The organism is Marinactinospora rubrisoli, assembly GCF_042664915.1.
GTDB classification, from domain to species: domain Bacteria; phylum Actinomycetota; class Actinomycetes; order Streptosporangiales; family Streptosporangiaceae; genus Marinitenerispora; species Marinitenerispora rubrisoli.
Genome location: NZ_JBHTBH010000008.1, coordinates 229105 through 342075, shown reverse-complemented (window position 1 = coordinate 342075; position 112971 = coordinate 229105). Strand labels below are relative to the sequence as shown.

At 73.5% G+C, this 112971-nt stretch carries 100 protein-coding genes and 1 pseudogene (1 of these 101 only partly in view); 55 read left to right on the top strand and 46 right to left on the bottom strand.

The features are described 5' to 3' along the window. The first annotated feature begins 156 nt into the window (after positions 1-156). Together ACFQRF_RS18530 and ACFQRF_RS18525 are read left to right on the top strand one after the other, a co-directional pair. The gene (locus ACFQRF_RS18530) at positions 157-381 is read left to right on the top strand and encodes a hypothetical protein (RefSeq protein ID WP_379872374.1); all 225 of its coding nucleotides are present in this window, start codon (positions 157-159) and stop codon (positions 379-381) included. Between the two features lie 422 nt (positions 382-803). Beyond that, positions 804-1022: a hypothetical protein gene (locus tag ACFQRF_RS18525; RefSeq protein WP_379872373.1), complete on the top strand. Its 219-nt coding sequence runs from the start codon at positions 804-806 to the stop codon at positions 1020-1022. Between the two features lie 866 nt (positions 1023-1888). Here ACFQRF_RS18525 and ACFQRF_RS18520 read toward each other — a convergent pair. Then, the gene (locus ACFQRF_RS18520) at positions 1889-2464 is read right to left on the bottom strand and encodes a hypothetical protein (RefSeq protein ID WP_379872372.1); all 576 of its coding nucleotides are present in this window, start codon (positions 2462-2464) and stop codon (positions 1889-1891) included. A gap of 175 nt (positions 2465-2639) precedes the next feature. On the opposite strand from ACFQRF_RS18520, the gene ACFQRF_RS18515 reads away from it, so the two are divergent. Then, positions 2640-2915, top strand: a complete 276-nt coding sequence (locus ACFQRF_RS18515; RefSeq protein WP_379872371.1) for a hypothetical protein — start codon at positions 2640-2642, stop codon at positions 2913-2915. Between the two features lie 87 nt (positions 2916-3002). Here the strand turns inward: ACFQRF_RS18515 and ACFQRF_RS18510 are convergent, their stop codons facing one another. Both ACFQRF_RS18510 and ACFQRF_RS18505 read right to left on the bottom strand, forming a co-directional pair. Then, entirely contained in the window at positions 3003-4343 is a 1341-nt protein-coding gene (locus tag ACFQRF_RS18510; protein WP_379872370.1) for an NtaA/DmoA family FMN-dependent monooxygenase, read from the bottom strand. Positions 4344-5003: 660 nt separating this feature from the next. After that, a complete protein-coding gene (locus ACFQRF_RS18505; RefSeq protein WP_379872369.1) occupies positions 5004-6143 on the bottom strand; it encodes an LLM class flavin-dependent oxidoreductase in 1140 nt (379 codons plus the stop codon). 350 nt (positions 6144-6493) lie between these two features. Here ACFQRF_RS18505 and ACFQRF_RS18500 point away from each other — a divergent pair, with 350 nt between their 5' ends. The 5 genes from ACFQRF_RS18500 to ACFQRF_RS18480 all read left to right on the top strand — a co-directional run bounded on the left by ACFQRF_RS18500 (position 6494) and on the right by ACFQRF_RS18480 (position 10454). After that, positions 6494-6778, top strand: a complete 285-nt coding sequence (locus tag ACFQRF_RS18500) for a hypothetical protein (protein WP_379872368.1) — start codon at positions 6494-6496, stop codon at positions 6776-6778. Positions 6779-7162: 384 nt separating this feature from the next. Continuing rightward, a complete protein-coding gene (locus tag ACFQRF_RS18495; RefSeq protein ID WP_379872367.1) occupies positions 7163-8014 on the top strand; it encodes a winged helix-turn-helix domain-containing protein in 852 nt (283 codons plus the stop codon). Positions 8015-8100: 86 nt separating this feature from the next. Then, complete coding sequence (locus tag ACFQRF_RS18490) at positions 8101-9243, top strand: LLM class flavin-dependent oxidoreductase (protein ID WP_379872366.1); 1143 nt, start codon at positions 8101-8103, stop codon at positions 9241-9243. A 44-nt stretch (positions 9244-9287) separates the two neighbouring features. After that, positions 9288-9800 carry an NADPH-dependent FMN reductase gene (locus ACFQRF_RS18485; RefSeq protein WP_379872365.1) on the top strand — a complete coding sequence of 171 codons (513 nt, stop codon included), beginning with the start codon at positions 9288-9290 and terminating at the stop codon, positions 9798-9800. 57 nt (positions 9801-9857) lie between these two features. Continuing rightward, positions 9858-10454 carry a flavin reductase family protein gene (locus ACFQRF_RS18480; protein ID WP_379872364.1) on the top strand — a complete coding sequence of 199 codons (597 nt, stop codon included), beginning with the start codon at positions 9858-9860 and terminating at the stop codon, positions 10452-10454. Here ACFQRF_RS18480 and ACFQRF_RS18475 read toward each other — a convergent pair. The 4 genes from ACFQRF_RS18475 to ACFQRF_RS18460 all read right to left on the bottom strand — a co-directional run bounded on the left by ACFQRF_RS18475 (position 10367) and on the right by ACFQRF_RS18460 (position 13644). Then, positions 10367-10888: a hypothetical protein gene (locus ACFQRF_RS18475; RefSeq protein ID WP_379872394.1), complete on the bottom strand. Its 522-nt coding sequence runs from the start codon at positions 10886-10888 to the stop codon at positions 10367-10369. The genes ACFQRF_RS18480 and ACFQRF_RS18475 overlap by 88 nt on opposite strands. 134 nt (positions 10889-11022) lie before the next feature. After that, positions 11023-12012 carry a C40 family peptidase gene (locus tag ACFQRF_RS18470; RefSeq protein WP_379872363.1) on the bottom strand — a complete coding sequence of 330 codons (990 nt, stop codon included), beginning with the start codon at positions 12010-12012 and terminating at the stop codon, positions 11023-11025. 183 nt (positions 12013-12195) lie between these two features. Further along, the gene (locus tag ACFQRF_RS18465) at positions 12196-12624 is read right to left on the bottom strand and encodes a hypothetical protein (protein ID WP_379872362.1); all 429 of its coding nucleotides are present in this window, start codon (positions 12622-12624) and stop codon (positions 12196-12198) included. 78 nt (positions 12625-12702) lie between these two features. Beyond that, positions 12703-13644 (bottom strand): carbohydrate kinase family protein, encoded by a 942-nt coding sequence (locus tag ACFQRF_RS18460; RefSeq protein ID WP_379872361.1) that lies wholly within the window; start codon positions 13642-13644, stop codon positions 12703-12705. 299 nt (positions 13645-13943) lie between these two features. On the opposite strand from ACFQRF_RS18460, the gene ACFQRF_RS18455 reads away from it, so the two are divergent. From ACFQRF_RS18455 to ACFQRF_RS18435, 5 genes are all read left to right on the top strand, one after another. Beyond that, positions 13944-14660 carry a FadR/GntR family transcriptional regulator gene (locus ACFQRF_RS18455; RefSeq protein ID WP_379872360.1) on the top strand — a complete coding sequence of 239 codons (717 nt, stop codon included), beginning with the start codon at positions 13944-13946 and terminating at the stop codon, positions 14658-14660. Between the two features lie 21 nt (positions 14661-14681). Continuing rightward, a complete protein-coding gene (locus ACFQRF_RS18450) occupies positions 14682-16163 on the top strand; it encodes an amino acid permease (protein WP_379872359.1) in 1482 nt (493 codons plus the stop codon). Positions 16164-16218: 55 nt separating this feature from the next. Beyond that, positions 16219-17235, top strand: coding sequence for an asparaginase (locus tag ACFQRF_RS18445; RefSeq protein WP_379872358.1), 1017 nt, complete (start codon positions 16219-16221; stop codon positions 17233-17235). A 164-nt stretch (positions 17236-17399) separates the two neighbouring features. Then, on the top strand, positions 17400-18206 hold the full coding sequence (locus ACFQRF_RS18440; RefSeq protein WP_379872357.1) for a universal stress protein: 807 nt from the start codon (positions 17400-17402) through the stop codon (positions 18204-18206). A gap of 294 nt (positions 18207-18500) precedes the next feature. Beyond that, entirely contained in the window at positions 18501-19355 is an 855-nt protein-coding gene (locus ACFQRF_RS18435) for a DUF1963 domain-containing protein (protein ID WP_379872356.1), read from the top strand. Positions 19356-19371: 16 nt separating this feature from the next. Here the strand turns inward: ACFQRF_RS18435 and ACFQRF_RS18430 are convergent, their stop codons facing one another. After that, the gene (locus tag ACFQRF_RS18430; protein WP_379872355.1) at positions 19372-20049 is read right to left on the bottom strand and encodes an HAD family hydrolase; all 678 of its coding nucleotides are present in this window, start codon (positions 20047-20049) and stop codon (positions 19372-19374) included. Between the two features lie 397 nt (positions 20050-20446). Between ACFQRF_RS18430 and ACFQRF_RS18425 the strand changes: the two genes are divergently transcribed. Then, entirely contained in the window at positions 20447-20950 is a 504-nt protein-coding gene (locus tag ACFQRF_RS18425) for a DUF7144 family membrane protein (RefSeq protein ID WP_379872354.1), read from the top strand. Positions 20951-21037: 87 nt separating this feature from the next. Here ACFQRF_RS18425 and ACFQRF_RS18420 read toward each other — a convergent pair whose 3' ends face one another. The 4 genes from ACFQRF_RS18420 to ACFQRF_RS18405 all read right to left on the bottom strand — a co-directional run bounded on the left by ACFQRF_RS18420 (position 21038) and on the right by ACFQRF_RS18405 (position 26687). Further along, positions 21038-23515, bottom strand: a complete 2478-nt coding sequence (locus ACFQRF_RS18420) for a beta-xylosidase/alpha-l-arabinosidase (protein WP_379872353.1) — start codon at positions 23513-23515, stop codon at positions 21038-21040. Positions 23516-23593: 78 nt separating this feature from the next. Further along, positions 23594-24472 (bottom strand): carbohydrate ABC transporter permease, encoded by an 879-nt coding sequence (locus ACFQRF_RS18415; RefSeq protein ID WP_379872352.1) that lies wholly within the window; start codon positions 24470-24472, stop codon positions 23594-23596. Beyond that, positions 24469-25380 (bottom strand): carbohydrate ABC transporter permease, encoded by a 912-nt coding sequence (locus ACFQRF_RS18410; RefSeq protein WP_379872351.1) that lies wholly within the window; start codon positions 25378-25380, stop codon positions 24469-24471. Before ACFQRF_RS18410 ends, ACFQRF_RS18415 begins: the two co-directional genes overlap by 4 nt. Continuing rightward, positions 25377-26687, bottom strand: a complete 1311-nt coding sequence (locus ACFQRF_RS18405) for an extracellular solute-binding protein (RefSeq protein WP_379872350.1) — start codon at positions 26685-26687, stop codon at positions 25377-25379. The genes ACFQRF_RS18410 and ACFQRF_RS18405 overlap by 4 nt, the downstream gene beginning before the upstream one ends. A 221-nt stretch (positions 26688-26908) precedes the next feature. Here ACFQRF_RS18405 and ACFQRF_RS18400 point away from each other — a divergent pair, with 221 nt between their 5' ends. Together ACFQRF_RS18400 and ACFQRF_RS18395 are read left to right on the top strand one after the other, a co-directional pair. Continuing rightward, positions 26909-27898 carry a LacI family DNA-binding transcriptional regulator gene (locus ACFQRF_RS18400; RefSeq protein WP_379872349.1) on the top strand — a complete coding sequence of 330 codons (990 nt, stop codon included), beginning with the start codon at positions 26909-26911 and terminating at the stop codon, positions 27896-27898. Positions 27899-27987: 89 nt separating this feature from the next. Then, positions 27988-29385, top strand: a complete 1398-nt coding sequence (locus ACFQRF_RS18395; RefSeq protein ID WP_379872348.1) for a phosphotransferase — start codon at positions 27988-27990, stop codon at positions 29383-29385. Between the two features lie 26 nt (positions 29386-29411). Here the strand turns inward: ACFQRF_RS18395 and ACFQRF_RS18390 are convergent, their stop codons facing one another. Next, on the bottom strand, positions 29412-31598 hold the full coding sequence (locus tag ACFQRF_RS18390) for an alpha-galactosidase (protein ID WP_379872347.1): 2187 nt from the start codon (positions 31596-31598) through the stop codon (positions 29412-29414). A gap of 391 nt (positions 31599-31989) precedes the next feature. Here ACFQRF_RS18390 and ACFQRF_RS18385 point away from each other — a divergent pair, with 391 nt between their 5' ends. Further along, positions 31990-32214, top strand: a complete 225-nt coding sequence (locus tag ACFQRF_RS18385) for a DUF6343 family protein (protein ID WP_379872346.1) — start codon at positions 31990-31992, stop codon at positions 32212-32214. 60 nt (positions 32215-32274) lie between these two features. Further along, positions 32275-33192: a Rieske (2Fe-2S) protein gene (locus tag ACFQRF_RS18380; protein ID WP_379872345.1), complete on the top strand. Its 918-nt coding sequence runs from the start codon at positions 32275-32277 to the stop codon at positions 33190-33192. A 115-nt stretch (positions 33193-33307) separates the two neighbouring features. Here ACFQRF_RS18380 and ACFQRF_RS18375 read toward each other — a convergent pair whose 3' ends face one another. Both ACFQRF_RS18375 and ACFQRF_RS18370 read right to left on the bottom strand, forming a co-directional pair. Then, entirely contained in the window at positions 33308-33709 is a 402-nt protein-coding gene (locus tag ACFQRF_RS18375; RefSeq protein WP_379872344.1) for a hypothetical protein, read from the bottom strand. A gap of 109 nt (positions 33710-33818) precedes the next feature. Then, on the bottom strand, positions 33819-33956 hold the full coding sequence (locus ACFQRF_RS18370) for a hypothetical protein (RefSeq protein WP_379872343.1): 138 nt from the start codon (positions 33954-33956) through the stop codon (positions 33819-33821). Between ACFQRF_RS18370 and ACFQRF_RS18365 the strand changes: the two genes are divergently transcribed. Continuing rightward, positions 33955-34782 (top strand): oxygenase MpaB family protein, encoded by an 828-nt coding sequence (locus ACFQRF_RS18365; RefSeq protein ID WP_379872342.1) that lies wholly within the window; start codon positions 33955-33957, stop codon positions 34780-34782. The two genes, ACFQRF_RS18370 and ACFQRF_RS18365, sit on opposite strands and share 2 nt — an antisense overlap. A gap of 45 nt (positions 34783-34827) precedes the next feature. Here the strand turns inward: ACFQRF_RS18365 and ACFQRF_RS18360 are convergent, their stop codons facing one another. The 8 genes from ACFQRF_RS18360 to ACFQRF_RS18325 form a co-directional block, all read right to left on the bottom strand. Further along, the gene (locus tag ACFQRF_RS18360; protein WP_379872341.1) at positions 34828-36357 is read right to left on the bottom strand and encodes an amidase; all 1530 of its coding nucleotides are present in this window, start codon (positions 36355-36357) and stop codon (positions 34828-34830) included. Between the two features lie 244 nt (positions 36358-36601). After that, positions 36602-38059 carry a substrate-binding protein gene (locus tag ACFQRF_RS18355; RefSeq protein ID WP_379872340.1) on the bottom strand — a complete coding sequence of 486 codons (1458 nt, stop codon included), beginning with the start codon at positions 38057-38059 and terminating at the stop codon, positions 36602-36604. Positions 38060-38207: 148 nt separating this feature from the next. Continuing rightward, positions 38208-38579, bottom strand: a complete 372-nt coding sequence (locus tag ACFQRF_RS18350; RefSeq protein WP_379872339.1) for a winged helix-turn-helix domain-containing protein — start codon at positions 38577-38579, stop codon at positions 38208-38210. Between the two features lie 174 nt (positions 38580-38753). Then, positions 38754-39734: an L-histidine N(alpha)-methyltransferase gene (egtD, locus tag ACFQRF_RS18345; RefSeq protein WP_379872393.1), complete on the bottom strand. Its 981-nt coding sequence runs from the start codon at positions 39732-39734 to the stop codon at positions 38754-38756. Positions 39735-39854: 120 nt separating this feature from the next. Continuing rightward, positions 39855-40646: a class II glutamine amidotransferase gene (locus ACFQRF_RS18340; RefSeq protein ID WP_379872338.1), complete on the bottom strand. Its 792-nt coding sequence runs from the start codon at positions 40644-40646 to the stop codon at positions 39855-39857. After that, positions 40646-41977: an ergothioneine biosynthesis protein EgtB gene (gene egtB, locus ACFQRF_RS18335; protein ID WP_379872337.1), complete on the bottom strand. Its 1332-nt coding sequence runs from the start codon at positions 41975-41977 to the stop codon at positions 40646-40648. The genes ACFQRF_RS18340 and egtB overlap by 1 nt, the downstream gene beginning before the upstream one ends. Further along, a complete protein-coding gene (gene egtA / locus ACFQRF_RS18330) occupies positions 41974-43191 on the bottom strand; it encodes an ergothioneine biosynthesis glutamate--cysteine ligase EgtA (RefSeq protein ID WP_379872336.1) in 1218 nt (405 codons plus the stop codon). The genes egtB and egtA overlap by 4 nt, the downstream gene beginning before the upstream one ends. 142 nt (positions 43192-43333) lie before the next feature. Continuing rightward, entirely contained in the window at positions 43334-43864 is a 531-nt protein-coding gene (locus tag ACFQRF_RS18325) for a hypothetical protein (RefSeq protein WP_379872335.1), read from the bottom strand. A gap of 226 nt (positions 43865-44090) precedes the next feature. Between ACFQRF_RS18325 and ACFQRF_RS18320 the strand changes: the two genes are divergently transcribed. Next, the gene (locus ACFQRF_RS18320; RefSeq protein WP_379872334.1) at positions 44091-46058 is read left to right on the top strand and encodes an acyl-CoA dehydrogenase family protein; all 1968 of its coding nucleotides are present in this window, start codon (positions 44091-44093) and stop codon (positions 46056-46058) included. Between the two features lie 155 nt (positions 46059-46213). Next, positions 46214-46396, top strand: coding sequence for a hypothetical protein (locus tag ACFQRF_RS18315; RefSeq protein WP_379872333.1), 183 nt, complete (start codon positions 46214-46216; stop codon positions 46394-46396). Positions 46397-46442: 46 nt separating this feature from the next. Here the strand turns inward: ACFQRF_RS18315 and ACFQRF_RS18310 are convergent, their stop codons facing one another. The 7 genes from ACFQRF_RS18310 to ACFQRF_RS18280 all read right to left on the bottom strand — a co-directional run bounded on the left by ACFQRF_RS18310 (position 46443) and on the right by ACFQRF_RS18280 (position 59334). Beyond that, positions 46443-47549: an acetate/propionate family kinase gene (locus ACFQRF_RS18310; protein ID WP_379872332.1), complete on the bottom strand. Its 1107-nt coding sequence runs from the start codon at positions 47547-47549 to the stop codon at positions 46443-46445. Between the two features lie 34 nt (positions 47550-47583). Continuing rightward, a complete protein-coding gene (locus ACFQRF_RS18305; protein WP_379872331.1) occupies positions 47584-49968 on the bottom strand; it encodes a phosphoketolase family protein in 2385 nt (794 codons plus the stop codon). An 83-nt stretch (positions 49969-50051) separates the two neighbouring features. Continuing rightward, complete coding sequence (locus ACFQRF_RS18300; RefSeq protein WP_379872330.1) at positions 50052-51563, bottom strand: xylulokinase; 1512 nt, start codon at positions 51561-51563, stop codon at positions 50052-50054. Between the two features lie 1490 nt (positions 51564-53053). Then, positions 53054-55981, bottom strand: a complete 2928-nt coding sequence (locus ACFQRF_RS18295) for a type I polyketide synthase (protein WP_379872329.1) — start codon at positions 55979-55981, stop codon at positions 53054-53056. Continuing rightward, positions 55978-56676: a class I SAM-dependent methyltransferase gene (locus tag ACFQRF_RS18290; protein WP_379872328.1), complete on the bottom strand. Its 699-nt coding sequence runs from the start codon at positions 56674-56676 to the stop codon at positions 55978-55980. The genes ACFQRF_RS18295 and ACFQRF_RS18290 overlap by 4 nt, the downstream gene beginning before the upstream one ends. A gap of 524 nt (positions 56677-57200) precedes the next feature. After that, positions 57201-58496: a styrene monooxygenase/indole monooxygenase family protein gene (locus tag ACFQRF_RS18285; RefSeq protein ID WP_379872327.1), complete on the bottom strand. Its 1296-nt coding sequence runs from the start codon at positions 58494-58496 to the stop codon at positions 57201-57203. 352 nt (positions 58497-58848) lie between these two features. Further along, complete coding sequence (locus ACFQRF_RS18280) at positions 58849-59334, bottom strand: Lrp/AsnC family transcriptional regulator (RefSeq protein ID WP_379872326.1); 486 nt, start codon at positions 59332-59334, stop codon at positions 58849-58851. Between the two features lie 211 nt (positions 59335-59545). Between ACFQRF_RS18280 and ACFQRF_RS18275 the strand changes: the two genes are divergently transcribed. The 15 genes from ACFQRF_RS18275 to ACFQRF_RS18205 all read left to right on the top strand — a co-directional run bounded on the left by ACFQRF_RS18275 (position 59546) and on the right by ACFQRF_RS18205 (position 74625). Continuing rightward, positions 59546-59902 (top strand): hypothetical protein, encoded by a 357-nt coding sequence (locus ACFQRF_RS18275; RefSeq protein ID WP_379872325.1) that lies wholly within the window; start codon positions 59546-59548, stop codon positions 59900-59902. Positions 59903-60311: 409 nt separating this feature from the next. After that, the gene (locus ACFQRF_RS18270) at positions 60312-61364 is read left to right on the top strand and encodes a thiamine pyrophosphate-dependent dehydrogenase E1 component subunit alpha (protein WP_379872324.1); all 1053 of its coding nucleotides are present in this window, start codon (positions 60312-60314) and stop codon (positions 61362-61364) included. Between the two features lie 83 nt (positions 61365-61447). After that, positions 61448-62407 (top strand): alpha-ketoacid dehydrogenase subunit beta, encoded by a 960-nt coding sequence (locus tag ACFQRF_RS18265; protein WP_379872392.1) that lies wholly within the window; start codon positions 61448-61450, stop codon positions 62405-62407. 7 nt (positions 62408-62414) lie between these two features. Further along, entirely contained in the window at positions 62415-62756 is a 342-nt protein-coding gene (locus ACFQRF_RS18260; RefSeq protein ID WP_379872323.1) for a biotin/lipoyl-containing protein, read from the top strand. 90 nt (positions 62757-62846) lie between these two features. After that, positions 62847-63671: an alpha/beta fold hydrolase gene (locus ACFQRF_RS18255; protein ID WP_379872322.1), complete on the top strand. Its 825-nt coding sequence runs from the start codon at positions 62847-62849 to the stop codon at positions 63669-63671. 273 nt (positions 63672-63944) lie between these two features. Then, on the top strand, positions 63945-65009 hold the full coding sequence (locus ACFQRF_RS18250) for a BMP family lipoprotein (RefSeq protein ID WP_379872321.1): 1065 nt from the start codon (positions 63945-63947) through the stop codon (positions 65007-65009). A gap of 229 nt (positions 65010-65238) precedes the next feature. Further along, on the top strand, positions 65239-66828 hold the full coding sequence (locus ACFQRF_RS18245) for an ABC transporter ATP-binding protein (protein WP_379872320.1): 1590 nt from the start codon (positions 65239-65241) through the stop codon (positions 66826-66828). Continuing rightward, the gene (locus ACFQRF_RS18240) at positions 66825-68267 is read left to right on the top strand and encodes an ABC transporter permease (RefSeq protein ID WP_417498560.1); all 1443 of its coding nucleotides are present in this window, start codon (positions 66825-66827) and stop codon (positions 68265-68267) included. Before ACFQRF_RS18245 ends, ACFQRF_RS18240 begins: the two co-directional genes overlap by 4 nt. Then, positions 68264-69538, top strand: a complete 1275-nt coding sequence (locus ACFQRF_RS18235; protein WP_379872318.1) for an ABC transporter permease — start codon at positions 68264-68266, stop codon at positions 69536-69538. Before ACFQRF_RS18240 ends, ACFQRF_RS18235 begins: the two co-directional genes overlap by 4 nt. Then, positions 69535-69936, top strand: a complete 402-nt coding sequence (locus tag ACFQRF_RS18230; protein ID WP_379872317.1) for a cytidine deaminase — start codon at positions 69535-69537, stop codon at positions 69934-69936. The genes ACFQRF_RS18235 and ACFQRF_RS18230 overlap by 4 nt, the downstream gene beginning before the upstream one ends. Before the next feature lie 75 nt (positions 69937-70011). Further along, on the top strand, positions 70012-71283 hold the full coding sequence (locus ACFQRF_RS18225; protein ID WP_379872316.1) for a thymidine phosphorylase: 1272 nt from the start codon (positions 70012-70014) through the stop codon (positions 71281-71283). Between the two features lie 92 nt (positions 71284-71375). Further along, positions 71376-71795, top strand: a complete 420-nt coding sequence (locus ACFQRF_RS18220) for a hypothetical protein (RefSeq protein WP_379872315.1) — start codon at positions 71376-71378, stop codon at positions 71793-71795. After that, positions 71777-72211, top strand: coding sequence for a type II toxin-antitoxin system VapC family toxin (locus ACFQRF_RS18215; RefSeq protein ID WP_379872314.1), 435 nt, complete (start codon positions 71777-71779; stop codon positions 72209-72211). Before ACFQRF_RS18220 ends, ACFQRF_RS18215 begins: the two co-directional genes overlap by 19 nt. 76 nt (positions 72212-72287) lie before the next feature. After that, positions 72288-72836: a hypothetical protein gene (locus ACFQRF_RS18210; protein ID WP_379872313.1), complete on the top strand. Its 549-nt coding sequence runs from the start codon at positions 72288-72290 to the stop codon at positions 72834-72836. A 133-nt stretch (positions 72837-72969) separates the two neighbouring features. Next, the gene (locus tag ACFQRF_RS18205) at positions 72970-74625 is read left to right on the top strand and encodes a phospho-sugar mutase (protein WP_379872312.1); all 1656 of its coding nucleotides are present in this window, start codon (positions 72970-72972) and stop codon (positions 74623-74625) included. Positions 74626-74646: 21 nt separating this feature from the next. Here the strand turns inward: ACFQRF_RS18205 and ACFQRF_RS18200 are convergent, their stop codons facing one another. The 6 genes from ACFQRF_RS18200 to ACFQRF_RS18175 all read right to left on the bottom strand — a co-directional run bounded on the left by ACFQRF_RS18200 (position 74647) and on the right by ACFQRF_RS18175 (position 80673). Further along, on the bottom strand, positions 74647-74844 hold the full coding sequence (locus tag ACFQRF_RS18200) for a hypothetical protein (RefSeq protein ID WP_379872311.1): 198 nt from the start codon (positions 74842-74844) through the stop codon (positions 74647-74649). 276 nt (positions 74845-75120) lie between these two features. Further along, a complete protein-coding gene (locus ACFQRF_RS18195; RefSeq protein WP_379872310.1) occupies positions 75121-75912 on the bottom strand; it encodes a DUF1963 domain-containing protein in 792 nt (263 codons plus the stop codon). A gap of 76 nt (positions 75913-75988) precedes the next feature. Beyond that, positions 75989-76786, bottom strand: coding sequence for a purine-nucleoside phosphorylase (locus ACFQRF_RS18190; RefSeq protein ID WP_379872309.1), 798 nt, complete (start codon positions 76784-76786; stop codon positions 75989-75991). A 181-nt stretch (positions 76787-76967) separates the two neighbouring features. Further along, positions 76968-79193, bottom strand: coding sequence for a xanthine dehydrogenase family protein molybdopterin-binding subunit (locus ACFQRF_RS18185; RefSeq protein ID WP_379872308.1), 2226 nt, complete (start codon positions 79191-79193; stop codon positions 76968-76970). Beyond that, positions 79190-80188 (bottom strand): FAD binding domain-containing protein, encoded by a 999-nt coding sequence (locus tag ACFQRF_RS18180; RefSeq protein WP_379872307.1) that lies wholly within the window; start codon positions 80186-80188, stop codon positions 79190-79192. Before ACFQRF_RS18180 ends, ACFQRF_RS18185 begins: the two co-directional genes overlap by 4 nt. Then, positions 80185-80673 carry a 2Fe-2S iron-sulfur cluster-binding protein gene (locus ACFQRF_RS18175; RefSeq protein ID WP_379872306.1) on the bottom strand — a complete coding sequence of 163 codons (489 nt, stop codon included), beginning with the start codon at positions 80671-80673 and terminating at the stop codon, positions 80185-80187. Before ACFQRF_RS18175 ends, ACFQRF_RS18180 begins: the two co-directional genes overlap by 4 nt. A 103-nt stretch (positions 80674-80776) precedes the next feature. On the opposite strand from ACFQRF_RS18175, the gene ACFQRF_RS18170 reads away from it, so the two are divergent. Further along, positions 80777-81424, top strand: a complete 648-nt coding sequence (locus ACFQRF_RS18170) for a TetR family transcriptional regulator (protein ID WP_379872305.1) — start codon at positions 80777-80779, stop codon at positions 81422-81424. A gap of 189 nt (positions 81425-81613) precedes the next feature. Here the strand turns inward: ACFQRF_RS18170 and ACFQRF_RS18165 are convergent, their stop codons facing one another. Further along, positions 81614-82162: a GNAT family N-acetyltransferase gene (locus tag ACFQRF_RS18165; protein WP_379872304.1), complete on the bottom strand. Its 549-nt coding sequence runs from the start codon at positions 82160-82162 to the stop codon at positions 81614-81616. Positions 82163-82416: 254 nt separating this feature from the next. On the opposite strand from ACFQRF_RS18165, the gene ACFQRF_RS18160 reads away from it, so the two are divergent. The 9 genes from ACFQRF_RS18160 to ACFQRF_RS18120 all read left to right on the top strand — a co-directional run bounded on the left by ACFQRF_RS18160 (position 82417) and on the right by ACFQRF_RS18120 (position 94676). Further along, positions 82417-83100, top strand: coding sequence for a hypothetical protein (locus ACFQRF_RS18160; RefSeq protein WP_379872303.1), 684 nt, complete (start codon positions 82417-82419; stop codon positions 83098-83100). 592 nt (positions 83101-83692) lie between these two features. Beyond that, positions 83693-85216, top strand: a complete 1524-nt coding sequence (locus ACFQRF_RS18155) for a sugar ABC transporter ATP-binding protein (protein ID WP_379872302.1) — start codon at positions 83693-83695, stop codon at positions 85214-85216. A gap of 271 nt (positions 85217-85487) precedes the next feature. Further along, entirely contained in the window at positions 85488-86678 is a 1191-nt protein-coding gene (locus tag ACFQRF_RS18150) for an ABC transporter permease (RefSeq protein WP_379872301.1), read from the top strand. Positions 86679-86732: 54 nt separating this feature from the next. Beyond that, complete coding sequence (locus ACFQRF_RS18145) at positions 86733-87776, top strand: ABC transporter permease (RefSeq protein ID WP_379872300.1); 1044 nt, start codon at positions 86733-86735, stop codon at positions 87774-87776. A 50-nt stretch (positions 87777-87826) separates the two neighbouring features. Beyond that, the gene (gene rhaS / locus ACFQRF_RS18140; RefSeq protein ID WP_379872299.1) at positions 87827-88894 is read left to right on the top strand and encodes a rhamnose ABC transporter substrate-binding protein; all 1068 of its coding nucleotides are present in this window, start codon (positions 87827-87829) and stop codon (positions 88892-88894) included. Between the two features lie 154 nt (positions 88895-89048). After that, on the top strand, positions 89049-89366 hold the full coding sequence (locus ACFQRF_RS18135; RefSeq protein ID WP_379872298.1) for an L-rhamnose mutarotase: 318 nt from the start codon (positions 89049-89051) through the stop codon (positions 89364-89366). 202 nt (positions 89367-89568) lie between these two features. Then, positions 89569-90735 (top strand): L-rhamnose isomerase, encoded by a 1167-nt coding sequence (gene rhaI, locus ACFQRF_RS18130; protein WP_379872297.1) that lies wholly within the window; start codon positions 89569-89571, stop codon positions 90733-90735. Between the two features lie 69 nt (positions 90736-90804). Next, the gene (locus ACFQRF_RS18125) at positions 90805-92859 is read left to right on the top strand and encodes a bifunctional aldolase/short-chain dehydrogenase (protein WP_379872296.1); all 2055 of its coding nucleotides are present in this window, start codon (positions 90805-90807) and stop codon (positions 92857-92859) included. 353 nt (positions 92860-93212) lie between these two features. Next, a complete protein-coding gene (locus ACFQRF_RS18120; RefSeq protein ID WP_379872295.1) occupies positions 93213-94676 on the top strand; it encodes a rhamnulokinase in 1464 nt (487 codons plus the stop codon). Positions 94677-95066: 390 nt separating this feature from the next. Here ACFQRF_RS18120 and ACFQRF_RS18115 read toward each other — a convergent pair whose 3' ends face one another. After that, the gene (locus tag ACFQRF_RS18115; RefSeq protein ID WP_379872294.1) at positions 95067-95747 is read right to left on the bottom strand and encodes a TetR/AcrR family transcriptional regulator; all 681 of its coding nucleotides are present in this window, start codon (positions 95745-95747) and stop codon (positions 95067-95069) included. Between the two features lie 152 nt (positions 95748-95899). Here ACFQRF_RS18115 and ACFQRF_RS18110 point away from each other — a divergent pair, with 152 nt between their 5' ends. Both ACFQRF_RS18110 and ACFQRF_RS18105 read left to right on the top strand, forming a co-directional pair. After that, entirely contained in the window at positions 95900-97471 is a 1572-nt protein-coding gene (locus ACFQRF_RS18110) for an MFS transporter (RefSeq protein WP_379872293.1), read from the top strand. A 228-nt stretch (positions 97472-97699) separates the two neighbouring features. After that, complete coding sequence (locus tag ACFQRF_RS18105; protein ID WP_379872292.1) at positions 97700-99817, top strand: catalase; 2118 nt, start codon at positions 97700-97702, stop codon at positions 99815-99817. 90 nt (positions 99818-99907) lie between these two features. Here the strand turns inward: ACFQRF_RS18105 and ACFQRF_RS18100 are convergent, their stop codons facing one another. Beyond that, a complete protein-coding gene (locus ACFQRF_RS18100) occupies positions 99908-101434 on the bottom strand; it encodes a PTS ascorbate transporter subunit IIC (RefSeq protein WP_379872291.1) in 1527 nt (508 codons plus the stop codon). Between the two features lie 212 nt (positions 101435-101646). Between ACFQRF_RS18100 and ACFQRF_RS18095 the strand changes: the two genes are divergently transcribed. Both ACFQRF_RS18095 and ACFQRF_RS18090 read left to right on the top strand, forming a co-directional pair. Next, a complete protein-coding gene (locus ACFQRF_RS18095) occupies positions 101647-101901 on the top strand; it encodes a hypothetical protein (protein WP_379872290.1) in 255 nt (84 codons plus the stop codon). A 1043-nt stretch (positions 101902-102944) separates the two neighbouring features. Next, on the top strand, positions 102945-104177 hold the full coding sequence (locus ACFQRF_RS18090; RefSeq protein WP_379872289.1) for an MFS transporter: 1233 nt from the start codon (positions 102945-102947) through the stop codon (positions 104175-104177). 56 nt (positions 104178-104233) lie between these two features. On the opposite strand, the gene ACFQRF_RS18085 is transcribed toward ACFQRF_RS18090, so the two are convergent. Both ACFQRF_RS18085 and ACFQRF_RS18080 read right to left on the bottom strand, forming a co-directional pair. Beyond that, positions 104234-104509 (bottom strand): PTS sugar transporter subunit IIB, encoded by a 276-nt coding sequence (locus ACFQRF_RS18085; RefSeq protein WP_379872288.1) that lies wholly within the window; start codon positions 104507-104509, stop codon positions 104234-104236. Continuing rightward, positions 104506-104976, bottom strand: a complete 471-nt coding sequence (locus ACFQRF_RS18080) for a PTS sugar transporter subunit IIA (RefSeq protein ID WP_379872287.1) — start codon at positions 104974-104976, stop codon at positions 104506-104508. Before ACFQRF_RS18080 ends, ACFQRF_RS18085 begins: the two co-directional genes overlap by 4 nt. 230 nt (positions 104977-105206) lie before the next feature. Between ACFQRF_RS18080 and ACFQRF_RS18075 the strand changes: the two genes are divergently transcribed. Beyond that, positions 105207-105899: an HAD family hydrolase gene (locus ACFQRF_RS18075; protein ID WP_379872286.1), complete on the top strand. Its 693-nt coding sequence runs from the start codon at positions 105207-105209 to the stop codon at positions 105897-105899. Between the two features lie 147 nt (positions 105900-106046). On the opposite strand, the gene ACFQRF_RS18070 is transcribed toward ACFQRF_RS18075, so the two are convergent. Continuing rightward, positions 106047-106304, bottom strand: coding sequence for a hypothetical protein (locus tag ACFQRF_RS18070; RefSeq protein ID WP_379872285.1), 258 nt, complete (start codon positions 106302-106304; stop codon positions 106047-106049). A 135-nt stretch (positions 106305-106439) separates the two neighbouring features. Here ACFQRF_RS18070 and ACFQRF_RS18065 point away from each other — a divergent pair, with 135 nt between their 5' ends. Further along, positions 106440-106694 (top strand): Clp protease/crotonase-like domain-containing protein, encoded by a 255-nt coding sequence (locus ACFQRF_RS18065; RefSeq protein ID WP_379872284.1) that lies wholly within the window; start codon positions 106440-106442, stop codon positions 106692-106694. Then, positions 106688-106966: a hypothetical protein gene (locus ACFQRF_RS18060; protein WP_379872283.1), complete on the top strand. Its 279-nt coding sequence runs from the start codon at positions 106688-106690 to the stop codon at positions 106964-106966. Before ACFQRF_RS18065 ends, ACFQRF_RS18060 begins: the two co-directional genes overlap by 7 nt. Positions 106967-106987: 21 nt before the next feature. Here the strand turns inward: ACFQRF_RS18060 and ACFQRF_RS18055 are convergent, their stop codons facing one another. Further along, complete coding sequence (locus ACFQRF_RS18055; RefSeq protein WP_379872282.1) at positions 106988-107497, bottom strand: DoxX family protein; 510 nt, start codon at positions 107495-107497, stop codon at positions 106988-106990. Between the two features lie 118 nt (positions 107498-107615). Here ACFQRF_RS18055 and ACFQRF_RS18050 point away from each other — a divergent pair, with 118 nt between their 5' ends. Continuing rightward, positions 107616-108266 (top strand): TetR/AcrR family transcriptional regulator, encoded by a 651-nt coding sequence (locus ACFQRF_RS18050; RefSeq protein ID WP_379872281.1) that lies wholly within the window; start codon positions 107616-107618, stop codon positions 108264-108266. Between the two features lie 7 nt (positions 108267-108273). On the opposite strand, the gene ACFQRF_RS18045 is transcribed toward ACFQRF_RS18050, so the two are convergent. Then, positions 108274-109533, bottom strand: coding sequence for a heparan-alpha-glucosaminide N-acetyltransferase domain-containing protein (locus ACFQRF_RS18045; RefSeq protein WP_379872280.1), 1260 nt, complete (start codon positions 109531-109533; stop codon positions 108274-108276). A 473-nt stretch (positions 109534-110006) separates the two neighbouring features. On the opposite strand from ACFQRF_RS18045, the pseudogene ACFQRF_RS27740 reads away from it, so the two are divergent. Continuing rightward, positions 110007-110838: pseudogene (locus ACFQRF_RS27740) on the top strand (IS982 family transposase); the annotation flags it as partial. An 81-nt stretch (positions 110839-110919) separates the two neighbouring features. On the opposite strand, the gene ACFQRF_RS18040 reads toward ACFQRF_RS27740, so the two are convergent. Both ACFQRF_RS18040 and ACFQRF_RS18035 read right to left on the bottom strand, forming a co-directional pair. Further along, entirely contained in the window at positions 110920-112164 is a 1245-nt protein-coding gene (locus tag ACFQRF_RS18040) for a hypothetical protein (RefSeq protein ID WP_379872279.1), read from the bottom strand. A gap of 43 nt (positions 112165-112207) precedes the next feature. After that, positions 112208-112971, bottom strand: partial view of an acetoacetate--CoA ligase gene (locus ACFQRF_RS18035; RefSeq protein WP_379872278.1) — the final stretch only. 1225 nt of this gene lie beyond the right edge of the window; the window shows 764 of its 1989 coding nt (coding positions 1226-1989); its start codon lies beyond the right edge, outside the window; it ends in the stop codon at positions 112208-112210.

Here is a 112971-nt window from a genome sequence, read left to right as displayed (position 1 = left end):
GTCGAACTGTTTGATTTTGATATGGGCATCGCAAGCATGGGAGACGTGACTCCGGGTCGCACCGTGGTCGATATAAAGGGCCGACCACGGCCGGCCGTGTAACGGAGACCGGCCTGGCAGATCGCCAGACCAGCTTTCCAGGAGGAAACGATTCCTATGAAGACCATCCTGCGCCGAATCACGCTCGCCGGCATCGTCGCACCCGCGATCGTCCTCGGCACGCCCGCACTGGCCGGCGCGCAAACGATCTTCCCCGGGGACTTCTTCTTCCCGCGCATCAACGTCGTCCCGGAGAGCAGCTTCGAGCAGCAGTCGACGGCGGCGGGACCGGGCGGGGCCAGCACCTTCGGGACGCAGAGCCACGCGCGAGGCGGAATCTGACCTCTGACGGCGGTCACTGAACGGATATGTTCGGCACCGCCAGGACGGCACGATCGGCCGACGACCGCACCGGCACCGCCGAACGCGGAGATGTCAGAGGAAATCAGGGGCCACCGATCACCGTCCATATCGGCACCGTCACCATCACCGGTGGCGGTGCCGACCGATTCCGGCGACCTCAGGGAGAAATCCGGCTCTCAGGAGGAAGCGCTGACGTCTTTGGTGGATATTAGAGATCGAGATCTTTTCTTTGTATCCCCCAGAGAGCCGTCCTGTTTGTTTTTGAAACAGGCGCCGCAAGCATGGGAGGCGTGACTCCAGGACGCGCCGCGATCAGCGAAAGGGACTGATCTCGGCCGGCCGTGAAATGGAGACCGGCCTGGCAAATCGTCAGGCCAGCTTCCCAGGAGGAAACGATTCCTATGAAGACCATCCTGCGTCGAATCACGCTCGCCGGCATCGTCGCACCCGCGATCATTCTCGGCACGCCCGCGCTGGCGAACGCCCAGGTGATCTTCCCAGGGGACTTCTTCTTCCCGCGCTTCAACGTCCCGAGCAGCGCCTTCGAACAGCAGAGCACCTTCGCCGGGCCGTTCGGAGCCGGGACGACCGGGACGAGGAGCCACGCCCGGGGCTTCTGACTCCTGGCCACGGCGTGCTGAACGAACGGGTTCGGCACGAGCACGGCGAAACGATCGGACGGTCGCCCACCCCGCGACGCGCCGGGACGACGGAGGCCGCCGACCCCGTTTCCGTGTCGGCACCGTCACCGCTACCGGTGGCGGTGCCGTCCACCGTCACCGGCCGGTGGTCGCCCCGCCGGCCGCACGGCAGCAGCCTGACCTGGCCGTCGCCAGGTCCACCTTTCTGGAGGACGAGATTCCCATGAAGACCATCCTGCGCCGGTTCATGCTCACCGGCCTCCTCGCACCCGCTCTCGCCGTCGGAACACCAGCGCTCGCGGCGCATGCCCAGGAATGTGTCTGCCCCGGAGGCGGCGGAGGCGGAGCCGCCGGCGGCGCCCAGGCGGCCGGCGGGGCCGCCGGTGGCGGCGCTGCCGGTGGCGCGGGTGGCGGAGCCGTCGGCCGTGCCGGTGGCGCGGCGGTCGGTGGTGGCGGCCACTTGGGAGCTCGGCACCGCGTGCACCACCGCCACGATCACTTCCACCACCACCGGTTCTTCGGTCCGCGCAGCAGCTTCGAACGGCAGGGCACCTTCGCGGGGCCGTTCGGGGCCGGAACGACCGGGACGCGAAGCTCGGCGCGTGGCTGAGCCCACCGGGGCGCAGGTACCTCGCGGCGGTGGGGACTGCCGGCGCTTCATTCGCTGGCGGTCATGACGTCGGCGCCCACCTGACGGGGTGGTGGCGCCGACCGCCGCCCGTCCCGGAAACCTGGGCAGGGATTGACGGTGCGGGCGCATCCTTGAGGTCCCGCATGCGGTCGTCCTGTTTGGTCTTGGCGTGGCCGCCGCAAGCATGGGAGGCGTGACTCCACGGCCGGTGCCGTCAGGGAAATGCCCGGGGCCGGCGGATCACGGAATGGAAATGGCTCGGCAGATCGCCGGGCCGGCTTTCCCAGAGGAGACGATTCGTATGAAGACCATCATGCGCCGGATCGCCATCGCGGGCCTCGTCGCGCCGGCTCTCGCCATAGGCGCGCCCGCCATGGCCAACGCCCAGGATTGGGACGGTGGCTTCGGGGACGAGTTCGGCGGGTTCGGCGATGAATTCGGTGGATTCGGAGACGAGTTCGGCGGGTTCGGCGACGAGTTCGGTGGATTCGGAGACGAGTTCGGTGGATTCGGCGATGAATTCGGTGGATTCGGAGACGAGTTCGGTGGATTCGGCGACGAAGGGTTCTTCTGATTCCGACTCAGTCGTCGGCCCGGCCGACCGGCACGCCCGGCGCACCGCCGGGCGGCGTCCGGCGGCCGGGCCCGGCCGCCGCCTACGGACACCGACGCAGGGGGCGCGGACCCCTACCGGAACGCCGAGGCGGCACCGTCGCGCACTCCTCGCCTTCCGCCGACCATTGCACGCCGCGACCGGAACTTCCGCCCTCCAGAAATCCGTGTCGAACATGAATCACCTTCGTTGCCTTCCATGCCGCCGTCCTGTTCGCACCGAGGAAGGGCGTCGAGCATGGCAGAGACGCCTCCAGATCGTGCCGCCACCGTCGCGGTTTTGCGGGCGGCGCGGCCCTGAAATGGCCGTGGTCCGGTAGATCGCCGGGTCATCTTTCCGGAAGGGAGATCCCATGAAATTCGACGTGCGCCGACTCGTACTCGCGGCCGTCCTCGCGCCCGCCCTCGTGGTCGGAGGGGCGTCCATGGCCGGAGCGCAGGAGGGGGACGACGACTACGACTTCACAGAAGAGGAGCCCTCCACCGAGGAAGGTTTCGGCGCGTATCCGGGTGGCGGCGGGTTCGGCGAGTACCCGGGCGGGGGCGGATTCGGCAACTACCCCGGTGGCGGCGGATTCGGCAACTACCCCGGCGGCGGCGGATTCGGCAACTACCCAGGTGGCGGCTGACGACGGTCGGCAGGCGCACGCCGCGGCGGCACCGTCACCCGATCCGGTGGCGGTGCCGACCGCTGTCCGGGAGGCGCCGGGCCGCCGCTACGAGACCCCTTCCGCGGCGGCCCGCCCCGGAACGGGGGGCAGTCCCAGGTTCTCGCGCAGGGTTGCCCCGGCGTACTCCGCGCGGAGCGCGCCGCGCTCCTGGAGCAGCGGCACCACCTTGTCCACGAACTCGTCGAGGCCGCCGGGCGTGAGGTGCGGAACGAGGATGAAACCGTCGCACGCCCCGGCGCTCACGTGCTCCTGGAGCGCGTCCGCCACCTGGCCGGGTGTGCCGACGAACGTCTGCCGGGCGGTCACCTCGACGATGAGATCGCGGATGCTGAGCTTGCCCGCCTCGGCGATCTCGCGCCAGCGCCGGGCCACCGCCAGCGGGTCCCGGGTGTGCCGCACCCGGCCCCGGGTGATGGCCGTATTGCCGGGATCCGGGTCGACGTCGGGGAGCGGGCCGTCAGGGTCGTAGCCGGACAGGTCGCGGCCCCAGACCTGTTCCAGGAAGCTGATCGCCCCCGGCCCGCTGACCTGCTGGTAGCGAATTCGGGTCGCACGTTCGGCGGCCTCCTCCGCCGTGTCGCCGAGGACGAAGGTCACCCCGGGCATGATGAGGAGTTCTTCGGGGGTGCGCCCGTGCCGGGTCAACCGCGCCTTGACGTCCGAGTAGAACGCCTGCGCCTCCGCCAGAGCGCCGTGCCGGGAGAAGACGATGTCGGCGGCCGCCGCGGCGAACTCCCGTCCCTGCTCGGAGTCCCCGGCCTGGATCACCACGGGGTGCCCCTGCGGTGAGCGGGGCACGGAGAACTCGCCCTCGATGTCGAAGAAGCGGTCGTGGTGCCGGAACGCGCCGACCCCGCCGTCCGGGTCGGCGGCGCTGTCGAACGGGCTGTCCCACAGCTCGCGGGCGGTGCGGACGAAGGCGGCGGCGCGCTCGTAGCGATCGGCGTGGTCGAGGTAGCCACCGCGCCGGAAGTTCTCCCCGGTGAAGGCGTCGGAGGACGTCACGACGTTCCACGCGGCCCGCCCGGCGCTGAGGTGGTCGAGGGAGGCGAGCTGCCGGGCGAGTTCGTAGGGTTCGTTGAAGGTCGCGCTGAGCGTGCCGGCCAGCCCGAGGTGGGTGGTGACGGCGGCGAGCGCGGCGAGGACGGTGAGGGTGTCGGGGCGGCCGACGACGTCGAGGTCGAAGATCTTGCCCTGGTGCTCCCGCAGCCGGAGCCCTTCGGCCAGGAAGAAGAAGTCGAACCGGCCACGCTCCGCGGTCTCGGCGAGGTGCCGGAACGAGGCGAAGTCGATCTGGCTGCCGGCGGCCGGGTCGCTCCACACCGTTGTGCTGTTGACTCCCGGGAAGTGGGCGGCGAGCCGGATCTGTCGAGGTGGGGTGCTCATCAGAGGGCCGTCCTTCGTGCAGCGTTTCGCGGTCGGGTCGTGGTCTCTGGGTCCCGGCCGGTGCACGGCCGTGCGGGCGGGCTCGCCGACGGCCCCGGCGGATGCGGCCGGGTCGGCCGGACCGACGCCGTCCGCGCGGCTCCGGGGACCGGGGTCGGCGGGTCCCGGCGGACGATCTCGGCACCGTGCCTCCCAAGGGCGGGGAAGCCGTCTGCGGCCGGACGTGGCCGCCGGGACACTCATCGGTACTTCTTCGTGGCCGCGTCCCAGGGCGGGAGCGGACTCCCGGGAAGTGCCGGTACGCCGTGCGGTCGTTCGCGGCCGGCCGCGTGCGGCCCGACGGCCAGCACCCGCGCGGGACTCACCGGCCGGGACGGTCACGGTGATGGGGGCGCGAGTGGCCCGTCGGCGACCGGGCGGCGGCCGAGCCCTGGTCGGCCGCCGAGCCCGCCCCGGATCCTTCCTCGGGTGCCGCGCTCGCTTCCGGCGGGCAGACCGGGCTCACGCCGAGCGCGGTGCCGAGTTCGCCCAGGTGGTACGCGTGTTCGGTGCGGCGGCCGGGGACGCCGCCGGGCTCCGGGCCGTGCGTGGACGGGGGCGCCTCCGGCCGCTCCTGGCGGCGTGCCGGTGCGCGGCCGACCGTGCCGGGGCGCGACCACATCACGCGCTCGCGTACCGGTTGGCGGGTCGCGGGAGCCCGAAGTGGCCGCGCAGCGTGTCGGCGGTGTACTCCGGCCGGAACAGTCCCTGGTCGCGCAACCGGGGCACCACCTCGTCGACGAACGCGGTGAGGTCGGTCGGCAGCACCGCGGGGCGGATGAGGAAACCGTCGGCGGCGTCGGCGGCGGCCCATCGCGCGATCCGGTCGGCGAGGTCGGCCGGCGTCCCCACGAAGTCCAGCCGTGGCGCCGCGGGACCGGCCAGTTCGTCCAGCCGGGTCCGGCGCTCGCGGGCGGTCGGCGGATCGGCGGCCAGCAGGACGGTCGTGTCGGCCAGCACGGCGACCTCGTCGGGGGCGCGTCCGGCCGCCGCCACCGCGGTACGGACCTCGGCGCGGCCGGATCGGGCGTCGGCGAGCCCGGCGGCGGCGATGACGATCACGTCGGCGTGGCGGGCGGCCGCCCGCAGCGCCGGCGCGGAGTCGGCGCGCGCCACCACGAGCGGGTGCCCTTGCGGTGGGCGCGGGGTGATCGAGGGCCCCTTGACCGTCCAGCCGGGGCCGGTGAAGTCGACGTAGTGCAGTTTCTCGCGGTCGATGAACCGGCCGGACGCGGTGTCGCGGATCTCGGCGTCGTCCTCCCAGCTGTCCCACAGCCGGGCGACTACGTCGGCGACCGCGGCGGCCTCGGCCCACAGCTCCTCTGGGGCGGCGAGACCGCGGCGCCCGATGTGCCGCGCCTCGGCGGCGGTGCCGGAGACCGCGAATCGCCATCCGGCCCGCCCGGCGCTCACGTAGTCGAGCGTCGCGACGGCCTTGGAGACGTGGAACGGCTCGGTGTGCGTGGTCGTGACGGTCGGCACCAGCCCGATCCCGCTGGTGAGGGGCGCGACGCGGGCGAGCGTGAGCACCGCGTCGAGGCGGGCGCGCGGCGAGCCCGCCGAGCCGGTCGCGGGGGCGAGCGCGTCGTCCAGCGTCACGAAGTCCAGTCGGCCGCGCTCGGCCTCCAGCGCCAGGCGCACGTAGTGGTCGGCCGTGCAGAGCCGGCGAGTGGAGGTCCCGGCGGCCCGCCACGCGGCGGGGTGCGCGCCCGCCCCGTCGATGGCCGCCGCCAGGTGGAGGGCCCGTGGGGATCCGGTCACCGTGTGCTCCCGTCGATCGACCGCCGTGCGGCGAATGGTGGTGCGGGCGTCCCCGCTGGAAATCCGGGCGCGACGCGACGCGACTCTTAACCTACTAAATCGATCTGGAAATAGTAAATGGTCGCTGCGCGTCCGGCCTCGCCCTGTCCCTCCGACGGCACCACCGGACCCACGAACGATCGTCTTTTATTCACCCTGTGCCGAAGAAGTAGCTGAATTTTGGACGATCAGCGAGACGATGGAGGTGTCTCCCGGGCCGCGCCGACGACGCCGTACAGCGGCGCGACCCACGTACGAGGGGCGGGTCGGCAACGACCCCGCCCGGTCTTCCCGGGAGAGGAAAGATCCAGATGAGAACCACCCTGCGCCGGATCGCGGTCGCCGGCGTCCTCGCCCCGGTTCTGGCCCTGGGTGCGCCCGGCGCGGCCATGGCGGCCGGTGCCGCTCCGGCGTTGGCACCGTCGGCCACCCCGGTCGCGGCGGTCCAGATGATCCACGGCATGGACCACGGTGGCTTCCACGGTGGCTTCCACCACAGGTTCCACCATGGGTTCCACCACCACCACGGCTTCGGCCACCACTGCGGGTGGTGGGCCTGGCACCACGGGTTCTGCCGCACCTGGGGCGGCTGGTAAGGCCACACCGGTCACCGTGACCGGCATTTGGCGTCACCCATCGTGAGGTGCGAGGGGACCCGGTCGTGCGCGACGGCGGTCACGCCGCACGCGGCGCCCGGTGACCTACTCGCACCCTGACGTCCGCCAGCGTTTCGGACCGCCGCGCCGAAACGTTGCCGGCACCGCCGCCGCCGGCCTCCCGCCGGCGGCGGCACCCATGTTCGCGCCGAACGGGAAACCGTAACCTGCTTCCGGCGTCGCCCACGTGGTGGACGTCGCACGTTTTCCCTACCAAGCAAGTAGATTTAATCGAGTGAAGCGGCCACCATGGAACCGACACCCCGAAACCCACCCCCACCCGCCGCTCCACCCGACCGCCCACCGACATCACGGAGTCCAGTGGTGACGCACACCCAGGCAGCCCACGGCCACCCGCCGAGCGGCGGGGCCGCACCCACCACAAGCCGACTCGCGGCGTCCCCGCTCGCCCTGGAGCACGACGAATCCACCCGCCTACTGGGGGTGCTGCCGCTGGCCGAGCGGGGCAAGGTCATGGTCATCGTCGGCCACATCCGGGACGCTTCCGGCGCCATGACGGAACCGTGCGCCGCCGACGGCTCGGACGCCCTCGTCATCGACCGCGCCACCCGACGGGTCTTGGCGGACCGGACGCCGGTGCGGCTGAGCTACCAGGAGTTCGAACTCCTCGCCCACCTGGCCTCCTCCCCCGGCCGGGTGTTCTCCCGGTCCGAACTGCTCGACCGCGTGTGGCGCTCCGACACGCACGCCGGAACGCGGACGGTCGACGTGCACATCCATCGGCTTCGCCGCAAACTCGGGGAACTGGGCCACCGGCTCGCCACGGTTCGGCGAGTCGGCTACGCCTACCAACCGGAGCGGCGAGCCGTCGAGCGCCCGGAGCCGTCGACGCCGATCGCCGCAGGCCGATCCGTGTCGGCGGCGAAGGGAAGCGAGACGGCGAGCGCGACCAGAAACACCCAACGGCCAGCCGCCGAACGCCCGCAGCCGCCGGCGCCGATCGCCGCAGGCCGATCCGTGTCGGCGGCGAAGGGAAGCGAGACGGCGAGCCCGACCAGAAACACCCAACGGCCAGCCGCCGAACGCCCGCAGCCGCCGACACCGATCCCCACAGCCCACCCCGCGCCAACGGGGCAGGAAAGCGAAACTGCGGACCCGACCCGAAGCACTCGGCGGGACGTGGCACCCCGCCGATATTGCCCACCTTTCAGGTAGATAAATTAGAGTTGTCGGAGCGGCGTCCGGCGCCGTCCAGCATCCGTCTCGCACGCCCGCACCGCCGATTCCGGGAGGTACGCCGCATGACGCTCACGTTCCACTGGTTCCTGCCCACCCAGGGCGACGGCCGCGGCATCGTCAGCGGCGGGCACGGCGTCGACATCGACTCCGCCACCCGCAGTCGGCCGGCCGACGTCGGCTACCTCGGCCAGATCGTCCGGGCCGCCGAGCCGTTGGGATTCGAGGGGGCGCTGACCCCCACAGGTGCGTGGTGCGAGGACGCCTGGCTGACCACCGCGATGCTGTCCGCCGTCAGCGAGCGCTTGAAGTTCCTGGTCGCGTTCCGGCCCGGCCTGCTCTCCCCCACGCTCGCCGCGCAGATGTCGGCCACCTTCCAGCGGCTGAGCGGCGGCCGGCTCATGCTCAACGTGGTGACCGGCGGGGAGTCCCACGAGCAGCGCACCCATGGCGACTTTCTCGGCAAGGACGCCCGTTACGCCCGCACCGGGGAGTTCCTGGAGATCGTCCGCCGGTTGTTCCGCGGCGAGACCGTCGATTTCGCGGGCGAGCATCTGCGGGTCGAGGACGCCCGCCTGCACCGTCTCCCCGTGCCCACTCCCCCGGTGTACTTCGGCGGCTCCTCCCCCGCCGCGCTGGAGGTCGCCGCCCGCCACGTCGACACCTACCTCACCTGGGGTGAACCGCCGACGGCGGTGGCCGAGAAGATCGGCCGGGTGCGCGCACTCGCCGTGACGCACGGCCGCGAACTCGCCTTCGGCGTGCGGCTGCACGTCATCTCCCGGGACACCGCCGAGGAGGCGTGGGCCGAGACCGAGCGGCTCCTGGCGGGCATGGCGCCGGAGACCATCGCCAACGTCCAGGCCGGCCTGGCGCGCAGCGAGTCCGAAGGCCAGCGCCGGATGCTCGACCTGCACGGCGGGCGCACCGACCGGCTGGAGATCCACCCCAACCTGTGGGCCGGTATCGGCCTGGTCCGCGGGGGCGCCGGCACGGCGCTGGTCGGCAGCCACCGCGAGGTCGCCGACCTGATCGAGGAGTACCACCGCGCCGGCGTCACCGAGTTCGTGCTGTCCGGCTACCCGCACCTGGAGGAGGCGTACTGGTTCGGCGAAGGGGTGTTGCCGGTGCTGCGCGAGCGCGGCCTGTGGCGGCACCCGGCCGAACCGGCCTCCGCCCCCGATTCCCTGGTGCCGTCCGCCGGCTGACGGCGCACCCGCCAGGACCCGTCCCCGGAAAGAGACGCCCACCCATGAGCATCACCGTTCTCGTCGGAAACCCGCGCTCCGGGTCCCGTACCTCCAGCACCGCCGTCGCGGCGGCCCGGGCGGTCGCGGCCGCCGCCGGGCGCCCCGGCGAGCCCGAGGTCGTCGAATTGGCCGATCTCGCCCCCGTTCTGCTCGACCCGCGGCGTCCGGCGCCGGTCACCGAGGCCGTCGACCGGGTGCTCGCCTCCGACGTCCTGCTCGTCGCGAGCCCCACGTACAAGGCGACCTACAGCGGGTTGCTCAAGGTCTTCCTCGACCAGATCGCCACCGGCGCGCTCGCCGGCCGGACGGCGATCCCGCTGCTGCTCGTGGGCTCGCCCGCGCACACGCTCGCCGTCGAGGTGCACCTGCGCCCGTTGCTGGTCGAACTCGGCGCCACGGTACCGACCCCCGGGCTCGCCGTCGTCGAGTCCGATCTGCCGCGGCTGCCGGAGCTGCTGCCCCCGTGGGCGGAGCGGGTGGCGCGGCAGCTCGCCCCGCCCGCCACCGGCGGCTGACGCCCGGGCGAGGACGCCCCCGCCTGGCAGCGGGACCGCCGGAAGGACAGGAGGATCATGGACTGCACGAACGCGACGGTCGGCGGCCCGGTGGGATCCCCGGCCACGGCGGGCCCGGCGCCGGATCCACCGGACGCCGATGGGGCGGCCGTGGCCCCGGTGGCCGGAGACGGTGTGCCCGCCGACCTGTTCCGCCGGGCGCTGGGCCGGCACCCGGCGGGGGTCGTCGTCATCACGGCGGAACTCTCCGGTGAACCGGTCGGTATCACGGCGACCTCGTTCACCAGCATCAGCCTGTCCCCGCCACTCGTCGGGTTCTGCATCGCGCGGACCTCATCGACCTGGCCCAGGCTGCGGGCCGCCGGTGACTTCGCCGTGAACCTGCTCGCCGAGGACCAGCACGACGTGGCCACCCGCTTCGCGGCCAGGGGGGTCGACCGCTTCGCCGCCCCCACCGCCTGGCGCCGGGGGCCGGGCGCCGTCCCGCTCCTGGACGGAGCGGCGGCCCATCTGCTGTGCGAACGCCACGACCTGCGGCTACTCGGCGACCATTGGCTGGTGGTCGGTCACGTGACGCGGACCTGCCTGCCCGCCGAACGTCCGCCGCTGCTGTACCACCGGCGGACGTTCGGAGGGTTCCGGCCCCGCGAATGACGCGGGCCGTCGGAGATCGGGACGCGCCCGGGGGCCACCGCATCGGGCCACGGAGTTCGGCGTACCTCGTTCCCGCGGTGCGGAGCGCCTCCAGAATCCGGGTGAGGGCGGCCACGGTGCCGGGGAGCTTCGGGGTCGTCGGTTCCGGCCAGATAGCGCGCCGCCTCGTTCATCGCCCCTGATAGCAGATGAGTCAACGGCCGAACGGGCCGGCGCGCGATGGCACCCGCGTCCATCAGGATGATCGGGCCCTCGGCCAGATGGCGGGCGGAGGCGGCCTCGGCCATGGCCCGCCACTCGTTCCAGCCCAGGACGGCCGGGCCGGCCACGAGCACGATGCGTTTCACGTCGGATGGGTGCCGGCCGCGAGGAAGGCCCGGCGACCCGTGGTGAAGCTCTTCCAAGGATCGTCGTGCGCGTCGGCGGCACTTCATCGTGGCCGATCCCACTGGGGTTCTCATCGAGGTGATCACGGAGGTACCGCCGGCCGACGGCTACGCGGCCAACGAGGTCACGCGTTGACGGCGGTCCGCCGGTGCGGGGCGCGGGAGCGCCCCGCACCGGGCGGTCACGGCCGGATGGCCCCTTGGAACTGCTGGTCCCAGTACCCCGACAGGGACACCACTTCGATGGTCCGGCCGCTGCTCGGCGCGTGCACCATCTGGCCGTTGCCGGCGTAGATGCCGTTGTGGCCGATGTCGGGGAAGAAGAACAGGATGTCACCGGGCTGGAGTTCACTCCAGGAGACCTTGTTCGGCAGCTCGTACTGGGCGTAGGTGGTGCGCGGCAGGCTGACGCCGGCGGCTCCCCACGCGGCCTGGGTCAGGCCGGAGCAGTCGTAGCCGCTCGGGCCGGTGCCGCCCCAGACGTAGGGCTTGCCGACCTGGGCGAACGCGAAGTCCAGTGCGGTGCGGGCGCTGCCCGAGGCCGACCCCGTGTAGGAGGCGCCGCCGGAGTCCCCGCCGCCGGTCACCGGGTTCGTCTCGAAGCCGGCGAGCAGTTCCTCCTGCTCGGCGAGGGACTCCTCGACCTCGTCCTGCTTGTCCTTCAGCTCGTCGCGGCGCTCCTCGGCCTCGTCGCGGGCCTGCTCGGCCTCCTCCTTGAGCTGGAGCAGGCGCTCCGAGGCGTTGGTGAACTCCTCCAGCTCCGCCCGCTGCCGCTCCGACAGGTAGGAGATGTCGGCCGACTGGTCGAGCAGGGCGCTCGGGTCGTCCACGGAGAGCACCGTGGTGGTGGCGCTGGGGTCGTTGGACCGGTAGGCCGCGCTGGCGAAGCCGGCGACCCGCTCGCGCAGTTCCTCGTAGCGCTCGTCCTCGTCGCCGATCGACTCTTCCAGCGACTCGATGCGCCGCTCAGCGGCCTCCAGGTCCTCCTTCGCCTGGTTGTAGTCCTGGACGAGCGTGCTGGACTCCTCGGTCAGCTCCTCGATCCGCTGCTCGACCTCCTCCTGGGTGGGCTCGGCGTGTGCCGTGCCGCTGGGCAGCACGACGCCGCCGGCGAGGACGCCCATGCCGGCGGCGATGGCGCCGGCTCTGCGAGGAATGCGGTTTCTGCTCATGGTCGCTCACGACTCCTGTTGGAGGGGTAGGGGGAAGATCAGGGGTTGGGCCGCCGTTCGGGCGGCGGGCCGGGCGGCGCGCACCGGGCGGCCGGTGAAGGGCGGGTGAGGTCCGGCGGCGTCCGCCGGGACGCGCGGGCGAGCGGGACACGCGCGGGTTCGGCGGGACCACCGGGCACGCCTCTAGACGCGCTGGACGCAGATCGTGCGCAGCAGCCGGACGCCGCTCGGGCCGGCGGCGCGGTACGGCGCGGACTCGGGAGGCGGCGCGCCGGGCGGCGCCGTCCACTGGACGGCCGCCAGGGCCGCGCCGATCAGGAGGAACAGCAGCAGCTTGCCCGCCGCGGCGCGCGTGTCGGCACTCGCCGCCTCGACGGTGTCGCAGGGGTGGGCCTCGCCTGCGCCGTTGCCGTGCCCGGACTCCGGGACGCACATGGCGCCGTCCGTCAGGGGGCCGGCGACCGCCGCCGTGTCGGGTGCGGCGGCGCCGTGGTGGGCGCCTGCCGCCTGGGCGTGGCACAACTGGCACAGGAAATGCACCGCGAGCAGCGCGATCAGCACCGCGGCCCTGGCCCAGGGCCGCCGCAGGATCGCCGCCGTCGCTCGGAACACGAGGGGAAGACTACACAGACCGCCCCAAGAGCGACACTTGCCCTGAACGTCTCCCAGGTCACCCGCGTCCCGGCCGGCTCAGGCGGCGTCCGGTTCCGCCAGTTCGGGGAGCTCCGCGCGCGTGGGCGGGTCGGCACCGGGGCGGGAGACCGCTATGGCGGCGGCGCGGCCGGCGTGCGCGAGCAGCCGTTCGAGCCGCCTCTCGGGGAGGGACGCCAGCCGGGCGCGCCGGTCCGCGCCGAGCAGTCCGAGCGTCCACAGGCCGTCCACCAGCGCGGACATGAAGGCGTCGCCGGCGCCGACGGTGTCCGCCACCGTGGCGGGCAGCGCGGGCAGCGCGATCTTCGCGGCACGGCCGAACGCGACGGCACCGTGCTCCCCTCGGGTCAGCACCACCAGGGAGGGACCGGCGTCCAGCCACGCGCGGGCCGCCGCCGCGGGGTCGGTGTCCGGCTCCAGCCAGGCGAGGTCCTCCTCGCTCACCTTGACCACGTCACTGGCGGCGACCCGCTCGCCGACCCGGCGGCGCACGTCGTCGCGGGCGCCCATCACGGTGGGCCGGACGTTGGGGTCGTAGGTGACGGTGGCCTGCGCGGCGGCACGGCGCATGAGGTCGAGGACCTGCTCGCCGCCGGGCCGGTACACCGCGGCGATGGAGCCGGTGTGCAGCACCCGCACGTCCGGCGGTACCTCAACGGCGGGCAGCCGCCAGTCGAGCGTGAACTCGTAGGTCGCCGAGCCGTGCTCGTCCAGTGTGGCCTCGGCCCGCGGGGTGGGGAACCGGTCCGCCACCTCGCCAGGGAGGATGACGCCGGACGCGCTCAGGTGCCGGTGCAGGATTTCGCCGTCGGTGTCCCCGCCCCACCGGGTGAGCAGGCGGGTGGGGCGGCCGAGCCGGGCCAGGCCGAGGGCGGCGTTCGCCCCGCTGCCGCCGGGATGCCGGCGGGTCGGGGCGCCGGGGCGCCGTACGACGTCGATCAGCGCCTCGCCGACGACGAGCGCGCTGGCGGCGGCGCTCACCGCGCGCCTCCGCGCGCCGGGCGTCGCGTCCCGGCCGCGGGGTGCGGCGGTGTTTCCGGGTCGGCCGACGGCGTCGACGTCGGCCGCTGCGCACTGCTCTGCACCGCACCGCCTCCGGGGTCCTGGGTCCAATGCCGCAGGGACGCTATCGCCGGGGTTCACCGGCCGTCAACACTCCGGCCGGACGGCGATCACCGTGCGCCGCCGGGGGCGGCCCGGGTCCCGGATCGGGGCCGGCGCCCGCAAAGCTTCACCATGGTGTCTTGACACTCCAGACATGTCCGACTCACGATGCAGGCATGGACCTGTCAGACAGCCGGACTGCCGGACCACCCGGCCGGATCAGCGCCATGGAGGCGGTGCTGAGCGACCTGCGCGGCGCCATCGAGCGTGGCGAGTACCCCGTCGGCGCCAAGCTCCCCTCCGAAGCGGCCCTCACCCGGCAGTACGGGGTGAGCCGGTCGGTCGTCCGTGAGGCCCTGCGCGCCGCCCAGGCACTGGGACTCACCGTGTCGCGGGCCGGCAAGGGCAGCTACGTCGCCTCCGACCGCCCCGTCGACAACCCCCGGTTCGGCTCCTACTCCGCCCGAGATCTCGTGGAGGTGCGCCGGCACGTCGAGATCCCGGTCGCCGGCTACGCCGCCCTCCGGCGCAGCCAGGACGATCTCGACGTGCTCGCCCAGCTCATCGAGCGGATGGAGGCGGAGACCGACGACACCGCGTGGGTCGCGCTGGACACCCTCTTCCACATCACCATCGCCGAGGCGTCCGGGAACCCGGTGTTCCGCAAGGTCATCGAGGAGATCCGCGACGCGCTGTCCCGGCAGTCGATCTTCCTCAACCGCCTCGCCCACCGCCGCGAGCGGTCCGACCAGGAGCACCGCGCCATCCTGCGCGCCGTCGCCGACGGCTCCCGGGAGGCCGCCATCGAGGCGATGTCCGTGCACCTCCAACGGGTCGAATCGACCCTCACCACCATCGTGCGCCCCGGCCGTGCCGACCCGCGCCGCGAGTAGCAGCGAGTAGGAGGAGGCAACGTGAGCGAGGAGACCTTGAGTCCCGACCAGCGGCGCCCCGACCGGGGGCACGTCGACGCGGGCGACGCCGGGTACCGCAAGGCGCTGAAGGCGCGCCACATCAACATGATCGCGATCGGCGGGGCCATCGGCACCGGGCTGTTCCTCGGCGCGGGCGGCCGGCTGGTGCAGGCCGGCCCCTCGCTCGCGATCGTGTACGCGGTGTGCGGACTGTTCGCCTTCTTCGTCGTGCGCGCGCTGGGCGAACTCGTCCTGTACCGCCCCTCCTCGGGCGCGTTCGTCTCCTACGCCCGGGAGTTCATGGGCGAGAAGGGCGCCTACGTCGCCGGCTGGATGTACTTCCTCAATTGGGCCACCACCGGCGTCGCCGACATCACCGCGATCGCGCTGTACACGCACTACTGGAGCCCGTTCACCGACATCCCGCAGTGGGTGCTGGCGCTCGTGGCACTGGCCGTCGTGCTGGCGGTGAACCTCATCTCGGTGCGGATCTTCGGCGAGCTGGAGTTCTGGTTCGCCATCTTCAAGGTCGGCGCGCTGGTGACGTTCATGGTCATCGGCGTGGTGCTGCTGGTGTCGCGCACCGAGGTCGCCGGGCACATCACCGGCCCGGAGCTGATCCTGGCGAACGGCGGGCTGTTCCCCAACGGGCTGCTTCCCGCGGTCGTCATCGTGCAGGGGATCGTGTTCGCCTACGCGTCGGTGGAACTGGTCGGCGTGACGGCCGGGGAGACCGCGGAGCCCGCCAAGATCATGCCGCGCGCGATCAACTCGATCATGTGGCGGATCGGGGTGTTCTACGTCGGGTCGGTGCTGCTGCTGTCGATGCTGCTCCCGTGGAGCGCCTACTCGGCGTCGGAGAGCCCGTTCGTCACCGTGCTGTCCAACATCGGGGTGCCGGCCGCCGGCAGCGTCATGAACCTGGTCGTCCTGACCGCCGCGATGTCCAGCCTCAACTCCGGCCTGTACTCCACCGGGCGCATCATGCGCTCCATGGCGATGTCGGGCTCCGCCCCGCGCTTCACCGGGGCGATGAGCCGCAGCCAGGTGCCCTATGGGGGCATCATTCTGACGGCCGGCATGTGCGTGCTCGGCGTCGGGCTGAACTACGTGGTGCCGCACCGCGCCTTCGAGATCGTGCTGAACTTCGCGGCGATCGCCATCCTCTGCACCTGGGGGATGATCGTCCTCTGCCACCTGCTCTTCTGGCGGCGGGCCCGGACCGGTGCGCTGAATCGGCCCGCCTACCGGCTGCCGGGCTCGCCGTGGACCCAGCTCGCCACGCTCGCCTTCCTGCTCACCGTCGCCGTCCTCATGTGGTTCGACACGGAGGCGGGCCGGATCACCCTCATGTCGCTGCCCCTCATCGCCGCCGCCCTGTGGGGCGGCTGGTTCATCGTGCGCGGCCGGGTTCGCGAAGTGAGCGAGCGCCGCGTGGCCGAGGCCGGCGGGCACGACGCGGGGCCGCCGGCCGCACCGTGACCCGAACCGCCTGGCACCGCCCATCCCAGTCCCCATCCCACCGTGAACGGAGATCATGAACACCGCACCCGTCGTCCGCGAGCCGTCGCACGTCCCCGTCGCCCACCTCGTGCGGGCCGGCCTCATCGAGGGGGTGCACCACGGCTCCGTCGTCGTGCTGGACTCCGACGGGGCCGTCCGGTTCACCGCCGGTGACGCCGGCACGCCGTGCTACCCGCGTTCGGCGCTGAAGCCGGTGCAGGCGGTCGGGATGCTGCGGGCCGGGCTGGAGCTGGACGAGGACCTGCTGGCGCTCGCCGCGGCCAGCCACTCGGGAGAGGACCGGCACATCGACGGCGTGCGGCGGATCCTGGACGCCGGAGGGCTGACCCCCGCCGACCTGCGCAACGTTCCCGACCTGCCGTACGGCGCGGCCGTACAAGCCGCCTGGCTGGCGCGCGGCCGCACCGCCGACCGGCTGGCACAGAACTGCTCCGGCAAGCACGCCGCGATGCTGCTGACCGCCCGGCGGCGCGGCTGGTCCACCGACGACTACACCGACCCTCGGCATCCGCTGCAGCGGGAGCTCGCCGCGACGGTGGCCGACCTGGCGGGCGAGCCCGTCTCCCGGGTGACCGTCGACGGTTGCGGGGCGCCGTTGTTCGCCGTCTCGCTGCTCGGCCTCACCCGCGCGGCGGCCAGGATCGCCGCCGCCCCCGAGCACACCCCCGAGGGCAGGGTGGCGCGGGCGATCCGCCGGCACCCGGAGATGGTCGCCGGGGAGAACCGGGACGTCACCCACCTGATGCAAGCCGTCCCCGGCCTGATCGCCAAGGACGGCTTCGAGGGGGTGCAGGTGGCCGCGCTGCCGGACGGCCGGGCCGTGGGCGTCAAGATCGCCGACGGCGGCGACCGGGCCCGCATGCCGGTGACGGCCGCGGCCCTGGCGCTGTGCGGGGTCGACCCGGCGGCACTGGCGTCCCTGGCCGACGCGCCCGTGCTGGGCGGCGGCACCGTGGTGGGCGGACTCCGCGTCACGGGGGCGCTCGCCCGCGCGGTGGCCGGGAACGGTGCGGCCACCGCCCGGCCGTAACGGCCGGCCGCCCGCGCCCGTAACCCGGCGCCCCCTTCCTGGCACCGGCCGCCATGTGCGATTGTGCCGTGGGCGCCACCGGCCCGGGACCCGGCCGTGGGACGGAATCCCGACCTCCGGCGACGCCCGCGACGCGCACGGACACGAACAGAGAAGGGGACCGGATGTTACCGGTGATGGTCGGCATCGACGGATCGGAGTCCAGCCTGGTGGCGGTCGGCTGGGCGGCGCACGAGGCCCGGCGGCGCGGCGTCCCTCTGCGGATCGTCGCCGTGGGCCCGGACGGCATCACCAACCCGACCGGCAGGCAGCTGTCCCGCCATGACTACCTGGTCCGCCGTCAGCTGGAGGACCAACTGGAGTCGGCCCGCGCGCACGCGGGTGAGCAGGCGCCCGGCGTGGACGCACAGGTGGAGGTGCGCGAGGGAGCACCGGCGGCCGTGCTCACCGCGGAATCGGCCCGCCACCTGGTCGTCGTCGGCGCGCGAGGGCTGGGCGGGCTGTCCGGCCTGGTCGCCGGTTCGGTGAGCCGGCAGGTCGCCACCCAGGCGGACGGTCCCGTGGTCGTGGTCCGCCAGGCGCCCCTCGAACCCCTCGGCCGGATCGTGGTGGGGGTCGATGACGCGGAGCACTCGGTGGCCGCGCTGGAGTTCGGCTACCTGGAGGCCGACCTGCAGGGCGCCGAACTGCTCGTGGTGCACGCGGGAGCGGCGATCAGCAGCCTGCCGGAGTCGCTGTCCGCACGGATCGAGGCGGCCGGAGCCGCGCACCCCGGGGTCCGGGTGCGCACCACCGTCACCGGCGAGGACGTCCGGCCGGCGCTCGCCGAGGCGTCCCGCGACGCCGACCTCACCGTCATCGGCTCCCGCGGCCACAACCGGCTGAGCGGCCTGCTGGTCGGCTCCGTCGGCCAGGGCCTGCTCAGCCTGGCGCACGGCCCGGTGGCGATCGCCCGCGACCCCAGAGGCTGACGAGCGGCGAGCCGCCGAGCGCCCGAAGCCGCCGACGCCCCCCTGGCGAAGCCCCCTCACGTCGGCGGCGTAGAGAAGCGAGGCGGCAAGCGCGACCAGAAACACCGAGCGGCGAGCCGCCGAGCTTCCGGAGCCGCCGACGCCGACCGCCAAAGGCCCCCCGCGTCAGCGGCGAAGGAAAGCGAGGCGGCAAGCGCAACCAGAAACACCCAACGGCGAGCCGCCGGCTGCGCCCGGCGGCTCGCCGCGCGCGGCCGGCCGAACCGTCACCGGCGTGTGATGGGATGCGCTGCCATGCACCACCAGGATTCGGCCGCCGGGATCCGGCGGACGTGCGTCGATGTTTTCGGAGAGCGGCTGGGACCGCAGATCGCCGCACTCGCCCGGCCCGGTTTCCCCCTCATCCCGGCTCGGGACGACCGGCCACCGGTCGGTCGCTGCCGTCTGGGCGGCCCGGCGCTGCTGGAGCCCGGCACACCGTGGCCCGACCACAAGGGCGTCCCGCTCAACCTGCTCGCGGTACTCGACACCGACGCGCTCGCCCCATGGCTCGCCCACGAGGACCTGCCGGTCCGGCCGGGGTTGCTCAACTTCTTCCACCAGTACGAGGCCGACGGCGCCCTGGGGTACAGCATCGCCCGCGGGGCCGGCCGGGTGATACCGGCCGACCCCCACCTCGCCGCACCGGTACCGGCACCCGAGGAGGTGACCGCCTTCGCCGCGGTAGCGCTGCACGCCCGGCCCGCCATCACGCTGCCGCAGATGCTCGGTCACACCTGTGACCCGGTGCTGGCGGACCTCGACTTCGGTGATCTCACCGGCGCCGGGCCGGAGTGGAAGGGCGACCCGGCCGATCACGTCGCGCGCATCCTGGGCCCTGTCTACGGCCTCCTGGACGGTGCCGGGGCCCCGTACGTGGACGACCGCCCCCACCTGTGCCTGGACCAGGCGTTCGGCTGGATGCCTTTCCTCAACCCTCGCTGGCTGCACACCCACAGCGGAAAAGGCCACCGGCACCTGCTCACGCTGTCCAGCAACGAGACGTGGCAGTGGGCCCACGGCGACGGGCACCTGCACTTCATGATCCCGGAGGAAGCCCTGCGCGCCGGTGACTTCTCCCAGGTGCTGGTCGACGTGGACGCCGGCTGAGCCCGGCCCGGCGCCGTCAGGTGAGCGGGCCGGCCGCGACCGCCCACTCCGCGATCTGGGTGAGGGAGGCGAGGGCCGTCGCGCCCGGGGCCGCGCCGTCGGCGGTGGCGCCCGGGACGAGGAACACCCGGCACCCGGCGGCCGCCGCGGCGGCGGCGCCGGAGACGGAGTCCTCGACCGCCCACGCCTCGGCCGCGGCGACCCCGAGCAGCCGGGCGGCGCGCCGGTACGGTTCGGGCGCCGGCTTGCGCGCGGTGACGTCCTCGGCGGTGACCACCACGTCGAACAGGCCGGGGCCGAGCCGGGCCAGCGCGGGCTCGGCGGTACGCCGGGGCGAGGAGGTGACCAGGGCCATGGGCACTCCGGCGGCGCGCACCCGGTGCAGGGTCTCGACGGCGCCCGGCAGCACGTCGAGTTCGTCGTGGAGCAGCCCTTCGACGCGGCGCAGCACCTTCTCGTGGATCGCGTCGAGTTCGGCCCGCGTCACCGCGGCCTCGGTATGCCGGGCCAGGATGGCCATCGTGGCCTCGGCGTCGGTGCCGACCATCTCCAGCCGCACCTCGTCGGTGAGCGGCCGGCCCATCGCGTTCGCGACCTCGTCCAGGGCGACGCCCCAGAGGGGTTCGGAGTCGACCAGCGTCCCGTCCAGATCCCACAGCACCGCCGCCGGCCGTCTCGGCTCCCGCAGCCCCATCCGGTCCCGCCCTTTCTCGCGTCGTGCACCCGTGGCCGCCCGGCGGCGCACGGCCGCCGGGCCCTCCCAGGATGGCGGGCGGCCGGACCCCGCCTCAACCGGGGGGCCGTCGTCCGATCCGCACCCACCGGGCCGTTCGCGGGGCCGCGCGGACAGGCCGGTTACCGAATCATGCACCGTTGTTTGCCCGCCGGATGCGGGTCCCCGGCTTACCGTCAGATTGGGACGTTCATTGCGCGGCCGTGCGGAGCCGCCCGAACAGGGGCACGCAGCCGCGTAGCGAAGAAGCGGATCGGCGGCGGGGATCGCTCCCCGGACCGGTTCGTCAACAGCAGAATGACCGGTGCCCGGACCGCCGGGCCGACAGCTTGCACCAACGTTTCTGGGAGGTCGCAAGATGAACGTGTCCCGCTTCAGCGGAGGGGGCGTTTTCGCCCTCACCATGCTGCTCGTCGTCGGTGTCTTCAACATCATCCAGGGTCTGGCGGCGCTCGTCACGCCGCACCACTTCATGGTGCTCGGGACCGACATGTTCCTATGGGGCTTCGGAGCGTGGGGCACTCTCATGATCATCATGGGCGTGCTGCTGGTGCTGGCCGGGCTGGCACTGTACAGCGGGCAGGCGTGGGCGCGCACCGCCGGCGTTGTGCTCGCCGGCATCAACATCATCGCGCAGCTGTGCTTCATGTTCGCGTTCCCGCTCTGGTCGGTCGCCGCCATCGCGCTGAACGTCCTGGCCATCGCCGGATGCACAGGCGGCTGGGCCTGGGGGACCGACGCCGCCTACCGCACCGGCCGCGCCGACGCGGCACGCGTCGCGCCGCCGCGCCGGGGCGTCGAGGAGCCGGCGGCCCGCCCGGAGACGCGGACCGAGCCGCGGCCGGAGCACCGCCAGCCGTAGCGATTCCCTACCTGCGGAACGGGCTGGGGACCGGCGTTCCCCGGCCCGCTCGTCATGTCTTGGGGCTTTTCCGCGTCCGGGCCCCGCTCAGCCGACCGTCGCGGTGCTGGTGAGCCGGCGCGTGTGGTCGACGACGCGGGTCTCTCCGGTCAGCCGGATCCGCACCGTGTGGCGGACGTCGCCGCTGGAGGCCGCCAGCGCGAGCCGCAGCTCGCCGGGCTCAACGATGCGCCGGCCGTCCGGGCCGGTGTAGGCGGCGAGGTCGGCGGGGACGTCGAACTCCACCCGGCGGGTCTGCCCAGCGGGGACGGCCACCCGCGCATAGCCGACCAGCCGGCGCACGGGCCGGGTCACCCGTGCCACCGGGTCGCTCAGGTACAGCTGGACCACCTCGGTCCCGTCGCGACCGCCCGTGTTGCGGACCGCGCAGCCGACGCGGACCGCGCCGTCGGTGCCCACCCGGACGGTGCCTTCCACCGGCGGGGGCGCGTCGGCGACCCGCGGCTCCTCCCAGACGAACTCCGTGTAGCCGAGACCGTGCCCGAAGGGGTGGAGCGGGGTCGGGTCGACCGAGCTCTCCTGCCCGAGGTGGCCCAGCCGCGGGGCCAGGTAGCCGGCCGGCTGGCCGCCCGGCCGGCGGGGCAGGCTCAAGGGCAGCCGACCGGACGGATTGACCCGTCCGGAGAGCACCCCCGCGACCGCGGGCCCGCCCTCCTCGCCGGGGAAGAATGCCTGCACCTGGGCGGCGAGCCGGCCGGCGAAGTCGCCGAGGGCGTACGGCCGGCCGGTGAGCAGCACGAGGACGACCGGCGTCCCCGAGTCGAGCAGCGCGTCGAGCAGGCGCTCCTGGACACCGGGCAACCGCAGTTCCGGGACGTCGCAGCCTTCTCCCGAGGTGCCGCCGCCGAACAGGCCGGCGCGATCTCCCAGCACGGCGACGCACACGTCGGCGGCGCGGGCGGCGTCGACCGCGGCATCGATCCCGGACGTGTCGGGGTCGTCGACGGCGCATCCGGCCTGGTAGTGGATCCGGGCGGCGGGCAGTTCCGCGCGCAGGCTCGCCAGCAGGGTCGGCACCCGCACGCCGAGCGGCACGTTCGGGTGGCGCACGCCCACGTGGCTGGGAAAGGAGTAGCAGCCGAGCATCGCCAGCGGATCGTCGGCCCGCGGCCCGACCACCGCGAGGCGGGCGCCGGGGCGCAGCGGCAGCAGCCCGGCGTCGTTGGCGAGCAGGACGACCGACTCCTCGGCGAGCCGCCGGGCGATGCGGCGCTGCTCCGGCGGGTCGAGGTCGACCCCGCCGGTTCCCGCCCCGGAACCGGTCTCGCCCTCGGACGGTGCGGTGGCGGGCGGGTCCGGTGACCACCCCTCGTCCAGCAGGCCGAGTTCGCACTTCTGGGTGAGCACCCGCCGGGCGGCGCGGTCCACGAGCTCCTCGGGTACGGCGCCGGCCCGGACCGCCGCGACCAGCGGCGGGCCGTAGCAGTGCGTGGCGGGCAGTTCCACGTCCACGCCCGCGGCCAGCGCGAGCGCCGCGCTCTCCGCCGGGCCCCCGGCGACCCCGTGCAGGGTGTGCAGGAACGAGACGCCGAAGTAGTCGGCGACCACCGTGCCGGTGAACCCCCAGCGGTCGCGTAGCAGCGCGGTGAGCAGTCCGGGGTCGGCGGCGGCGGGCAGCCCGTCGTTCTCGGTGTAGGCGTGCATCACCGACCGGGCGCCGCCGTCGCGCACCGCCATCTCGAACGGCGGCAGCAGCACGTCGGCGAGTTCGCGCGGGCCGACCGACACCGGGGCGAGGTTGCGGGCGCCGCGCGAGGCGGAGTACCCGACGAAGTGCTTGAGGGTCGCGGCGACCCCGGCGGACTGCAATCCGCGCACGTAGGCGGTGCCGACGGTGGCCACCAGATAGGGGTCCTCGCCGATGGTCTCCTCGGTGCGGCCCCATCGCGGATCGCGGGTGACGTCGAGCACGGGCGCGAGTCCCTGGTGCACGCCCACCGCGCGCATGCTCGCCCCGATGGCGGCGGCCATCTCCTCGACGAGTTCGGGGTCGAAGGCCGCACCCCAGGCCAGCGGGGTGGGGTAGACGGTCGCGGTCCACGCGGTGAACCCGGACAGGCACTCCTCGTGTGCCAGGGCGGGGATGCCGAACCGGTTGGCGGCCATGACGCGCCGCTGGTGCTCGGCGAGCCGGCGCATGCCCTCGGCGGGGTCGACCGGCGCGGTGCCGAACGGCCGGGTGAACTGCCCGAGCCCGGACCGTACCGCGGTCTCCCACCCATCCGACCGGCCGGCCAGTTCGTCCTGGTGCGGGGCGACGTTGGCGGTTCGCCCGGCGCCGGGGGGCTCGCCCGTCCCGGCGGGCGCCGCCCCGGTGGCCGGGTCGCCGTCGGCGGAACCGCCGTCGGTGAAACCACCGTCGCCGCCGATCCAGACCGCGCCCAGTTGCGCGACCTTCTCCTCCAGGGTCATCGCGGCGAGCAGCGCCGCGACCCGTTCGGCGACGGGCGCCGCCGGGTCCCGCCAGTCGGCGGCCTGCTGCTCATGGTCGGTGGGAAGCGTCATGCGGTGCCCTCCTCGGGGTGCTGCCGGGTGGTCGGGTCTCCGGGGCGGGGCGGCGCCGCGGCGGGGCGCGGGCCCGCGTCATCGCCCGCCTACCCCCATCAGGCCGCGCACCAGGGAGCGGCGGGCCAGCAGGTAGCAGAGGAGGATCGGCACGGCGGACAGCGCCACGGCGGCGAGCAGCCCCGGGATGTCCACCCGGTACTGGCCCTGGAACTCGAACAGGCCGAGGGTGATGACCCGCTGGTCGGGGGACTGGGTGAGGACGAGGGGGAACAGGAAGCCGTTCCACGCCTGTAGCGCGGCGTACATGGCCACAGTGCCGATCCCGGCGCGGGAGAGCGGCACCACCAGTCGCAGGAAGGTGCGGACGTCGCCGGCGCCGTCCAGCGCCATCGCCTCGTACAGGTCCTCGGAGATGTCGCGCATGGCGCCGGCGAGGATGAGCACGCAGACGGGCATCGCGAACGCGGCCGTGGGCAGGATGATCGCGATCAGCGAGTCGTAGAGCCCCAGCTCCACGATGATGAGGTACACGGGGACCACCACGGCCTGCGCGGGGATCGCCAGGCCGAGCAGGAAGAGCCGGAACACCCCGTCGCTCCACCGGCTGCGGGCCCGCACCACGGCGTAGCCGACCGGGACCGCCAGGCCGACCACGAGCGCCACCACCGCCACCGTCACCACCGCGGTGTTCGCCACGAAGGTGAGGAAGCCGTTGCGGACCGCCTCGGCGTAGTTGTCGAGGGTGGGGTCAGACGGCGGGGTAAGGGGGCCGTCGCGCAGGTAGCCGTCGCTGGGGCGGACCGTGGCGACCAGCAGGACGTACACGGGCAGTGCCACCACGGCCAGCCACGCCAGGGCGCCGGCGCCGGCGAGCAGGTTGGCCCGGCGCAGGGCGCGCGCCGGCCGCCGGGCCGTCCGACCGCGGCCGGTGCGGGACACGGGCGCGGGGTTCACATGCCCTCCCGGGTGCTGCGCATGGCGGCGAATCCGGTGAACCGGACCAGCAGCAGGGACACCGCCGTGGCGGCGACGACCAGGGTGGCCGCGATCGCGCTGGCGTACCCCATCTCGTAGCCGACGAAGCCGACGCGGTACATCAGGTACGGCACGATCGAGGTGTCGGTGCCGGGGCCGCCCTGGGTGAGGATGAGGACGGTGTCGAAGTAGGTGAGGGCGCCGACGATCATCAGCACCGAGGATGTCGTGACGGTGTGCCGCAACTGCGGCAGTGTCACGTGCCAGAACCGCCGGAGCCGGCCGGCGCCGTCCATCTCGGCCGCGCCGTACAGCACCGCGGGGATCTGGCGGGCGCCGCCCTGGTAGATGAGGGTGTGCAGCGGGATGAACTGCCAGGCGCTGACGAACACCACGGCCAGGAACGCCCCGCCGGAGCTGCCGAGGACGTCGATGCCGGAGAGGCCGAGCCACGGCGCCAGCCGCGCGAGCGGGCCGAAGTTGGGGTCGAGCAGCGCCTTCCACACGATCGCGATGGCGGCCGAGGAGAGCAGCAGCGGGGTGAAGAAGATCGCGGAGAGCACGGCGCGGTTGCGCTGCGGTCCGGCCGCCCACACCCCGAGCAGCAGGCTGATCGGGGTCTGCACCAGCCAGGTGGCGGCGGTGAGCGCGACGCTGAGCAGCACCGCCTGGCGCATCACGGGGTCGCCGGCCAGCCGGGTCCAGTTCTCGGCCCCGACGAAGCGCGGGGTGCCCAGTCCCTCCCACGAGGTCAGGGAGAGGTAACCGACCAGCAGCAGCGGGACCACGGCGAAGAGCAGGAAGAACAGCACCCCGGGAAGCGCCCAGCCGACCCCGGGGCGGGCCGGCCCGCCCCGAAGCGGCCGGCGGCGGGCGCCCGCGCTCACCGCAGCGCCGCCATGGCGTCGACGAACTGTTGCGGGGTGCTCTGCCCGTTGAAGAGCTTCTGGATCTCGGTGTGCATCGGCGCGGCGACCGAGGGCGGCAGCGCCTGGTCCCAGGAGAGGGTGAAGCTCGGGGCCCGCTGGACGAGGTCGTACTGGAACTCGGCGTACTCGGGGTCGGGGGCCTCCGCGAAGAGGTCGGCGGCGTCGGCGGTCGTGGGCACCTCGCCGTTGGCGACCATGTCGGCGACGTACTCGTCGCCGGTGGTGACCCGGAGGAACTCCAGGGCCTGGTCGACGTGGGGGCTGTCGGCGGTCACCGAGAAGAAATTGGTGGGGTTGCCGACGAGGTTCGCGGGGTCGCCCGTGCCGTCGGGCACGGTCGGGAAGGCGACGTAGCCGAGGTCGTCCTCGGCGAACGCGGGGGCGTCGGCGAGCTGGGTGGAGTACTCCCACGCGCCCATGAGGTGCATGGCGGCCCGGCCCTCGGCGAGCAGGGCGGAGGCGGCGCCCTCGGTGTAGCTGACCGAGCCGAAGCTGTCGCCGAAGGCGCCCCGGTCGACGAGGTCGCGCACGCTCTCGGCGGCGCGCAGCACGGCGGGGTCGCGCCACCCCTCGTGATCGCCGGACTGGATGCGCGCGAAGACCTCGGGGCCGCCGTACCGGTCCACCAGGTATTGCAGCCACATCTGTTCGGTCCACGGGGTCGCGCCGGCGAGCGCGAACGGGATGACGCCCTCCTCGCGGAACCGGTCGACCAGGTCGAGGAGGTCGTCCCAGGTCTCGGGAGGTTCCGCGCCGATCCGGTCGAACACCTCGCGGTTGTAGAAGAGCAGCACCGGCTGGGTGCCGCGCAGCGGGATGCCGTACTGGACGCCATCGATCCGCCCGGCCTCCAGGACGGCGGGGAGGAAGGAGTCGCGGAACTCCGGGTCTCCGGCGAGGAGGTCGTCGAGCGGCAGCAGGAGGTCGGCCTCGACGTAGGGCCGGATGCCGCCGCCGCCCCAGTTGAAGAAGACGTCGGGCTGGTCGTCGGCGCCCATCGCGGTGCGCAGCTTGTCCTCGTAACCGTCGCCGGGGATCTCCACCATGACGGCCTCGGCCTCGGGGGCGTGCTCGGCGTTGAAACGCTCCACCGCCGCCTGCTGCACGACGTTGAGGCTGTCCTGGTACATCCAGACGTCCATGGTGTCATCGTCGCCCGCGCCCGCGGCGCCGCAGCCGGTGAGCGCCCCGGCGAGGGCGAGGGCGGTCAGCGCCGCCGCGACGCCGCGCACGGCCCGTGGTTCGACGGCATCCGGGGCAGTCACAGCAGCCACCGCACTCACGCCTTTCGAAACTGTCGGTGTAGCCAGCGAAAGTCTTCGGAAGCCCGAACGTACGTCGGCGGACCCGGCCCGTCAATAGCCGAATGAGACCTGAATCACGCCGCCCTGCGTGAGCTCGGCGGACACGGGTAGGCTCGCCTGGTGTGACCGCCGAACCGCAACCACCCTCGCCCGGTCGGCCGGAGCGCCCCGGAAACCCGCCGATGACCATCGCGAAACTCGCGGAGGCCGCCGGCGTCTCGGTGCCGACGGTGTCGAAGGTGCTCAACGGGCGCGCCGACGTCGCACCGGCCACCCGGTCCCGCGTCGAAGAGCTGATCCAGCGGCACGGTTACCGGCGCCGCCGCGGACCGGGCGGACGCAGCGCCGTGATCGACCTCGTCTTCCACGAGCTGGACAGTGCCTGGGCCGTCGAGGTGATCCGGGGCGTCGAGCGGGTGGCACGGTCGGCCGGGGTCAGCGTGGTGCTGACCGAGTCCGGTGGCGACCCGGCCGGGCGGGAGGCGTGGGTGGCCGAGGCGCTGGCCCGGAGATCGACCGCCGTGGTCCTCGTCTTCTCCGACCTGGCCGCCGACCAGCGCGCCCGGCTGGCCGCGCGCGGCATCCCGCTCGTGGTGGTCGACCCCGTCGGCACCCCGGAGCCGGACACGCCCGCGGTCGGCTCGGCCAACTGGAACGGCGGTCTGGCCGCGACCCGTCACCTTCTCGACCTCGGCCACACCCGCATCGCCATGATCAGCGGCCCGCGCGACGTGCTGTGCGTGCGGGCCCGCATCGACGGCTACCGCGCCGCGCTGGAGACCGCCGGCCTCGCCCCCGATCCGGAACTGCTGCTGCCCGGCGACTTCCACGTCTCGGCCGGTATCACCGCCGGGCGCCGGCTGCTCGCGGCGGCCGACCCGCCCACCGCCGTGTTCGCGGGGAACGACCTGCAGGCGCTCGGGGTCTATGAGGCCGCTCGCGAGGCCGGCGTGCGGATCCCCGAGGACCTGAGCGTGGTCGGGTACGACGACCTCCCGCTGGCCCGCTGGGTGGGCCCGCCGCTCACCACGGTCCGCCAGCCGCTCACCGAGATGGCCGAGGAGGCCACCCGGCTCGCGCTGGCCCTCAGCCGCGGCGAACAGCCCGCGAACCTCCGCCTCGACCTGGCCACCAGCCTGGTGGTGCGCGGCAGCACGGCGCCGCCCGGATAATCGTTCGCTCTGGCCCGGCCAATAGGGTGTCGAAAGGACGCGCGGTGGGCGGCCGAGGGCGGCGCCCCGGCCGGCAGAGGAGACCGACCATGGCCAACGGGCTGAGCTGGTGGAAGTATCCGGTGCTTCACCCGGCCTCGGGCAAGGGCATGAGCAACCGGGTGCGGACGCAGCGGATCGACGATCACCCGGACAGCTACATCGTCACCCGGGAGACGGCGTTCCGCGACCCGTACGACCTGCGCGTCCTGGACGAGGTCGAAGTGCTCGACCTGCTCGGCGACGTGGAGTTCACGCCCGACGTCCTCTCCGTCACCAACCACAGTCCGCTGAGCCGGACCATCGTCATCAACTACCTGGGGCGACTCAGCGACGAGGCTCCGCCGCCGTACCTGACCAAGGAGACGGTCCGCGACTACGCGCTGCGCAACCTCAACGCCATCGCCGACATCGACTGGTCCGCCCCGCACCGCCGCGAGGGGTACCGGACCGCCCTGGAACACCAGCGGGCCAACATCGAGGCGATGTGCGAGGACGTGCCGGGCAGCGACGTGATCCCGCTGGAGCTGAACGGTAACCCGCCCACGCTGGAGGCCGCCCTGGCCGCCCAGGTGATCCGCTCGGCCCGGTACGCCGAACGCCGCTACGGCGCGGACGCCCTGCGCGGCTTCGGGCTGCTGCCGGCCGACGAGATCGCGCGGAAGTGGAGCTGGTACTACACGCCGCCGGACAAGGACGCCGAGCCGACTCGGCTCGTGCACCGCGACGCCCACCTCGACAACCTCACCCTGCGATCCGCCGGCACCGTCGATCCCACGGACCCGCCCGAGCGCCTCATCGGCATCATCGACTGGGAGCTCGCCGGTTTCATGACGCCGCGCAGCGGCATGCTGCTGGAGCGAGCGGCACTGGACCGGTACTTCCTCTCGGTGGCGGAACTGAGCGAACTGCTCACGACGAACGCTCCGCACCTGCCGTGGCTGAGACGGGAGATCGCGCAGAGCGCCTACAACGACGTGCTGCGCGGCCACGAGTCGGTGAACGGCAAGCGGCGGCTGGCGGTTTCCTCGGTCACCCAGACGACGGAGCTGTTCCGAGTGGCGTTCGGGCTCAACAGACACCTCGAACACCGTGCTCGTTCCCCGCAGGCAGCGAGCGAGCAGCTGGCCAAGGAGATGGTCGCCCGGCGGGCCGCCTATCCGGGCTGGCTCCGGACCGAGGAGGGCGGGACACTGCTCGCGCCGTTCCCCGCGCGCCCCCTCGCGGTCCGCTCCCCCGACCGGCGGCCGGCGCGCGACACGGCGGATCCGAGCCGCTACGCCGGGACCGTCACCGTCCTCGACGCCGTCCAGCACACGGCCGAGAAGCCGGCCAAGAACGCCCCGCTCGCCATCCCCGGGACCAACCGCGGCTCGACGCCGCTTCGCCCCGCGGTCATCCTCCGCGACGCCGCCGGCCGGCCGCAGCTGCCGCGCCGGAGCAGGTGAGCGGCCCGCCAGGTCCCTCCCGTCCGCTACGCCTCGGTGACGTGCAGCAGCAGCGCGTTCTCCGGGCGCAGTACCGGCATCTGCAGCCCAGCCCGGCCCAGCGCCGCCCCGGACAGCACGGTCTCCCCCGACCGCAGCCACGCGGGCGGCTCGACATGGCCGAAATTCGGCTCCCCCAGCTCCCAGCGAGGACGGACGCGGTAGCCGCGCTCCGGGTCGAGCCCCGGCAGCCGCACCCGGCCGGGGTAGGCGGCCGGCGAGGTGGCCAGCCGGGCGTAGCAGAACACGGCGGCGGCGCGGTCCGGCGCCACCACGCCGTGCAGCCACGCCGTCGGGTCGGGAAGGTCGGCGCGCACCGTCACGCCGGTGTGCAGGAGCGGGCGCAGTTCCCGGTACAGCGCGGTCCACGCCGTCAGCACCGCCAGTTCCCCGTCGGTGCAGGTGGTGATGTCCCACTCGATACCGGCGTGCCCGAACAGGCTGGTGGCGCAGCGGAAGGGCAGTGGCGCCGTGCGGCCGGTGGTGTGCGCCACCGGGCCGCCGACGTGACTGCCCACCAGCTCGGGGGGCAGCAGCAGGCCGGTCCACCGCTGGATGGCCTGCCGCTCCAGGGCGTCGTTGGTGTCCGAGGCCCACACCCGGTCGGTGTGGGCGAGGATGCCGAGGTCGACCCGGCCGCCCCCCGAGGCGCAGGACTCGATCTCCAGGGTGGGGTGCCGCCGCCGCAGCTCGGCGAGCAGCCGGTACAGCGCGGCCGTCTGCCGGTGCACGCCCGCGGCCCCGGTGGGGGCGTGCACCGCCTCCAGCAGATCCCGGTTGTGGTCCCACTTCAGGTAGTCCAGCCGGTACTCGGCGACCAGGGCGTCCAGCCGGTCCAGCAGGTACTCGGTGACCTCGGGCCGCCCGAGGTCCAGGACGAGCTGGTGCCGCCACTCCCGAGGCGTCCGGCCGGGGGCGGCGAGCAGCCAGTCGGGGTGCGCGCGGGCGAGGTCGGAGTCGGGGTTGACCATCTCCGGTTCCACCCACAGCCCGGCCTGCATACCGAGGTCGCGCACGTGCCGGAACAGCGGGTGCAGGCCGTCGGGCCACACTGTGGGGTCGACCGTCCAGTCCCCCAGCCCGGCGCGATCGTGCCGCCGGTGGGTGAACCAGCCGTCGTCCAGCACGAACCGCTCCACGCCGACCCGCGCCGCGACGTCGGCGAGTGCGCGCAGCCGGTCGAGGTCGTGGTCGAAGTAGACGGCCTCCCAGGTGTTGAGCACGAGCGGGCGCGGCTGTGGCGGGTGCTCCGGGCGATCCCGCAGCCAGGCGTGCACGCGGGCGGAGAGGCCGTCCAGCCCGGCGCCGGACCACGCGTAACAGACCCACGGCGTCCGGTAGGTCGCGCCCGCCGCCAGCCGGATCTCACCGGGCCGGAGCAGCTCGCCGCCGGCCAGGATCCCGGCCGCCTGCCCGGCCTCGTCCGGGAGCCGCTCGGCGAGGTGCGCGTGGTCGCCGCTCCACGCGACGTGCACGCCCCACACCTCGCCGTGCCGGAACCCGAAGCCCGCCTCGCCGGCCACGAGCAGCAGCGGCGCGTCGTGCCCGGTGCGCCCGCGCCGCGACGCGCGCAGCCGGGTGCCGTAGCCGAACGGCTGACGCTGCGGCACCCGTTCCCGGCACCAGCGGCCGGTCAGGTCCAGCAGTTCGGTGGCCTCGGGCGGCAGCGGCATGACCGCGAGCAGCCCGTCCAGCGTCCAGTCGCCGTTCCCGGTGTTGGTGACCGCGTGCCGGAGGCGCACCAGCCCGCCGCGCTCCATCCGGACCTCCGACTCCAGCGCCAGCCCGAGCCCGGGGTCGGCCGCGGTGACCACCACCCGGCCGCCCTCGCCCGCCGCGCCACCGGGCTCGGCCGGCGACCCGCCGTCCAGCGCGGAGACGCGCACGGAGCCGACCCGCCACCTGGGGTACGCCACCACGCCGTCCCGATGCCCGGCCACACCGGGCTGGCCACGCCACCCCTCGGCCTCGGCGGGCAGCAGGGTGAGCCGCCCTGGCGAGTCGACGGAACTGTGCGGCAGCGGCGGCGCACCGGCCTCCACGACCCGCCGCGCCGCACCGCCGTCGAGCGGCCCGAGATCGGCGCCCCAGTGCGCGACGGACGGCAGCCCCTCTGGGGTGAGGTCGATGACGAGCGCGGTTCCGGCGGCGCGCAGCACGATCGGCGGGGTCATCGTGGGCGGCTCCCTCGTGTCATCGGCGGGCGGAGAACGCCCCCACGGCCGACGGGGGCACGAGCACGACGGTATCCAAGCCGCCACGGAAGGTGGAGGCGTTGGGGGCGGCGAATCGGCGCCGCAGCCGGCCGGTCGCCGGTCCACCGACAGAGGTGCGGAGCACCACCGCCGGGCCGCCGCCCGGGCACGGGCCCGCGAACACGCCGAACGTGCCGCTCGACCCGACGGAAGCGCCCTTGCGCGCAGCAGCCTTGACCGCTACCGGCCGTGCCGGGACGGTCCACCGCGCGCGCGGGCGAATCCCGGCGTTTGGCCGGGCGACCTCCGGGTTAGCAGGGGGCGGGGCGGTGGCCGCTCCCTGCCCGAACACGACCGGACCGGAGGACGCATGGGACCTCGACCACATCCGAACGAGCGCTGCCCCGCGGGCGCGGCGAGCCTGCGGTTCGCCATCACCACGCCGGGGATCATCGCCTTCGCCGGGCTGGGGATCATCGCGCTCGTCACCGGACAGACCGCTCTCGCGGCGGTGCTCGGGGTTCTCACGCTGGTGGGAGCGTTCGACTTCGTCGCGCTGGTGCGCCGTACCCGGCGCGGGCCGGTCTGGGACTGACCCGCAAGACGGCGGCGGGTCCCGGATTCAACACGGCGCATCGGGGTAGCGAGGCCGCCCATGAGAGTGGCAGAGCAGATCCGCCGGATCGAGCGCATGACCGGCCTCGACCGCACCGTCGCCGTCCTGCGTCGCGCCGTCGACGCCATCCCGCCCGGGCGCTTCCGGGACACGCTGAACGGGATCCCGCTGGGGCATCCGCTGCACCCGGTCCTCGTCCAGGTGCCGATCGGCTCGTGGATGTCGGCCGCCGTGCTGGACGCGTTCCCCGGACACGAGCGTGCCGCGCACCGGCTGGTCACGCTCGGCATCGTGGCCGCCGCGCCCGCGGCGCTGGCCGGCGCCGTGGACTGGTCCCACCAGCAGCAGCGCCACCGCCGCGTCGGCCTGGTGCACGCCGCCGCCAACACGGCCGCGCTGGGGCTGTACGCCCTGTCGTCGGCGGCGCGGTCGCGGGGTCGGCACGGGCTCGGCCGGGCGATCGGCCTGGCCGGGCTGACGGCGGTGGGGATCGGCGGGCTGCTCGGCGGGCACATCGCCTACTCGCTCGCGGGCGGCGCCAGCCACTCCGACTACCTGCTCGACCGCCTGCCGGGCGACTGGCACGACATCGGGGCCCTGCACGAGTTCGCGGAGGGGCGGCCGGTGCACGGCATGCTCGGTGACACGCCCATCATGGCGGTGCGGACCGGCGAGGAGGTGCGGGTGCTCGTGGAGACCTGCGGCCACATGGGCGGCCCGCTGTCGCGCGGCACGGTCGCCGACGGCTGCGTCACCTGCCCCTGGCATGGAAGCACCTTCCGGCTCAGCGACGGCGCGGTCATGCGCGGGCCGGCCACCGCACCCCAGCCCGTACTCGACGTGCGCGTCCACGACGGTGTGGTGAGCGTCCGCCGTCCCCAGCCGGTGGCCACGGTGCCGCGGCAGCGCGAGGAGGCCGTCCCGGTGGAGCCGGCGGCTCCCAGGGAGAACGAGTGACCCGTGGCCACGGGACGGCGGCGGCCGGTCCCCCATACGTGCCCGCTGACCGGAACCACGGCGCGTGCGCGCCTGTGGTGGGCGGCGGGCGCCGGGTGGGCGCGCCGCGCGCCGCTCATGGACCGTCGAAGACGACGGTCACTCCTGGCCAAGGTGCCGCCCGGATATAGCCGTCGCGCATCACCACCGGGCCCGAGATGGCAAACAGCGCCTGCGGGCGAAGGTCGAGCGAGTGCCGTGAACCGTCACCGAGATCGACCGCGACCACATCAGAGAGGTCCCGATCCTCCTTGACCGTGGGGCCGACGAGGAGGTGGGACGGCGTGATGGCCCAATCCCCGTGGAGGAGATCTTCCGGTCCGGTCCAAACCGGCTCACCGTCGGCGACCCGAACCGCTTCGAGACGCCCCTCAGGGCGGTAATCCCGGAGAAGGGCCGGCCCGTCCCCCACGGGTCCCGCCATCAGCCGCCGACCGTCGCGCCGCCAGCGGAGGCGGCCGTCGTCGTAGGCGGCCACGACCGGATAGGGGCCGCCCCCCGTGGAAAGCACGGTCACGCCCTCGTCGCTTCCGGCCGCGCGGACCGCGCCGGGCTCCGCATCACCGTCCGGGTTCGGATCCGGCCGGTCACGCCGTGGCACACCGTTCTCGCACCACCTCCCCGAGCTCCGGTCCGTAGAACGGCAGGGAGACCGGCTTCCGCCGGCCGCGCAGCCGTTCCTCCTGGTCAAGCGGCAGGTCACCGGCCCCTAAAATTTCGGTCATGGACTCCGGACTGTTTCACGACTCCGGGGCGATCCGGCGAGTCGCGCGGGAGGCGATCGTTCTCGGGGGCGCCGGCTACGCGGTGCTCATGCAGGTGGCGCATCCCGCGGTGGCACGCGGCGTGCACCGGCACAGCGATTTCGGGCGGCGGCCGCTCGGGCGGCTGCGCGGGACCCTCGGCTACGTCTACGCGGTCATCTTCGGTACCCGGGAAGAGGCCGAGCGGGTCAGCCGGCGGGTCCGGGCCGCGCATCGCCCGGTGGCCGGCGACGGCTATGACGCCGCCGACCCCGAGCTGCAGCTGTGGGTCGCCGCCACCCTGCACCACGCGGCCGTCACCGTCTACCAGCGCGCCATCGGGCCCCTGGATCCCGCCGACCTGGACGAGGCGCACCGGCAGTACGCGGTGCTCGGCACCGCGCTGGGGCTCCCCGAGGAGCTGTGGCCGGCGACGCGAGCCGATTCGGCGGCCTACTGGGAGTCGATGGTGGCCACGCTGCGGGTCGGCGACGAGGCGCGCGAGATCGCCGACCAGTTGTTCCGGCCACGGGACGTCGCACTGCGCCCGTTCGCGGCCGTGCAGCGGTTCCTCACCGCGGGGCTGCTGCCGCCCGGGATCCGCGCGCAGTACGGGCTGACGTGGGGGCCGGTCCGCGAACTGCTGCTGCGCGCGCTGTTCGGCGGGCTGCGGCTGGTGTGGCCGCTGCTGCCGGCCGCGGTGCGCGAGTTCCCGATGCGGCGCAGCCTGCGCCTGCTGCGCGAGCGGTCGCGCGGCAGGCGGCGGCGCGACGGCGAGCGGCGGCTGGTGGCCGGCGCTCGCCGCTGAGGGCGTGGCCGGGCCGATCGCGCCGATAGCCCGGCCACGCCTCGGTCACGCCGGCGGCGCGGTCGGGAAGCCGCCGGCCTGGCGTTCGACGGCCGCCGCCACCCGCAGGCAGCGCGCGTCGTCCCACCGGGGTCCGACGATCTGCAGGCCGACCGGCAGCCCGCCGGCCTGGTCGGCGGGCACGCTGGTGGCGGGGTGGCCGGTGACGTTGAACGGGGCGGTGTTGGGCACCATCTCCAGGGCGCGGGCGATGTAGTCGGCGCGCGACACGTCGGGGCCCGGGATCTCGGTGGCCCGGATCGGGGTGGTGGGCAGCACCAGGACGTCGACGTCGCGCAGGGCGGCGTCGTAGGCCGCGGTGATCTCGCCGACCAGGTTGCGGGCCATCGCGTAGTGCCCGCCGTGGTAGCGGTCCAGCGTGTACCGGCCGGTGAGCGCCACGTACTTGACGGTCTCGGAAAGGTCGTCGGCGTGCACCCTGCGGCGGGCCCCATAGTGGGTGATCAGTTCCGGGTCGTATCGGCCGGACCAGTTGAGGCCGTACCCGTTGCCGTCGATCATCTGGGCGGTGGCGCCCTCGGTGGCGATCACGTTCCACACGTGCATGGCGTCGGTGTGCCACGGCACGCTCACCTCGACGACCTCGGCGCCCAGCTCGGCGAGGCGCGCGGCGGTGCGGCGGACGGAGTCGTCCACCTCGGGTTCGCTGAGGCCGGGGATGCCGAATCCCTCGGTGAGCAGGCCGATCCGGAGCCCCTCGACGCCCTTCTCCACGGCGGCGAGGTAGTCCTGCGCGGTGTGTCCGCTCTGGCGGGGGTCATGGCCGTCCGGGCCGGCGATGAGGCCGAGGATCAGCGCGGCGTCGCGCACGGTGCGGGTCATCGGGCCGAGGTGGTCGATGGTGGTCTCGATGGGGAACGCGCCGGTGTAGGGCACCAGTCCGTGGGTGGGCTTGTGGCCCACGACGCCGGAGAAGGAGGCGGGCATCCGCACCGATCCGCCCTGGTCGCCGCCGATGGCCAGGTCGACCTCTCCGCTGGCCAGCAGCGCGGCGTTGCCGCTGGAGGAACCGCCGGTGGTGCGCGTGGTGTCCCACGGGTTGCGGACCGGCCCGGTGGCGGCCGTGTGGCTGCCGCCGGAGAAGCACAGGTCCTCGCATACGGCCTTGCCGGCGATGGTGGCGCCCGCGGCGAGCAGCCGGGAGACGACGGTGGCGTCGCGGAGCGGCACGTGGCCCTCGACGGTCACCGAGCCGTTCATCATGGGCAGGCCGGCGACCGAGACGTTGTCCTTGATCACGACGCGGCGGCCGGCGAGCGGCCCGGAGTCGGTCTCGGTGATGTCGGCGGTGACGTACCAGGCGCCGAGGGGGTTGTCGTCCGGCTTGACGTGGGAGTAGTCGCGGTCCGGGGCGGTGGGGCGGGTCCGGGCGTAGAGTTCGGCGACCCGGTCGTAGGAGCCGGTGGCGCCTCCGCAGATTTCGGCGAACGAGGCGAGGTCGGCCTCGGAGAGGTGCATTCCGTACCGGCGGGCGATGGCGGAGAGTTGTTCGGAGGTCGGAGGGACGACCGTCACTGATGACTCCTAGCGCGTCGTTGGGAGGAGGGGGAACAGGAATACGCTGCTCTCTTTCCCGTTCGATGCGACTTTAGTGAATCATCAACTAATCGGAATTTCACGGCAGGAAGTAACGCCTCCTACCCCGCAGGTCAATTGCTCCTTTTGTCGACTTTCGGGGTTTTCGCGGTATTCGGCGGGTGGCGCGTCGGCCCGGCACCGCCTTCGCCTGCGCCTCCACAGCGTCCGGGGCCGGACCGCCCTACACCGCCGTGTCGCGCCCGGGCTCGACCTCCGCCACGATCGAGAAGCCGCCCGGCGTCGCCTCCGCGACCATCAGCGGCTGGCGGTAGCTGTTGGGGCCGGTGACCGCCACGGTCCCCCGCGGCCCACGGAAGGAGCGGCCGCGCAGCTCACGGGCCACGCTGCGGGGCTCGTCGTCGGCGGCGGCCCGCGCGGCCCCGCTGTAGAGGTGCAGTGCCTCGTACACCGACTCGGTGATGCTGGACGGCGGCGGCGCCCAGCGGCCGAACTCGCGGTAGTAGCGGCCGAGCAGTTCCCGGTTGGCGGCGTTGTCGAGGTTCTCGAAGTACCCGAAGACGCTCCACAGACCGCTGCTCGCGGTGTCGCCGATGGCCGAGCGGGTGAACTCGTCCAGCGCGAGGGAGAGCGTGCGGCACTGGTCGCGCAGCCCCATGGCGTGACACTGTTGCTCGAACGCCACCTCGTCGGCGCCGACGAAGGTCGACAGCACCAGGTCCGCGCCCGAGGCGGCGATGTCGTCGATCAGCGAGGAGAAGTCCCCGGTGCCGAGTGCCCGGTAGGACTCCCCCACGACCACGCCGCCGTGCCGCGCGATCACCCGGCGCGCCCAGACATTGCTGTCCCGCGGCCAGGAGTAGTCGTTGCCGGCGAGGTACCAGTACCGCCCGCCGGTGGCGCCCATCAGCCTGCGGATCGCGGCGTCGAGCTGGCCCTCCGGGCGCTCCCCGAGCCGGAACACGAGCTCGTGGGCGGGACCGCCCTCGTTGACCGGCGTGTAGATGAGCAGTACTCCGGCCCGCCGCGCGACCACGCTGACGGCGTCGAAGCTCTGCGAGGTGACGTTGGTGATGATCGCCCGGCACCCGGCCCGGATGAGCCGGCGCGTCTCGGCGACGGCCGTGCGCGGGTCCGTGGCGTCGTCCCCGACGACCAGCCAGACGTCCCGGCCGTTGATTCCGCCTTCGGCGTTGACCTGGTCGGCTCCGAGCAGCGCCAGGTTCTCCGTGGCGGCGGCGAACACGCCGCCGGGTCCGGACTTGCTGCACAGCAGGCCGACCGGGTGCGCCGTCTCGGGCACCGGGCCGGTGGCCGGGATCCCCCGCCGCCGCAGGAACCACGGCAGGGCCCCCGGACCGAGTTCGGCGGTCACCCGCACCCGGGTCGCGCCCGGCCCGTGCGCGTCGAAGCGCATCCGCAGCCGGCCGCGCCACGGTAAGTCGTGGGTGATGTCGATCCGCCGTCCCGCGGCGAGCCCGCTGATGCGCCCGACGATGTCGGCGGGACCGCCCACGCCCTGTTCCAGCGGCACGCGCAGCGTGACCAGGGACCCCACAGCCACCTCGTCGCAGCGGGCGTCGAAGAGCCAGCCGGCGCCGGAGCCGTGGCCGAACATGGCGTACACCTGGTGGGGAGGCAGCTCGACGACACGTTCCGTGGTGAGGGTCAGTTCTCCCATGTCGCTCCCTGGGGTCGGTCCTCGTCCTCGGTCTCCGGTGTGGCGGGCCGGAATCCCGGCGCGCCGGTACCGCGGCGACGACCCCCGTGGCGAGCGGCGACCATGCCACCGGACACCGCTCGCCACGGGCGGCGTCCGTCGGGCGTCCCTAGGCCGTGCGGCCCTCTCCCTCAAGGCGCCCGTCGCGGTGGAGCCGGCGGACCTGACCGCCCGTGACACTCCGCGCGGCGTGACCAAGATCACCCAGCGAGGTGTGCAGGAGCTCCGTCAGGAAGGATACGACCTGCCGCGCCGGGCCTTCGTAGGAAATCGAGAAACAGGTGGTGCCGCCCTCCTCGCGGCAGGACACCAGCCCGTGCTCGCGCAGCAGGTGGAGGCGGGTGTAGAGCCCGCCCGCGTCGGGAGAACCGAGCTCGGCGGCGATTCCGTCAAAGGACGTTTCTCCATTTTTGTCCAGAATCGCAAGGATTTTTTGGCATACCGGATCGGTAAGAACGGCGAAATCGTCGTGAGAATCCATATCCTGCCCTCCCGGGTACCCCACAGTAGCCCAGGTGTTGATCACCCCTGGACCGCCCGCTCCGGGAGATTCCGCCGTCCGCGCCTCCGGCCGCGGCCCGCCGGCCGGGGCGGCCCGCGCCGCCCGGCGTCCACACCGGACGAGCCGCCGCGCCCGGCCGGCGGGTGATCCCGGCTACCCGGACGCCACCGCCACCGGGCCGGCCACGACGAGCGCGAAGTCCGCGGCCGGGTCCGTCCACCAGCGCAGCACCGCGAACCCCGCCTCCGCCAGCTCCGCCCGAACGCCCTCGGGCCGGAACTTCGCCGAGATCTCGGTCCGCAGCTCCTCACCGGCGGCGAAGTCGACGGACAGGTCCAGCCCGGCCAGGCGCACCCGCTGCGGGCGCTCGGCGCGCAGCCGCATCTCGATCCACTCGGCCCCGGCGTTCCAGACCGCGACGTGCCGGTACTCCTCCGGGACGAAGTCCCCGTCCAGCTCCCGGTTGATGACACGCAGTACATTGCGGTCGAACTCCGCGGTGACGCCCTCGGCGTCGTCGTAGGCCGCCAGCAGCCGGCCGGTGTCCTTCACCAGGTCCAGACCCAGGAGCAGAGCATCGCCCGGCGCCATGGACGTGCGCAGGTCGGTGAGGAACGAGCGTCGCTGCTCCGGGGTCTGGTTGCCGATCGTGGAGCCGAGCATCGCGACGAGACGGCGGCCGCCGCCGGGCAGCAGGTGCAGGTGGCGCTCGAAGTCGGCCACCACGGCCTGGACGAGCAGCCCGGGATGGTCGGCGGCGATCTGGGCCGCGGCCGTCTCCAGGAAGTCGCCGCTGACGTCGACGGGGACGAAGCGCCGCAACGTCCCGCCGGCCCGTAGCGCCTCCAGCAGCAGCCGGGTCTTCTCCCCCGACCCGGCGCCGAGCTCCACCAGCGTGTCGGCACGGGTGACCGCGGCGATCTCCTCGGCGCGCGCCGTGAGGATCGCGCGCTCGGCCCGGGTCGGGTAGTACTCGGCCAGTTCGGTGATCCGTTCGAACAGGGCGCTGCCGCGCTCGTCGTAGAACCACTTCGGCGGCAGTGTCTTGGGGCTGGCTATCAGCCCGTCGTAGACGTCCCGGCGCAGTGCCTTCGCCAGGTCGTCGGCGGTCAGATGGCGGTCGACGCGCAGCATGGGCATGGTCCCCCTCCGTCCGTGTGCTGCCTGTGTGCGGTGCGGGGTGCGCGCGGCCCGTGGCCCGGCGCGGCACCCACCGCGCCGGGCCACGGGTCCGCCCCCGCGTCCGGCCGCCCCTCACCCGAGGGGCGTGATCCGGACACTGTGGGCGGTGGCCGTGACCAGGGAGTCGTCCGGCACCCGCCGCCAGCCGGGCTCGTCGTCGCAGGGCTCCGACGCGACGACGACAGAGTCGGAGCCCTGGCGTACGTACAGCGTGTCGCCGGAGGCCGTGGCGGCCAGCCGGCCGCCGTCCGCGGCGAGCAGGTTGTAGCGGCCCGGGGAGCAGGACCACGCCGCCTCCACCACGCCGGCCAGCACGTCGCCGAGCGGCTCGCCCTTGCGCCACAGCCGCACGGCCAGGGCGAACAGGGGCGCGGAGTCGACGGGAGAGCGGGCGTCGAGAACTCCCGTGGGGATCGGGGTGCCGAGCCGCTCCGCGAGGGCCTCGTAGTCGCGGACGGCCCCGTTGTGGCTGAACAGCCACCCGTCGCCGCGGAACGGCTGGGCGCACGACTCGTCGACCGGGAAACCGACGGTGGCGTCACGGACCGCGGCGACGACGCAGCCGGACCGGACCACCCGCGCGACATCGGCGAAGGAGGAGTCCGCCCAGATGGGCATCGACCTGCGGTACCGCACCGGGGCCGGGGCCTCGGCCGGCCGGGTACCGTCGGACGTGGCGCCGTCCAGGTCCGGGGCTCGCGGGTCCGCCTCGGGGTACCACCCGACTCCGAACCCGTCGGCGTTCACCGTTCCGTGCGTCTGCTCGCGCGGAGCGTAGGACTGGGTGTGCAGCGAGCGTTCCGGCGTGTACAGCAGCGTGTACAGGTCGACCGGCGGCCCGAGGTAGGCCATGTGACGGCACATCAGGCGTCCTCCGCATCGCGGGCGCACCGGAAGCCCGCGAAGATCTGCCGCCGGATCGGCAGGTCCCAGTTGCGGAAGGTCGCCCGCGCCGACGTCGGGTGGGTCGCCCAGGAGCCGCCGCGCAGCACCTTGTACCCGTCGCCGAAGAACACCTCCGAGTACTCGCGGTAGGGGAACGTCCGGAACCCCGGGTAGCCGGTGAAGTCGGTCGCGGTCCATTCCCACACGTCGCCGATCAGCTGGCGCACCCCGTACGGGGAGGCGCCGGCGGGGAACGCGGACGCCGGTGCCGGGCGCAGCAACCGCTGTCCGAGGTTGGCATGCGTCGCGCCCGGGTCGGCGTCGCCCCACGGGAAGCGCCGGGACCGGCCGGTGGCGGGGTCGTGGCGGGCCGCCTTCTCCCACTCGGCCTCGGTGGGCAGCCGCTTGCCGGCCCACGCGGCGTACGCCTCCGCCTCGTGGAAGCACACGTGCTGCACCGGCTCGTCCGGCGGAACCGGTTCGACCCGCCCGAACCGGCGGCGCAGCCACTGCCCGGCATCGCGCCGCCAGAACGCCGGGGCGCGCTTGGCCGAGCGGTTGCGCCATTCCCAGCCCGCCCTGCTCCACCAGCGAGCCTGGTCGTAGCCGCCGTCGGCCATGAACTCCAGGTACTGCGCGTTGGTCACGGCGGCGGTATCGATGTGGTAGGCGGGCAGGTGGACGACGTGCGCCGGTCGTTCGTTGTCGTAGGCCCACGGTTCGTCGCTGGTCCCCATGGTGAAGGGCCCGGCCTCGATGCGGACCTCGGCCGGCCCGGGGCCGGCCGGCGCGGCGCCGCGCGGGCGCGGTACCGGGTCGGGCAGCACCGGCTCGCCACGGCGCAGCTGGTGGGTGGCGAGCATGGTCTCGTCGTGCTGGTGCTCGTGCTGGATGACCATGCCGTAGACGAACCCGCCGTCGATCAGCGGGGCGCCGGTGTCGAAGGCCGCCCGGTCGAGGTGGTCCAGGACCCGGCGGCGGACCTGCGCGTTGTACTCCTGTGCCTCGCGGGGCGACAGCAGCGGCAACTCGATCCGCTTGGCGCGCGGGTTCTCGAAGGCGTCGTACAGGACGTCGATGTCCGGCCGGATCGCCTCCTGCCCTTGCGCCGCCCGGATCAGCCACTGCTCCTCGTAGTTGCCGACGTGCGCGAGGTCCCATACGAGGGGCGACATGAGCGGCGAGTGCTGGCGGACGAGCTCGGCATCGTCGAGGGCGTGCACGGTCAGCCCCTGGCTACGGACGCGCACCTCCCCGAGTCCGGCGGCGATGCGGTCCCTGAGCCGGTTCTCGGTCTGCTGGTCGGTCATTCTCGTCCTCCCTCGCCGGCCTGTCGGCCCGGTGCCTCGTCGGCCGGGCACCGGCCGCGCTCCACGTACCGCTCGCGGTAGGCGTCCACCAGTGGCACGAGCCCGGCGGCTCCCTGGTCCGGCAGCGCGACGGCGGCCGCCGCGAAGCAGGTGCGGGCCGCGGCCGCCAGCCGTGGATCGGTCAGCGCGTCGCGGGCGGCGGCCAGCCAGTCCCCGGGGCCGGGCTCGCCGCCGTGCCACAGTTCGTCGGTGGCGGCGAACGCCTCCTCCGTCGCTTTGGGATGGTCGAGCAGCGCCGCGGCGACGGCGACCGGCACCGGCCACCAGTGCTGCGGCAGCGCGTCGATCATCCGCAGTTCCAGCCAGCCCCGCGGGCGCACCGGCGGGAACAGCGTCGTCAGGTGGTACTGCAGGTCGTCCATGGTCGGACGCAGCGGGTCCGGGCCGCTCAGCCACTCGCCGAACCGGAGTCCTGGGGCGCTGAGCCACGGTAGGTCGTCGCGGCGGATCGTCATGACCCGGGCGTTCAGCACGTAGTCGGCCCACGCCTCGGCCGGGTCTCCCGCGGGCACCGGCCGGGTGCGCGAGGAGTCCATGGCCGCCCAGATCGCCCACCGGGTGGATCGCCAGCCGGTCGGCCGGCCCCGCCAGGTCGGCGAGTTGGCGAACGCCGCGATGAACAGCGGACCGAGCCGGTTGACCAGCCGCCACCGGTGTTCGGCCTCCCCGGACGTGGCCCCGATGTCCAGGCAGACCTGCAGGGACGCGGTACAGCACATCATGGTGCGGCCGCTGGGCCATCCGGCGTCGAAGAAGCGCTCCATGGCGAGGTAGCGCGGCAGCGTGAGCTGTCGCTTCGGCGCGCGGTGCGGATCCAGGCCGACGCCGCGCAGCCGCAGGCCGGCGGCGTGCAGCGGCGCCTCGACGTGGTCGAGGTCGGCGGTCAGGGCGGCGTGCGCGGCGGCGGGGCCGTCCTGGGGCGGCGAGCTGAGTTCCAGCTGGCCGCCGGGTTCGTAGGTGATCGCGCTGCCGGCGGGCGGCGGGCCCGCCTCGGCGACGATCGCGGACAGGTGGTCGAGCGGGACCGGTTCCCCGGGCCGCCGCGGGTCGTGGACGAGCCATTCGGCCTCCACGCCGACGCGGCCGGGCGGACCGGTCTTGAAACAGATACCGCGGACGTAGTCGTGGACGTCGGTCTCGGAGAGACGGGCCATCGGGCACCCCCAATGCGGACGTACAGAATGCTGTGCCCGGGTTCACCTCGCGCCGAACCCGGGCGGCGGGGGTGACCAATCCGACATCGCCCCGGTGGGCGCGGAGACGGGCGAGGACAGGTACCGCGATCGGGGCGTCCGCTCAGGGGCGGCCGAGATCGGCCAGGTAGGTCTCGCCGGTGAGCGTGAGCCCGGAACGCCACAGCAGCGCCTTCTTGCCCGACTCCTCCCCCGTGGAGTCGATCACCAAGGCGCGCGCGCCCAGGAGCCGCAGCCGGCGGCGCGCCTGGGTCAGCAGCGCGCCGCCCGCCTCCCACCAGTCGTCCGGGCGGGTGACGGAGAAGTCGCGGACGCGGGCGACGACGGGAACGTCGCGGGCGGGCAGGTGGTCGGGGACCGTCCGCATGACGGTGCCGAACAGGTAGCCGCTGAGTTCGGTGCCGCGCTCGGCGACCAGGCACACCGTTCCACCGTCGACCAATCCGTGCGCGAGCCGGGCGCGGTGGAACTGCCGCGTCTCGGTGGCGAGCAGTCCCAGTCCGGGGTTGCGCTCGCTGCGTTCCCGCCACTCGCGGTGGACGAGGTCGGAGATGGCGTCCAGGTCGTCGTCGTGCACGTCCCGCACGGTCAGGTCGACCGGGCCGGGCGTCGTGGGCCGCACCGAGCTGCGCATGGCAGTCCTTCCTGTCTCGTCCGCTGATCGCAGTGCTCGAAGTTGTTCCCGGACTCAGACCGAACTACGGCGATTTGACATGACAAATCCAGCTAAGGGATACCCAGGAGCCGGCTAAGTCCCGGACGGATCACCTGGCCGCCCGCGGTGTCAGCCCGCCCCGGACGGAGCACAACCACTGGCGAAGGGCATGGCCAAGCCGACGGCACCGGCCAGGAAGGGACTCATGGTGATCACCACCGAACCGGACCGCATCGACGTCGAGGCGCTGCGCACGCTGCTCGACGGCCGCTGGGCGCACGTGCGGGACACCGCGCGCTCGACGCTGCGCGGGGAGCTGTTCGCCCCCGTCCACGGACTCGACACGGCCGCCCACCGGGAACGGGTCGGCCGCCAGATCGCGGCACTGGCGGCCACCGAGATCCCGTCCTACGGCTTCCCCGCCTCGGTCGGCGGCCGGGACGACGTCGGGGCGTCCATGGTGGCGTTCGAGATGCTGGTGTGCGACCTGTCGCTCATGGTGAAGGTCGGCGTGCAGTGGGGGTTGTTCGGCGGCGCCATTCAGTCGCTCGGCACCGAGCCGCATCGCCGTGCCTACCTGCCGCGGGTCATGTCCCTGGAACTGCCGGGCTGCTTCGCGATGACGGAGACCGGGCACGGTTCGGACGTACAGCGGCTGCGGACCACGGCCGAGTACGACCGGGCGGCCGAGGAGTTCGTCATCACCACCCCCGACGATTCCGCCCGCAAGGACTACATCGGCAACGCCGCCCGCGACGGCCGCATGGCCGTGGTGTTCGCCCAGCTGGTCACGCAGGGGGAACGGCACGGCGTGCACGCGCTGCTGGTGCCCATCCGCGACGACGCGGGCCGGCCGCTGCCCGGGGTGCGGATCGAGGACTGCGGCCACAAGGCCGGCCTGAACGGCGTCGACAACGGCCGGTTGTGGTTCGACCGGGTGCGGGTGCCGCGCACCGCGCTGCTGAACCGGTACGGCGACGTCGCCCCCGACGGGACGTACCGCAGCCCGATCGCCAACCCCAACCGGCGGTTCTTCACCATGCTCGGCACGCTGGTGCGCGGCCGGATCAGCGTCGCGGGCGGCGCGGGCAGCGCCGCGAAGGCCGCGCTGACCATCGCGGTGCGCTACGCCAACGCCCGGCGGCAGTTCGGCCGCCCGGGCGCCGACGGCGAGGTTCCGCTGCTGGACTACCGCTCACACCAGCGCCGGCTGCTCCCGGCACTGGCGACCGGCTACGCGCTGCACTTCGCGCAGGAGGAGCTGGTGTCCGCGCTGCACGACGGCTGGACCCGGGCCGCGCTCGACGAGCACCGGCAGCGGGAGCTGGAGGCGCGTGCCGCCGGCCTGAAAGCCGTGGCCACCTGGCACGCCACCCGCACCATCCAGGAGTGCCGCGAGGCGTGCGGCGGCGCCGGGTACCTCGCGGAGAACCGGCTGCCGCAGCTGCGGGCGGACACCGATGTTTTCACCACGTTCGAAGGCGACAACACCGTGCTGTTGCAGCTGGTCGCCAAGGGCCTGCTCACCAACTACCGCGAGGAGTTCGGCAGCCTCGACACGCTCGGCATGGTGCGGTTCGCCGCCGGGCAGTTCGTGGGGGTCGTCATCGAGCGCACCGCCGCGCGGGCGATCATCGACCGGCTGCTCAGCGCCGCGCCCCGGCGCGGCGAGGACGGGGACCTCTACGACCGGGCGTGGCAGTACGCGCTGCTGGAGGACCGGGAACGGCACGTCGTCGAAGGGCTGGCCCGCCGGCTGCGGCGCGCGGGCTCCGACCCGGAGGCGGCGTTCGCGGCGTTCAACGACGCCCAGGACCACGTCCTCCGGGCCGGGCGCGCGCACGTCGACCGGGTGGTGCTGGAGGCGTTCATCGCGGCGATCGACCGGTGCGTGCACCCCGGCGCGCGCTGGGCGCTGGACCGGTTGTGCGACCTGTACGTGCTCTCGCTGGTGGAGGCGGACCGCGCCTGGTTCCTGGAGCACGGCCGGCTCACGCCCGCGCGCGCCAAGGCGGTGACCGCCGCGGTCGACTCGCTGTGCCGGCGCCTGCGGCCGCACGCCGTCGGTCTCACGTCGGCCTTCGGGCTGCCCGACGAGTGGCTGGCCGCGCCCATCGCGCTCGGCGCCGAGGCCGGGCGGCAGCACGCGGCGGCGCAGGCGGACCCGGTCTGACACCGTCGTGGCCCTCGTGATTCCGGCGTCCGCTATGTGGGGGCGTGGCCGGTTTCGGCCACGCCTGGGCGATTGTCCGGCATCCCGCGCAGGTATGACCGTCACCGGGGTGATCGCCGCCCGCAGGCGATCCCGCCCGAGACGGAGGTGCGCCGGTGCTGATGGTGATCCTGATCGCGCTGGGAATCGGCGGCGCCGGGGCGATAGCGTTCGGTTACTACACCGATCGGGTGGACTCCCGATGGCCGATCGCCCTGGGGATCCTCGCGCTGCTCGTCGCGCTGGCGGGGGTGCCGATCGCGCTCATCGACACCTGGTACCGGTCGCTCTTCGGCTGACCGGCGTCCGGGGCCGTGACCGCCGCCGCGCCCGAGCGGGACCGCGTCACCGCCGCGCGTCACCCCCGCCGCCGAGCGCGTGCCGCACGTCGGCGGCGATCTGCACGTCCTCGCGCGCGGTGACCACCAGCGTCCGCACCGGGGCACCGCGGGCGCCGATCTCGGCGTCGCCGGTGGCCGCCGCGTTACGTTCGGGATCCACGGAGACGCCCAGGAACCCCAGCCCCTCGGCGGCACCGGCGCGGACCCGCGGCGCCCCCTCACCGACCCCGCCGGTGAACACCAGGGTGTCCAGGCCGCCGAGCGCCGCCGCCATCGCCGCGGTCTTCGCCCGCAACCGGTGCAGGTAGACGGCCAGGCCGAGTCGGGCCTCCTCGTCTCCCCGGTCGGCGCGGGCGGTCACCTCCCGCATGTCGGCGCTCCCGGTCAGGCCGGCCAGTCCGCTGTTGTGCTCCAGGTCGGTGTCGACCTCGCCCGGCTCCAGGTGGCCGTTGCGGAGCAGCCACAGCACCAGCCCCGGATCGACGTCACCGGAGCGGGTGGCCATCACCAGCCCCTCCAGCGGGGTGAAGCCCATGGTGGTGTCCACGGACCGGCCGCCGAGCACCGCGGCGAGGGAGGCACCGGCGCCCAGGTGGGCGACCACCAGCCGTCCGGGGTCCGCGCCGAGCAGGTGCGCCGCGCGGCGCGCGGCGTAGGCGTGCGAGATCCCGTGGAAGCCGTACCGGCGCAGGCCGAACTCCTCCCGCCACCGTCGGGGGATGGCGTACGTGGCCGCCTTGGACGGGAGGTCAGCGTGGAAGGCGGTGTCGAAGCACGCCACCTGCGGCAGTCCGGGCAGCGCCTCCTCCAGCGCGGTGATCCCGGCCAGCGCCGCCGGCTGGTGGAGCGGCGCGAGGCCGGCCAGCGCGCGCAGCCGCTCCAGCACCCGGCCGTCGACCGGCACGGGCGTGCGGAACTCCGCGCCGCCGTGCACCACGCGGTGCCCCGCCGCGTCGGGGCGGGGGAAGTCGCCGAGCGCGTCCGCCAGTTCCCCGGCGGGCACCCGGCCCGCCCGCGCCGTGAGGTCCCGCCGTTTCAGGACGGCGTCCCGCTCGTCCAGCAGCCGGAGTTTGACGCTGGCCGAGCCGGTGTTCACCACGAGGACGCGCACGTCCTCACCCCCGTCCGGTCGTCGCGCCGGTCGCTCATTGCCGCGCCGTCCAGGACCAGTCCCGCACGTCGGGAGCGTCCTCCCCGTGCTCGCGGGTGTAGGCCCGGCAGCGCAGCCGCTCGTCCACCATGTGCTGGCGCAGCGCCGCCGCGCGCACCCCCAGGTGCGGCACCCGGTCGATGACGTCCATGACCAGGTGGAAGCGGTCGAGGTCGTTGAGCATCACCATGTCGAACGGCGTCGTGGTGGTGCCCTCCTCCTTGTAGCCGCGCACGTGCAGGTTCGGGTGGCCGCGCCGGCGGTAGGTGAGCCGGTGCACCAGCCAGGGGTAGCCGTGGAAGGCGAAGATCACCGGCCGGTCGGTGGTGAAGATGGAGTCGTACTCGGTGTCCCGCAGTCCGTGCGGGTGCTCGTCGGCGGGCTGCAGCCGCATCAGGTCGACGACGTTGACCACGCGTACCCGCAGGTCCGGCAAGTGGCGGCGCAGCAGGTCGGCGGCGGCCAGCGTCTCCAGAGTGGGCACGTCGCCGGCGCAGGCCAGCACCACGTCGGGCTCGCCGCCGTCCTCCGTTCCGGCCCAGTCCCACACGCCCACGCCGCGGGTGCAGTGCGCGATCGCCTCGTCCATCGGCAGCCAGTTCGGCTCCGGGTTCTTGCCGGCCACGATCACGTTCACGTAGTCGCGGGAGCGCAGGCAATGGTCCACGGTGGAGAGCAGCGTGTTGGCGTCCGGGGGCAGGTAGACACGGATCACCTCGGCCTTCTTGTTGACGACGTGGTCGATGAACCCGGGGTCCTGGTGGCTGAATCCGTTGTGGTCCTGCCGCCAGACGTGCGAGCTGAGCAGGTAGTTCAGCGACGCGATGGGCCGCCGCCAGGGCAGCCCGCGGCTGACCTTGAGCCACTTGGCGTGCTGGTTGAACATCGAATCCACGATGTGGATGAACGCCTCGTAGCAGTTGAACAGGCCGTGCCGGCCGGTGAGCAGGTAGCCCTCCAGCCAGCCCTGGCAGAGATGCTCGCTGAGGACCTCCATCACCCGGCCGTCGGGTGCGAGGTGGTCGTCGGTGGGGAGCCGGGGGAGCTGCCAGGCGCGGTCGGCCGCGTCGATCGCGGCGTCCAGGCGGTTGGACGCCGTCTCGTCCGGCCCCATGATCCGGAAGGTGCGCGGGTTGCGGCGGATGACGTCCGCCAGGTACCGCCCGCACACGCGGGTGGCCTCCGCGGTCCCGGCGCCGGGTTCGGGGACGTCCACCGCGTAGTCCCGGAAGTCGGGGAGGTCCAGGGCCCGCAGCAGCGTCCCGCCGTTGGCGTGCGGGTTCGCGCTGATCCGGCGCGGCCCCTCCGGCACCACCGAGAGCACCTCGGGGCGCGGCGCGCCGTCGGCGTCGAAAAGTTCCTCGGGCCGGTAGCCGCGCAGCCACGCCTCCAGCTGGCGCAGGTGCTCCGGGTTCTCGCGGACCCCGCTCAGCGGAACCTGGTGGGAGCGCCAGGTGCCGGCGACCCGACGGCCGTCCACCGTCGCAGGGCCGGTCCAGCCTTTGGGGGATCGCAGCACGATCAGCGGCCACCGGACGGTGCCGGACACGCCCCCGTGCCGTGCGGCGCGCTGGATGCCGGCGATCTCGTCCAGGGCCGCATCGAGCGCGTCGGCCATCAGGCGGTGCATCTCGGCGGGCTCCTCCCCCGCGACGACGATCGGCCGGAACCCGTGGCCTTCGAGGTGGGCGACCAGGTCGGACTCGGGGATGCGGGCCAGCACCGTCGGACCGGCGATCTTGTACCCGTTGAGGTGCAGGATCGGCAGCACGGCGCCGTCGCGCACCGGGTCGGCGAAGCGGGCGGAGAGCCAGCCGGCGGCCAGCGGCCCGGTCTCGGCCTCCCCGTCGCCCACCACGGCGGCGACGACCAGGTCGGGGTTGTCGAATGCGGCGCCGTAGGCGTGCGCGAGCGAGTAGCCGAGCTCGCCGCCCTCGTGGATCGATCCGGGGGTCTCGGGCGCGGCGTGGCTGGGCACGCCGCCGGGGAAGGAGAACTGCCGGAACAGCCGGCGCATGCCGTCGGCGTCCCGGCTGACGTCGGGGTAGGTCTCGGAGTAGCCGCCGTCCAGCCACGCGCTCGCGAGCGCCGCCGGGCCGCCGTGTCCGGGGCCGATGACCCACATCAGGTCGGTGCCGCGCCGCCGTACCTGGGCCGACAGGTGCGCGTAGATGAAGTTGAGGCCGGGGGTGGTGCCCCAGTGGCCGAGCAGCCGCGGCTTGATGTGGCGGGGCTGGAGCGGTTCGCGCAGCAGCGGGTTGTCGAGCAGGTAGATCTGCCCGACGGAGAGGTAGTTCGCCGCCCGCCAGTACAGGTCGATTCCGGTCAGGTCGTGGTCGCCGAGCCGTGCCGCGGGCGTGCGGGCCTCCGTGGTGAGCACCGTGGGTCGCCTCCTCATCCTCGGACGAACGGGAGGACCCGCTACCCGAGGACCGGCGGCTCAGTCGCGAACCGGCGGGTGCGTCAGGGCTCGCGCCGTTCGTCGCGGGCGGCGGAGTCCGCGCCCAGCTCGGCGAGGTCGGCCATGACGCCGCGCAGGTCCGGGTACAGGTGGCGGTGCTGGGCGTAGGCGCGTGCGTAGCGCTCGGCGAGGACCGGATCGGGAGCGAAGACCCGGCCGCCGGCGTCCGTGGCCGGGTCGTCCGGCGGCTCCGGCTCGCCCAGCACGGTGCGGGCGTACCGGGCCGCGCCGCGCAGCCCCGCGTCGGTCTCGCTGACCCGGCGCACCGGTGTGCCGAGCGCGTTCGCGAGCAGGGCGCACCACACGTCGGAGCGGCTGCCGCCGCCGCACAGCGGCAGCACGGCGTCGGTACCGGCGCCCACGACGCGTTCCCGTAGTGCCCGCAGGACGAAGGCGACGCCCTCCAGGATCGCGACGGCGAGCTGTGCCTTGGTGGTCTGGCCGGAGACGCCGACGAACACGCCGCGGGCCCACGGGTCGGAGTGCGGGGACCGCTCGCCGTCGAGGTAGGGCAGCGCGAGCAGGCCGCGCGGGGCGGCGTGCACGCCGTGCAGTGCCCGTTCGAAGGCCGCGTGGCCGACGCCGTCGAGCAGGTGCCGACGAGCCCAGTCGGCCGCGGAGCCGGCGTTCAAGGTGGGCGCGATGAGCAGTTCGGCGGCGGGGTCGTCGGTGGCCAGCCGGTAGGCACCGGCGAGTTCGGGGTCCGCCCGGTCGTCGACGACGGCGGCCAGCCAGCCGCTGGAGCCGAGGTAGGCGTAGTCGGCGTCGCGGCGGCCGCCGGTGATGCCGAGGGTCGTGGTGAGGGCGTCGCCGGGGGCGTGCAGCACGGGCAGCCCGGTGGGGAGCCCGAGTTCGGTGGCCGCGGCGGACCGCAGCGGCCGGGCGCCGGATCGGCCGGGTCGCGGCAGCGCGGGCAGCAGGTCGGTCCGCACACCGGCGGCCCGCAACGGTTCCGGCCACCAGCGCCGCTCCGCGGCGGCGAGCAGGCCGGTGGCGGAGGCGGTCGTCAGATCGCACCGAGCGTCGCCGGTGGCCTGCCATACGAGGAAGGAGTGTGCGCCGAGCAGCACGCCGCGGGCCCGGTCGAGCGCGGCGAAGTCGTGGTCGCGCACCCAGCGGAGCTTGGCCGCGATGGCCGCGGAGTCCTGCGGATTGCGGGTGACGCGCTCCCACTCGTCGCCCAGGGCGGCGCGCAGCCGCTCGTACTCGGCGGTGGCGCGGTGGTCGCTGTACAGGATCGCCGGGCGGAGCGGCCCGTCGGCGTCGACGAGGACCAGGTCCTGCATCTGCCCGGTGATGACGAGCGCGTCCACTCGATGCGCTGCGGGGAGAACCCGCCGCGTGGCCCGGACGAGGGCGGTCCACCAGTCCGCCGGGTCCTGCTCGACCCATCCGCTGCGCGGCCGGTGGGTCGGATAGTCGGCGACCGTCCGTGCGAGCGTCCGGCCGGCGTCGTCGATGACCGCCGCCTTGACACCCGCCGTCCCGGCGTCGACCACCACGCGTTCGGCCACATCGCCTCCAGATCCCCGAAATCCCCCGAAACCCCCCGGGCACGCGCATAGTACTGGAGACACGGCAGCTCCCCACGGCCGTGCGCCGGGCCGTCCCTGCCGCACGACGGAAGCACCCGCCCCACCACCACTCCCACCACACCCGGGCGGGCCCGCCCCGACCAGCCCGGCCGCATCCGGCCGGTGCCGTCCACCCCGTCCTCCGGCGAACCGGACACGCGGTGGCACACGACGGCAAACCGCGTTTCAGTGACGAACACCTCGGTATCTCCGCCCGCAGCCGCCCCCGTCCGGCGAGCCACCGTGCCCGTCGGCGCGAACGAGCGGGGGCCGTGCGTACCGTGGCCGACCGTGCGCCGCCCCTCCCGGCGGACCACCTGTGCCGACGGACCGGGAGTCTCACGGCCCCACCCGACTTCCTGCGGCGCCTGGGAAGAGATCGCCGCCCCGAACCGGGACCTATCAGCGCGGCCACGGCCGCACACCGCTCATCCACCGGCCACCCAGCGGGGAGCCCCGGCGAACCGGGCACCGCCATCAGACCGCGCGGAGGCCGGAATCCGCGGTCGACGCCGGAGCGTGCCCGGGCTTCCGGCACCGCGCCGTTGGGGGCACGGACGGTGAACCGCGTTGCCGTGCCGAACCCCTCGATCGAACAGAGCGTCACCGGCCGACCGGCACAGCCCGCACCCCGCGCGGAACCGCGCCGCCGGGTTCGTCCACGAACCGGCGCCCGACGGCCACAGCCTTCGCCGGACGGCCACGCGGCACACCGCTCATTCGCCGGCCCGCCCCAGCGGGAAGGCACGGCGAACCCGGCCCTGCCCTCAGGCGCCATGGGCGGTGCGTTCCACAGCCGATGGCACGACGTGCCCGGCACTCGGGACGACGCCGTTCGGGGCCGCCCCACTCCTCGAACCGCACGACGGCGAATGGTGGAACCGCTCGACCAGTCCGGTCGCACCGCCCGGCGCAACCGCACGCACCCTTCACCGGCCCGTGCTGCGGCACCCCCACCGCCGGCCCGCCATGTCCGTCCACCGAGCGCCCGACGGCCACGGCGCGACTGCCCACCGATCCGGGGAAACCGGTACCCGCCGGCGCCGCGCCAGGGCACCGGCCCGCGTTCGCCGGCAGCCCAGCGGGTGGACACGGTGAACCAGGCACCGCCCTCCGACCGGCGGATCGCCCCTCCCACGGCCATTCCCAAGCCGAAGTGCGCCCGGCCTCAGGACGATGCCGTTCGGAGCCCTCCGCCTGGAAGTGCGGCGGCGCCGGGGTGGCCGCCGACTCGAACCACGGCCTGTCAGCGCGGCCACACGACCACGCCGCTCGCTTGACCGGCCGCTCAGCGGGTGGACGCGGCGAAGCGAACGCCACCGTCGACATGCGGCCGGTCCGTCCCGCCGTGGCCGCCAACGCCCGCGGGCGGCGCACATCGGTGCGCCGCCCGCTCTGGTCTCCTCTCCCAGGTCTCGGTAGGGCCGCCGTCAGTGGGCGCGGCCGACGCGTAGCCCCGTCACCGTGTCGGTCACCGTCGCCAGGTCCGTGGCGGTGTCCATGAGCACGTGCACCGGGAACGCGGCCAAAGAGGGGTGCGCGGAGCGGATCGCGTCGCGCAGGCCGATGACGGCGACCGAGGTCACGCCGAGCAGGTGGAGCGGCTCGGAGCTGTCCACGGCCTCGGCGGGGCTTCCCACCGTGTCGGCCACCAGCCGGACGAGGGCCAGCCGCACCGCGTCCGGGTCCGGGCGGTCGTCGGCGAGAACGGCGGGCAGGTCGGCCGTCTGCTCAGGGGCGTCCTCCGTGCCGCGCTGCCAGACGACGGGGAGCGCCACCGGCGCCGTGGCCGCCGCTGTGAGCCAGCGCTCGGGCGGGCGGCCGGTGGTGTGCAGTTGCGCGAGCTGGTGCAGCATCGCCTCGTGGTCGGGCTGCCCGGAGGTCGCCGCCCCGATCACGACGGCCTCCGGTCGGTCGGCCCCGGCAAGGGTCTGCACGGCGCCGCGGGACAGTGTGGACCGCGCCGCGATCTCCACCACCGCGGCGTCGGCCGGCACGGCGCTGGTCAGCGCGTCGGTGAACCGCACCTGGGCGCGCAGCTGGCGGACCCAGTAGTCGGCGTCCAGGCGGGAGCCCGCCACCGGTCCGCCCGCCACGGTGGAGTGGAAGACGGTCCCCTCCGTGTCCACCGGCGCCAGCCCCTCCAGCGCGGCGCGCAGCCGGGGCAGCAACGCCTCGACCGCCGGGGAGTGCGCCGGCACGTCGTGCGCGACCCGCCGCGCGTAGCGCCCCTGCTCCTCCAGGGAGGCGCGCAACGCCTCCAGCGGCTCCTCCGGGCCGCTGACGACGACGGTCTCCGGGCCGTTCACGGCCGCGACGACCAGGGTGCCGGCCAGCCCCTGCCCGGCGATGGCGCGTTCGGCCGCCCCGGGGGTGAGGTCGGTGACGAGCAGCCCGCCGAGCGGCGCGGTCTCGGCGAGCAGCGCGGACCGGGCCGCGACCACCCGCGCGGCGTCGGGCAGGCTCAGCGCGCCGGCCGCGTGGGCGGCGGCGACCTCGCCCAGCGAGTGTCCCAGTACGGCTGTGGGCCGGTACCCCCAGTGCCGCCACTGCGCGGTCTGGGCGAGTTGGGTCAGCCATATGGCGTGCTGGGCGGTCTCGAAGTCCGCGACCGGCTCGCCCGGCCGCCAGGGTGCGCGCCCCAGCACCGCGGCCAGCTCCGCGCGCGCCGCGTCGAACGCCTCCCGGAACGGAGCGAACCGCCGGTAGGCGTACTCGGCCATGCCGTCGTACTGCGAGCCATGGCCGGAGAACATGAACGCCAGCGGGCCGGGACGCCGGGCCGCGGTGCGCGCCGGGACGAGCGCGGGGTGCGGCCGCCGCTCCGCGAGCGCGCGCAGCGCCGCCGCGGCCTCGGCGGGCGTGGCGGCGACCACGGCCGCGCGCACCTCGGCGTGGTCGCGGCGGTGCTGCGCGGTCGCCGCCACCGACGCCAGGTTCGGCTCGGCGTCCACCACCGGCGCCCTGGCCGCGGCGGTCGCGGCCAGGCGCTCGTGGGACGCGGCGCTGACCGGGACGACGTGCGTCTCGCCGCCGGACCGGTCCTCGCCGCCGGGCGCGACGTCCGGAGCCTGCTCCAGGACGATGTGCACGTTGGCACCGCCGAATCCGAACGCGCTGACCCCGGCCACCCGTGGCCGCCCCGACCGAGGCCAGGGTTCCGGTTCGGTCACCACGCGCAGCGGCAGCCGGGACAGCGTCGGCCGCATCCGGGTGTGGTGGATGGTCGGGGGGAGCACCGAGTGGTACAGGCCGAGGGCGGTGCAGACCACCCCGACCAGCCCGGCCGCGCCCTCACCGTGGCCGAGGAGGGCCTTGACCGAGCCGATGGGCAGCGCCTCGTCCCGGTCACGGCCGAGCACCCGGGCGAGGCTGCGGCCCTCGGAGGAGTCACCGGCCTTGGTGCCGGTGCCGTGGCACTGGACGTAGTCGACCTCGGCCGGGTCGATGCCGGCGTCGGCGTAGGCGTCGCGCAGCAGGTCCTCGTGGGCGGGCGGGTTCGGCGCGTACAGCCCGGCCGGGGAGCGGCCGTCGCAGTTGGCGGCGCTGCCCCGCACGACGGAGTAGATCCGGTCGGAGTTCTCCTGGGCGTCACCGAGGCGGCGCAGCACGGTCACCACCACGGCCTCGGCGCGCACATAGCCGTCGCCGTCGGCGTCGAACGGCCGGCACAGCCCGTCGGAGGCGAGCACGCCCGCACCGTCGAAGGCCGCGGTGACGCTGGGCAGCAGGGTGATCTGGGAGCCGACGACGATCGCGGTGTCGACCTCGCCGATCTCCAGCGACTGGCGGGCCAGGTGCAGTGCGGTGGCCGAGGCCGAGCACGCGGTGTCGACCGTGATCGACGGGCCGCGCAGATTGAACTGGTAGGAGACGCGGTTGGCCAGGATGGCGTGGGAGACGCCGGAGGCCGTGACCATGGTGACCTGTTCGCCGGGGGCGAGGCCGAGCGTGGCGTGGTCGACGTTGGCGGCCCCCACCCACACACCGGTGCGGGTGCCGTCCAGCGACGACGGGGCGATCCCGGCATCGGCCAGCGCCTCCACGACGACCTCCAGGATCATGCGCTGCTGCGGATCCATCTCCGCGGCCTCGTGCGCGTTGATGCCGAAGACCTGGTGGTCGAACGCATCGATGTCCTCGATGAGCGCGGCCGTCCACGGCCGGTCGGGCTGCTGGTCCGCGTGCAGCATGCCCGACATCCGTGCCCACCGGTCCTGGGGGATGGGACCGGTCAGCGTCTCGCCCTTGTGCAGCGCCTCCCAGAGCCCGGTGGGCGTGTGCAGGCCGCCGGGCAGCCGGCAGCCGATACCGATGATCGCGGGTCGTGCGGCGGGGTCTCTGCTGGGTCGCTTCACCGGGTCACCACCCAGATCCCCACGCAGCCGTCGACCCGGAAGTCCACGTTGCCCGGCGCGAAGTGCTTCTCCAGGACGGCGCGGAGGTCGTCCGCGGAGTCGCCCGCGTTGGAGAAGGTGTTCTTCCGGCCGTTGTAGACGGCCATCAACCGGCGCGCCAGCCAGTTCTTCCGGATCCCGGTTCCCTCGGACAGGATGGTGCACCCGAAGAACCTCCCGCCGGGCTTGAGCACCCGAGCGGCCTCCGCCACCAGCGCCGCCTTGGCATGGATGCTGTTGCCGCGGAAGGTGTGCATGACCATGTGGGAGTCGACGCTGTCCACGCTGGCGTCGGCGAGCGGCCAGGGCTTGAGCGCGTCCTGTTCGTGGGTGTGGACCTCGCACCGGTCGCGCATCCGCGCCTCGGTGATGTCGAGGCAGGTGCGGTTGATGTCGAGCAGGTGCAGGGTCCGCAGCCGGGCGTCCGCGGGCACCTTGCTCAGGAAGTAACCGTTGCCGGGTCCCACCGTGACGTGGGTCTGGCCGATGTGCTCACGGTGGTTACGGTGCAGCACGCTGTTGGAGACCCGCCAGGCGAAGCGGTGGGAGAACCGGATGACGACCGGGGTATAGAGGCGCGCCAGGACGGTGCGGCTGTAGAGGGCATCGTTCTTCTCGTTGACCGTCAATTCGGCGGGGGACCAATTTTCGGGCACGGCAGAACCTCGATTTTTGAGCTGATGGAACTCGGACGGGAGAGACACTCGCTCGGGATGGCAGCCGGCGGTGGAGGCGGAGAGCGCCCGACGGGCAGCGGCGGCGGAGCCGTCGCGGCGGCAAGGCCACGACGGGCATGAGGGCGGGCCGCGGACGCGCCCCGGGACGCCGGATTTCGGACAGCACTTCGGGGTGGCGCCGCGACCAGCGACAACGACCTCATGTGAAGGTTCTCTTTCGTCGTAGAGGGGGCAGGTCTAGGAGCCGACGGGGAGAACGTCACTTCGCGCTGGGCACCGCATGGAAAAAGACGGACCAGTTTGTGGAGGAGGCCACACAACCGCCCGTCTTGTCCCACATGTCACAGATGATCATTTTACTGATGTTGCGGAAAAACCTACAGAGGGGCAATACAAAAACCCCCTTCCCGGCGGTGGATTCACCGTTGCGGGAAGGGGGCGATGGCTACCGGCGAACTACCGCCAGCGATCCGGAACCTGCGGACGAATGTTCATCCGGCGGCCTACTGCGGCGGGAGCGCACCCACCTCGGCCAGGTAGGCGCGGGACGCCGCCGGGTCGAACATCCAGCGGGCGTAGTCGGCCGGGTCGTCGAATCCACCGATCCAGCGGTCGGCCACCGCCTGGTTGGTCATCACCGCGCCCACCAGTTCACCGAAGTGCGGCGGCAGCGCGCCGCCCCAGAAGCCGTCCACCATTTCGGAGAAGACCGCGGAGTGCTGTCCGCGCTCCACCCAGAAACGCTCGAACGCGGCGCTCATGAACTTCTCGTCATAGGGCCCATGGTGTGCGGCGAAGGCGTCGGCGTAGACGTGCGCGCAGTAGGTGGAGTTGTTCCAGCCCTGCCCCGACACCGGGTCGGACGTCACCACGACGTCCGCCATTCCCAGCACCGGCTTGCCCGCCATCCACCCCACCGGGTTACGGACGCCCGGCCGGAATTGCGCCTGGATGGCCGAATTCGCGCCATTCTTCACGCCGCCCACCAGGTCCTCCACCGTCGCGCCGCTGAGACGCTCGTAGACGTCGGGGAGGTGCTGGCGCAGCAGATCCTGCATCCGCTCCAGCACCGCCGCCGCGGAGCGGCCGCGGATCCCGGTCGCGTCCAGCAGGGCGCCGGGATTCGCCAGCATCGTGATGCTGGTCGCCGGGCCCTCGTCGGTCAGCACGGGGATGAAGAAGACCTCACCGCCATCGATGGAGTACACGTCCGCACCGTTGGGGTCGGTCCACTCCACGTCGTGCAGCATGACCTGCGTCACGACCCGGTCGTGCGCGCCCGAAAACCGCGAGGGGTCCGGGTCGAAGAGGGCTCCCAGCTCCCCGGCGCCCACCGCGATGACGACGAGGTCGTACATCCCGCGGCCGACGAAGAAGTCCAGGTCGGACTCGGTGATGCCGTGAATGACCACCCGGCCGCCGTTGTCCTCGAAGTGTTCCAGCCAGTCCGCCATCTTCACCCGCCGGTCGACGCTGACGGCGTGCGCGCCGACCCGCTTGCCGAACTCCGTCCCCGCGAAGGAGCCGGAGAACTGCACCGCCGGCCCCTGGTTGGGCCGCAGGGACATGTTCACCCGCTCCATCCGCGGTGCGGAGTCCTGCCAGAGGTCGAGCTTGGCCTGCTCTTCCAGCGCCCGGGTGAACGGCATGGAGAACTGGGTGATGGACGTACGCCCGTTGCGGATCTCGGTGGACGTCTGGCCGGTGATCAGCGTGACGTCGACGCCCTGGTTGAGCAGCTGGTGGCCGAAGTACAGACCCGACTGGCCCGCACCGATGATCAGCACCTTGGGGGACATTCTCGTTCTCTCTCCCGTGAGATTGGCCGTGAGCACGGCGCATCGCGCAAGGGTTTCTCCGGCCCGTCCCGGGTGCGCCCCGGAGCGGTCCGTCCGGACCCAGGCTCCGCGCCGCCCGCCGCCGACCGTATGGCCGCGCTGGCCTGGGGAGCCGCTGCCGCACGCTGCGCACGGATGCGTCCTGCGTGATCGAAAACGCTCGAAAGCCTTGCCAGCGTTGAGGTTCCGGTAGAGCGATCCTCTCAGATCGCGCGGCCCCTCGCATGCGCACGGCCGCACAGCGGTCGGTCACCCGCGCGCGGATGGTACGGCGCGCCGCCGCTCGCGTGCCCTCCGCGCGGCCACCGCGCCGTCACTCCGCCGGGCGGACCACCGGACGGTGCACCACCTCGTCGATGACGGTGAGGGTCTCGGTGGCGGTCACGCCGGGCAGCGCCTGCAGCCGGGTGAGGATCAGGTCGCGCAACTGGTGGGTGTCGGCCACCCGCACCAGCAGGACGATGTCCGCGGAGCCGACCACGTACCAGGCGTACTCGACCTCGGGGTAGGCCGAGATGATCTCGCGGTTGGCGCGCCAGTCGGGCTGGCTGCCCGAGATCAGCACGAGGGCCGTGACTCCGAGGCCCATCCTGGTGTGGTCCGCGACCACGGAGTACCCGCGGATCACGCCCTCGTCGGTGAGCCGCCGGATCCGGTTGTAGGCGGTGGCACGGGAGACGTTGGCCAGCGCCGCGATCTCGGAGATGCCGGTACGCGCGTCCTCGGCGAGGGCGTCGATGATCGCCTGGTCCGTGGAGTCGAGCAGCCGTCCACCCCGCTGGCGCCCGCCGTTCGTCATGCCTGGCTCCCCCGTCGTCCCGGTCCGGCGTCTGAACTGGACGCCCGAGAACGGATTACCAGATGACACCGTCACACGTCCGTCTTTTTCTCGACACGCGAGACAGTCAACACGGTTCGCGGCGTGTTCCCGGGTCACCGCGCTCCGCCCGGCGGTCGGCCGCGTACGATCGGGAGATCACCGTGTCGCCCTGTGTGAGGAGGCGGTCACCGTGCCGGTCAGTCCCGCCGTGCGCGATCGGGTGCGGGGTTTCCTGCCCGTCGACGCCACGATCCGCTACCTCTTCCCCGCCTCGTGGCACGAGACGAGTCACTTCCTGATCGCGGTCACCGACACCAGTGTGGTCGTGCTCAGCACCGCGCTGTTCCGCCGCACCCGCCCGAAGCGGATCTGGCGGGTCTTCCCGCGCGAGGTCCGCCTCGGCCCCGTCGACACCCACCTCATTCCCACCTTCGAACTGGGCGGCCACCACTTCGAGGTGGATGAGGAGTACATCACGGTCATCAACGCCGCCGACGCCGAACTCGGCGACGACCGCCTGCCGCGCGACCCGTTCGCCGACCTCTGACCCCTTGACGGCTCCGCGCGGGCGCCCCCCTTGGCACCGTGTCGGATCCACCCCGCTTCATGGCTCCCAGAATTGGACGATCACGGCCGTGCGCGCGGCACTACTATCCGATCGTCTCATGTTCGTGGGCGACTCTGGCATGTCTGTCGAACATCCGGCGACAATCGTGGGCATACCGCCAGTCGCCGGAAGGGAGCGCGTCATGGTGCCGGACCCGACGCTCGCGGGGGCCCCGGATATCGCCGCCGTCTCCGATCCCACGTCCCCCCACCAACCGCCACAGGGGGCGCCACCACCCGTTCACGCGCCACGGGAGAACATGCCCCCCGTTCACGCGCCACGGGAGAACATGCCCCCCGTTCACGCGCCACGGGAGAACATGCTTCCCGTTCACGCGCCACGGGAGAACATGCCCCCCGTTCACGCGCCACGGGAGGCTTTCAACCTCGGCGGGCTGCCCACCGACCTGCTGCTGGACTGCTACCACCACATGCTCACCGCCCGGCTGCTGGACGCCGAGGCCGTCGCCCTGCAGCGTCAGGGGGTCTTCCCCGCCTACGTCTCGCTGCTCGGCCAGGAGGCCGCGCAGGTCGGCAGCGTTCTCGCGCTGGACCGCGGCACCGACTTCGTCTTCCCCACCTACCGGGAACTGGCCGCGGCGGTGGCGTTCGGCGTGGACATGGTCGGCTACCTGGCCAGCCACCGCGCGCTCTGGCACGGCGGGTACTACGACCCGATGCGCTCGCGCTTCGGCGCCGTCAACGCGGTCGTGGGCGGACCGGTCCCGCACGCGGTCGGGTGGGCGCTCGGCGAGCGGCTGCGCGGCGGGCCGGGCTGCGCGCTCGCCTACTTCGGCGACGGCGCCAGCTCCGAGGGCGACGTCCACGAGGCGATGAACATGGCGGGCGTCCTGCGCGCCCCGGTGGTGTTCTTCTGCCAGAACAACGGATGGGCGCTGTCGGTCCCCAATGACCGCCAGATCGCCGGCGGGTCGGTCGCGGCCCGCGCCGCCGGGTACGGCATGCCGGGCGTCGTCGTGGACGGCAACGACGTCGTCGCCGTGCACACCGCCACCCGCGAAGCCGTGGACCGGGCCCGGGCGGGCGGCGGCCCCACCCTGATCGAGGCCCGGACCTACCGGCTCGCCGCGCACTCGACGTCCGACGACGCCGGCCGCTACCGGGATCCGGAGGAGGAGCGGTACTGGCGCGGCCGCGACCCGCTCCCCCGGCTCGCCGAACTGCTGCGCCGGCACCACCTGGCGGGGCCGGACTTCTTCACCGCCGCCGAGCGCACCGCCCGCGAGCGGGTCGCTGCCATCCGCGACGACGTCAGCGCGGCGCCCGAGCCACCGGGCACCGACATGTTCGACCACGTGTTCCGGGAACCCACGCCTGAGCTGCTGCGGCAGCGCGCCGCGTGGTCCCGGGAGGTAGCCGACGTACAGGAGGTGCGGCCATGACCGCTCCGGCCCCCGCCGCGGCCGGCGAGCGCGGCGACCGGCCCGGGGATGCACCGGGCGGCGCGCCGCCCGGTGCCCTGACCATGCAGCAGGCGATCAACCGCGCCCTCGCCGAAACCCTGGCCGAGGACGAACGGGTCCTGGTCTTCGGTGAGGACGTCGGCCGGCTCGGCGGCGTCTTCCGGGTCACCGACGGCCTGCAACGGCGCTTCGGCGACCAGCGGGTCTTCGACACGCCGCTGGCGGAGTCCGGGATCGTCGGCCTCGCCGTCGGCCTGGCCATGAACGGCTGGCGGCCGGTCCCGGAGCTGCAGTTCGATGGGTTCGCCTACCCGGCCATCGACCAGATCGTCAACCAGGTGGCCCGCATGCACTACCGCACGCGGGGCGCCGCGCCGATGCCGATCACCCTGCGGGTGCCCAGCTTCGGCGGGATCCGGGCCCCCGAGCACCACGGCGAGAGCCTGGAGGCGCTGTTCGCGCACGTGCCGGGGCTCAAGGTGTGCGCGCCGTCGGACCCCGCCGACGCCTACCGGCTGCTCCTGCAGTCGGTGCGCGCCGACGACCCGGTGGTCTACCTGGAGCCCAAGGCCCGGTACTGGGACCGCGGCCCGTTCCCGCCCGCCGACCCGGCCCCGCCGGTGGGGACCAGCCGGGTGGCGCGTCCCGGCCGGCACGCGACCCTGGTGGCGTGGGGCGCGATGGTGCACCGGTGCCTGCAGGTGGCCCGGCTGGCCGCCGAGGACGGCGTCGAGCTGGAGGTGGTGGACCTGCGCTGGCTCAAGCCGATCGACGCCGACGGGCTGGCCGCCTCGGTCGCCCGCACCCGCCGGGCGGTCGTGGTGCACGAGGCGCCGCTGACCGCGGGACTCGGCGCCGAGGTCGCCGCCCTGATCCAGGAACGCGCCTTCCGGTCGCTCGCCGCCCCGGTGGAGCGCGTCACCGGTTTTGACGTGCCCTACCCCGCTGGGCCGCTGGAGCCGATGTACCTGCCCACCGTCGACCGCGTGCTGCTCGCCGTGCAGCGCGTTCTGGAGTTCTGAGTCCGCCATGGAGAATCCGCACGCGCACACCTTTCTGCTGCCCGACCTGGGCGAGGGCCTGGTCGAGGCCGCGGTGCTCGCCTGGCTGGTGCACCCCGGAGACGCGGTCGAGCGCAACCAGCCGCTGGTCGAGGTCGAGACCGCGAAGTCCGCGGTGGAGATCCCGTCCCCCCACGCCGGGACGGTCGCGCGGCTGCACGCGGCCGAGGGCGAGACGGTGCCGGTCGGCGCGCCGCTGGTCACCATCGCGACCGGCCCGGAACCGCCGCCCGGACCCGGGATCGTCGGGACGGTCCCCGCCGAGGAACCGCCGGCCCGCCGGGTGCGGCTGCGGCCACCGCCGGAGTAGCCCGGCCGTGCCGGGGGGCGGAAGGCCGTTGCCCGCGTCGCGCGATCCGGGAAAAGTGCTCGGTGTGAAACGTACGGGAAGGGGAACCGCATGACCTCCGGCATCTCCGCGCCGTCTTCGGACCCCGCGGCCGAGGAGCCGCTGTGGCACCGCGTGGGCGGTCCCACCCGCCCGGCGGAGACGGCGCACGGCCCCGGCCGCCCGCCCGTGCTGCTGCTGCACGGTTTCGGCTCCACCGCCGACCTGAACTGGGGGCTCACCGGCTGGCTGCGCGCGCTGCACGGCGGGGGCCTCCGCACCATCGCCCCCGACCTGCCCGGCCACGGGCGCAGCCCGCGACCGCGCTCCCCGGAGCGGTACACGCCGGGGCGCCTGGTCGAGGACGTGCTGCGCCTGCTGGACGCGCTCGCGGAGCCGCGGGTGGACGTGCTGGGCTACTCGATGGGCGCCCGGCTGGCGTGGGAGCTGGCGGCCGGCCACCCGGACCGGGTGCGGCGCGCGGTGCTCGGGGGTTTCGGTCCGGCCGCGCTGCCCGGCCGGAATCCGGCCACCGGCGGAGCGGGGGACGGCCCGTTCGACGCGGTGTTCCGCGCGGCCGCCGCACTGCCGGTCAACGACCCCGACGTGCTGGCCGCGTGCGTCCGTGGCCAGACAGCGCACCCGTTCACCGCGGATCCGCTGCCGGCCGGAGTCCCCGTGTTGTTCGCTTTCGGCGAACACGACGACCTGGCGGCCGGGGCCGAAACCCTGGCCGCACGGCTGCCCGCCGCCCGGGTGGTAAGGATCCCCGAGCGCGACCACCGCACGGCGGTGTCGGCGGCCGGCTTCAAGTCGGCGGCGCTGGAGTTCCTGTCCGCCCGCTCGCTCGCCACGGGGCGTGACCGGGCCGGCGCGACGGGAGCCGCGGACGCGTGACGCCGCGGTGGCCGGCCGGTCACGGTCGGCCACCGCGGTCCACCCCGCGCCTGGCAGGATTCGCCGTTGCGTCCCGGTGCCCACCACCAGCGAGGACGCGGAAAGCGTCTTCTCCCGGCAACCTGAAGGTAACGTCCGTTTCGCTCCGCTCTCGCCTTCATAACAACCTCTGGGGGGAGATTGGTCGGGTTTCACGGAACGGATAGGGTCCCGCTGCACGACCCGGCGATGACGCGCGTGTGCGCACCGCCGAGGGCCCAACGGGAGGAAAGCGTGAAGCGCAAGTTCGTCGCCAGATTCGCCGCCATCGCGGCGGCCGGCGCACTGAGCCTGGCCATGACGGCCTGTGACAGCAGCGGCGGAGGCGACACGGGGGAGGACGACGGCGGCTCTGCCGGGACCTCGGACATCCGTGTCGGACTCGCCTACGACATCGGCGGCCGGGGGGACCGGTCCTTCAACGACTCCGCCTACCGCGGCCTGCAGCAGGTCGAGGAGGAGCTCGGCGTCACCGATGTCCAGGACATCGAGCCCACCGAGGGCGAGTCGGACAGCGACAAGGAGAACCGCCTCACGCTGATGGCGGAGGAGGGCTACAACGTCGTCATCGGGGTCGGCTACGCCTACGCCGAGCCCATGCGGAACGTCGCGCCGAACTTCCCGGACGTCCACTTCGCGATCGTCGACGACGAGATCGACGATGTCGACAACATCACCAGCCTGGTCTTCGCCGAGGAGCAGGCGTCGTTCCTCGCCGGCGCCGCCGCGGCGCTGAAGACGGAGGAGGACCACGTCGGCTTCATCGGCGGCGTGGAGACCCCGCTGATCCACAAGTTCGAGGCGGGCTTCGTCGCCGGTGTGGCGGAGGTCGACCCCGACATCGAGGTCGAGGTGCAGTACCTGACGCAGCCGCCGGACATGGGCGGCTTCCAGGACCCCGCGCGTGGGCAGCGCGCCGCCGAGGGGCAGCTCGACGCCGGCGCCGACGTCATCTACCACGCCGCCGGCGCCTCCGGTAACGGCGTGCTGGAGGCCGTGGCCGAGCGCGAGGCCATGTTCATCGGGGTCGACAGCGACCAGTACCAGAACGCCTCGGACGAGCAGAAGCCGTACGTGGTCACCTCCGCCGTCAAGGGGGTCGACACCGCGGTGTTCGAGTTCGTGCAGTCGGTCGCCGACGGCGACGCCCAGTCCGGTGTGCAGCGCTTCGACCTGGCCAGCGGCGGTGTCGACTACACGACCAGCAACGAGGAGCAGATCGGCGACATCCAGGACCGGCTCGATGAGCTGAAGCAGCAAATCATCGACGGCGAGATCGAGGTCCCGACCGAGCCGTGACCCGTCGGGGTCCACGGCCGCGGGCCCGCCCCGGGCGCACGGCGGTCCGTACCGCCGGCGATCGGGGCCGGACCCGGGTCTGACGAGCCGGGCCGTCCAGGGAGTGTGCCCTGGACGGCCCGGTTCCGCGCGTTGACGGCGGGGACCGCACCGCGGGCCCGACCGTCGACGTCGCCACCGTGCCGTGCCAGGCAGGCGCGGGACGGATCACCATCGACCGAGGAGTGGAATGAGCAGCACGCGATCCGACGGCGGGGCGGCACCTCCCGCCGTCGAGCTGCGCGGGATCACCAAACGGTTTCCCGGAGTCGTGGCCAACCACGACATCAACATCACCGTCGCGCCGGGCACCGTGCACGCCATCGTCGGTGAGAACGGCGCCGGCAAGTCGACGCTGATGAAGACCCTGTACGGCATGCACCGGCCGGACGAGGGCGAGGTCTTGGTCGGTGGGCAGGCGGTGCAGCTCAACACGCCCTCCGACGCGATCCGGCACGGGATCGGCATGGTCCACCAGCACTTCATGCTGGCCGACAACCTCACCGTGCTGGAGAACGTGGTGCTGGGCGCCGAGCGGCTGCACGGGATCGGGGCCGCGGCCAGGCGCCGGGTCACCGAGCTGTCCGGCCAGTACGGCCTGGGCGTCCGGCCCGACCGGCTGATGGAGGAGCTGGGCGTCGGCGACCGCCAGCGGGTGGAGATCCTCAAGGTCCTCTACCGGGGCGCGCGGACCATCATCCTCGATGAGCCCACCGCGGTGCTCGTGCCGCAGGAGGTCGACGAGCTGTTCGACAACCTGCGCGAGCTCAAGCGCGAGGGCCTCACCGTGATCTTCATCTCGCACAAGCTGGACGAGGTGCTGTCGGTCGCCGACACGATCACCGTGATCCGGCGCGGCACCACCGTGGCGTCGGTGGACCCGGCCGGGACCACCGCCCGCGAGCTGGCCACCCTGATGGTGGGCGGGCAGCTGCCGGTGCCCGAGCTGCGGGAGTCGACGGTCACCGCCGAGACGGCGCTGCGGCTGGAGGGCCTGCGCGTCGAGGCGCCCGACGGCCGCGCGGTGGTGGACGACGTGTCGCTGGACATCCACCGCGGCGAGATCGTGGGCATCGCCGGGGTCGAGGGCAACGGCCAGGCGGAGCTGATCGAGGCGATCATGGGGATGCGGCCGGTCGCCGCCGGCCGGGTCACCCTGGACGGCACACCGATCACCGGCTGGCGGACGCGCGCGATCCGCGAGGCCGGCATCGGCTACATCCCGGAGGACCGGCACCGGCACGGCGTCCTGCTGGAGTCGCCGCTGTGGGAGAACCGGATCCTCGGCCACCAGACGCGGCGGCCCAACGTCCGTGGCGCCTGGATCGACCGCGCCGGGGCCAGGGCCGACACCGAGCGGATCGTCGCCGAGTTCGACGTGCGCACGCCGGGTATCGACGTCAACGCCGACGCGCTGAGCGGCGGCAACCAGCAGAAGCTCATCGTGGGCCGCGAGATGAGCGGCGACCCCAAGGTGGTCCTCGCCGCACACCCCACCCGCGGCGTCGACGTGGGCGCGCAGGCCGCCATCTGGGACCACCTGCGGGCGGCCCGGGCCCGGGGGCTGGCGGTGCTGCTCATCTCGGCCGACCTGGACGAGCTGATCGGCATGTCCGACACCCTGCACGTGATCCTGCGCGGCCGGCTGGTCGCGCAGGCCGACCCCGCCACGGTCACCTCCGAGGAGCTGGGGTCGGCCATGACCGGGGCGGCTCTCGACGCCGCGGCGCCCGCCGAACGGCGGCCCGGATCGAGCACGGAAGACGAGGCCGCGCGATGACGGCGATGACAGCCAAGTTCAGGAACCTCTCCACGCCGCTGGTCCTCGGCGTGGCCGGCGTGCTGGGCGTGCTGGGCACCTTCCTGCTGGACCTGGCGCTGCTGGCGCCGGCGGCGCTGTCGATCGGCGTCGCGGTCGCCTGTGTCGCCGGGGTGCTGCTGACGGCGTCCGGCGAGGGCGAGAGCAGCGCCCTGCGGCGGGGGCTGGTGGCGCCGACCTCGCTGGTGCTGGCCGTGGTGACCGGCCTGCTCACGGGGGTGATCGCCGACCTGTGGCTGATCGAGCCGGTCGCCTACGCGCTGGGCGCGCTGGCCGGTTCGCTGGCCGGGCCGCTGCTGTACCGGCGGATGGCCACGACGCTGGCACTGGCGTTCGTCGCGGTCGCCGTGGCCGGGGTGCTGGCGTTCGCGCTCACCGCCCTGGTGCTGGTGGCCACCGGCGTGGACCCGGTGTACACGTTCGGCCGGATGCTCAGCTACGGCAGTGAGCCGAACAGCGTGGTGACCGTCATCAACACCGGCACCACGTACTACCTGTCGGCGGTGGCGGTGGCCATCGGCTTCAAGATGAAGCTGTTCAACATCGGCGTCGACGGGCAGTACCGGCTGGCCGCGCTGCTCGCGGCCGCCGCCGGCGCCGCCTGGGCGCTGCCGCCGGTGCTGCACCAGATCGCGATCCTGCTGGTCGCGGTGGCCGTGGGCGGGGTCTGGGCCGGGATCGCCGGGTACCTGAAGGTCGCGCGGGGCGTCTCCGAGGTGATCTCCACGATCATGCTGAACTCGATCGCCACGGGCATCACGGCCTACCTGCTGAGCACGGACCGGCTGGCCGTGAACATCGGCAGCAACAACATCGGCACCGCGCCGATCCCGGAGAGCGGCTGGATCCCCGGGATCCCGACCGAGTTCATGGGCGCCGGCCGGCCGATCTTCGGTCTCACGCTGCTCGCGGTGGCGGTCGGGGTCGGCTACTGGGCGCTGCTGAACCGGACCCGGTTCGGCTTCGACCTGCGCGCCACCGGCCAGTCGGCCAGCGCGGCGGAGGCCAGCGGCGTGAACGTCCGCCGCATGGTGGTGGCGTCCATGGTGATCTCCGGGATGGTCGCCGGGCTGGTCGGCATGCCGCAACTGCTCGGGGACTCGCACTACTATGCGCTGGACTTCCCGGTGGGGCTGGGCTTCACCGGCATCGCGATCGCGCTGCTGGGCCGCAACCATCCGGCGGGAATCGCGTTCGCGGCGCTGTTCTGGGCGTTCCTGAACCAGTCGTCGCAGATTCTCGACATCGACGGCATCCCCAAGGAGATCGCCGTGGTCACGCAGGCCACGATCGTGCTGACCGTCGTCGTGGTGTACGAGCTCGTGCACCGCTGGGGCCGGCGGTACGAGCAGCAGCAGGTGGGTAGGGAGCTCGGCCGGGTGAAGGTGGCGACGTCATGACGCAGACGATGGACAGGACGGCGCCCCGCGACACGCCGTCCGCCCCGGCGCGGCTGCTGGGCAGGTGGCGCGGGCTGTGGATCGCGCTCGTCGTGCTGGCGGCGTTCGCCGCGCTGTCCGCGGTGCGCGCCCTCACCGGGCAGAACCCGCTGACCGACAGCGGCACCGTCCAGGCGACGCTGGCGTTCGCGGTGCCGATCGCAATGGCCGGGCTCGGCGGTCTGTGGGCCGAACGGGCCGGGATCGTCAACATCGGCCTGGAGGGGATGATGGTCTTCGGGACCTGGTGCGGCGCCTACGTCGCCTGGGTCACCGGCGACCCGTGGGCCGGTCTGGCGGCCGGCGTGCTCGGCGGGGTGCTCGGCGGGCTGATCCACGCCCTCGCCACCGTGACGTTCGGCGTGGACCACATCGTGTCCGGCGTGGCCATCAACATCCTGGCCGTGGGGGCGATGCGCTACCTGTCGATCCTGTTCTTCCAGGAGGCGCCCGGCGGCGGGGCGTCGCAGTCGCCGCCGCTGCCGGGATTCCCCCGGTTCAGCGTGCCGTTCGTGGCCGAGGTGCTGGGGCCGGTGCAGGAGCAGCGGATCTTCCTGGTCTCCGACCTCGCCGGGCTGATCATCGGCCTGACCACCGGAATGTCGGTGATCACGCTGCTGGCGATCCTGCTGGTGCCGGCGTCGTTCCTGATCCTGTGGAAGACCCCGTTCGGGCTGCGGCTCCGCTCATGCGGGGAGAACCCCGACGCCGCCGAGTCGCTGGGGGTGCCGGTGTACCGGTACAAGTACCTGGCGGTGCTGGTGTCCGGCGGTCTGGCCGGCCTGGGCGGGGTGTTCCTCGCCATGGTGGCCTCGAACATCTACCAGGAGGGGCAGACCAACGGGCGCGGCTACATCGGCCTGGCGGCGATGATCTTCGGCAACTGGCGGCCGGGCGGGCTGGCCATGGGCGCCGGGCTGTTCGGCTACACCGACGCCCTGCAGGTGCGCGGCGCGACCGCCGCGGTGCACGCGCTGCTGCTGCTCATCGCCATCGCGCTGCTGGCGGTGGCGGTGTACCAGTGGCTGCGCGGGCGGCGCGTCGCCGCCGTGGTGTCGGTGGCCCTGGCCGTGGTGCTCGGCGCGTGGTTCGCGTTCACCGACACGCTGCCGCGCGAACTGGTCACCTACAGCCCGCACATCGCCACCCTCCTGGTGATGGCGCTCGCCACCCAGCGCCTGCGGGCGCCGGCCGCGGTGGGCCGGCAATGGCGGCCGCGGGGCGGCTCATGACGGCCGCGCCCGAGGTGGACTGGCCGGCGTTGCGCGCGGCGGCCGTGGCGGCGATGCGCAACGCCTACGCACCGTACTCGGGCTTCCCCGTGGGCGCCGCGGCGCTGGTGGACGACGGCCGCACCGTGGTGGGGTGCAACGTCGAGAACGCCTCCTACGGGCTGGGCCTGTGCGCGGAGTGCGGCCTGGTCTCGGCGTTGCGGGCGAGCGGCGGCGGACGGCTGGCCGCCTTCACCTGCGTGGACGGCGCCGAGCGCACCCTGATGCCGTGCGGGCGCTGCCGGCAGCTCCTGTGGGAGCACGGCGGGGCTGCGCTGCTGATGGACACCCCGCGGGGGGTGCTCACGCTGGCCGAGGTGCTGCCGCAGGCGTTCGGCCCGGAGGATCTGCGACGGTAGGCACGGCGGGCCCGGAGGGGGCGGGGCGCTCGCCCCGCCCCCTCCGCCGTCGACGGAGAGGTTGAGGGAGGCAGGATGGACGTCATCGACGTCATCACGGCCAAGCGGGACGGCCGGGAGCTGACACCGGAGCAGATCGACTGGGTGGTCGGCGCCTACACGCGCGGCGTGGTGGCCGACGAGCAGATGGCGGCGCTCGCGATGGCGATCGTGTGGCGCGGGATGACCCGCGCCGAGGTGAGCCGGTGGACGGAGGCGATGCTGGCCTCCGGCGACCGGCTCGACTTCTCCGGCCTGGCGCGCCCCACGACCGACAAGCACTCCACCGGCGGGGTCGGCGACAAGATCACGCTGCCGCTGACGCCCACGGTCGCCGCGTGCGGCGCCGCGGTCCCGCAGCTCTCCGGGCGCGGCCTGGGCCACACCGGCGGGACGCTCGACAAGCTGGAGTCGATCCCGGGCTGGCGGGCCGAGCTGACGCCGGAGGAGATGCGGCGGCAGTTGCGCGACGTCGGAGCGGTGGTCTGCGCGGCGGGCGGCGGACTCGCGCCGGCCGACCGCAAGCTGTACGCGTTGCGCGACGTCACCGGGACGGTGGAGTCGATCCCGCTCATCGCCGGCTCGATCATGTCCAAGAAGCTCGCCGAGGGCACGGGCGCGCTCGTCCTGGACGTCAAGGTCGGCTCCGGCGCGTTCATGCCGACCGCGACGGCGGCCCGGGAGCTGGCGCGCACCATGGTGGAGATCGGCGCCGACCACGGCGTGCGGACCATCGCGCTGCTGACCGCGATGGACACTCCGCTCGGCCGGCAGGTCGGCAACGCGCTGGAGGTGGCCGAGGCGGTCGAGGTCCTGTCCGGCGGTGGCCCGGGGGACGTCGTGGAGCTGACCGTGACGCTGGCCCGGGAGATGCTCACCGCGGCCGGCCTGACCACCGCGAAGGACCCGGCGGACGCGCTCGCCGACGGCACGGCGATGGACGCCTGGCGCCGGATGATCACCGCACAGGGCGGCGACCCGGACGCGCCACTGCCGGCCGCCCGGGAGCGGCGCACCGTCCTGGCCGCCGCATCGGGCACGCTGACCCGCCTGGACGCCCGCGCGGTCGGCGTCGCCGCCTGGCGCCTGGGCGCGGGCCGCGCCCGCAAGGAGGACCCCGTCGCCCTGGGGGCCGGAGTCACCCTGCACGCGAAGCCGGGCGATCCCGTCCGCGCCGGGCAGCCGCTGTTCACGCTGCACGCCGACGAGCCGGAGCGGTTCGACCGCGCGGCGGAGGTGCTGGCCGACGGATACGAGATCGGCGGGGAGTACGACCCGTTGCCGCTGGTGATCGAGCGGGTGGGCTAGCTCAGGAGCTGTTGCCTCTACCTCTCCGCCATCTTGCCACCCTTGGTAGCATCGGTCTTGTGCGGAGTCGGCCATGGGGATCGGAGCAGGTAATGGTCGCAGACGAGCCGCCCGTCAGGCCGACGGAGTGGGCCAAGGGAGTGCTGGATGACAACACCTCGTCCGGCTACGAGCGCGCTCTCCTGCTGAGCGCTGCCATCCTGGGGAAACGAAGTTCCACTCAGGAGATCATCCACAGATACCGCAGAGCCGTCGCCAGCGAACCTGGCCCTCCTTCCGACCTGGGGGGCCGGGCGCGCAAGGTCAGCGTCTCGATGCCTGAGGAACTCACTGCCGCTGTCCACCAGCGGGTCGGCCGTGGTGAGTTCAGCCGTTACGTGACGGAGGCCGTCGCACGCCAGTTGGAGCTCGACCTGTTGGCGGAGCTGGCGGACCTGCTCGAAGCCGAGCACGGTCGAGTGTCAGAGTCCCTGATTGCGGAAGCGGAGGCGGCGTGGCCGGACGCCGACTAGTCGCAAGCGGCGCGCTCGTCCTCGACAGCGAGGGGCTGGTCAAGCTCGCGGCCGGTGACGAGCGCGCCAGGGCGTATCTGGAGACTGCCCGAAGGCGGGGCGCCCGGGTGATGGTCAGCGCGATCACCCTGACAGAGGTGCTGCGCGGCGATGCGCGTGACGCGACGGTACACCGGGTGCTTCCGCGTATCACGGCGCTGCCGGTGACCCCGGAACTCGGTCGGCTCTCCGGTGACCTCCTTGGACGGACCGGCCTAACCGGCCACCGGTGCGCCATCGACGCCGTGGTCGCGGCGACCGCGCTCCAGCAGGCCCGTCCCGTACTCGTGCTGACCAGCGACCCCGACGACATGAACATGCTGGTGGAGGAGCCCGAACGACCCAAGTCGCAGCGCGTCGCCGTCGTCCACGTCTGAGAAGGCGCGGCCCCGCCCCCGCATCACCGCCTCGTTCCCCATTGCCACCGCTGGGAGTGAGCCCTACGATCCTCGCATGCCGGAAGAAGTGCGCCCGTTCTCGACCGCTCGCGGCGACCGGCTTCCCCGGCTCGGCGGGTGCAACGGCATCGGGATCCTCCTGGTGCCCGTCAGCCGCGAGGACTCCGACGACCGGCGCTTCGCGGTGCGCTGGGTGTGGCTGTTGTTCGCCCCGGTCCTGCCGCTGGGGCGCTACTACGTGACCGAGGAACCTCCGGCGCTCTGGGGCAACTCCGAGGCCGGCGGGGCCGAGACCCGGTACACCTTCCACGGGGTGACCCGGCTGAAGGCCGGGGAAATCGTCCGGACCTACGCGTGGTTCTGGCTGGTGCTGCTGCCGGTGATGTTCCTGCCCTCCGTCGGGCTCGCCCTCGTGATGGACTGGATCGCCACCGGCCCGCTGGACCGCTACCCCGTCAATCCCTGGTGGTGGGCGCCGTTCTTCGGCTCTCTCGTGGTGCTGGCGCTGTGGCCGGTCGGGGCGCTCGTCTGGCTCGTCCGGTGGCGGGAGGACCACTGGGACGAGCACGCGCCCGTGCACGAGGTGCGCTGGGTGCAGCGCTGATCCGGGTAGGAGCCGCGTCCCCGGACACGGGGCCGCCCGCCCGGCGGGGACGCTCGGGCATCCCGTACGGTACCCCCAGACGGTGGCGGCCGGGAGACCGGGGAAGGGCGGGGCCAGAGTGAACACGGCGGGGATGGACGGTGTGGAGCTGCGCGAGCGCGCCCGGGCGTGGCTGGCCCAGGACCCGGACCCGCGCACGCGGGACGAACTCGCGGCGCTGCTGGCCTCCGGCGACGAGGCGGAACTGGCCGACCGGTTCGGCGCGCGGCTGGAGTTCGGCACCGCCGGGTTGCGGGGGCGGCTCGGCGCGGGGCCGAACCGGATGAACCGGGTGACCGTCATGCGCGCCGCCGCTGGCCTGGCCCGGTGGCTCGGCGCCGGGCGCACGGTGGTCATCGGCTACGACGCGCGGCACCGGTCCGACGTCTTCGCCCGGGACACCGCGGCGGTGCTCGGCGGCGCCGGGTGCACCGCCCTGCTGCTCCCCCGGGCGCTGCCCACGCCCGTGCTCGCCTTCGCGGTGCGCGACCTCGGTGCCGACGCGGGTGTCATGGTGACGGCCAGCCACAACCCGCCCCAGGACAACGGGTACAAGGTGTACGTCGGCGGGAGTGGCCCGGCCGGCGGCAGCCAGATCGTGCCGCCCGTGGACGCCGAGATCTCCGCCGCCATCGACGAGGTGGGGCCGGTCGACGCCCTGCCGCTGGGCGGTGACCCGGTGGTGCTCGGCGACGAGGTCGTCGAACGCTATCTGGCGGCGGTGACGGCACTGCCCCTGGGGCCGGACCGCGACGTCGCGATCAGCTACACCCCGCTGCACGGGGTGGGCGCGGGCACGCTGCTGGCGGCGTTCGAGCGGGCCGGGTTCCCAGCGCCTTCGGTGGTGGCGGAGCAGGCCGAGCCCGACCCCGACTTCCCCACCGTGGCCTTCCCCAACCCGGAGGAGCCGGGCGCCATGGATCTGGCGCTGGCGGCCGGGGAGCGCGCCGGCAGCGACCTGGTGCTGGCCAACGACCCCGACGCCGACCGGCTGGCCGTCGCGGTGCCCGGCCACGGGCTGCTCACCGGTGACGAGGTCGGCGGGCTGCTGGCCGAGCACGTGCTGCGCCGCACGTCGGGGGACGACCGGGTGGTCGCGAGCACGATCGTCTCGGCCGGGCTGCTGCCCAAGATCGCCGCCGCGCACGGGGTCCGGCATGTGGAGACGCTGACCGGGTTCAAGTGGCTGGTGCGCGCGGGGAACGCGTCGGAACGCAACGTGTTCGGCTACGAGGAGGCGCTGGGGTACTGCCTGGCCGGCGACGGCGGACGGCCGGTCGCCGACAAGGACGGTATCGGCGCCGCGCTCGCGGTCGCGGGCCTGGCGGCGGAGGCGCGGCGCGACGGCCGCACGCTGGTCGACCTGCTGGACGACCAGGCCCGCCGCTACGGGCTGCACGTCACACGGCAGCTCTCGGTCCGGGTCGCCGACCTCTCCCGCATCGGGGCGGTGCTGCGCCGGCTGCGCGCGGAGCCGCCCACGGCGTTCGGCCCGCTGGAGGTGCGCTCGGTGGAGGACTTCGCCGGCGGCCTGCGCGGGCTGCCGCCGACCGACGCGCTGCGCTTCCACCTGCACGGGCCGGTGGAGGCGCGGGTGACGCTGCGCCCCTCGGGCACGGAGCCGAAGCTGAAGAGCTACCTGGAGGTCGTGCTGGCCGCCGGGCGGGACGTCGCGGCGGCCCGGCGGAGCGCGGCGGAGCACCTGGACGGGCTGAGCGCCGCGGTGGCCGCCGTGATCACGACCGGCTGAGCGCGGCGCCCGCGCGGACCGTCAGGCCACCAGCTCCCAGCCCAGCAGTCCGCGCACACCGTCGGCGAGCAGTTCGTCCAGCGAGTAGACGACGGACCGCTGGTCGACGACGTCCCGCTGGCCGATCTCCAGCCGCCCATCGGGGCGCCGGTAGACGACCGCGTGCGCACCGGCGTGCAGGAGTGCCAGCCGCAGGTGGGGCGGGATGTGGGCGGACATGGAGACCTTTCACGGTGTCGATCGGGGCGGGGTGCCGGTGTCCCGCGCCGTGACGTCGTCGTCGGGCGATGGCGGACGGAAGCGTCGCGGACGGCGTTCCACCGCTCGGGATTGGTCCCATGATTGTACGGCGGATTCCCGGAATTGCCAGTGCACATTGCCGAAGCGCGAGCATAGTGGAACCGGAATGCCGTCGCGACCGGATTATCCTGCGCATTCCGGCGAGAGGACCGAACACCGGTTTTCTTCAGTCCGAAATCCGGCCACGGCGGCCGCTCAGCAGCACCGCATTTCCGGCACGGCCTGGCTGAAGTCGCCCGCAGCGAGCGCCTTCTCCGGAATGAGGAAATAAAAGGTCCCGGCGTCTCCCCAGCCCCAGTTGTCGTCCTCGGCCAGCTGGAGAAGGTGCACTCGCCGCTCGCCACGGTATCCGGCGGCGCTGACCCCCGACGCGTGCGACAGACCGGGCCAGCCGAACACCTGATGGTCGCCGGAGCTGTTGCCGTCCAGATCCCCGAAGGTGTCCAGGATCAGCGATTCGGCGCCCCAGTGTTCCTCGCGATCGAAGGGGAGGTCGTCATCCGTGACGTCCCAGCAATCCGGGAGCATCGTGACCTCGGCCGCGTACACCGGCTGGGCCGGGTAGCTCCGCGCCCGGCTCGGGGCGGTTCGCTCGACCGCCCGGTCCGGCTCGGCCGGGATCACCCGGCACGCTTCGGGGGCGAAGCCGTCCAGGTGCCGGAAGTCCTCGTAGGGCAGGTCCGGGTCCAGGTAGAAGAAGTTGAGCAGACCCGGGCGGCACGGGAGCTGGTCGCCGAGCCAGGGGGCGAGCGCGTCCGTGTCGAGAACCGCGTGCAGGGACAGCGGGATCCCGCCGAGCTCCGGCCAGGCGGTCTCCGGTTCCAGCAGCGCCGAACCGCCCAACCGGCACCGCCCGGTGGCCGCGCTCTCCTCGGCCGGCTCCAGGCGGAAGCCCCGCCGCGCCATCGCGGCGAACCGCTCTCCGGCGCTCTCACCCAGCCGTTCGGTGCACTCGCGCCGCATCTCGTCGGGATCGTCGAACTCCATGCCGCACAGGTTGCCAGTGCGCTACGACAAGCGGACCGCCGCACGGCCCACCGGCACGACGGCGGGCCGGCACGGATCAGAGCCGGCCGACGATGCCCGCGAGCAGCGCCCCGACGTCTCCGGCGGCCTCCCGGCCGGCCGCCAGGACCTCAAGGTGGTCCAGCGGCTGGTCGCTCAGCCCGGCGGCGACGTTGGTGACGAGGGACAGCCCGAGGACGCGCGCGCCCAGCTCACGGGCGGCGATGGCCTCCAGCACCGTCGACATGCCGACCAGGTCCGCCCCCAGGTTACGGAGCATCCGGATCTCCGCCGGCGTCTCGAAGTGCGGGCCGGGCAGCGCCGCGTAGACCCCCTCGACGAGACCGGGATCGACTTCGCGCGCCACCTCCCGGAGCCGGGAGTCATAGGTGTCGGTCAGGTCGACGAATCGGGGGCCGGTCAGCGGCGACCGTGCCGTCAGGTTGAGGTGGTCGCTAATCAGCACCGGCTGGCCGACCCGCAGATCACCGCGCAGTGCCCCGGCGGCGTTGGTGAGGATGACGGTCCCGGCCCCGGCCGCGATGGCGGTGCGCACGTTGTGCACCACCACGTCGGCCCCGTGTCCCTCGTACAGGTGGGTGCGTCCGAGGAAGACGAGCACGTCCCGGTCGGCATGCCGGACCGCCCGAACCCGCCCGCTGTGCCCGGCGACGCTGGGCGGCAGGAACCCCGGCAGCTCACCGACCTCGACCTCGGCGAGCACTTTGTCGAACGCGTCGGCGGCCGGCGCCCAGCCGGACCCCATGACGAGCGCGGCCCCGAAGGAGTCGACCCCGGTCCGGGCGCGCAGTTCCGCGGCCGCTTCCTGGGCTGTCTGGTACGGGTCGGTGGTCACGGGCGGTGCTCCTTGGATCGTTCGCCGGTACACCGCGCGCAGATCCGGACGGGCCGGTCGGGCGGGTTCCGGCTCCTCGGCGGCTCGGGGTCGATCCTCTCCCGCCGCGCCGCCCGGCCGCAACATCACGCCTCGGACGGCGGGTACCGCACGGGTGCGGTACCCGCCGGGCCGTCCGTCGTCACATCACCTTGTCCAGCGTGATCGGCAGGTCCCGGACGCGGCGGCCGGTGGCGTGGAAGACCGCGTTGGCGACCGCCGCCGCCACGCCCGTGGTGCCGATCTCGCCGACGCCGGTCATGCCGAGGGGCGTCGTCGGGTCCGGCCTGCCGAGCCAGGTGACGTCGATCGGCGGGACGTCGGCGTGCACGGGGACGTGGTAGGTGTCCAGGCCCGGATTCATGATGCGGCCGGTGCGCGGGTCGACGAGGGTCTGCTCGGACAGCGCCGAGCCGAGCCCCATGACGATGCCGCCCCGGAACTGACTGGCGGCGGTCTTGGGGTTGATGACGGTGCCGACGTCGAACACCCCGGTCCAGCGGGACACCCGCACCTCGCCGGTGTCGGCGTCGACGCGCACTTCGCAGAAGTGGGCGCCGTAGCCGGCCCGGACCCAGCGCATCCGGTCGCGGATGAAGGTGGTCATCATGCGGGCCTGGCCGGCCACGCGGCCCAGGCGGGTCTCCGAGCCGACCGTCACCTCCACGGACGGCAGGTCGGCCGCGGCGAGCGTCTCGGCGTACGGGGCGCCGACGGTCCCGGTGCGGCGGGCGAGGGCGGTCACCCGGCGGCGCAGCTTCTCGCACGCGGCCAGGACGCTGCCGGCCACGCTCACCGTCTGCGTCGACCCGCCCGCGCCCATGGGCATGCTCGGAAGGGCACTGTCGCCGTACTCGACGCGGACCGTCTCGACCGGGACGTCCAGCGCGTCGGCGGCGATCTGCGCCTGTGCGGTGGCCGCCCCCATCCCCATGTCGGTCATCCCGGCGCGGACGAGGACGCCGCCGTCCACGGAGAGCCGCACGGCCACGTTCGCGCCGAACCGGTTCGCCCCGAAGAACGCGCTGGCCACGCCCATTCCGACGAGCCAGCGGCCGTCCCGCATCGACCGCGGCTCCGGGGTGCGGTCGGCCCAGCCGAACCGCTCGGCGCCCACGGCGTACGCCTCGGACAGGTGGCGGCGGGAGAACGGCCGCCCCTCCATCGGGCTGACCGCGGGCTCGTTGCGCCGCCGCAGTTCGATGGGGTCCATGCCCAGCTCGTAGGCCAGCTCGTCCACGGCCGACTCCAGGGCGAAGGTGCCGACGGCCTCACCGGGGGCGCGCATGAACGTGGTGGGCAGCAGGTCCATCTCGACGATGTGCTGCGCCAGCCGGATGTTGGGCGCGTCGTAGAGCTCGCGGGTCTGGGAGGTGACCGGCTCCGGCATGCCGGTGGACCGTCCGATCCGGGCGACGCTGGTGTGCACGAGCGCGGTCAGCCGGCCGTCGGTGCCGGCGCCGAGCGCGACGCGCTGCACGGTGGGGGTGCGCCCGCCGACGACCCGGTTCACCCCTTCGCGGGTGAGCGACAGCCGAACCGGGCGGCCGACCGCGCGGGCGGCGAGCGTCGCCACGATCGTGCCGGCCCACAGCGGGCCCTTGCCGCCGAAACCACCGCCGACATGGTCGGCGATGACCCGGATGTTGGCGGGTGGCACGGCGAACCGCTCGGCGAGGTGCTGGCGGACCCATTCGAGGCTCTGGGTGCTCTCGTACACGGTGAGCCGGTCGCCGTCCCACACCGCGGTGGTCGCGTGCGGCTCCATCGCGTTGTGCTGCTGCGGCGGCGTGGTGTACTCGTGGTCCACCGCGATCGGGGCCGCGGCGAGCGCGGCGTCGGCGTCGCCCTTGCCGGCCGACGCGGGCATGATCGGGTTGCCCTTCTGAGGTGCGGCGTCGCCGCGCTCGGCGGCGAAGTCGACGGCGGCGGGCAGCCGCTCGTAGCCCACCCGTACCAGGGCGGCGGCCTCGCGTGCGGCTGCCGACGTCTCGGCGACGACCACCGCGACCGGCTGGCCGTCCCAGTGCACCTCGTCGGTGTTGAGGTAGTTCACCGTGGTGCCGGCGGCCATGCTGCTCAGCCGTGCCATGGTCGCCGGCCGGGGTGGGCGCAGGCGGGGCGCGTTCTCGTGGGTGAGGACGGCGACGACCCCGGGGACGCCCCGGGCGGCGGTCGTGTCGATCGCCGTGATCCGGCCGCGGGCGACGGTGGCGTGCACGAGCGCGGCGTGCGTCAGGTCGGGCAGGGGGTGCTCGGCGGAGTAGCGGGCGGTGCCGGTGACCTTGTCGCGGCCGTCGACGCGGTCGACCGGCCGGCCGACGGCGCTGCCGGTGGTGGGGGTGGCGGTGGTGGTGGTCTGGGTCATGCCGCGCTCCAGTCGGTGAGCAGGCGGCGCAGGGTCGCCACGATGGTGCGCCGCGCCAGGTCGATCTTGAAGCCGTTCTGCGGACGGCCGGCCGCCGCCGCGAGCTCGGCCGCCGCCGCCTCGGCGAACGTCTCCTCGGTGGCGGGCGCGCCCGTCAGCACCTCCTCGGCCGTTCGCGCCCGCCACGGGCGGGTACCGACGCCGCCGAGGGCGAGCCGGGCCGTGGTAACGGTGCCGTCGTCGGCGACCTCCAGTGCCGCCGCGACGGAGACCAGCGCGAACGCGTAGGAGGCGCGGTCGCGCACCTTGCGGTACCGGGATCGGGCGGCGGCCGGGAACGGCGGCAGTTCCACCGCCGTGATGAGTTCGTCCGGCGCGAGTTCGGTCTCCACGTGCGGGGTGTCGCCGGGAGCCCGGTGGAAGTCGGTCAGCGGGATGCGGCGGGTGCCGCGCGTGCTGCGGACCTCCACGGTGGCGTCCAGCATGGCCAGCGCGACGGCCATGTCCGAGGGGTGGGCGGCGAAGCAGTGATCGCTCGTTCCGAGGACGGCGGTGTTGCGATGGAAGCCCTCGGCGGCGGCGCACCCGCTGCCGGGGTCCCGGCGGTTGCAGGCGGTGGCGTGGTCGTAGAAGTACATGCAGCGGGTGCGTTGCAGCAGGTTGCCGCCGACCGTGGCCATGTTGCGGAGCTGGCCGGAGGCGCCGTGCAGGATCGCCTGGGAGAGCACCGGGTAGCGGGTCCGGACGAGGGGGTCGGCGGCGAGGTGGCTGTTGCGCACCAGCGCGCCGACGCGCACCCCGCCGTCGGGAAGCTCCTCGACGTCGGTGAGGGGCAGCCGGGTGATGTCGATGACGGTGTCCGGCTGTTCGATTCCCTCGCGCATGAGGTCCACGAGGTTGGTCCCGCCGCCGAGGAACCGCGGGTTGGGTTCGGTGGCGACGGCGCGCAGGGCGGTGTCGATGTCGGGGGCGCTCAGGTAGGCGAAGGACTTCATCTGGCGACCTCCTGGATGGCGTCGACGATGCCGTTGTAGGCGGCGCACCGGCAGATGTTGCCGCTCATCCGTTCCCGGATCTCGGCGCCGGTCAGTTCGCCGCCGGGCGCGCCGGGGGGCTCGGTGACGGCGCTCGGCGCGCCGGCCCGGTGCTCGGCGAGCATGCCGACCGCCGAGCAGATCTGTCCGGGGGTGCAGTAGCCGCACTGGAGGCCGTCGTTGCGGACGAACGCCTCCTGGAGCGGGTGGTCCACGCCCTCGATCGTGGTGATCTCCCGGCCGGCGTACTGCACGGCGAGCGTCAGGCAGGAGTTGATGCGCTCGCCGTCGACGAGGACGGTGCACGCGCCGCATGCGCCTTGGTCGCAGCCCTTCTTGGTCCCGGTGAGGCCGAGGTGCTCGCGGAGGGCGTCGAGCAGGCTGACCTGCGGTGGGATGTCCAGTTCACGGTCAACTCCGTTGATCCGTATCCGCACCTCGACCACGTGTCTCCCTTCGATCGTGCGAAGCGCGACAAAGCTAACAGACCATCGGACTCTTAACAAGAGAACTGTGTTCCGTTATCTCGGGCCGTATGATGTGCTGGTCATGTCCAAGCCGAGCTTCCTGCGCGCCCGGCGGCCCGAGCACAAGGAGCAGCGCCGCGTGGCCATCCTCGCGGCGGCCGAAGAGCTCGCCGCCACGTCCGGCGTACGCCGGGTCAGCCTCGGACAGGTCGCGGACGTCGTCGGACTGGCCAAGTCCAACGTCGTGCGGTACTTCGGCACGCGGGAGGAGATCTTCCTCGCCCTCGGCGCCATCCAGTGGCGGGCCTGGGCCGAGGACGTCACCGACCGGCTGGCACATGAGGCCGACGTCGTGGCGGCGCTCACCGAACCGTTCGCCGACCGTCCCCTTCTCTGCGACCTGCTCGGTCAGCTTTCCAGCACCGTGGAGCACAACGTCTCCCTCACGGCCGCGTACGAGTTCAAGAGCACGGTGCACGCGATCAACGCCGACGTCGCCGCGGCGATCCTCCGTGCCCGCCCGGACCTGACCGAGAAGGAGGCGACCGACCTGGTCGGCGCCGCCCTCACCATCTCCGGGGCGCTGTACCCGATCGCCCACCCACCGGCCACCATCGCCGCGCTCTACGAGCAGCACCCGGAGCTCGCGGCGGCCTGCCCGTCCTTCCTGCCCACCCTCCAGCGCGTCCTGGCGGCACTCGTGGCCGGTCTGCCGACCCTGCGGGACTGACCGCCGCGCGAGCGGCCTGTCCCTCGAACCCGCCCTCGCGTCTTCTCGGCGAGGGACCGCACCGGCCGCTTTCACGAGGCCGGTGTCACGGACGCGGAACCGGCCCGGCTCCGCTCCCCCATCGGCCTCGGCCTGGGGCTCGCACCCGGACCAGCGGCGCCCCGCCGGGGTACGGCAGGCGGCCCGGACTCATCCCCGTACTGGGCGGCGCAGGACCACCTGGGGCCGTGCCTCGGTGCCGAGGTAGCGGCGGCCGGTGTGTTCGAAGCCGCCCGCCAGGTAGGCGCGCAGCGCCTTCGGGTTGGGGTCGTGCACCGTGAGCAGGATCTCCCGGGCGTGCGGAGCGATGTCGCGGACCAGCGGGTCCAGAGCGCGGCAGGCGGCGCGGCCGATGCCCTGGCACTGCCAGCCGGCGTCGATGTAGAACGCCCGCAGCAGCACGGCGTGCTCCGGGTCGGGGGTGATCTCGCTCAGGCAGCCCACCAGGTCGATGATCCCGAACCCGACCGGGGTGCCGCCCCGAAGGACCGCGAACGGGAACCGGTTGGGGTCGACGTCGGCCCGTGGCAGCGTGGTGGTGGCCTCGCCGCTGAGCCGTCGCTGGCCGGGGGCCAGTCGCAGCCGGAGGACGGCGGCGCGCAGCTCCGCGATCCGGGGTGCGGTGGAGTCCAGGCGGATCAGCTCGATCCCATCGGCGACCGCCGTCGCACTCGCCCCGGCGGCTCCGCTGTCCGCCATCCTCACCGCGCAGCCCTCCCAGCCGTGTCGTCGGTCGGTCCCGCCGGTTCGCCCGGATGCGGCCATGCCCGGCGTCGGAGGGGCCGCGACCAGGGCGTTCCCACCTCGTCTCCGTGTCGCCCTACCGACCTCCGGACGCCGAGGCCCCCTGCGAATTGGTCTATGCCACCTGCCAGTCAAGCACAAGGCACGTTCGTCTCCCCGACCCCCTACCCTGGTCGGAAGGCGAACCGCTGAGAGGTGTGGAGGCGATCGTGGCGGAGTTCCGGATCTCGTCGGAGGACGGGCTCGACCTGCGCAGACTCGCCACGGCCCTCGCGGAGTCGCAGGGCTGGCCGCGCGACCAGGTGAGCATCTGGGACAACCGGGACGGCAGCGTCATCGTGACCGTAGAGGACACACTGCTGCACCCCCCCGCGCCCGATCCGCTGCAGCAGCCGGTGCACACCGGCCGCGACGTGCACCACGCCTGTGAACTGCTGCGGCAGCGCGACTCCTCATTGCGAGGCGTGGACTTCGCCGAACTGCGCGCCGAGGCCGCCCGGTTCTTCTCCGCCGGGTGGTCGACCGCCGACCTGCTGCACGCGCTCAGCCACCGGCCCGACGGCCTGCCGTGGCCGCGCGGCGAGGGCTACCAGGGCGTGGAGTGGCTGGAGCACCGCCTGCGCAACTGGAAGACGCCCACGGGCGATATCCGGCCCTCGGTCTCCCAGGAGACGGCGCAGTTGCGGATCGTCGGCCGCGCCGGGCTGCCCGAGAACCTCGGTCTGCCCGAGGACGAGGACCCTGCCGCACGCCGCCAGGCCGCCCGGCCGGAGTTCGCCCGCGCCGCCGCCGATGACGCCCGCCGTCTCATGCGCGTGCAGGCCCGCACCACGAGCAACACTCTGGCGCACCGCGACCGCACCGCCGCGCACATCACCCGCCGCGATCGTTGACCCGGGTCGGTCCCATGGTGCCCGGCCCGGACCGGAGCGCACCGAGCGGCGACGCCGAGAGACCGTGGGCCCGGATGCGTCAGCGGGTCCGCGCGCTCAACGCCGCGATCGGGCCGACCGACTGACCGGCGCCCGGGGCGACCGGTCACCGGCCGCTGACGGCCTCGGAACAGAGGCACACATTCCCATCAACGATCCGATGTCCTGAGTCACCAATGCAGTGACGCTGGGGACGATCTCTCGATACGCCTTTGCGGGGACGCGATCATCGGGTCCCCGGTCCGGTCCGCATTCGGGTCGGCCGCGCGGTTCCGGGCCGCCGGCACGCGGAGTGGACGGGTGTCCGGCCGGGCCGGCGCCGTGCCCGCCCTGACGAGCCCTCCCCCAGGGCGGCCGTGGCGTCCACCAGGGCTTCGGGGCGGGCGGCACGCCTGCGCCTCGCCGCCACCGCCTACCGCCCCGATTCCGTGCACTGGGTCACGGAAGCGAATCTTTGCCGCCCCCTCTTGACCCCCGACTGTGATGCACCTAACGTCCTGAATCATTAAAACGTTTTGAACCGGCCACGCCACCGACCACCAGGAGGCCCGGCATGCCCGACCCGTCGCCACCGGTTCCCCCGCCACTGGCGCTCGTGGACGTGGCCAAGACCTTCGGAACCGTGCAGGCGCTGCGCGGGGTCTCGCTGCAGCTGCGGGCCGGGGAGATCCACGCGCTCGTCGGCGAGAACGGGGCCGGAAAATCGACCCTGGTGAAAACGATCGCCGGTGCGCACCGGCCGGACAGCGGCCGGGTCGAGGTGAACGGGGTGCCCACCGAGTTCGCCGGGCCGGCCGACGCCCAGCGCGCCGGGGTGGCGGTCATCTATCAGGAGCCGCTGCTCTTCCCGGACCTCTCGGTGGCCGAGAACATCTTCATGGGACGCCAGCCGCTCGGCCGGTTCCGGCGGATCGACCGCCGGGCGCTGCGCGAGCGCACGCGCGCGCTCTTCGCCCGGCTGGGGGTCCGGATCGATCCCGACCGTCCCGCGCGCGGTCTGTCCATTGCCGACCAGCAGCTCGTGGAGATCGCGAAGGCGCTCTCCCGTGACGCCCGGGTGCTGGTGATGGACGAGCCGACGGCCGCGCTCTCCGGTGTCGAGGTGCAGCGGCTCTTCACGGTCGCCCGCTCCCTGCGCGACTCCGGCACCCCGATCCTGTTCATCTCGCATCGGTTCGACGAGGTCTTCGCCCTGTGCGACCGCGTCACCGTGCTACGCGACGGCGGTCACGTCTCCACCGACCCCGCCGCGGATCTCGACGTCGACACGCTGGTCCGCCGGATGGTCGGCCGGGACCTCGGCGACCTCTTCCCCCGGCGGACCGCCGAGCCCGGCGACGTGCTGCTGGAGGTCGAGGGGCTGACCCGGACCGGCGTGTTCGCCGACGTCGGTTTCTCCGTCCGCGTCGGGGAGATCGTCGCCCTGGCCGGGCTGGTCGGCGCGGGCCGCAGCGAGGTGGTGCGCGCCGTGTTCGGCATCGACCGCCACGATTCGGGCACCGTGCGCGTGGCGGGACGGCGGCTGCCGCCCGGCTGCCCGGCCGCCGCCATGGCCGCGGGACTGGCACTGGTCCCCGAGGACCGGCGGCAGCAGGGGCTGGTGATGGAGCTGTCCGTACGGCGCAACGCCACCCTCACCCTGCGCCGCGCGCTGAGCCGCGGCGGGCTGCTGCTCGGCTCCGCGGAGCGCGCCGCCGCGCGCACGTGGACGGAGCGGCTGCGGGTCAAGGCCGGGGGGCTGGACGACGCGGTGTCCACCCTCTCGGGCGGCAACCAGCAGAAGGTGGTCCTCGCCAAGTGGCTGGCCACCGCCCCACGGGTGCTCATCGTGGACGAGCCGACGCGCGGCATCGATGTCGGCACCAAGGCGGAGGTGCACCGCCTCCTCGCCGACCTGGCCGGGCGCGGGCTCGCCGTGCTCATGGTCTCCAGCGAACTCCCCGAGGTGCTCGGGATGGCCGACCGGGTCCTGGTGATGCACGAGGGGCGGCTCACCGCCGAACTTCCCCGTGGCGCGGCCACCGAGGAATCGGTGATGCGCGCGGCCACCGGCGGCGGCGCGGGGGTGCGGGTCTGATGCTCGCCTCCGGAGACATCGCCCCCCGCGCCCCCCGCGAGCTGATGGCCAGGCGCCGCCCGGTGGCCATGACCCCGGCGTCCGGGCGCGGCGCACCGGCTGCGGCCCGATACGCCACCGCCCCTCGGCACCGGACCGGCGGCACGGAACCGGGGGCGTGGCACCCGGACGCACCATGGCGACCGCGCGCCGCAGCGCGGGTGCCCGGCCACCGCTCCGGCGGTGGCCGCTGGCGATCACACCATCGGCACAGAACGAAGAGGAGGCACGCGTGAGTGCCGGACCGGACACGACCGGAGCGCCGGACCGCACGGGCGCTCCGCGTACCACCGCCCGTCCCCGGCCGCGCGGCGTCCGGGAGCTCGGGGTGCTGCTCGCGCTGGCCCTGCTGGTCGCGGCCACCGCGCTGGTCAACCCGGCGTTCCTGTCGGCCCAGAGCGTCCGGGACCTGCTGCTCGGCGCGACGCTGCTGTGCGTGCTGGCGGTCGGCCAGACCCTGGTGATCGTCACCCGCAACGTCGACCTGTCGGTGGGGTCGATCCTCGGGCTGTCCGCCTTCGCCACCGGCGCACTGTTCGTGTCCGCCCCCGCCCTGCCGATTCCGGTCGTGGTGCTCGCGGGCGTGCTCGTGGGGGCGGCCTGCGGGCTGGTCAACGGCACCTTGGTGACGGTCGCGCGGGTGCCCGCCCTCGTCGTGACGCTCGGGACCCTGTACGTGTTCCGCGGCGTGGACCACTGGTGGGCCGCGGGCCGGCAGATCAACGCCGCCGACATGCCGCGGGCCTTCCTCGGGCTGGGGCAGTTCGGGGTGGCCGGAATCCCGCTGCCCGCCGTGGTCGCGCTGGTGGTGATGCTGGCGACCGGCTGGTACCTCGCGTCCTACCGGAGCGGCCGGGAGCTGTACGCCATCGGTTCGGACCCCGACGCCGCCCGGCTGTCGGGTATCCCGGTCGACCGGCGGGTGCTCGCCGCGTTCGTGGTGAACGGCGCGTTCGCGGGGCTGGCCGGTGTGCTGTACGCGGCGCGGTTCGGGACGCTGGACGCCAACGCGGGTCTCGGCCTGGAACTGCAGGTGGTGGCGGCCGCGGTGGTCGGCGGGGTGGCGATCTTCGGCGGCAGCGGCACGGTGTTCGGCGCGGCGGTGGGCGCGGCGCTGCTCAGCACGATCGGTTCGGCACTGGCGGTCCTGCGGGTCGATCCCTTCTGGCAGCAGGCGGTGGTCGGCCTGCTCATCCTGGTGGCGATCGGCATGGACCGGCTGCTGGCGGCCCGGACGGCTCGCAGCCTCCGTGGCGGTGAACGGACGACCCGTCTCCGTGGCGGTGAACGGACGACCCGTCTCCGTGGCGGTGAACGGACAACTCGTCTCCGTGGCGGTGAACGGACGACCCGTCTCCGTGACGGTGAACGGACGACCCGGCCGCGTGCCACCGGTTCCGGCGGGACGGGGGCGGGCCCGTGACCGCTCCCCGCCGGATCGCCCGCCCGTTCTCTCTCGCACCGCAGAGGAATGCAGATGACCGAGTCTGACGTCTCACCGCGCACCGCGCACCCGGCGTCCCCATCCCGGCGATCCCCCGTCTCCGGGGTACTGGCCCGCCGTGAGACCTCGGTGGTGGGCGCGCTGCTGGTGTCGGTACTGGCGGCGTCGCTCCTGGTGGACGGGTTCGCCACCGGCCGCAACGCCGGCTTCCTGATCCTGGACGTGGCGGCGGTCGCGCTGATCGCGTTGCCCATGACGCTGGTGATCGTGACCGGCGAGATCGACCTGTCCGTCGCGAGCACTCTGGGCCTGACCAGCGCCGTCCTGGGCCGGCTCTGGCTGGCGGGCTGGGCACTGGAGCTCATCGTGCCGCTCTGCCTGCTGCTCGGCGCGCTGCTGGGGCTGGTGAACGGCCTGCTGGTGACGGTGGCGCGGCTGCCCTCGCTGGCGGTCACCATCGGCACGATGGCACTGTACCGGGGGCTGGCCTACGTGGTCCTCGGCGACCGGGCGGTCGCGGACTTCCCGTTCTCGTGGACGGGCGGTGCCACCGCGCCGATCCCGGGGACGCCGGTGCCGTGGATCGCGCTGCTGATCGCCGTGTTCGCGGTGCTCTTCGGGGTGCTGCTGCACGCCACCGCGTTCGGCCGGTCGCTGTTCGCGATCGGCAGCAACGCGGACGCCGCCGCGTTCGCCGGGATCCCGGTCCCGCGCGCGAAGCTGTGGCTGTTCGTGGCGACCGGCGCGATGGCGGCGCTGGCCGGGATCTTCTGGACCATGCAATACGGCAGCGCCCGCGCGGACAACGCCACCGGGCTGGAGCTGTCGGTCGTGGCCGCGGTGCTGCTCGGCGGGGTGTCGATCTTCGGCGGTGTGGGCGCGCTGCCGGGCGTGCTCGCCGGGGTGCTGCTGCTCGGCACCATCCGCAACGCGCTGCAGCTCGCGGACGTGCCCTCCGACACGCTCACCGTCGTCACCGGCCTGCTGCTGATCGTCTCCGTCGTCGTCCCCAACCTGGCCGACCGCGCCCGAACCCGCCGACGGCGCCGCCGTGCCGCACCGGCCGGCGCCGGCTGACCCGCCCGCCGCCGTCCCCCGTCCCGTTCGTCCGACTCCGGGAGGCCCCCATGCTCCGATCCCCGTACCGCGCCGGACTCGCCGGCGCGCTGACCGCGCTGTTGTTCGTCACCGCGTGCGGCGGCACCACCCGTGAGAACGCGCAGGACGCCGGCGGCCCCGAGGCGACCGCCGCCGCCGATCCCGACGCCCCGATCCCCGAGGGCCTGCAGGTGGCGTTCCTGCCCAAGCAGCTCAACAACCCCTACTTCACGGTCGCCGACGCCGGCGGAGCGGAGGCGGTGGCGGAGTTCGCCGGGGAGTTCAAGGAGGTCGGGCCGTCGGAGGCCACCGCCTCCTCTCAGGTGAGCTACATCAACACGCTCAGCCAGCAGGCCAATGACGTGATCGTCACGGCCGCCAACGACCCCAACGCCGTCTGTGGGGCGCTGAACCAGGCTCGCCAGGCGGGGGCGAGCGTGGTCACGTTCGACTCCGACACCGGCCCCGAGTGCCGCGACGTGTTCGTCAACCAGGCGTCGGCGACCGGCATCGCGGAGACGCTGGTGCAGCTGATGGCGGACCAGATCGGCGGCAGCGGGCAGATCGCCTTCCTGTCGGCGACCCCGAACGCCACCAACCAGAACGCGTGGATCGAGCTGATGGAGCGCGAACTGGAGAAGGACGAGTACGCCGACATCGAGCTGGTGACGGTCGCCTATGGCAACGACGACGACCAGAAGTCCTTCCAGGAGACCCAGGGCCTGCTCCGCTCCTATCCGGACCTGGCGGGCATCATCTCGCCGACCACGGTGGGGGTCGCGGCGGCAGCCCGGTACCTGAGCGACTCGGAGTACCGGGGCGAGGTCGCCCTGACCGGTCTGGGCACGCCGAACCAGATGCGGGAGTACGTCGAGGACGGCACGGTGGAGTCGTTCGCGCTGTGGGACCCGGCCGATCTCGGCTACCTCGCCGCCTGGGCCGGGGCGGCGCTGGCGGCCGGGCGGATCACCGGCGCGGAGGGCGAGACGTTCGAGGCCGGCCGGCTGGGCGAGTACGAGGTCGGCGCGGACGGCGAGGTGGTTCTCGGCCCGCCCACCGTGTTCACCGCGGACAACATCGACGACTACGACTTCTAGCCGCGTCGGGGTGTCCGCCGTCCGGGGCCGCGGGGGCGCTTCCGGACGGCGGCTCCGGCCAGGCCTGGAAAGCGCTTCCCAAAACACGTACCGTGGCCGCCGGCACCACGTCGCCGCACCGGGCCGCGCACCACCGAGCGATAGGAGAACGACCATGCAGCGCGTCTGCTTCCTGCTGCGCGTCAGGCAGGACCGGCTCGCGGAGTACCGCGCACGGCACGCCGAGGTCTGGCCCGAGATGCGCGCCGCCCTCACGGCGGCGGGGTGGCGCAACTACTCGCTGTTCAGCCGCGACGACGGCCTGGTCGTGGGGTACCTGGAGACCGACGACTTCGAGGCCGCCCGCGCCGCCATGGCCGGAACCGACGTGAACGCGCGATGGCAGGCGGAGATGGCGCCCTTCTTCGAGGGCATCGAGGGCCGGCCGGACGAGGCCATGGTCCCGCTCACCGAGATCTTCCACCTGGAGTGAGGGCCACGGTGCCGGGTGGAACCGCGACGGCGAACGTTCGCCTGCCGGGCGCCGCGCCTCCGTGACCGCCGCGACCAGCTCCACCGGGACCGCCGTCCACCCTCCCGGCCTCCCAATCGGCACTCTTTTCCACCGATACTTAAAACGTTACAATCGTCGCGGCGCAGCTCTGCGACACCCAGAGATCAGGAGCCCTTGCGACATGACCATCAGCAGCGACGTGCGGGCCGTGCTCAGCCACCAGGAGATCGAACTTCCGTCCTGGGCGTTCGGCAACAGCGGCACCCGGTTCAAGGTCTTCGGGCAGGCGGGCGTCCCCCGCACCCCGGAGGAGAAGATCGCCGACGCCGCCCAGGTGCACCGCCACACCGGCATCGCCCCCAGCGTCGCGCTGCACATCCCCTGGGACCGGGTCGACGACTACGCCGCCCTCGCCGAGCACGCCCGCGAACTGGGCGTGCGGATCGGCACCATCAACGCCAACGTGTTCCAGGACGACGACTACCGGCTCGGCAGCGTCACCAACCCCGACCCGGCCGTCCGCCGCAAGGCGCTGGACCACTTGCTGGAGTGCGTGGACGTCATGGACGCCACCGGCTCCCGCGACCTGAAGCTGTGGTTCGCCGACGGCACCAACTACCCCGGACAGGACGACATCCGGGCCCGCCAGGACCGGCTCGCCGAGGCGCTCGCCGCCGTGCGCGACCGTCTCGGCCCGCAGCAGCGGATCCTGCTGGAGTACAAGCTCTTCGAACCCGCCTTCTACACCACCGACGTCCCCGACTGGGGCACCGCCTACGCGCACTGCCTGCGGCTCGGCGAGCAGGCACAGGTGGTGGTGGACACCGGGCACCACGCCCCGGGCACCAACATCGAGTTCATCGTGGCCTTCCTGCTCCGCGAGGGCCGGCTCGGCGGCTTCGACTTCAACTCGCGGTTCTACGCCGACGACGACCTCATGGTGGGGGCGGCCGACCCCTTCCAGCTCTTCCGCATCCTGCACGAGGTGGTACGCGGCGGTGGGCTGGCCCCGGAGGCGGGGATCGCGTTCATGCTCGACCAGTGCCACAACATCGAGCCGAAGATCCCCGGCCAGATCCGCTCCGTACTGAACGTGCAGGAGGCCACCGCCAAGGCCCTGCTGGTGGACGCGCACGCCCTCGCCGCCGCGCAGTCCGCCGGTGACGTGCTCGGCGCCAACGCGGTGCTCATGGACGCCTACAACACCGACGTGCGCCCCTTGCTGGCCGAACTGCGCGCCGACCAGGGGCTGGACCCCGACCCGATGGCCGCCTACGCCGCGTCCGGCTACGCCGAGAAGATCGTCGCCGAACGGGTGGGCGGGCGGCAGGCCAGCTGGGGAGCCTGACCTCCACCACGGCGCACGACACCCGCCCTCGACGACGAGCCCCGCCCAGAACCGAAAGGCGCACCCGACATGACCGACCAGACGCACCCCGAGGTGGCCGCGCTGCTGGCCCGCTCGCACCGGCTCGGCGCGGACCCCCGCAACACCAACTACGCGGGCGGCAACGCATCGGCCAAGGGCACCGCCACCGACCCGGTGACCGGCGAGCCGGTGGAGCTCATGTGGGTCAAGGGCTCCGGGGGCGACCTCGGCACGCTCACCGAGGCGGGTCTGGCCGTCCTGCGGCTGGACCGGCTGCGTGCGCTCACCGGGGTCTACCCCGGCGTGGATCGCGAGGACGAGATGGTCGCGGCGTTCGACTACTGCGCGCACGGCAAGGGCGGCGCCGCGCCGTCCATCGACACCGCCATGCACGGGCTGGTCGCCGCGGCGCACGTGGACCACCTGCACCCCGACTCCGGCATCGCGCTGGCGTGCGCGGCCGACGGCGAGCGGCTGACCGCGGAGTGCTTCGGCGACCGGGTGGCGTGGGTGCCGTGGCGGCGGCCCGGCTTCCAGCTGGGTCTGGACATCGCGGAGATCAGAGCCGCGCACCCGCAGGCCATCGGCGTCATCCTCGGCGGGCACGGCATCACCACGTGGGGGGACACCGCGGAGGAGTGCGAGGCCAACTCGCTGGAGATCATCCGCACCGCGGAGCGGTTCATCGAGGATCGGGCCGCCGAACGCTCCGGGCACGCGTTCGGGCCGGTCACGGACGCGCTGCGGCCGCTGCCCGAGGCCGAACGGCACGCGCGCGCCGCCGCCCTGCTGCCGGTGGTGCGCGGCCTGGCCTCCACCGACCGTCCGCAGGTCGGCCACTACACCGACGCGCCGGTGGTGCTGGACTTCCTGTCCCGTGCCGAGCATCCGCGGCTCGCCGCGCTGGGCACGTCGTGCCCGGACCACTTCCTGCGCACGAAGGTGCGCCCGCTCGTGCTGGACGTACCGCCCGGCGCCCCGCTGGAGGAGGCCGTCGCGCGGCTCCGCGAACTGCACGCCGCCTACCGCGAGGACTACCGGGGCTACTACGAGCGGCACGCCGGCCCCGACTCCCCGGCCATGCGCGGCGCCGATCCGGCGATCGTGCTGGTCCCCGGCGTCGGCATGTTCTCGTTCGGCCGCGACAAGCAGACGGCACGGGTCGCCGGAGAGTTCTACGTCAACGCGATCAACGTCATGCGCGGCGCCGAGACGCTCTCCCGCTACTCCCCCATCCCGGAGTCGGAGAAGTTCCGGATCGAGTACTGGGCGCTGGAGGAGGCGAAACTGGCCCGGATGCCGGCGCCGCGCCCGCTCGCCACCCGGATCGCGTTCGTGACCGGCGGGGGTTCCGGCATCGGCCGGGCGATCGCGCTGCGGCTGGCCGCCGAGGGCGCCTGTGTGGTGGTGGCCGACCGCGACACCGCCGCGGCTGAGCGGGTGGCCGAGGAGATCGGTTCGCCCGACGTCGCCGTGCCGGTGACGGTGGACGTCACGGACGAGGACCAGATCGCGGCGGCGCTGCGCGCCGCGGTGCTCGCCTTCGGCGGGGTGGACCTGGTCGTGAACAACGCCGGGCTGTCGCTGTCCCGGTCCCTGCTGGAGACGTCCGCGGCGGACTGGGACCTCCAGCACCGCGTCATGGCGCGCGGCTCGTTCCTGGTGGCCCGGGAGGCGGCCCGCGTGCTGGTCGACCAGGGCATGGGCGGCGACATCGTCTACATCTCCAGCAAGAACAGCGTGTTCGCCGGCCCGAACAACGTCGCCTACGGCGCGGCGAAGGCCGACCAGGCGCATCAGGTCCGGCTGCTCGCCGCCGAGCTGGGCGGGCACGGCGTCCGGGTGAACGGCGTCAATCCCGACGGGGTGGTCCGCGGATCCGGCATCTTCGCGGGCGGGTGGGGCGCCCAGCGGGCGGCGGTGTACGGCGTCCCGGAGGAGAAGCTCGGCGAGTACTACGCGCAGCGCACGCTCCTCAAGCGGGAGGTCCTGCCCGAGCACGTGGCAAACGCGGTCTTCGCGCTGACATCGGGGGAGCTGAGCCACACCACCGGCCTGCACGTCCCGGTGGACGCCGGGGTGGCGGCGGCGTTCCTGCGGTAGGCGGCGCGATGAGGCGGCCGGCCGGGTCGGCGGTCTTTGCCGGGCGCCCCACTCCGGCCGCGCCGCACCGGGCCGGTTCGGGCCCGCCGAGCAGCACCGAAATCGCCGGGGCCGCGCCCCCGCGCCGGCACACTGGCGCACCCGCGATCACACCGGTGACAACGGGGACGTCCACGGCGCTGGGCGCCGGGCCGGGGCACGGGCACCACCCCGACCGACCACGGCGTCCCCGGCCCCGAAGCGGCCGGGCCGCCACGCCGCACCGGCGAAGCGCCGTCGGCTCCCTCGCGGCGGTCGTGCCGGTGCGGTCACCGCGCTCCGCCGATACGGCCCTCCACCAGAGAGCGAGACAGATGCCTGACGAGCTGACCTTCGCCGCCGTCGACCTCGGCGCGTCCAGCGGCCGGGTGGTCGTGGGCCGGGTCGGGCCCGGTGTGCTGCGGCTGACCGAGGTGCACCGGTTCCGCAACGAGCCGGTGCGGCTGCCGGACGGCCTGCACTGGGACGTCACCGGGCTGTTCCGGGAGGTGCTGCACGGCCTGGCCGCCGCCGCGCCGGCCCGGCCGGTGACGGTCGGGGTGGACTCCTGGGCGGTCGACTACGGGCTGCTGGACGCCTCCGGGACGCTGCTCGGCGTGCCGTACCACTACCGCGACTCCCGCACCGACGAGGTGGCCCCACGGGTGGTGGCGGCGGCCGGGGCCGACGCGCTGTACGCCGCGAACGGGCTGCAGTACCTGCCGTTCAACACGATCTTCCAGCTGGCGGCGGCGGCCGGAACGGCCCAGCTGGCCGCCGCCCGCACCCTGCTGCTCGTCCCGGATCTCATGGGCTACTGGCTGACCGGGGAACGCGGCGCCGAGCTGACGAACGCCTCGACCACCGGCCTGCTGGACGCCGGTACCCGCACCTGGTCGGCGGACCTCGCCGGAATCGCCGGGATCGACCCGGCGCTGCTGCCCGAGCTGCGGGAGCCGGGCACCGCGATCGGCCCGCTGCTGCCGGACGTCGCGGCCGAAACAGGACTGGCGGGCGTCTCGGTGACCGCCGTGGCCTCGCACGACACCGCCTCGGCGGTGATCGGGGTTCCCGCCCGCTCGCCGGACTTCGGCTACATCTCCTGCGGCACGTGGTCGCTGGCGGGGCTGGAGCTGCCGGGCCCGGTGCGCACGGCGGCGGCGCGGGCCGCGAACTTCACCAACGAGCTGGGCGTGGACGGCAGCACCCGGTTCCTCCGCAACATCATGGGCCTGTGGCTGGTCCAGGAGACGCTGCGGACCTGGCGGCTCGGCTCGGGCGCGCTTCCGGGCCTGCTGGCCGAGGCGGCGCGCGCCGAGCCGTTCACGGCGCTCGTCGACCCTGACGACGACCGCTTCCTGCCGCCCGGCGACATGCCCGCGCGGATCGCGGCGTTCTGCCGTGAGACCGGCCAGCCGGTGCCGGAGTCGCGGGGAGCGGTGCTGCGCTGCGTGCTGGAGAGCCTGGCGCTGGCGCACCGCCGCACCATCCGGACGGCCGCCGCGCTGGCGGACCGCGAGGTGCGGGAGGTGCATCTGGTCGGCGGCGGGGCGCGGAACGAGCTGCTCTGCCGGCTCACCGCCGACGCGCTCGGCCTGCCGGTGGTCGCCGGTCCGGTGGAGGCCACCGCCATCGGCAACGTTCTGGTGCAGGCGCGGGCGGCCGGGGCGGTGCCCGACCTGGCCGCCATGCGCGCACTGGTGGCGGCGACCCAGCCGCTACGGCGCTACACCCCCTCCGGAGGCCGGAGCGCCTGGGCGTCGGCGGCGGCCCGCCTGGGGTGGGGCGAGGACGGGTGACGCCGCCGCCGGCCCGGTCCGCACCACTCCCGGGCGGCCACCAGCCGCTCCGGGTCCGCGTCCGCGAACCCGTACGCCGACGCCGCGAACCAGCGGTCAACGAGATCCCGCGCTCCGGAGCGGCTGGCGGGGAGGTCGGCGTCGGCTCCGCCATCGTGCGCGCCGACGGGGGCGTACGCTTCGGCGGCGATCTCCGCTGACCCGGTGGTCGGCTGTGACCGCAAAGACCGTCGGGGTGGACGCCCACCCGCCTTCGATCCGATGGCCCACGGCGATCGGTATACGGATTGTGAGGCGACCGGGCGGTGACGGTCCGCTCCGGCAGGCTCACTGCACGCTCGTGACGACCGTGCTGATCGCCGTCCCCCCGGAACGGCTCCCCGACACGCCTCAGGACGCGTCCTCCGCCCGGCGTGCCGCGGGCGGGGTGTGGCCGGTGACGCCCCACGCGCCCGTGAGGGCGGGCAGCAGTTCGTCGAGGCATTCGCCGATGACGGCCCGCAGGTCCCCGACGCCACGGCAGCCGCGCTCGTGGCAGACGGTGTGCGCCACGTGCGAGACGCCGCCGAACACGGCGGCGACCAGCCGTGGACGCAGGTCGGTGGCGGGGTCGACCCCGGCACGGTGGGCGATGAGCCCGACCAGCCGGTCCTGGTGCTCGCTCATGCGGCGCAGGTGGGCGGCGAGCAGGGTCGGGGACTCCTCCAGGAGCCGGAGCACCAGCAGCTGGGTCCGGGTGGTGCGCTCGTCCAGGGCGCCCCAGGTCTCGCGGTAGGCGTTGCTGAGCGCCTCGATCGGCGTCTCGTCGCCCGGACGGGCGGCGAGTTTCGTGAGAAACGTCTCCTCGATGTGATCCTGCACGGCGAGGACGGCGTCTTCCTTGCTGGCGAAGTAGCGGAAGAAGGTGCGCTGGGACACCTCGACGTCGGCGGCGATCTCCTCCGTCGTCGTGGCGGCGAACCCCTGTTCCGCGAACCGCCGCAGCGCCGCGTCGACCAGCGCGTCCCTGGTCCGGGCCTTCTTCCGTTCGCGCAGCCCCACCGGCCCGTCGTGCGCCGTCGAAGGTTCCATGCTGCCTCCACCCGGTCGCCGGTTGCCGCGGTGGTACCGGAGAATACACCGGGAGCAACGAAAGTCATATGTTGCCATTTGTCAGTCGCTGACATGATTGTGAGCACCCGCGGCGCACGGGTGCGCACGCGGCTGTCTCGACAGGGGGTTTCATGACAACCACCGCCTCCGCTCCGGCGGCGGTCTCATCCGGATTCCGCGGCGGGCCGTGGGCGACGCTGGTGGCCATCGCCTTCGGCGTGATCATGGTGGCGCTGGACGGGACGATCGTCGCCGTGGCCAATCCGGCGATCGGCGCCGACCTCCAGACGTCGCTGGCCGAGCTGCAGTGGGTGACGCACGGCTACCTGCTCGGCCTCGCCGTGTTCCTCATCACCGCCGGCAAACTGGGCGACCGGTTCGGCTACCGGCGGATGTACCTGGCCGGTGTCGCCGGCTTCGCCGTCGTCTCCGTCGCCATCGCGCTGTCCTCGGGGGTCGTGGCGCTGGTGGCGTTCCGGATCGCCCAGGGCGTTCTCGGCGCGATCATCTCGCCCGCGGCGATGGGCCTGTTGCGGTCCGCTTTCCCGCCGCACCAGCTCAGCCAGGCGTTCGGGGTGTTCGGCGGCATGCTGGGCGCGGCCAGCGCGGGCGGCCCCATCATCGGCGGGCTGCTGGTCAGCACGTTCGGCTGGCAATCGGTGTTCTACATCAACGTCCCGGTCGGCATCATCGCGCTCGCGCTGGGCGGGTGGCTGCTGGCGCCGAACCGGCCGGCCGACCCCGAGTCGCGGTTCGACCTCCTGGGGGTCGGGCTGCTCTCCGTGACGATGTTCGCCCTGGTGTGGGCGCTCGTGGAGGCCCCGGTGGCGGGCTGGACGGCGCCCATCACGCTCGGATCGGCGGCGGTCGCCCTGGTCGTGGGCGCGGTGTTCGTGCTGGTGGAGCGGCGGATGGCCGACCCACTGCTGCCGCTGGGCATCTTCCGGTCGGCGTCGGTCTCGATCGGGGTGCTGCTGATGGTCCTCGTCGCGCTGGGGCTGATCGGCTCGCTCTTCTTCATCACGTTCTACCTCCAGGGGGTGCACGGCTATACGCCGCTGGTCGCCGGCACAGTGACGCTGCCGATGAGCATCACCATGGCGATCGGCTCACCGCTGGGCGGCCGGATCATCGACCGGGTCGGCACCCGCTGGCCGGTCGCGATCGGGCTGCTGGCGGCGGCCGTGGCGCTGTTCGGGCTCTCGCTGCTGCGGCCCGACTCCGGGGTGGCGTTCATGGGGATCTGGTTCGTGCTGCTGGGCGGCGGGCTCAGCGTCGTCATGACCGGCGCGACCGCGGCGATCATCGGCAACGCGCCGGTGCGGTACGCGGGGGTCGCCTCCGGTGTCCAGCAGTCGGCGATGCAGCTGGGCGGCTCGCTCGGCACGGCCGCGCTCGGCGCGGTGCTGTCCGCCGCGATCGTCTCCTCGCTGCCCCGCCACTTCGCGGACGCCGGGCTGCCGGCGATCACCTCCGAGGACGCCACCGCCATGGCGAGCGTGGTGTCGCAGGGTGGCGCGGCCATCCCCGAGGGGGCCGACTCCGCCACCGCGGCGGCCATCACCCAGGCCAGCCACCTCGCGTTCATGGACGGCATGCACCTGGCCTTCGGCATCGCGTCCGTCGTGATGGTGGCCGCGGCGCTGCTGTCGTTGCTGATGAAGCCGGCGCCGCGCGGCGCCGAGCCCGTCGTGCACGTCTGAGCGCGGCGTCCGGTGCGCCGCCGCGCGGCGGCGCACCGGCGCGGGCGCCGCACGACCGTGCGGATCGTGCCGGCGGGTGCAAAGAATGACCGTCCCCGGTTTGACCCCGGACGTGACCGGTAGGGGCACTCGTGAAAAGCGTTCACGTGGCGGTCGCGACCGGGCCGGCCCAGATTCGCGAACCACCTGGCCGCGGCCTCACCCGGCACCGTGAAATGAGGCGGCATCATGGCCGAGGCGCGTCACGAATCCGGCGTCAGCAACGAAAAGGACCGGCAGCTCGACCCCATGCGGACCGACTCCGACCGGCAGCTCACCACCAACACCGGCGTCAAGGTGGACGACACCGACAACTCGTTGCAGGTGGGAGATCGCGGGCCGACTCTCATGGAGGATTTCCACTTCCGCGAGAAGGTCACCCATTTCGACCACGAGCGGATTCCGGAGCGGGTGGTGCACGCGCGCGGCGCGGGCGCCTATGGCTACTTCCACCCCTATGAGTCGATGGCCCGTTACACCAAGGCCGCCTTCCTGAGCGACCCGGCCGAGCACACCCCCGTCTTCGTGCGCTTCTCCACGGTGGCGGGCTCACGTGGCTCCGCCGACACGGTGCGCGACGTGCGCGGTTTCGCCACCAAGTTCTACACGCGTGAGGGCAACTTCGACCTGGTCGGCAACAACATGCCGGTGTTCTTCATCCAGGACGGGATTAAATTCCCCGACTTCGTGCACGCGGTGAAACCCGAGCCGCACAACGAGATTCCGCAGGCGCAGTCCGCGCACGACACCCTGTGGGACTTCGTCGGACTGCAGCCCGAGACCACCCACATGATGATGTGGCTGATGTCGGACCGGGCGATCCCGCGCAGCTTCCGCATGATGCAGGGCTTCGGGGTGCACACGTTCCGGCTGGTCAACGAGCACGGCCAGGGGACGTTCGTGAAGTTCCACTGGAAGCCGCTGCTCGGCACGCACTCGCTGGTGTGGGACGAGGCGCAGAAGGTGGCCGGCAAGGACCCCGACTTCAACCGGCGGGACCTGTGGGACGCGATCGAGCGCGGTCAGTACCCGGAGTGGGAGCTGGGCTTCCAGCTCGTTCCGGAGGCCGACGAGCACCGGTTCGACTTCGACCTGCTCGATCCCACCAAGATCATCCCGGAGGAACTCGTGCCGGTGACCCCAGTGGGGCGGCTGGTGCTGAACCGCAACCCGGACAACTTCTTCGCCGAGACCGAGCAGGTCGCGTTCCACACGGCGAACGTGGTGCCCGGCATCGACTTCACCAACGACCCGCTGCTGCAGGCGCGCAACTTCTCCTACCTGGACACCCAGCTCATCCGGCTCGGCGGCCCGAACTTCCAGCAGATCCCGGTCAACCGGCCGGTCGCCGAGGTGCACAACAATCAGCGCGACGGCTTCGGCCAGCAGCGGGTGCACCGCGGGCAGACCAGCTACTTCCCGAACTCGCTGGGCGGCGGCTGCCCGTACCTGGCGTCGGTCGAGGAGGGCGCCTACCAGCACTACCAGGAGCGGGTGGACGGCGCGAAGATCCGGCGGCGCAGCCCGAGCTTCGCCGACCACTACTCGCAGGCGACGCTGTTCTACAACAGCATGTCGCCCTGGGAGAAGCAGCACCTGGTGGCGGCGTTCCGGTTCGAGCTGGGCAAGTGCGAGCACCGGCACGTGCGCGAGCGGGTGGTGCACAACCTCAACAACGTCGACCACACGCTCGCCCGTGAGGTGGCCGTGGGCGTCGGGGTGGAGCCGCCCCAGGAGGAGGCGGTTCCCAACCACGGCCGCTCCTCCCCCGCCCTCAGCCAGGCCAACACCGTGATGGACTCCATCTTCAGCCGGCAGATCGCGGTGCTCGTCGCCGACGGCGTGGTCTCCGGCCCGGTGCTGGAGCTCCGGCAGGCGATGGAGAAGGAGGGGGCGATCGTCGAACTGCTCGCGCCGACCGACGGCAGCGTGCGCGGCGTCGACGGCACCGAGGTCGAGGTGGACCGCGCGCTGAACACCATGGCGTCGGTGCTCTACGACGCGGTGGTGGTGCCGGGCGGGGTGAACAGCGTGGAGACGCTGCTCGGTGACGGGTACGCGTTGCACTTCGTCACCGAGGCGTTCAAGCACGCCAAGCCGGTGGCCGGCATCGGAGAGGGCGTGGATCTGCTCGCCCGCCTGCCGCTCCCGGGCGTGCGGCTCGCCGACGGAGGGGACGGCGTGGCCGTCGACCAGGGCGTCGTCACCACGCGGGGCGGCGACTCCGACGTGTTCAACCGGGAGTTCACCCGGCTGCTGGCCCACCACCGGGTGTGGGACCGGGAGCTGGACGCGGTCCCGGCGTGAGGTCTCCGCGGAGCCGGCCGGCGCCTGCGTCCGTCCAGGGCGCGGGCGCCGGTCTCTGCGGTGAGGTTCGTGGGAGCCGCGGGCGGACGGTCATGACGAGGTCCGGTCCGAGCCGCCCTCTCCCGTCTCGGGTCTCCCGGTCCGCCGGGTGTGTTCCGCTTCGAGCCGGGCGAGTTCGGCGTCGCGGCGGGCACCGGGGTCCCATCCCGTCTCGACGAGGCGTTTCTGGACGATCACGGCAAGCGTGAACACCAGTGCGCCCGCCAGCAGGGCGAGGACCGCCCCGAGCACGCCGCCGGGGCGGGCCGCGTAGCCGATGAGGATGCCGTACCAGCCGAAGTCGGTGTCGCCGAAGGTCGTGTTCGCCGTGCCGTAGCGGCCGAGCACGCCGAGGAGGACGGCCGGCAGGAAGGTGATGAGGACACCGTTGACGAAGCCGCCGCACACGGCGCCGCGGCGGCCACCGGTGGCGTTACCGTAGACCCCCGCGGCGCCGCCGGTGAAGAACTGCGGGAGCAGGCCGGGCAGCACCACCGCGATGCCGGCCGCGGGGTCGAGCACCGCCACCACGACGGCCAGACTGACCAGGGCGCCGGTCATGCTGGCCAGGAAGCCGACCAGGACGGCGTTCTGCCCGAACGGGAAGACGATCGGCGCGTCGAGCGCCGGGACCGCGCCGGGCACGATGCGGTTGGCGATGCCCTGGAACGCCGGGATGAGTTCGCCGAGGATGGTCCGCACCCCGTAGAGGATCACGGCGACGCTGACGCCGAACAGCAGGCCCTGCATCACCGACTGCATGAAGTAGTGCCCGACCGTCGGCTCGGCACCGTGCAGCGGCGGGAACATCCGCCGCGCGGTCGCGCTGCCTTCCTTCCACAGGTACGCCACGGCCACCAGCGGGTAGATGAGCCCCATGGACAGGCCGGTGGACACCATGGGGTCCCGCAGGAACCGCAGCCCCTCGGGGACCTGGACGTCCTCCGTGCCACGGCCGCGGCGGCCGACGAGCTGGCCGACGAGCCCGGCCGTGATGTAGCCGAGGCTGCCGAAGTGGCCGATCGCGATCTTGCCGTCCCCGCCCACCCGGCGGGTCCACGGCTGGGCGAGCGCCGGCATGGACACGAACATCACGGCGAGGAGCACCGCGCCGAGGAGCACCGTGACGACCGGCGGCAGCCGCGCCGCCGCGAGGACCAGGGTGACGAGGGTGGACATCCAGAGGATGTGGTGCCCGGTGAGGAAGACGTAACGCAGCGGCGTGAACCGGGCCAGCAGCAGGCTGAGCACGAAGCCGCCGAACATGACCCAGGGAACCCGCGGCCCGAGTTCCGCCTGGACCAGGGCGACGATCGCCTCGTTGTTCGGGATCACGCCGTGCGCCCCGGTCACGGAACGGATCATGGTGCCGAGCGGCTTCAGCGACATGGTGACGAGCATGGCGCCGACCTCGATGAGCAGGAAGCCCAGCGCCGCCTTCACGCCGCCGCCCACGATCTGCGAAAGGGGGCGCCGGAGCGCGATCAGCCCGACGGCGGTGATCAGCCCGACCAGGTAGGCCGGAACGGTGAGCACCTCGTCGACGACGAACTCCATGACCGTGAGAATGCGCTCCATGTGCCGCCTCGATGTCCCGTTCGGTGTCGCGGGGAGGTCATGCGCACATCACCGCTAACCAGCGAGGGCGATGGTAATGCCGCCGCCTCGTCTCCGCCCCGACCAGCGGGAACGTCCGCGCGTCGCCGCCCGCGCCCCCACGGACGCCCCGTCCCTCGACAAAAAGGCATAACGTAAGACCCGAACACTCCACTTTGACAGAGAGGCGAGGCGTGTCCGCCGACGAGGTAACGACCGACAAGGACTTCAGCAAGCTCGACCACCCTTCAGGTTTTCCTCCGGTGGTCTTCACGGCGACCGGCGAACCCCAGACCGACCCATCGCGGACCTCCGTCATCGACCTGGGCGCCTTGGCGTACCGGGACGCCGCTGAGCACAACACGGCGCACACGGCCGGCCGTACCGCGCCCGCCACGCCCGCCTCCGGGTGGCAGGCGAAGCCGACGAAGAGGGGGCCGCGGGCCTAGGGCCTGTTTTTGGAATGTCTGCGGGGTGGTCCGGTGTTCTGGAGCCCTGTTCGGGCCCTGGGAGACCGCCGCGGGGGGCTTCGCCGCTGGTCGCTGGAGGGGGGGCGGGTTCGCCGGACGGCTGGGCATCGGGGCCGCCCACCCGGGCTTCTCGGCGTCGGTATCGGTTCCGCCATGGTAGGCGTCGGCCACGACGCCGCCGGGGCGGCGGGAACAGGGTGGAATGGAGGTGGTGGGGTGGTGCCGGGATGGGCTGGCCGCGCAGGTCCTCCTGCTCGCCGCTGCCCGCTGCGGTTTCCTGGCCGTCGCCGCCGGGCCGGGCCGGTGAGGCGGCACGCTGTTGTTCGCCCGGCTGTTGGCCGGTCCGCGGCTGGGTCTCGGCAACGGCCCCCGGGCCCGGCCGGCCGCTGGGCGGCAAGGCCTGCTCCTCGCTGGCGGTTCGCGCCCGACTGCGGGGCCGGGGTATCAGGGCGGCCATCGCCCTGCCGCGCGGCCGGCGGGAGTACCGTCGCGGGCGCGGATCGCGGGGGCGGGCCGCCGGTCTTCGACCGGGCCGCCTGCCGGGGCCGTGACACGGTCGAGCGTGCGATCAACCCGCTCAAGCAGGATCGGGCGGTCGCGGCCGGGTACGGCAGGAGGGCCGTGGTCTATGACGGGGCCGTCCGGCTCGCCGCCATCCGCCTCCGGTTACGCGACCTCACCCGTTCAACGAACACTGCCTAGCCGGTGCCGCCGACGGGCTGTCGGTCCCGCCCGGGCGCCCGGGCGGGTGTCGCGCGCGGATGCGACACCCGCCGGGTGTGCCGAAGCGGCACGGTGGCCCCGGACGGCCGCCCGGCGCGCTCACCCCGGCGGCTCGGCCGCCTGTCGCCGCAGGTGAACACCCCGTGGCAACGCGGACATCGTCCTCTCCCGGTCCTGATCGGAAAAACACCGAAAAACCCTCTCCCCAGCGGGGGACGACTTCCTCTAGCCTCGGATCATCGCTCCGGCGGAAAGGGCTTCCACCGGGGCGTTTTCCCTGCTCGCGCAACGGAGGTTCGGTGCCCAGCGACGAACGCACCCTGGTAGCTCCCGGCACGGTCGATCGGCGGGCCCGGCTCGCCGTCGCCGGGCTCTTCTTCGTCAACGGCTTCACCTACGCCAACCTGGTGCCGTGGTTCCCCACGATCAAGGACCGGCTGGACCTGTCGAACGCCGCCCTCGGCAGCGCCATCGCGGTGATGCCGCTGGGAGCCCTGCTGCTGGGCATGCTCGCCGGGCCGCTGATCGCCCGGCTCGGGAGCGGGCGGTGCGCCGTCATCACCAGTGCCATGGCCTGCTGGACGCTGCCGCTGATCGCGCTCGCGCCGAACTGGGCGGCGCTGGCCGCGGGCCTGTTCTGCCTGGGCGCGCTGGACGCCTGGACGGACTCGGCCATGAACGCGCACGGTCTGCGGGTGCAGCGCCGGTACGGGCGGACGATCATCAACACGTTCCACGCCCTCTGGAGCCTGAGCGCCGTGAGCGGCGGCCTGATCGGTGCGGCCATGGCCGGTTTCGGGGTGCCGATCGTGCTGCACCTGACGGGTGTCTCGGTGCTGCTGACGGTGACCGCCCTGACGGCCGCCCGGTTCCTGCTGGCCGGCCCCGACCACAGTGAGCGATCGGACGGCACCGAGCACACGAACCGGCGCGATCTCGCCCTGGCGCTGCGCGGCGCCGCCGGGGTGCTGCTGGCGCTCGGTGTGCTGCTGATGCTGGCCGGCGCCATCGAGGACTCCGCGGCCTCCTGGGGAGCCGTCTTCGCCCGCGACGAGCTGCAGACCTCGGCATTCCTCGCCGGCCTGCCGTTCGTGGCGTGCCAGGCGCTGATGACGGTGGGGCGCCTGACCGGCGACCGCCTGACCGACCGGTTCGGCGCGGTGGCGGTGAGCCGTGTCGGCGCGCTGGTCGCCGCGGGCGGCATGGGGCTGGCCCTCCTGGTGCCGGCGCCCGCCACGGCCGTCCTTGGGTTCGGCCTGGCCGGGTTCGGGGTCGCGACGCTGTTCCCGCTCGGGCTGGCGGCGGCCGGGAACATCCCGGGCGTGCGCAGCGGTGACGGCGTGACCATCGTCGCCTGGCTGGCGCGGGCCGGATTCCTGTGCTTCCCGCCGCTGGTGGGGGTCATCGCCGACGCCGGTTCACTGCGGATCGGCCTGGCGCTGATCCCGGCCGCCGCCCTGGTGGTCGCCGTGCTGGTGGCCGCGCTCCGTCCCCGGCCCGCGGCCGCTCCGGCGGGCGGTCCCGGAGCCTGACCGGGCGCGCACCGCGCCACGGGTCCGGCCGGGCGGCTTCGCCCGGCCGGGTCCGGTCAGCGGCGGACCTCGGCGGCGAGCTTGCGCTCGATCTCGTCCTCGTCGACGAAGCTGTCGATGACCAGCACCGGGATGCCGACGTCACCGATCTCGTCGGCGATCGTCGCCGAGGTGAGCACGATGTCGGCGGTCGCGGCCGCGCCGCGTGCCGTGCCGATGTCGGCCACCTCGACGTCGGCGTCGATGTTCAGCCGCTCGATGGCCTGTTCGGCGTTGGCCTTGAGGATGACGCTGGTGCCGATGCCCATGGCGCAGACCGCGAGGATCTTCATCGCTCCGCCTCGTCGTGCTCGATGAGCAGGGCGCGGATCTCCTCCGGGGTGCGGGAGGCCCGCAGGGCCCGGAGCAGATCGTGGTCGGCGAGCAGGTGCGAGACACGGGCCAGGACCGACGAGTGGCCGTCGTGGTCGACGGCGGCCAGCCCCACCACCAGTTCGACGGGGTCGTTGTCGGGATGGCCGAACTCCACCGGGGTGGCCAGGCCCGCCCAGGACAGCGCGGTGCGCAGCACGGCGGGCGAGGGCCGGGCGTGCGCGAGCGCGATCCCGGGCGCGATGACGATATAGGGGCCGTGCTGTTCCACGGCCGTGCGCATCTGCTCGGTGTAAGCGTCGGTGGTCGCTCCCGCCGCGACCAGGAGTTCCCCGGCGGCCCGGATGGCGGCCCGCCAGTCCGCGACCTGGATGCCGGTGATGATCGCCTCGGCGGCGAGCAGCCGCGTGATCGCCGATCGCCCCATCGGCCTCCTCCCGGATCCGCGCGTCGCCTCATTCCCACGCTAGGCCGGTTTCGCGCTGAAGTAACGCACATCGTCCGATGTGTCGTCGCGGTTCCGCAGCGTGCGGGCGGCCCCGCCCCCCACTCCTGGGCAGCGAAATCCCGTTGCCGCGCGGGCGGCGCACCCGCCATGATGGCGGGCGCCGGTGCCACAAAGCGGTCCGGCGGGAAGTGACGGACGTGGGGGTGGGCGTGCCTCGGCACAATCTGATCTTCGACGCCGACGACACGTTGTGGGAGAACAACGTGCTCTTCGAACGGGCGAAGGAGGCGTTCGTCGAGAGCGTCGTGCGTTCCGGAACCGCCCGCGCGCGGGTGCTCGCCGTGCTGGAGGAGGTCGAGCGCGAGACGGTCGCGACGATCGGCTACGGGGTGGACGGGTTCGAGCACTCTCTGACGGTCTGCCTGACCCGGCTGCGCCCCGACCCGCCGCTCGGCGACGCCGACCGCGCCGTGCTGCGTGAGATGTGCGCCCCGATCCGGTCGCACACGCTGGAGATCATCAAGGGCGTCCCGGAGACGCTGCGGAGCCTGGCCGACCGGCACGCCCTGTTCCTGCTGACCAAGGGGAACCTGGCGGAACAGCAGGGGAAGATCGACCGGTCCGGCCTGGCCCCGCTGTTCACCGGGGTCGGGATCGTCCCGGAGAAGAACCCGGCCGCCTACCACGGGTTCTGCGAGCGGCACGGGCTGAACCCGGCCGACACGTGGATGATCGGCAATTCGCCGCGCTCGGACGTGCGGCCGGCCCTGGCCGCCGGGCTGGGAGCGGTGCTGGTCCCGCACCCGATGACGTGGTCGCTGGAGCACGCCGAGCTACCCGAAGGCCACCAGCGGTTCCGCACCATCGACCCGTTCGCGCGGCTGGCCGAGGTGTTCCGCTGACCCGGACCGCCGGCCGGTCGCCCCTGTCGGCGGTGATGGGCGGGGGTTCGAGCCACACCCGCTCGGCCGGCGGCTTGACCGCGCTTTCGGCCTTCCACCGCGGTGTGCGGGGATGGGCGCCAGCGGTCAGCCCCGCCGCGTTTCGGGTCAGCGAGTGTCGGGCCGGAGGAAGGCGACCTCCGTGCGGGTGATGACCGTGCTCTCGGGGTGCGGGATGCCCCGCTCGTCGGTGCGGGAATCGATCAGCACCGCGGTGGTGTGGTCGATCGTCAGCCGGTACGGACCGGCGTAGCGCTCCCTGAGCCGCTGCTCCAGTTCGGCACTGGCCGACGCGGCGCCCGCGTCACCGAGCACGACCGCGGCCGTGGCCAGTGCTCCGAGCGCGATCCGCAGTCCGGCGGGCACGTCTCTCCCCTCGTCCGGCGACCGGGCGCGACGACCGGTCACCGTGGCACACCGTGACGACTCGTCGCTCTTCCGGCACTCTACGTCACCGCGCGCCACCGCGTGACGCGCCACGCGGCCGCATAACGTCCACGTATGCGGCCCGACGACCAGGCACTCCTCAGGCGCGACGGCGACTTCGCGACGATCACCATGAACCGCCCCGAGCGGCGCGACCTCTCGCTGGACGACATGCGCGAGCTCATCGCCGCCTTCGAGGAGGTGGCCGGGTCGGACGCGCCGGGGATCGCGCTGGCCGGCAACGGCCCGGTGTGCTGCTCCGGCCACGACTTCGCCGACGTCGCGAACGCCGACCTCGCGGGGGCGCGCGAGCTGCTGGACACGTGCTGATGCGCACCGCGCGGTGGGTCCCGCAGGTGGCCGTCGCGCGGGTGCCCGCCCTGGTGACGGCGGCCGGCCGCCAGTCGGTGGCCGGCCGCGAACCCGCCGTCGCCACCGACTCCGCAGGCTTCGCCGCGCCGGGCGGTACGGGCGGGGGTTCGTCGGAGGCCGTCGCCAACCGGCACGCCGCCGCGGTAATGGCGGCCGGCGGCCGGACACCCGAGGCGCGCGAGGGCGTCGCCGCGTTCCTGGAGAAGCGTCCGCCGCACTGGCCGACCTGACCGGCGACGGCCGCGCGGACGTCAGGACCGGACCGCCGTGGCGTCCCGCTCGGCCGCCCGTGCCGCGCGCGACGGCAGGGCGGCCCAGAGGGCGACGCCGATGTAGAGCACCTGCTCGGGCACGCGCACCACGAGCGGGGTGGCCGCCTCCCCGGCGAGCGGCACGGCGTTGAGGGCGGCGTGGACGTTGGCGGGAAAGATCAGCACGAAGAAGGCCGCCAGGCACCACCCGGCCGCGCGGCGAGTGGCGGGCAGCACCAGCCCGGCGGCCCCCGCGAGTTCGAGCACGCCGGTGGCGTAGACGGCGAACTCGGGAGCAGGGACCTGCGGGGGCACCATGGCGATCATGTCGGCGCTGTTGGGCATCACCGTCACCGAGGGCGGGACGAAGTGCGCGCCGGCGGTGAACAGCAGCATCACGGCCAGCCCGTGCGCGGCGCTCGCCTGCCAGGTGCGGAAGCGGTGTACGCCCAGGGCGCCCAGCGCCCGGAAAGCGAGCAGTGATGTGAGCAGCACGAGGGGAATCAGCATGGTCCTCAACTCCTAGCGAGCGCGATGGGACGGAGGGCGCCCACCGCATCTTGTCAGCGTCAAGTCTGCGGACCGCACCAAATCTTGTCAATGACAAGATTCCGACTACACTGCGAACATGTCTTCTCGCAGCGCCTACCACCACGGGGATCTCCGCCGGACCCTGCTGGACGCCGCTCTCGTCCTGATCGCCGAACGGGGCGTCGCCGCGGTCAATCTCCGCGAGCTCGCCCGGCGCGCCGGGGTCTCCCACGCCGCGCCCGCGCACCACTTCACCGACAAGGCCGGCCTGTTCACCGCGATCGCGACCGAGGGCCACATGCTGCTCGCCCAGGCCCTGTCCCCCGCCTCGCCCGAGGAGAACGGTCCCGGCCGCGGCGCCGTGGCGCCCGCCGGGGAGACCGCGCGACTGCCGGCGCTACGCGAGATGGGCGCGCGCTACGTGCGCTTCGCTCTCGACCATCCCGCGCACTTCGACGTGATGTTCCGTCCCGACCTGTGCCGGGTGGACGACCCCGAACTGGCCGCCGCCCGCAGACGCAGCGGTGCGCTGCTCACCCGCGCCCTGCCCGGCGGCCCGGACGGACCGCACACCCGCGGCTACCTGCTGGCCGCGTGGTCGGCGGCGCACGGGTTCGCCACGCTCTGGCGGAGTGGCAGCCTCACCGCGGTGACCGGTGCCGACACCCCGGAGCGCTACTTCCACGAGGCGGCGCACGCGATGTTCTCCGGCGCACCGGAGGCGCCCGAGCCGACCGAGGACGGCTGAGGGCGGCTCAGCTCCGGACGTCCTCGATGCCGGGCCGACGCGGAACCAGCAGATCGGCCGCCACCGCGCCGAGGCGGCCCAGCCCCCACTCCAGCGGGCCGCGGCCGATGAGCGCCCGCCAGACGGGGGCCAGCAGCAAGGCCGTCAGGACGAACATCTCCAGCCGGAAGGGCGCGACGTCCTCCGTCGAGGCGGCCAGCCAGGCGATCGCGACGATGTGGCCCACATAGACGGTCAGCGCCATGGAGCCGGCCGCGGTCAGCGGGTACAGGACGGGACCCAGCAGGTCCGCCAGAATCAGGCAGCCGGCGAGGACCAGGAGCGCGGTGCCGACGGCACCGGCGATTTCGAACGTGGTTCCGCTGTGCGGGGACGCCGCGGCCAGCCACCAGGGGCTGTCCGTGGGGACGGAGCCGTGCAGCGAGTTGAGCTGCCCGGCCATCCACTCCCGCAGGACGTCCCGCATGGTGGGGTCGGCGGGCACGGTGGCGGCACCGCCGTAGTAGTCGGCGACCTGGTCCGCGGCGAGCCGGTCGATCCCGCCCAGTCCGTACATGAGCACCCAGGATCCGCCGTAGCCGAGCGACAGCAGGGCGGCGCCCGTCCCCGCCAGGCCGATCCGGACCCGCAGGGCGCGCAGGTCCAGCCGGCCCACAGCCATGCCGGCCAGCACGAACGCCATGAACGTGCAGGCGGGGTAGTAGCCGGTGAGCAGGAAGTCCGACACGCCACCGATGGACCCCTCCACGAATCCCGTGGTGCCCATGGCCGACCGGATAACGAACGAGAGCTGGGGTCCGGCCAGGGCGACCCCGGCCGCGACCGCGGCGAGGGCGCCGGCGCGGAGCCGCAGCAGCGGGAGCGCGAGCACGAAGAACCCGCCGTAGTAGGCGAGGATGACCGCGATGGGGGTGTCCAGCAGATCGAGCAGGCCGCCGATCAGCGCGAGGACGACGGCCCGGACCAGCAGCCGAGCCGTGACGCGGTGCCCCGGGTTTCCGGTCAGCGGCGTACCGCGGCCGGACATGAGCGCCAGCGACACCCCGGCCAGGAACGCGAACAGCGCCGAGGAGCGCCCGCGCGCGAGCTGATGCAGCGCCTCGGCGGCGTCGCCGCCGAGCAGTCCGATGGCCCCGACCCCCAAGTGCACGGTGAACATGCCGAACACGGCGAGCGCCCGCGCGGCGTCCACCCCGGCGATGCGCTCGGCCCGTGGGGGTGCGGGTTGCTGTCCGATATCGCCGTCATCAACGGCCTGCTGCGACACGCCGTCCAGGCTAGGGGGTATTGAGAGCTTTTGTCCCTCTGAACGCCGCACCCGGGCCGGCGGACCGGTACGCCGGGCGGCGGGGGAACCAGCCGGACCCGGCCATGAGGAACCGGCCACGCGCCGCCGCGGAGCGGAGGCGCCCCGACCACAGTGGGCCCGGCGGCTCGCGAGAAGCCCTTCGGGCCGTGATCCGCTCCGGGAACCCGCGGCCGCTCACCGGCCGCCCCTCCGCCCCGGACCGGCGACCTCCACACGACCCGCGCCCAACCGCGCGGTACCCGCCGCATCGTGGCCGAAGGCCCGGGAACAGAACGAACGCCGACCGTTCCGAGAAGCCCGATCCCACCGAAACGGTGGCCGCAAAGACTCCGAACCACGCGCCGGACCGGACAGGCCCCGCCCGCCTAGATGGTCGATGGGAAATCAGGGAACCGGCTGCTGGCATGGCGAAGGGCGCCCACGATCGATGTGTGACCAACAACCTGGACGCCCTTCTCACCACACGCTACGTCCATCTCGACGACCATGTCCTGCCCTCCCGCCAATCGGTGCCGAAGCCGGGGCGGCCCCGCCTGCTCACCAACGCCGAACTCGTCTGCATGGCCACCGCCCAGGTGCTGCTGCGCTGCGATGCCGAGCACCACTGGCTGCGCGTGGCCCGCTCCCGGATCGGGCCACCTGTTCCCGCGCCTGCCGGGCCGGTCCGCGTACAACCGGCAGCTGCGCGCCCTGGTCCCGGTGCTCTTCGCGGTGACCTTGTCGCCGGCCGCGCTACCCCCACTCACCAGGAGAAACTCCGGTTGATGGACGGTACCCCGGTGCGCTGCGGAGCGTCCCGCGTGACGGTGAACCGCTCCGGCCTGCGCGAGATCGCCGGCTGCGGCATGGACACGTCCCACCACTCCTTCTACCGGGGCGCCGAACTCATGCTCATCACCACCACGACGGCGCGGTACGCGCGTTCACCCTGGCCGGCCCCAAGGAGCTGGACGAGCGCAAGCAGGCCCGCCACCCGCTCCACGTCCAGGAACGCGCGCCGGGGCCGTGCGCATCGTGTGCGACACGGGCTTCGCCGGGGCCGGGATCCAGAAGGCCGCCGCCGGCCCGGGCCACGCGCTCATCCGCCCGGCCCGCCGCGACGAGCACGCCCCCGGCGTCTTCCCAGGCCGGCCGCACCAGCGCATCAAGGCGGTCATCCGGACGCCGAAGAACCAGCGCGGCCCGCAACGCCACCAGACGCGCACCACCGAAGAACTCTGGGCGCGCACTTACCGGCGCATCCCCGCCCTCAACACCGCACTCAGCACCGCGATCCGTCACAACCGGCCCGGCGGTCCGCTGCACCCACGACATTCGCCTTCGGCGGGGCCGCACACACCGCGGTCACACCTCGTCGGCGGTGCGGGCGCGCTCCCGGTAGCGTGTGCGGATCGCGACGACGACCCCGCGCAGCGTCCCGACCAGCAGCGCCAGCAGTACCACGTTGACGAGGACCCCGACGAGGGTGACCAGCCACTCGGGGCCGACCGGCGCGAGCAGCCGTCCGATGGTGAGCATCGCGCCCCACAGTGCGGCGACGGCGCCCAGAGCCGCGACGACCCCGGCGGTGTACCCCGCCGCGGCCGGCCAGAGGGCGCGGCCGGGCACCCGGCGGTAGCCGGCGCCTCGGGGCAGGGCCAGCCCGATCGGGGTCGGCGGCGTCCGGACCTGGAGCAGACCCAGCCGCTGCTGATGTGGCTCGTCGAGCCAGAGCCGGCGCAGGCCGAGCCCGGTCGCCTCCGCGAACCGGCGCAGCTCGGACCGCGTCCATCCGTAGATCTCCACGTCCAGCAGCCGGACGCCGTCGCGCGTGACCAGACTGAGGTGCTCGCGCCTCAGCGGCTCGCCCGCCATTCCGTTGACGGTGCGGTAGCCGACCGTCTCACGGCAGAGCGCCAGGTCCGCGACCCCGTCCTTGCCACCGCGCGGCAGCCGCCAGGTGCGGCCTCGCGCGTCCGTGACGGACACGGTTTCGGCGTCGGCGGCCAGCGCGCCGTGGCGCAGCCACCGCCGCATCCTGCGGGGCGGCGGTCCACCGGACAGCGGCCGGCCGCTCGGACGGACCGTGACCGGGGCGTGCCGCCGGGCGGGGTCACGGGAGACCAGTACCTCTCGCCGCGGATACGGCACCGCGTGCCGCGCGCGCTGGTCCCGCGCCCAGGCACGCAGTTCGGGGACGGTCAGCCCCGCCTCGGTACGGGCCCCGCTCAGGCCGATGACCACCGGGTAGGCCAGCGGCGACGCGCACAGCACGAGCAACGCCCCGGCGACCGTGCCGCTGTGGTCGGTCAGCAGCGCCACCACCGTCACGGAGTAGGCCGCCACCGCGATCCCGGCCCATGTCCAGCGCGCGGCCACCCGCGCCCAGGCACGCCGCCGCACGGCCGGCGATCCCCCGGCCGCCGGCCACCAAACGAAGCCGCCGAGCAGCATGGCCCCGAGCGCCACCAGCATGACCACGGTGGCGGTGTCGCTGACCACGAGGTCGTGCTCCGAGGTGCGCGCCGCCACGACCGCGGACGCCACCGCGAGCAACGCGAGGGCCACCCGTGCCGCGCGGACCGCCCTGCGGGCGGCCCGCGGCTTCACGTCCGGTCTTCCGGCCACCGCGCCACCCCGCCGTTCCCGCTCTTCAGGACCCGGTGCCCTCCGCCGCGAGCCGGGCGAAGAAGTCCAGCGCCTCCGGGTTGGCCAGCGAGTCGCGGCTGGCGACCTTCTCCGGCTCCTGGCCCATGAGGATGCGCTTGACCGGGACCTCCAGGATCTTGCCGGAGAGCGTGCGCGGGACCGCCGCGATGGCGCGCACCCGGTCCGGGACGTGGCGCGGCGAGCAGTCCTCGCGGATCCGCCGGGCCAGGCGGCGGGTGAGGTCCTCGTCCAGGTCCTGGCCGGGACGCAGTACCACGAACAACTCGATCCGCGACCCGCCGTCCGGCTGCGGCACGTCCACCACCAGGGCGTCGACGACCTCGTCCAGCGCCAGCACCGCCCGGTAGATCTCGCTGGTGCCCATGCGGACGCCGCCCCGGTTGATGGTGGAGTCGGACCGGCCGTAGATGACCGCCGTGCCGCGTTCGGTGATCTCGATCCAGTCGCCGTGCCGCCAGACGCCGGGGTAGACGGCGAAGTAACTGTCCCGCAGCCGCTCGCCGTCCGTGTCGCCCCACAGGAAGAGCGGCATGGACGGCGACGGTTCGGTGACCACGAGTTCGCCGACCTCGCCGATCACCTCCCTGCCCTCGGGGTCCCAGGCGGCGACGGCCATGCCCAGGGACCGGGCCTGGATCTCGCCTTCGTACACCGGGAGGGTGGGCACCCCGCCGACCAGACAGCTGCACACGTCCGTGCCGCCGCTCGTGGAGAACAGCCACAGGCCGGGGCCGAACTCGCGGTAGC

What these genes read in the sequence shown, in the direction of transcription:
- ACFQRF_RS18530 (WP_379872374.1), top strand. Translation starts at nt 157, where the DNA reads ATGAAGACCATCCTGCGCCGAATCACGCTCGCCGGCATCGTCGCACCC.
- ACFQRF_RS18525 (WP_379872373.1), top strand. Translation starts at nt 804, where the DNA reads ATGAAGACCATCCTGCGTCGAATCACGCTCGCCGGCATCGTCGCACCC.
- ACFQRF_RS18520 (WP_379872372.1), bottom strand. Translation starts at nt 2,464, where the DNA reads ATGTTCGACACGGATTTCTGGAGGGCGGAAGTTCCGGTCGCGGCGTGC.
- ACFQRF_RS18515 (WP_379872371.1), top strand. Translation starts at nt 2,640, where the DNA reads ATGAAATTCGACGTGCGCCGACTCGTACTCGCGGCCGTCCTCGCGCCC.
- ACFQRF_RS18510 (WP_379872370.1), bottom strand. Translation starts at nt 4,343, where the DNA reads ATGAGCACCCCACCTCGACAGATCCGGCTCGCCGCCCACTTCCCGGGA.
- ACFQRF_RS18500 (WP_379872368.1), top strand. Translation starts at nt 6,494, where the DNA reads ATGAGAACCACCCTGCGCCGGATCGCGGTCGCCGGCGTCCTCGCCCCG.
- ACFQRF_RS18490 (WP_379872366.1), top strand. Translation starts at nt 8,101, where the DNA reads ATGACGCTCACGTTCCACTGGTTCCTGCCCACCCAGGGCGACGGCCGC.
- ACFQRF_RS18485 (WP_379872365.1), top strand. Translation starts at nt 9,288, where the DNA reads ATGAGCATCACCGTTCTCGTCGGAAACCCGCGCTCCGGGTCCCGTACC.
- ACFQRF_RS18480 (WP_379872364.1), top strand. Translation starts at nt 9,858, where the DNA reads ATGGACTGCACGAACGCGACGGTCGGCGGCCCGGTGGGATCCCCGGCC.
- ACFQRF_RS18475 (WP_379872394.1), bottom strand. Translation starts at nt 10,888, where the DNA reads ATGAAGTGCCGCCGACGCGCACGACGATCCTTGGAAGAGCTTCACCAC.
- ACFQRF_RS18470 (WP_379872363.1), bottom strand. Translation starts at nt 12,012, where the DNA reads ATGAGCAGAAACCGCATTCCTCGCAGAGCCGGCGCCATCGCCGCCGGC.
- ACFQRF_RS18455 (WP_379872360.1), top strand. Translation starts at nt 13,944, where the DNA reads ATGGACCTGTCAGACAGCCGGACTGCCGGACCACCCGGCCGGATCAGC.
- ACFQRF_RS18445 (WP_379872358.1), top strand. Translation starts at nt 16,219, where the DNA reads ATGAACACCGCACCCGTCGTCCGCGAGCCGTCGCACGTCCCCGTCGCC.
- ACFQRF_RS18440 (WP_379872357.1), top strand. Translation starts at nt 17,400, where the DNA reads ATGTTACCGGTGATGGTCGGCATCGACGGATCGGAGTCCAGCCTGGTG.
- ACFQRF_RS18435 (WP_379872356.1), top strand. Translation starts at nt 18,501, where the DNA reads ATGCACCACCAGGATTCGGCCGCCGGGATCCGGCGGACGTGCGTCGAT.
- ACFQRF_RS18430 (WP_379872355.1), bottom strand. Translation starts at nt 20,049, where the DNA reads ATGGGGCTGCGGGAGCCGAGACGGCCGGCGGCGGTGCTGTGGGATCTG.
- ACFQRF_RS18425 (WP_379872354.1), top strand. Translation starts at nt 20,447, where the DNA reads ATGAACGTGTCCCGCTTCAGCGGAGGGGGCGTTTTCGCCCTCACCATG.
- ACFQRF_RS18420 (WP_379872353.1), bottom strand. Translation starts at nt 23,515, where the DNA reads ATGACGCTTCCCACCGACCATGAGCAGCAGGCCGCCGACTGGCGGGAC.
- ACFQRF_RS18400 (WP_379872349.1), top strand. Translation starts at nt 26,909, where the DNA reads ATGACCATCGCGAAACTCGCGGAGGCCGCCGGCGTCTCGGTGCCGACG.
- ACFQRF_RS18395 (WP_379872348.1), top strand. Translation starts at nt 27,988, where the DNA reads ATGGCCAACGGGCTGAGCTGGTGGAAGTATCCGGTGCTTCACCCGGCC.
- ACFQRF_RS18390 (WP_379872347.1), bottom strand. Translation starts at nt 31,598, where the DNA reads ATGACCCCGCCGATCGTGCTGCGCGCCGCCGGAACCGCGCTCGTCATC.
- ACFQRF_RS18385 (WP_379872346.1), top strand. Translation starts at nt 31,990, where the DNA reads ATGGGACCTCGACCACATCCGAACGAGCGCTGCCCCGCGGGCGCGGCG.
- ACFQRF_RS18380 (WP_379872345.1), top strand. Translation starts at nt 32,275, where the DNA reads ATGAGAGTGGCAGAGCAGATCCGCCGGATCGAGCGCATGACCGGCCTC.
- ACFQRF_RS18365 (WP_379872342.1), top strand. Translation starts at nt 33,955, where the DNA reads ATGGACTCCGGACTGTTTCACGACTCCGGGGCGATCCGGCGAGTCGCG.
- ACFQRF_RS18370 (WP_379872343.1), bottom strand. Translation starts at nt 33,956, where the DNA reads ATGACCGAAATTTTAGGGGCCGGTGACCTGCCGCTTGACCAGGAGGAA.
- ACFQRF_RS18355 (WP_379872340.1), bottom strand. Translation starts at nt 38,059, where the DNA reads ATGGGAGAACTGACCCTCACCACGGAACGTGTCGTCGAGCTGCCTCCC.
- ACFQRF_RS18350 (WP_379872339.1), bottom strand. Translation starts at nt 38,579, where the DNA reads ATGGATTCTCACGACGATTTCGCCGTTCTTACCGATCCGGTATGCCAA.
- egtD (WP_379872393.1), bottom strand. Translation starts at nt 39,734, where the DNA reads ATGCTGCGCGTCGACCGCCATCTGACCGCCGACGACCTGGCGAAGGCA.
- ACFQRF_RS18340 (WP_379872338.1), bottom strand. Translation starts at nt 40,646, where the DNA reads ATGTGCCGTCACATGGCCTACCTCGGGCCGCCGGTCGACCTGTACACG.
- egtB (WP_379872337.1), bottom strand. Translation starts at nt 41,977, where the DNA reads ATGACCGACCAGCAGACCGAGAACCGGCTCAGGGACCGCATCGCCGCC.
- egtA (WP_379872336.1), bottom strand. Translation starts at nt 43,191, where the DNA reads ATGGCCCGTCTCTCCGAGACCGACGTCCACGACTACGTCCGCGGTATC.
- ACFQRF_RS18325 (WP_379872335.1), bottom strand. Translation starts at nt 43,864, where the DNA reads ATGCGCAGCTCGGTGCGGCCCACGACGCCCGGCCCGGTCGACCTGACC.
- ACFQRF_RS18320 (WP_379872334.1), top strand. Translation starts at nt 44,091, where the DNA reads ATGGTGATCACCACCGAACCGGACCGCATCGACGTCGAGGCGCTGCGC.
- ACFQRF_RS18285 (WP_379872327.1), bottom strand. Translation starts at nt 58,496, where the DNA reads ATGTCCCCCAAGGTGCTGATCATCGGTGCGGGCCAGTCGGGTCTGTAC.
- ACFQRF_RS18280 (WP_379872326.1), bottom strand. Translation starts at nt 59,334, where the DNA reads ATGACGAACGGCGGGCGCCAGCGGGGTGGACGGCTGCTCGACTCCACG.
- ACFQRF_RS18270 (WP_379872324.1), top strand. Translation starts at nt 60,312, where the DNA reads ATGCCCCCCGTTCACGCGCCACGGGAGGCTTTCAACCTCGGCGGGCTG.
- ACFQRF_RS18265 (WP_379872392.1), top strand. Translation starts at nt 61,448, where the DNA reads ATGCAGCAGGCGATCAACCGCGCCCTCGCCGAAACCCTGGCCGAGGAC.
- ACFQRF_RS18260 (WP_379872323.1), top strand. Translation starts at nt 62,415, where the DNA reads ATGGAGAATCCGCACGCGCACACCTTTCTGCTGCCCGACCTGGGCGAG.
- ACFQRF_RS18255 (WP_379872322.1), top strand. Translation starts at nt 62,847, where the DNA reads ATGACCTCCGGCATCTCCGCGCCGTCTTCGGACCCCGCGGCCGAGGAG.
- ACFQRF_RS18245 (WP_379872320.1), top strand. Translation starts at nt 65,239, where the DNA reads ATGAGCAGCACGCGATCCGACGGCGGGGCGGCACCTCCCGCCGTCGAG.
- ACFQRF_RS18240 (WP_417498560.1), top strand. Translation starts at nt 66,825, where the DNA reads ATGACGGCGATGACAGCCAAGTTCAGGAACCTCTCCACGCCGCTGGTC.
- ACFQRF_RS18235 (WP_379872318.1), top strand. Translation starts at nt 68,264, where the DNA reads ATGACGCAGACGATGGACAGGACGGCGCCCCGCGACACGCCGTCCGCC.
- ACFQRF_RS18230 (WP_379872317.1), top strand. Translation starts at nt 69,535, where the DNA reads ATGACGGCCGCGCCCGAGGTGGACTGGCCGGCGTTGCGCGCGGCGGCC.
- ACFQRF_RS18225 (WP_379872316.1), top strand. Translation starts at nt 70,012, where the DNA reads ATGGACGTCATCGACGTCATCACGGCCAAGCGGGACGGCCGGGAGCTG.
- ACFQRF_RS18220 (WP_379872315.1), top strand. Translation starts at nt 71,376, where the DNA reads ATGGTCGCAGACGAGCCGCCCGTCAGGCCGACGGAGTGGGCCAAGGGA.
- ACFQRF_RS18210 (WP_379872313.1), top strand. Translation starts at nt 72,288, where the DNA reads ATGCCGGAAGAAGTGCGCCCGTTCTCGACCGCTCGCGGCGACCGGCTT.
- ACFQRF_RS18205 (WP_379872312.1), top strand. Translation starts at nt 72,970, where the DNA reads ATGGACGGTGTGGAGCTGCGCGAGCGCGCCCGGGCGTGGCTGGCCCAG.
- ACFQRF_RS18200 (WP_379872311.1), bottom strand. Translation starts at nt 74,844, where the DNA reads ATGTCCGCCCACATCCCGCCCCACCTGCGGCTGGCACTCCTGCACGCC.
- ACFQRF_RS18195 (WP_379872310.1), bottom strand. Translation starts at nt 75,912, where the DNA reads ATGGAGTTCGACGATCCCGACGAGATGCGGCGCGAGTGCACCGAACGG.
- ACFQRF_RS18185 (WP_379872308.1), bottom strand. Translation starts at nt 79,193, where the DNA reads ATGACCCAGACCACCACCACCGCCACCCCCACCACCGGCAGCGCCGTC.
- ACFQRF_RS18180 (WP_379872307.1), bottom strand. Translation starts at nt 80,188, where the DNA reads ATGAAGTCCTTCGCCTACCTGAGCGCCCCCGACATCGACACCGCCCTG.
- ACFQRF_RS18170 (WP_379872305.1), top strand. Translation starts at nt 80,777, where the DNA reads ATGTCCAAGCCGAGCTTCCTGCGCGCCCGGCGGCCCGAGCACAAGGAG.
- ACFQRF_RS18165 (WP_379872304.1), bottom strand. Translation starts at nt 82,162, where the DNA reads ATGGCGGACAGCGGAGCCGCCGGGGCGAGTGCGACGGCGGTCGCCGAT.
- ACFQRF_RS18155 (WP_379872302.1), top strand. Translation starts at nt 83,693, where the DNA reads ATGCCCGACCCGTCGCCACCGGTTCCCCCGCCACTGGCGCTCGTGGAC.
- ACFQRF_RS18145 (WP_379872300.1), top strand. Translation starts at nt 86,733, where the DNA reads ATGACCGAGTCTGACGTCTCACCGCGCACCGCGCACCCGGCGTCCCCA.
- rhaS (WP_379872299.1), top strand. Translation starts at nt 87,827, where the DNA reads ATGCTCCGATCCCCGTACCGCGCCGGACTCGCCGGCGCGCTGACCGCG.
- ACFQRF_RS18135 (WP_379872298.1), top strand. Translation starts at nt 89,049, where the DNA reads ATGCAGCGCGTCTGCTTCCTGCTGCGCGTCAGGCAGGACCGGCTCGCG.
- rhaI (WP_379872297.1), top strand. Translation starts at nt 89,569, where the DNA reads ATGACCATCAGCAGCGACGTGCGGGCCGTGCTCAGCCACCAGGAGATC.
- ACFQRF_RS18125 (WP_379872296.1), top strand. Translation starts at nt 90,805, where the DNA reads ATGACCGACCAGACGCACCCCGAGGTGGCCGCGCTGCTGGCCCGCTCG.
- ACFQRF_RS18120 (WP_379872295.1), top strand. Translation starts at nt 93,213, where the DNA reads ATGCCTGACGAGCTGACCTTCGCCGCCGTCGACCTCGGCGCGTCCAGC.
- ACFQRF_RS18115 (WP_379872294.1), bottom strand. Translation starts at nt 95,747, where the DNA reads ATGGAACCTTCGACGGCGCACGACGGGCCGGTGGGGCTGCGCGAACGG.
- ACFQRF_RS18110 (WP_379872293.1), top strand. Translation starts at nt 95,900, where the DNA reads ATGACAACCACCGCCTCCGCTCCGGCGGCGGTCTCATCCGGATTCCGC.
- ACFQRF_RS18105 (WP_379872292.1), top strand. Translation starts at nt 97,700, where the DNA reads ATGGCCGAGGCGCGTCACGAATCCGGCGTCAGCAACGAAAAGGACCGG.
- ACFQRF_RS18100 (WP_379872291.1), bottom strand. Translation starts at nt 101,434, where the DNA reads ATGGAGCGCATTCTCACGGTCATGGAGTTCGTCGTCGACGAGGTGCTC.
- ACFQRF_RS18085 (WP_379872288.1), bottom strand. Translation starts at nt 104,509, where the DNA reads ATGAAGATCCTCGCGGTCTGCGCCATGGGCATCGGCACCAGCGTCATC.
- ACFQRF_RS18080 (WP_379872287.1), bottom strand. Translation starts at nt 104,976, where the DNA reads ATGGGGCGATCGGCGATCACGCGGCTGCTCGCCGCCGAGGCGATCATC.
- ACFQRF_RS18065 (WP_379872284.1), top strand. Translation starts at nt 106,440, where the DNA reads ATGCGGCCCGACGACCAGGCACTCCTCAGGCGCGACGGCGACTTCGCG.
- ACFQRF_RS18055 (WP_379872282.1), bottom strand. Translation starts at nt 107,497, where the DNA reads ATGCTGATTCCCCTCGTGCTGCTCACATCACTGCTCGCTTTCCGGGCG.
- ACFQRF_RS18050 (WP_379872281.1), top strand. Translation starts at nt 107,616, where the DNA reads ATGTCTTCTCGCAGCGCCTACCACCACGGGGATCTCCGCCGGACCCTG.